The 111841-nt window shown below is 71.8% G+C and carries 104 protein-coding genes, 2 tRNA genes, 1 pseudogene and 1 riboswitch (2 of these 108 cut by a window edge); of the genes and pseudogenes, 55 read left to right on the forward strand and 52 right to left on the reverse strand.

Annotation, left to right across the window (positions count from 1 at the left end; genetic code table 11):
• The 4 genes from AB0F13_RS02370 to AB0F13_RS02385 form a co-directional block, all read right to left on the reverse strand.
• On the reverse strand, positions 1-366 hold the start of the coding sequence (locus AB0F13_RS02370) for an ABC transporter permease (protein ID WP_362073769.1). Its footprint begins 1683 nt before the window's first position; the window shows 366 of its 2049 coding nt (coding positions 1-366); its start codon is at positions 364-366; its stop codon lies off the left edge, out of view.
• A complete protein-coding gene (gene modA, locus AB0F13_RS02375; protein ID WP_362073772.1) occupies positions 306-1079 on the reverse strand; it encodes a molybdate ABC transporter substrate-binding protein in 774 nt (257 codons plus the stop codon). Before modA ends, AB0F13_RS02370 begins: the two co-directional genes overlap by 61 nt.
• Positions 1080-1093: 14 nt before the next feature.
• Positions 1094-1495 carry a helix-turn-helix transcriptional regulator gene (locus AB0F13_RS02380; RefSeq protein WP_362073775.1) on the reverse strand — a complete coding sequence of 134 codons (402 nt, stop codon included), beginning with the start codon at positions 1493-1495 and terminating at the stop codon, positions 1094-1096.
• A gap of 165 nt (positions 1496-1660) precedes the next feature.
• Positions 1661-4417: a flippase-like domain-containing protein gene (locus AB0F13_RS02385; RefSeq protein ID WP_362073778.1), complete on the reverse strand. Its 2757-nt coding sequence runs from the start codon at positions 4415-4417 to the stop codon at positions 1661-1663.
• A gap of 198 nt (positions 4418-4615) precedes the next feature.
• Here AB0F13_RS02385 and AB0F13_RS02390 point away from each other — a divergent pair, with 198 nt between their 5' ends.
• From AB0F13_RS02390 to nudC, 5 genes are all read left to right on the forward strand, one after another.
• On the forward strand, positions 4616-4972 hold the full coding sequence (locus tag AB0F13_RS02390) for an MGMT family protein (protein WP_362073781.1): 357 nt from the start codon (positions 4616-4618) through the stop codon (positions 4970-4972).
• A 219-nt stretch (positions 4973-5191) separates the two neighbouring features.
• Positions 5192-8524 (forward strand): ATP-dependent DNA helicase, encoded by a 3333-nt coding sequence (locus AB0F13_RS02395; RefSeq protein ID WP_362073784.1) that lies wholly within the window; start codon positions 5192-5194, stop codon positions 8522-8524.
• Between the two features lie 30 nt (positions 8525-8554).
• Positions 8555-11962, forward strand: coding sequence for an ATP-dependent DNA helicase (locus tag AB0F13_RS02400; protein WP_362073787.1), 3408 nt, complete (start codon positions 8555-8557; stop codon positions 11960-11962).
• Between the two features lie 47 nt (positions 11963-12009).
• Entirely contained in the window at positions 12010-13461 is a 1452-nt protein-coding gene (locus AB0F13_RS02405; protein WP_362073790.1) for a M20/M25/M40 family metallo-hydrolase, read from the forward strand.
• A gap of 66 nt (positions 13462-13527) precedes the next feature.
• On the forward strand, positions 13528-14457 hold the full coding sequence (gene nudC, locus AB0F13_RS02410) for an NAD(+) diphosphatase (RefSeq protein ID WP_362073793.1): 930 nt from the start codon (positions 13528-13530) through the stop codon (positions 14455-14457).
• Positions 14458-14489: 32 nt separating this feature from the next.
• On the opposite strand, the gene AB0F13_RS02415 is transcribed toward nudC, so the two are convergent.
• Positions 14490-14732, reverse strand: coding sequence for a mycoredoxin (locus AB0F13_RS02415; protein ID WP_362073796.1), 243 nt, complete (start codon positions 14730-14732; stop codon positions 14490-14492).
• Between the two features lie 158 nt (positions 14733-14890).
• Here AB0F13_RS02415 and AB0F13_RS02420 point away from each other — a divergent pair, with 158 nt between their 5' ends.
• The 5 genes from AB0F13_RS02420 to AB0F13_RS02440 all read left to right on the forward strand — a co-directional run bounded on the left by AB0F13_RS02420 (position 14891) and on the right by AB0F13_RS02440 (position 18673).
• Positions 14891-17095 (forward strand): ATP-dependent DNA helicase UvrD2, encoded by a 2205-nt coding sequence (locus tag AB0F13_RS02420; protein ID WP_362073799.1) that lies wholly within the window; start codon positions 14891-14893, stop codon positions 17093-17095.
• Positions 17096-17248: 153 nt separating this feature from the next.
• A complete protein-coding gene (locus AB0F13_RS02425) occupies positions 17249-17545 on the forward strand; it encodes a hypothetical protein (protein WP_362073802.1) in 297 nt (98 codons plus the stop codon).
• 132 nt (positions 17546-17677) lie between these two features.
• A complete protein-coding gene (locus AB0F13_RS02430; protein WP_362073805.1) occupies positions 17678-18040 on the forward strand; it encodes a WhiB family transcriptional regulator in 363 nt (120 codons plus the stop codon).
• Positions 18037-18363 carry a hypothetical protein gene (locus AB0F13_RS02435; RefSeq protein ID WP_362073808.1) on the forward strand — a complete coding sequence of 109 codons (327 nt, stop codon included), beginning with the start codon at positions 18037-18039 and terminating at the stop codon, positions 18361-18363. Before AB0F13_RS02430 ends, AB0F13_RS02435 begins: the two co-directional genes overlap by 4 nt.
• Before the next feature lie 115 nt (positions 18364-18478).
• Positions 18479-18673, forward strand: coding sequence for a hypothetical protein (locus tag AB0F13_RS02440; RefSeq protein WP_362073811.1), 195 nt, complete (start codon positions 18479-18481; stop codon positions 18671-18673).
• 34 nt (positions 18674-18707) lie between these two features.
• Here AB0F13_RS02440 and AB0F13_RS02445 read toward each other — a convergent pair whose 3' ends face one another.
• Together AB0F13_RS02445 and AB0F13_RS02450 are read right to left on the reverse strand one after the other, a co-directional pair.
• Positions 18708-20072, reverse strand: a complete 1365-nt coding sequence (locus AB0F13_RS02445) for an AarF/ABC1/UbiB kinase family protein (protein ID WP_362073813.1) — start codon at positions 20070-20072, stop codon at positions 18708-18710.
• A gap of 92 nt (positions 20073-20164) precedes the next feature.
• Positions 20165-21265: a ThiF family adenylyltransferase gene (locus AB0F13_RS02450; protein ID WP_362074476.1), complete on the reverse strand. Its 1101-nt coding sequence runs from the start codon at positions 21263-21265 to the stop codon at positions 20165-20167.
• Positions 21266-21541: 276 nt separating this feature from the next.
• Here AB0F13_RS02450 and AB0F13_RS02455 point away from each other — a divergent pair, with 276 nt between their 5' ends.
• The 4 genes from AB0F13_RS02455 (at position 21542) to AB0F13_RS02470 (ending at position 25416) form a co-directional block, all read left to right on the forward strand.
• Positions 21542-22138 carry a M48 family metallopeptidase gene (locus AB0F13_RS02455; RefSeq protein ID WP_362073816.1) on the forward strand — a complete coding sequence of 199 codons (597 nt, stop codon included), beginning with the start codon at positions 21542-21544 and terminating at the stop codon, positions 22136-22138.
• A gap of 92 nt (positions 22139-22230) precedes the next feature.
• Positions 22231-23946 carry a TerD family protein gene (locus AB0F13_RS02460; RefSeq protein WP_362073819.1) on the forward strand — a complete coding sequence of 572 codons (1716 nt, stop codon included), beginning with the start codon at positions 22231-22233 and terminating at the stop codon, positions 23944-23946.
• 11 nt (positions 23947-23957) lie between these two features.
• Positions 23958-24641, forward strand: coding sequence for an AIM24 family protein (locus AB0F13_RS02465; RefSeq protein WP_362073822.1), 684 nt, complete (start codon positions 23958-23960; stop codon positions 24639-24641).
• 16 nt (positions 24642-24657) lie between these two features.
• Positions 24658-25416 (forward strand): AIM24 family protein, encoded by a 759-nt coding sequence (locus tag AB0F13_RS02470; RefSeq protein ID WP_362073825.1) that lies wholly within the window; start codon positions 24658-24660, stop codon positions 25414-25416.
• 84 nt (positions 25417-25500) lie between these two features.
• Here AB0F13_RS02470 and AB0F13_RS02475 read toward each other — a convergent pair whose 3' ends face one another.
• Positions 25501-26022, reverse strand: coding sequence for an NUDIX hydrolase (locus AB0F13_RS02475; protein WP_362073828.1), 522 nt, complete (start codon positions 26020-26022; stop codon positions 25501-25503).
• Positions 26019-27434, reverse strand: a complete 1416-nt coding sequence (locus AB0F13_RS02480) for a zinc-dependent metalloprotease (protein ID WP_362073831.1) — start codon at positions 27432-27434, stop codon at positions 26019-26021. Before AB0F13_RS02480 ends, AB0F13_RS02475 begins: the two co-directional genes overlap by 4 nt.
• A 205-nt stretch (positions 27435-27639) precedes the next feature.
• On the opposite strand from AB0F13_RS02480, the gene AB0F13_RS02485 reads away from it, so the two are divergent.
• The 4 genes from AB0F13_RS02485 to AB0F13_RS02500 all read left to right on the forward strand — a co-directional run bounded on the left by AB0F13_RS02485 (position 27640) and on the right by AB0F13_RS02500 (position 30960).
• Positions 27640-28764 carry an NAD-dependent epimerase/dehydratase family protein gene (locus AB0F13_RS02485; protein WP_362073834.1) on the forward strand — a complete coding sequence of 375 codons (1125 nt, stop codon included), beginning with the start codon at positions 27640-27642 and terminating at the stop codon, positions 28762-28764.
• Between the two features lie 89 nt (positions 28765-28853).
• Positions 28854-29321, forward strand: a complete 468-nt coding sequence (locus tag AB0F13_RS02490; protein ID WP_362074480.1) for a molybdenum cofactor biosynthesis protein MoaE — start codon at positions 28854-28856, stop codon at positions 29319-29321.
• Between the two features lie 302 nt (positions 29322-29623).
• Positions 29624-29785 carry a hypothetical protein gene (locus AB0F13_RS02495; RefSeq protein WP_190111469.1) on the forward strand — a complete coding sequence of 54 codons (162 nt, stop codon included), beginning with the start codon at positions 29624-29626 and terminating at the stop codon, positions 29783-29785.
• 86 nt (positions 29786-29871) lie between these two features.
• A complete protein-coding gene (locus AB0F13_RS02500) occupies positions 29872-30960 on the forward strand; it encodes a PDZ domain-containing protein (RefSeq protein WP_362073837.1) in 1089 nt (362 codons plus the stop codon).
• 24 nt (positions 30961-30984) lie between these two features.
• Here AB0F13_RS02500 and AB0F13_RS02505 read toward each other — a convergent pair whose 3' ends face one another.
• Entirely contained in the window at positions 30985-31569 is a 585-nt protein-coding gene (locus AB0F13_RS02505) for a PPA1309 family protein (protein WP_362073840.1), read from the reverse strand.
• 143 nt (positions 31570-31712) lie between these two features.
• Here AB0F13_RS02505 and AB0F13_RS02510 point away from each other — a divergent pair, with 143 nt between their 5' ends.
• The 4 genes from AB0F13_RS02510 to AB0F13_RS02525 all read left to right on the forward strand — a co-directional run bounded on the left by AB0F13_RS02510 (position 31713) and on the right by AB0F13_RS02525 (position 37052).
• Positions 31713-34595, forward strand: a complete 2883-nt coding sequence (locus tag AB0F13_RS02510; RefSeq protein WP_362074483.1) for a UPF0182 family protein — start codon at positions 31713-31715, stop codon at positions 34593-34595.
• Between the two features lie 42 nt (positions 34596-34637).
• Positions 34638-34711: transfer RNA gene (locus AB0F13_RS02515), tRNA-Met, on the forward strand.
• Positions 34712-34959: 248 nt separating this feature from the next.
• On the forward strand, positions 34960-36909 hold the full coding sequence (locus AB0F13_RS02520) for a tetratricopeptide repeat protein (RefSeq protein WP_362073843.1): 1950 nt from the start codon (positions 34960-34962) through the stop codon (positions 36907-36909).
• A gap of 69 nt (positions 36910-36978) precedes the next feature.
• Positions 36979-37052 (forward strand) — tRNA-Met (locus AB0F13_RS02525).
• Positions 37053-37095: 43 nt separating this feature from the next.
• Here the strand turns inward: AB0F13_RS02525 and AB0F13_RS02530 are convergent.
• On the reverse strand, positions 37096-37512 hold the full coding sequence (locus AB0F13_RS02530; RefSeq protein ID WP_362073845.1) for a Fur family transcriptional regulator: 417 nt from the start codon (positions 37510-37512) through the stop codon (positions 37096-37098).
• Positions 37513-37654: 142 nt separating this feature from the next.
• Here AB0F13_RS02530 and AB0F13_RS02535 point away from each other — a divergent pair, with 142 nt between their 5' ends.
• Positions 37655-39145 carry a catalase gene (locus AB0F13_RS02535; RefSeq protein ID WP_362073848.1) on the forward strand — a complete coding sequence of 497 codons (1491 nt, stop codon included), beginning with the start codon at positions 37655-37657 and terminating at the stop codon, positions 39143-39145.
• A 70-nt stretch (positions 39146-39215) separates the two neighbouring features.
• Here the strand turns inward: AB0F13_RS02535 and AB0F13_RS02540 are convergent, their stop codons facing one another.
• Together AB0F13_RS02540 and hisN are read right to left on the reverse strand one after the other, a co-directional pair.
• Entirely contained in the window at positions 39216-39617 is a 402-nt protein-coding gene (locus tag AB0F13_RS02540) for a CBS domain-containing protein (protein ID WP_362073851.1), read from the reverse strand.
• 196 nt (positions 39618-39813) lie between these two features.
• The gene (hisN, locus tag AB0F13_RS02545; RefSeq protein ID WP_362073859.1) at positions 39814-40608 is read right to left on the reverse strand and encodes a histidinol-phosphatase; all 795 of its coding nucleotides are present in this window, start codon (positions 40606-40608) and stop codon (positions 39814-39816) included.
• Between the two features lie 133 nt (positions 40609-40741).
• Between hisN and AB0F13_RS02550 the strand changes: the two genes are divergently transcribed.
• Positions 40742-41425 (forward strand): TetR family transcriptional regulator, encoded by a 684-nt coding sequence (locus tag AB0F13_RS02550; RefSeq protein WP_362073862.1) that lies wholly within the window; start codon positions 40742-40744, stop codon positions 41423-41425.
• Here the strand turns inward: AB0F13_RS02550 and AB0F13_RS02555 are convergent.
• The 4 genes from AB0F13_RS02555 to AB0F13_RS02570 form a co-directional block, all read right to left on the reverse strand.
• Positions 41391-41714, reverse strand: a complete 324-nt coding sequence (locus AB0F13_RS02555) for a multidrug efflux SMR transporter (protein ID WP_362074486.1) — start codon at positions 41712-41714, stop codon at positions 41391-41393. The two genes, AB0F13_RS02550 and AB0F13_RS02555, sit on opposite strands and share 35 nt — an antisense overlap.
• An 88-nt stretch (positions 41715-41802) precedes the next feature.
• Positions 41803-42807: a ribosome small subunit-dependent GTPase A gene (rsgA, locus tag AB0F13_RS02560; protein WP_362073865.1), complete on the reverse strand. Its 1005-nt coding sequence runs from the start codon at positions 42805-42807 to the stop codon at positions 41803-41805.
• 17 nt (positions 42808-42824) lie between these two features.
• A complete protein-coding gene (aroA, locus tag AB0F13_RS02565) occupies positions 42825-44195 on the reverse strand; it encodes a 3-phosphoshikimate 1-carboxyvinyltransferase (protein WP_362073868.1) in 1371 nt (456 codons plus the stop codon).
• A gap of 92 nt (positions 44196-44287) precedes the next feature.
• The gene (locus AB0F13_RS02570) at positions 44288-45004 is read right to left on the reverse strand and encodes a M50 family metallopeptidase (protein WP_362073871.1); all 717 of its coding nucleotides are present in this window, start codon (positions 45002-45004) and stop codon (positions 44288-44290) included.
• 41 nt (positions 45005-45045) lie between these two features.
• Here AB0F13_RS02570 and AB0F13_RS02575 point away from each other — a divergent pair, with 41 nt between their 5' ends.
• The 8 genes from AB0F13_RS02575 (at position 45046) to def (ending at position 52584) form a co-directional block, all read left to right on the forward strand.
• Positions 45046-45867, forward strand: a complete 822-nt coding sequence (locus AB0F13_RS02575; protein WP_362073874.1) for an SOS response-associated peptidase — start codon at positions 45046-45048, stop codon at positions 45865-45867.
• 35 nt (positions 45868-45902) lie between these two features.
• Positions 45903-46544: an alpha/beta family hydrolase gene (locus AB0F13_RS02580; protein WP_362073877.1), complete on the forward strand. Its 642-nt coding sequence runs from the start codon at positions 45903-45905 to the stop codon at positions 46542-46544.
• A gap of 108 nt (positions 46545-46652) precedes the next feature.
• Entirely contained in the window at positions 46653-47531 is an 879-nt protein-coding gene (locus AB0F13_RS02585; RefSeq protein WP_362073880.1) for a sigma-70 family RNA polymerase sigma factor, read from the forward strand.
• Entirely contained in the window at positions 47528-47851 is a 324-nt protein-coding gene (gene rsrA, locus AB0F13_RS02590) for a mycothiol system anti-sigma-R factor (RefSeq protein ID WP_362073882.1), read from the forward strand. The genes AB0F13_RS02585 and rsrA overlap by 4 nt, the downstream gene beginning before the upstream one ends.
• Positions 47852-47987: 136 nt before the next feature.
• Positions 47988-49367, forward strand: a complete 1380-nt coding sequence (locus AB0F13_RS02595; RefSeq protein ID WP_362073885.1) for an HD-GYP domain-containing protein — start codon at positions 47988-47990, stop codon at positions 49365-49367.
• The gene (locus AB0F13_RS02600; protein WP_362073887.1) at positions 49360-50592 is read left to right on the forward strand and encodes an HD domain-containing protein; all 1233 of its coding nucleotides are present in this window, start codon (positions 49360-49362) and stop codon (positions 50590-50592) included. The genes AB0F13_RS02595 and AB0F13_RS02600 overlap by 8 nt, the downstream gene beginning before the upstream one ends.
• Before the next feature lie 263 nt (positions 50593-50855).
• On the forward strand, positions 50856-51848 hold the full coding sequence (locus AB0F13_RS02605) for a hypothetical protein (RefSeq protein WP_362073890.1): 993 nt from the start codon (positions 50856-50858) through the stop codon (positions 51846-51848).
• Between the two features lie 79 nt (positions 51849-51927).
• Entirely contained in the window at positions 51928-52584 is a 657-nt protein-coding gene (def, locus tag AB0F13_RS02610; protein ID WP_362073893.1) for a peptide deformylase, read from the forward strand.
• Positions 52585-52704: 120 nt separating this feature from the next.
• On the opposite strand, the gene AB0F13_RS02615 is transcribed toward def, so the two are convergent.
• The 6 genes from AB0F13_RS02615 to AB0F13_RS02640 all read right to left on the reverse strand — a co-directional run bounded on the left by AB0F13_RS02615 (position 52705) and on the right by AB0F13_RS02640 (position 60620).
• Positions 52705-53133: a YciI family protein gene (locus AB0F13_RS02615; RefSeq protein ID WP_362073896.1), complete on the reverse strand. Its 429-nt coding sequence runs from the start codon at positions 53131-53133 to the stop codon at positions 52705-52707.
• Positions 53134-53244: 111 nt separating this feature from the next.
• On the reverse strand, positions 53245-54261 hold the full coding sequence (locus AB0F13_RS02620) for a ribonucleotide-diphosphate reductase subunit beta (protein WP_362073899.1): 1017 nt from the start codon (positions 54259-54261) through the stop codon (positions 53245-53247).
• Positions 54261-56651 carry a ribonucleoside-diphosphate reductase subunit alpha gene (locus tag AB0F13_RS02625; RefSeq protein ID WP_362073902.1) on the reverse strand — a complete coding sequence of 797 codons (2391 nt, stop codon included), beginning with the start codon at positions 56649-56651 and terminating at the stop codon, positions 54261-54263. The genes AB0F13_RS02620 and AB0F13_RS02625 overlap by 1 nt, the downstream gene beginning before the upstream one ends.
• A gap of 161 nt (positions 56652-56812) precedes the next feature.
• Positions 56813-56957, reverse strand: a riboswitch (cobalamin riboswitch).
• Between the two features lie 142 nt (positions 56958-57099).
• A complete protein-coding gene (gene mctP / locus AB0F13_RS02630; RefSeq protein ID WP_362073905.1) occupies positions 57100-58731 on the reverse strand; it encodes a monocarboxylate uptake permease MctP in 1632 nt (543 codons plus the stop codon).
• Complete coding sequence (locus AB0F13_RS02635) at positions 58728-59006, reverse strand: DUF3311 domain-containing protein (RefSeq protein ID WP_362073908.1); 279 nt, start codon at positions 59004-59006, stop codon at positions 58728-58730. Before AB0F13_RS02635 ends, mctP begins: the two co-directional genes overlap by 4 nt.
• Before the next feature lie 102 nt (positions 59007-59108).
• The gene (locus AB0F13_RS02640) at positions 59109-60620 is read right to left on the reverse strand and encodes a glycoside hydrolase family 3 protein (protein ID WP_362073911.1); all 1512 of its coding nucleotides are present in this window, start codon (positions 60618-60620) and stop codon (positions 59109-59111) included.
• Between the two features lie 436 nt (positions 60621-61056).
• On the opposite strand from AB0F13_RS02640, the gene AB0F13_RS02645 reads away from it, so the two are divergent.
• Entirely contained in the window at positions 61057-61671 is a 615-nt protein-coding gene (locus tag AB0F13_RS02645) for a carbonic anhydrase (RefSeq protein ID WP_362073914.1), read from the forward strand.
• Between the two features lie 80 nt (positions 61672-61751).
• The gene (locus AB0F13_RS02650) at positions 61752-63236 is read left to right on the forward strand and encodes a SulP family inorganic anion transporter (protein ID WP_362073917.1); all 1485 of its coding nucleotides are present in this window, start codon (positions 61752-61754) and stop codon (positions 63234-63236) included.
• Between the two features lie 7 nt (positions 63237-63243).
• Here AB0F13_RS02650 and AB0F13_RS02655 read toward each other — a convergent pair whose 3' ends face one another.
• The 3 genes from AB0F13_RS02655 to AB0F13_RS02665 form a co-directional block, all read right to left on the reverse strand.
• Positions 63244-63747, reverse strand: coding sequence for a hypothetical protein (locus AB0F13_RS02655; protein ID WP_362073920.1), 504 nt, complete (start codon positions 63745-63747; stop codon positions 63244-63246).
• A 108-nt stretch (positions 63748-63855) separates the two neighbouring features.
• The gene (locus AB0F13_RS02660; RefSeq protein ID WP_362073923.1) at positions 63856-64896 is read right to left on the reverse strand and encodes a radical SAM protein; all 1041 of its coding nucleotides are present in this window, start codon (positions 64894-64896) and stop codon (positions 63856-63858) included.
• A gap of 400 nt (positions 64897-65296) precedes the next feature.
• Positions 65297-66064 carry a GntR family transcriptional regulator gene (locus AB0F13_RS02665; RefSeq protein ID WP_362074489.1) on the reverse strand — a complete coding sequence of 256 codons (768 nt, stop codon included), beginning with the start codon at positions 66062-66064 and terminating at the stop codon, positions 65297-65299.
• A 240-nt stretch (positions 66065-66304) separates the two neighbouring features.
• Between AB0F13_RS02665 and AB0F13_RS02670 the strand changes: the two genes are divergently transcribed.
• From AB0F13_RS02670 to AB0F13_RS02685, 4 genes are all read left to right on the forward strand, one after another.
• On the forward strand, positions 66305-67576 hold the full coding sequence (locus AB0F13_RS02670; RefSeq protein WP_362073926.1) for an extracellular solute-binding protein: 1272 nt from the start codon (positions 66305-66307) through the stop codon (positions 67574-67576).
• Positions 67577-67700: 124 nt separating this feature from the next.
• Complete coding sequence (locus tag AB0F13_RS02675; RefSeq protein ID WP_362073929.1) at positions 67701-68678, forward strand: sugar ABC transporter permease; 978 nt, start codon at positions 67701-67703, stop codon at positions 68676-68678.
• The gene (locus tag AB0F13_RS02680; RefSeq protein ID WP_362073932.1) at positions 68675-69535 is read left to right on the forward strand and encodes a carbohydrate ABC transporter permease; all 861 of its coding nucleotides are present in this window, start codon (positions 68675-68677) and stop codon (positions 69533-69535) included. The genes AB0F13_RS02675 and AB0F13_RS02680 overlap by 4 nt, the downstream gene beginning before the upstream one ends.
• Before the next feature lie 11 nt (positions 69536-69546).
• On the forward strand, positions 69547-71052 hold the full coding sequence (locus tag AB0F13_RS02685) for a glycoside hydrolase family 3 protein (RefSeq protein WP_362073935.1): 1506 nt from the start codon (positions 69547-69549) through the stop codon (positions 71050-71052).
• Positions 71053-71217: 165 nt separating this feature from the next.
• On the opposite strand, the gene nagB is transcribed toward AB0F13_RS02685, so the two are convergent.
• Positions 71218-72003 carry a glucosamine-6-phosphate deaminase gene (nagB, locus tag AB0F13_RS02690; RefSeq protein ID WP_362073938.1) on the reverse strand — a complete coding sequence of 262 codons (786 nt, stop codon included), beginning with the start codon at positions 72001-72003 and terminating at the stop codon, positions 71218-71220.
• Between the two features lie 166 nt (positions 72004-72169).
• On the opposite strand from nagB, the gene AB0F13_RS02695 reads away from it, so the two are divergent.
• The gene (locus tag AB0F13_RS02695; RefSeq protein WP_362073940.1) at positions 72170-73219 is read left to right on the forward strand and encodes an SIS domain-containing protein; all 1050 of its coding nucleotides are present in this window, start codon (positions 72170-72172) and stop codon (positions 73217-73219) included.
• Here the strand turns inward: AB0F13_RS02695 and AB0F13_RS02700 are convergent.
• The gene (locus AB0F13_RS02700; protein WP_362073942.1) at positions 73216-74751 is read right to left on the reverse strand and encodes a DHA2 family efflux MFS transporter permease subunit; all 1536 of its coding nucleotides are present in this window, start codon (positions 74749-74751) and stop codon (positions 73216-73218) included. The two genes, AB0F13_RS02695 and AB0F13_RS02700, sit on opposite strands and share 4 nt — an antisense overlap.
• Between AB0F13_RS02700 and AB0F13_RS02705 the strand changes: the two genes are divergently transcribed.
• Together AB0F13_RS02705 and AB0F13_RS02710 are read left to right on the forward strand one after the other, a co-directional pair.
• A complete protein-coding gene (locus AB0F13_RS02705; protein WP_362073945.1) occupies positions 74750-75541 on the forward strand; it encodes a winged helix-turn-helix domain-containing protein in 792 nt (263 codons plus the stop codon). The genes AB0F13_RS02700 and AB0F13_RS02705 overlap by 2 nt on opposite strands.
• Before the next feature lie 426 nt (positions 75542-75967).
• Positions 75968-77437, forward strand: a complete 1470-nt coding sequence (locus tag AB0F13_RS02710; protein WP_362074492.1) for a histidine kinase N-terminal domain-containing protein — start codon at positions 75968-75970, stop codon at positions 77435-77437.
• Between the two features lie 163 nt (positions 77438-77600).
• On the opposite strand, the gene AB0F13_RS02715 is transcribed toward AB0F13_RS02710, so the two are convergent.
• A complete protein-coding gene (locus AB0F13_RS02715; protein WP_004937597.1) occupies positions 77601-77858 on the reverse strand; it encodes a WhiB family transcriptional regulator in 258 nt (85 codons plus the stop codon).
• Between the two features lie 321 nt (positions 77859-78179).
• Entirely contained in the window at positions 78180-79148 is a 969-nt protein-coding gene (locus AB0F13_RS02720) for a diacylglycerol kinase family protein (RefSeq protein WP_362073948.1), read from the reverse strand.
• A 116-nt stretch (positions 79149-79264) separates the two neighbouring features.
• On the opposite strand from AB0F13_RS02720, the gene AB0F13_RS02725 reads away from it, so the two are divergent.
• Entirely contained in the window at positions 79265-79735 is a 471-nt protein-coding gene (locus AB0F13_RS02725) for a hypothetical protein (RefSeq protein WP_362073951.1), read from the forward strand.
• 16 nt (positions 79736-79751) lie between these two features.
• Here the strand turns inward: AB0F13_RS02725 and AB0F13_RS02730 are convergent, their stop codons facing one another.
• From AB0F13_RS02730 to AB0F13_RS02745, 4 genes are all read right to left on the reverse strand, one after another.
• Positions 79752-80678 carry an RNA polymerase sigma factor SigF gene (locus tag AB0F13_RS02730; protein ID WP_362074495.1) on the reverse strand — a complete coding sequence of 309 codons (927 nt, stop codon included), beginning with the start codon at positions 80676-80678 and terminating at the stop codon, positions 79752-79754.
• A 40-nt stretch (positions 80679-80718) separates the two neighbouring features.
• On the reverse strand, positions 80719-81135 hold the full coding sequence (locus tag AB0F13_RS02735; protein WP_071962378.1) for an anti-sigma regulatory factor: 417 nt from the start codon (positions 81133-81135) through the stop codon (positions 80719-80721).
• A gap of 199 nt (positions 81136-81334) precedes the next feature.
• A complete protein-coding gene (locus AB0F13_RS02740) occupies positions 81335-81880 on the reverse strand; it encodes a GNAT family N-acetyltransferase (protein WP_362073954.1) in 546 nt (181 codons plus the stop codon).
• Between the two features lie 54 nt (positions 81881-81934).
• Positions 81935-82195 (reverse strand): UBP-type zinc finger domain-containing protein, encoded by a 261-nt coding sequence (locus AB0F13_RS02745; RefSeq protein ID WP_362073957.1) that lies wholly within the window; start codon positions 82193-82195, stop codon positions 81935-81937.
• Between the two features lie 53 nt (positions 82196-82248).
• Here AB0F13_RS02745 and AB0F13_RS02750 point away from each other — a divergent pair, with 53 nt between their 5' ends.
• A complete protein-coding gene (locus tag AB0F13_RS02750; RefSeq protein ID WP_362073960.1) occupies positions 82249-83853 on the forward strand; it encodes a Na+/H+ antiporter in 1605 nt (534 codons plus the stop codon).
• A 59-nt stretch (positions 83854-83912) separates the two neighbouring features.
• Here AB0F13_RS02750 and AB0F13_RS02755 read toward each other — a convergent pair whose 3' ends face one another.
• On the reverse strand, positions 83913-84830 hold the full coding sequence (locus tag AB0F13_RS02755) for a pyridoxal-phosphate dependent enzyme (RefSeq protein ID WP_362073963.1): 918 nt from the start codon (positions 84828-84830) through the stop codon (positions 83913-83915).
• A gap of 49 nt (positions 84831-84879) precedes the next feature.
• Here AB0F13_RS02755 and AB0F13_RS02760 point away from each other — a divergent pair, with 49 nt between their 5' ends.
• Positions 84880-85791 (forward strand): glutaminase, encoded by a 912-nt coding sequence (locus AB0F13_RS02760; protein WP_362073966.1) that lies wholly within the window; start codon positions 84880-84882, stop codon positions 85789-85791.
• Positions 85792-85845: 54 nt separating this feature from the next.
• Here AB0F13_RS02760 and AB0F13_RS02765 read toward each other — a convergent pair whose 3' ends face one another.
• Positions 85846-86784, reverse strand: coding sequence for a beta-ketoacyl-ACP synthase III (locus tag AB0F13_RS02765; RefSeq protein WP_362073969.1), 939 nt, complete (start codon positions 86782-86784; stop codon positions 85846-85848).
• Between the two features lie 164 nt (positions 86785-86948).
• Positions 86949-88304, reverse strand: a complete 1356-nt coding sequence (locus AB0F13_RS02770) for an alkaline phosphatase (RefSeq protein WP_362073971.1) — start codon at positions 88302-88304, stop codon at positions 86949-86951.
• Between the two features lie 345 nt (positions 88305-88649).
• Here AB0F13_RS02770 and AB0F13_RS02775 point away from each other — a divergent pair, with 345 nt between their 5' ends.
• Together AB0F13_RS02775 and AB0F13_RS02780 are read left to right on the forward strand one after the other, a co-directional pair.
• Positions 88650-90164: an LCP family protein gene (locus AB0F13_RS02775; protein ID WP_362073974.1), complete on the forward strand. Its 1515-nt coding sequence runs from the start codon at positions 88650-88652 to the stop codon at positions 90162-90164.
• A gap of 150 nt (positions 90165-90314) precedes the next feature.
• Positions 90315-91697: a hypothetical protein gene (locus tag AB0F13_RS02780; protein ID WP_362073977.1), complete on the forward strand. Its 1383-nt coding sequence runs from the start codon at positions 90315-90317 to the stop codon at positions 91695-91697.
• Positions 91698-91779: 82 nt separating this feature from the next.
• Here the strand turns inward: AB0F13_RS02780 and AB0F13_RS02785 are convergent, their stop codons facing one another.
• The 3 genes from AB0F13_RS02785 to AB0F13_RS02795 are packed head-to-tail and all read right to left on the reverse strand — an operon-like array spanning position 91780 to position 92505.
• Positions 91780-92010: a hypothetical protein gene (locus AB0F13_RS02785; RefSeq protein ID WP_362073980.1), complete on the reverse strand. Its 231-nt coding sequence runs from the start codon at positions 92008-92010 to the stop codon at positions 91780-91782.
• Complete coding sequence (locus AB0F13_RS02790; RefSeq protein WP_362073982.1) at positions 92007-92138, reverse strand: hypothetical protein; 132 nt, start codon at positions 92136-92138, stop codon at positions 92007-92009. Before AB0F13_RS02790 ends, AB0F13_RS02785 begins: the two co-directional genes overlap by 4 nt.
• Entirely contained in the window at positions 92107-92505 is a 399-nt protein-coding gene (locus AB0F13_RS02795; protein WP_362073985.1) for a metalloregulator ArsR/SmtB family transcription factor, read from the reverse strand. Before AB0F13_RS02795 ends, AB0F13_RS02790 begins: the two co-directional genes overlap by 32 nt.
• 142 nt (positions 92506-92647) lie before the next feature.
• On the opposite strand from AB0F13_RS02795, the gene AB0F13_RS02800 reads away from it, so the two are divergent.
• The gene (locus AB0F13_RS02800) at positions 92648-92917 is read left to right on the forward strand and encodes a GlsB/YeaQ/YmgE family stress response membrane protein (protein WP_362073988.1); all 270 of its coding nucleotides are present in this window, start codon (positions 92648-92650) and stop codon (positions 92915-92917) included.
• 18 nt (positions 92918-92935) lie between these two features.
• On the opposite strand, the gene AB0F13_RS02805 is transcribed toward AB0F13_RS02800, so the two are convergent.
• Positions 92936-93574, reverse strand: coding sequence for an HAD family acid phosphatase (locus AB0F13_RS02805; protein ID WP_362073990.1), 639 nt, complete (start codon positions 93572-93574; stop codon positions 92936-92938).
• 275 nt (positions 93575-93849) lie between these two features.
• Here AB0F13_RS02805 and AB0F13_RS02810 point away from each other — a divergent pair, with 275 nt between their 5' ends.
• Positions 93850-95004, forward strand: coding sequence for an amidase domain-containing protein (locus tag AB0F13_RS02810; protein WP_362073993.1), 1155 nt, complete (start codon positions 93850-93852; stop codon positions 95002-95004).
• 32 nt (positions 95005-95036) lie between these two features.
• A complete protein-coding gene (locus AB0F13_RS02815; RefSeq protein WP_362073996.1) occupies positions 95037-95465 on the forward strand; it encodes a hypothetical protein in 429 nt (142 codons plus the stop codon).
• Here the strand turns inward: AB0F13_RS02815 and AB0F13_RS02820 are convergent.
• Both AB0F13_RS02820 and AB0F13_RS02825 read right to left on the reverse strand, forming a co-directional pair.
• The gene (locus tag AB0F13_RS02820) at positions 95454-96887 is read right to left on the reverse strand and encodes a HAMP domain-containing sensor histidine kinase (RefSeq protein WP_362073999.1); all 1434 of its coding nucleotides are present in this window, start codon (positions 96885-96887) and stop codon (positions 95454-95456) included. The genes AB0F13_RS02815 and AB0F13_RS02820 overlap by 12 nt on opposite strands.
• Positions 96884-97567, reverse strand: coding sequence for a response regulator transcription factor (locus AB0F13_RS02825; RefSeq protein ID WP_362074002.1), 684 nt, complete (start codon positions 97565-97567; stop codon positions 96884-96886). The genes AB0F13_RS02820 and AB0F13_RS02825 overlap by 4 nt, the downstream gene beginning before the upstream one ends.
• Positions 97568-97746: 179 nt before the next feature.
• On the opposite strand from AB0F13_RS02825, the gene AB0F13_RS02830 reads away from it, so the two are divergent.
• Positions 97747-98172: a hypothetical protein gene (locus AB0F13_RS02830; RefSeq protein ID WP_362074005.1), complete on the forward strand. Its 426-nt coding sequence runs from the start codon at positions 97747-97749 to the stop codon at positions 98170-98172.
• A 76-nt stretch (positions 98173-98248) separates the two neighbouring features.
• On the opposite strand, the gene AB0F13_RS02835 is transcribed toward AB0F13_RS02830, so the two are convergent.
• Together AB0F13_RS02835 and sodN are read right to left on the reverse strand one after the other, a co-directional pair.
• Positions 98249-98977 (reverse strand): VC0807 family protein, encoded by a 729-nt coding sequence (locus AB0F13_RS02835; protein ID WP_362074008.1) that lies wholly within the window; start codon positions 98975-98977, stop codon positions 98249-98251.
• Positions 98978-99191: 214 nt separating this feature from the next.
• Positions 99192-99587 (reverse strand): superoxide dismutase, Ni, encoded by a 396-nt coding sequence (sodN, locus tag AB0F13_RS02840; protein ID WP_362074010.1) that lies wholly within the window; start codon positions 99585-99587, stop codon positions 99192-99194.
• 142 nt (positions 99588-99729) lie between these two features.
• Here sodN and sodX point away from each other — a divergent pair, with 142 nt between their 5' ends.
• Complete coding sequence (gene sodX, locus AB0F13_RS02845) at positions 99730-100206, forward strand: nickel-type superoxide dismutase maturation protease (RefSeq protein WP_362074498.1); 477 nt, start codon at positions 99730-99732, stop codon at positions 100204-100206.
• 44 nt (positions 100207-100250) lie between these two features.
• Here sodX and AB0F13_RS02850 read toward each other — a convergent pair.
• From AB0F13_RS02850 to AB0F13_RS02865, 4 genes and pseudogenes are all read right to left on the reverse strand, one after another.
• Positions 100251-100739, reverse strand: a pseudogene (locus tag AB0F13_RS02850) (ABATE domain-containing protein); the annotation flags it as partial.
• Between the two features lie 248 nt (positions 100740-100987).
• Complete coding sequence (locus AB0F13_RS02855) at positions 100988-101740, reverse strand: amino acid ABC transporter ATP-binding protein (protein ID WP_362074501.1); 753 nt, start codon at positions 101738-101740, stop codon at positions 100988-100990.
• Between the two features lie 5 nt (positions 101741-101745).
• On the reverse strand, positions 101746-102630 hold the full coding sequence (locus AB0F13_RS02860) for an amino acid ABC transporter permease (protein ID WP_362074504.1): 885 nt from the start codon (positions 102628-102630) through the stop codon (positions 101746-101748).
• A gap of 484 nt (positions 102631-103114) precedes the next feature.
• Complete coding sequence (locus AB0F13_RS02865) at positions 103115-104080, reverse strand: ABC transporter substrate-binding protein (RefSeq protein WP_362074013.1); 966 nt, start codon at positions 104078-104080, stop codon at positions 103115-103117.
• Between the two features lie 571 nt (positions 104081-104651).
• Here AB0F13_RS02865 and AB0F13_RS02870 point away from each other — a divergent pair.
• The 3 genes from AB0F13_RS02870 (at position 104652) to AB0F13_RS02880 (ending at position 108641) form a co-directional block, all read left to right on the forward strand.
• Positions 104652-105866, forward strand: coding sequence for an NADP-dependent malic enzyme (locus tag AB0F13_RS02870; protein WP_362074016.1), 1215 nt, complete (start codon positions 104652-104654; stop codon positions 105864-105866).
• A 398-nt stretch (positions 105867-106264) separates the two neighbouring features.
• A complete protein-coding gene (locus AB0F13_RS02875) occupies positions 106265-107227 on the forward strand; it encodes a zinc-binding dehydrogenase (RefSeq protein WP_362074019.1) in 963 nt (320 codons plus the stop codon).
• Positions 107228-107234: 7 nt separating this feature from the next.
• Positions 107235-108641, forward strand: coding sequence for a cellulase family glycosylhydrolase (locus AB0F13_RS02880; RefSeq protein ID WP_362074022.1), 1407 nt, complete (start codon positions 107235-107237; stop codon positions 108639-108641).
• Between the two features lie 186 nt (positions 108642-108827).
• Here AB0F13_RS02880 and AB0F13_RS02885 read toward each other — a convergent pair whose 3' ends face one another.
• The gene (locus AB0F13_RS02885) at positions 108828-109742 is read right to left on the reverse strand and encodes a helix-turn-helix transcriptional regulator (RefSeq protein ID WP_362074025.1); all 915 of its coding nucleotides are present in this window, start codon (positions 109740-109742) and stop codon (positions 108828-108830) included.
• Entirely contained in the window at positions 109742-110602 is an 861-nt protein-coding gene (locus AB0F13_RS02890; protein ID WP_362074028.1) for a DUF4097 family beta strand repeat-containing protein, read from the reverse strand. The genes AB0F13_RS02885 and AB0F13_RS02890 overlap by 1 nt, the downstream gene beginning before the upstream one ends.
• A gap of 113 nt (positions 110603-110715) precedes the next feature.
• On the opposite strand from AB0F13_RS02890, the gene AB0F13_RS02895 reads away from it, so the two are divergent.
• Complete coding sequence (locus tag AB0F13_RS02895) at positions 110716-111549, forward strand: hypothetical protein (protein WP_362074031.1); 834 nt, start codon at positions 110716-110718, stop codon at positions 111547-111549.
• 121 nt (positions 111550-111670) lie between these two features.
• Here AB0F13_RS02895 and AB0F13_RS02900 read toward each other — a convergent pair whose 3' ends face one another.
• Positions 111671-111841 carry the 3' portion of a DUF6104 family protein gene (locus AB0F13_RS02900; RefSeq protein WP_004937694.1) on the reverse strand. It continues 9 nt past the right edge of the window, so 171 of the gene's 180 nt are visible here — the last part of the coding sequence; its start codon lies beyond the right edge, outside the window — the gene reads right to left on this strand; the stop codon is at positions 111671-111673.

The following is a 111841-nucleotide window of genomic DNA, read 5'->3' on the forward strand; positions in this document are numbered from 1 at the left end:
TGCCACGCCTGCCACCGTGGGCGGCAGCACCATCGGCAGCATCACCAGGCAGCGTACGAACGCCTTGCCCCGGAAGTTCGCGCGGGCCAGCAGCCATGCGAGCGGCACGCCCAGGGCGAGGGAGAGCAGCAGGGCCCAGGCCGAGACCGTGAGGCTGAGGGTGAGGGCCTGGGTGACCTCGTGGGAGGTGAGGCGGGAGGGGAGGGTGCCCCAGGGCGTACGGGCGAGGATGCCGGCCAGGGGCAGGAGGAGGAACGCCACCGCCAGCGCGGCCGGCAGCGCGAGAGCCAGGGGCGGGCGGATCCTCACGGCTGCTGGAAGCCGGCGGAGCGGAGGAGCTCTTGGGCCTCGGCGGAGGCCAGCCATGTGACGAAGCCGGCGGCCTCGGCGGCGTGCTTGGAGGCCTTGAGCGTCGCGGCCGGGTAGGAGGCCACCGCGTTCTGAGCGTCCGGGACGGTCACCGTGGCGACCTTGTCCTTGGCGGCCGCGGCATCGGTGACGTAGACGATGCCGGCGTCGGCCTCGCCCAGTGAGACCTTGCTGAGCACGGCGCGGACGTTGGGCTCCTGGGAGACCGGCTCGACGGTGATGTGCTGGTCGTCGAGGACCTTCTTGCTGTAGCGGCCCACGGGCACCTGGGGCGCGGCCAGGACGACCTTGAGGTCCGCTTGTGAGAGGTCGGAGAGCCCCTTGATCTTTTTTGGGTTGCCGGGCGCCGTGGCGATCGTCAGACGGTTCCTGGCGATGACGGTGGGTGTGCCGGTCTCCTGCTGGAGGCCGTCCATCGTCTTGGTGTCGGCCGTGACGAGCGCGTCGGCGGGCGCGCCCTGCCGTACCTGCGCGGCCAGCTCCTGCGAGCCGGCGAAGGAGAACTTCACCGTGGTGCCGGGGTGTTCTTTTTCGTATGCCGCGCCCGCGTTCTTGAAGACGTCGGTGAGGGAGGCCGCGGCCAGGACCGTCAGGGTGGTCTTCTCCTTGGCGTCGGACTCACTGCCGGAGTCGTCGCAGCCCGTCAGGAGGGGCATCAGCAGGACTGCTGCCGCGAGTACGGGTGCTGCGGCGCGGCGGGTGCGGTGCATGGTCTCTCCCGGCGTCAGGCGCGGTCGATGTGGACGTTGGTGGCCTTCACGCGGGCCACGGCCTCCATCCCGACCACGAGGCCCAGCTCCTCGACGGCCTCGCGGGTGAGGAGGGACACGAGCCGGTGGGGGCCCGCCTGGACCTCGACCTGGGCGGCGACGTCACCGAGCTTCACGGCGGTGATGATCCCGGGAAAGGCGTTACGAGCCGTGGTGTACGCCGCCTCCTCGCCCTCGCCGCTGTTCCCCTCGGCGGCGAGCGCCACGGAGAACGCCGCCAGATCGGCCCCCTTGATCAGCCGCTTGCCGCCCTCGTCCCGCTCAGTGGGAATCCGCCCCCCGTCCGCCCACCGCCGGACGGTATCGGAACTGACGCTCAGCAGACGGGCCGCCTGCCCGATGGTGTACGACCGCATACGCGGCACGGTATGGCCATGCGGCCCGCACATGCAAGGTGGAGGGGTGGGGTTGCCGCGCAGGTGCGGGGTGCGAAATCAGCCCGTACGGCGGAGGGCCTGGCAAAACCAGCCCGTCCGGCGTTTGAGGACCCGCCGCCGGCGGCCCGGCACCGGCAGGTTCCGCTAGATCGCCCCCTTGCGCGTCAACTGGTTGAAGCACAGCCACCCCGGAAGCACCGGCAACCAGAACGTCATCAGCCGATACAGCAGCACCGCCGGCGCCGCCGTCTCCGCCGGCAGCCCGGCAAGGGTCAGGGCGCCGATCAGGACGCCCTCCACCGCGCCCACACCACCCGGCGTCGGGGCCGCCGAGCCCAGCGCGTTGCCGGCGAGGAAGACCACGGCGACGCTCGCGTAGCTCAGGTCGCCGCCGAAGGCCCGGACCGAGGTGTCGAGGCACATGACGAAGGCGGCGGACAGCAGGAGCCAGCCGCCGATGCCGTTGACGACCTTCCGGGGGCGCTGCAGCAGGTCCAGCATGCGCGGCACGACGCCGGCGAAGAGCGACCGTACGCGCGTGGAGACGAACTTCCGCAGGAACGGGACGGCGGTGACCACGAGCACCAGGACGGCCGCCGTCAGCAGGCCGCCGATGACCGTGCGGGACGGCGGGAGCGCCGAGGAGGTGCGTTCGGTGCCGGTGATGTAGCCGAAGGTCAGCAGCAGGATGATGTGGCTGGCCAGGCCGAAGAGCTGGGAGGCTCCGACGCTGGCGACCGCGAGGCCCGGCCGCAGGCCCGCGCGCTGCAGGAAGCGGGTGTTCAGGGCGACGCCGCCGACCGCCGCCGGGGCGACCAGCTTCACGAACGAGCCCGCGACCTGCGCGAGCAGCGTGCGGCCGAAGGGGACCTTCTCCGGCACGAAGCCCAGCAGGCTCATGGCTGCCGCGACGTAGCTCAGCGCGGAGAAGCCGGCGGCGGCCGCGACCCAGTACCAGTTGGCCTGGTCGACGAGCTCGCCCAGGCGGACGTGGGCGAGCTGCGACAGCAGGACGTAGGCGGCGATGGCGCCGGCGATGGAGCTGATCAGGGTGCGGGGCTTGATGCGCTCCAGGCGTACGGGCTCTATGGGGGCCTGTGGCCGGATGAGGAGCACCTGGCGGCGGATCTGGGCGAGCAGGTCCTCCTCGCGGGCCTCCTCGGCGGCCTCGTCGAGGGCCTGCTTCTCGGCCTTCCGGTCGGCCTTGAGGGTCTTCTTGCGGTCGCCCTTGCCCTCCTCCGCGCCCGCCTCGGCGCGCTCGCGCGCCTTTTCCTCGCGGGCGATCCGCGAGGACTCCAGTGCCGCCTCGCGTTCGCGGTGCGCGCGTTCGCGGGCCATCTGGCGCAGGGTCGCGCGGCTGGAGCGGGTCAGGGCGATGGGCTGGAGCAGGGGCAGGCTGTCGGCGACGGCCTCGGGGCCGATGACGGCGACGGCGGAGGCCACCGCGCGCTCGGCGCCGACGCGCAGGCCGAGCGTGGTGAGGAGCTGGGCGACGTCCATGCGCAGCACCAGGTCGCCGGCGGCGATCTCGCCGCCGCGCAGGTCGGTCAGGACGACGTTGCCGGAACGATCCACCAGGAGGGCGTCGCCGTCCAGTCTGCGGTGGGCGATGCGGCGCGACTGCAGGGCCTGGACCTGCTGCCAGGCGCCGGCCATCAGCTCGTCGGTGATCTCCTCGGCGGGGAGGGCGTCGAGGGTGCGGCCGCCGATGTGCTCGTAGACGAGCATGACGGCGTCCGGGCCGAGCTCGGAGGTGGCGATGAGCTTGGGCGCGTTGGCGCCGGCGGCGATGGCCGCGTAGGCGAGCAGCGCCTCCTGTTCGAGGGCCTGGCGCAGCGACTGCAGGCTGCGGCGCTGGGTGATGCCGCGCAGGGCCAGGCGCTGCCAGACGCGGTAGAAGAAGCCCTGGGCCTGCTGTTCGCGGTCGACGACGGTGACGTCGAGGGGCGGGCCGTCCTCGAGGGTGACGATGTAGCGGCGGCCCCGGTCGGGGTGCGCGGACTCGGCTTCGGCGGTGTCCTCCTCGGCGCGCAGCGCGGTGACGGGCTTGAAGCCGACGCGCCGCAGCCCGGCGAGGAGGTGCTGGCCGGTGGGGCGCACGTTCGGGGAGCCGACGGCGTAGAGCGTGCCGTAGGCGACCGTCCAGCCGATCAGCACGGTGGCGACGATCGAGAAGGGCGTGGTGTAGCCGTTGACCAGTACGGCGAAGGCGTCCAGGAGCAGCACTGCCCACATCGCGACCCGCCAGCGCGGGCGGCGGGACATGCCGACGGCCGTCATGTAGGCGATGACGGGGGCCAGGTAGCCGTGGACCGGGTCGGTGACGCCGCCGGTGGGCGCGGGCTGGGTCAGCGCGTCGCGGATCGATCCGGGCGCCGACTCGGCGACCCAGAGGTCGGTGGCGAGGGACACGCCGTGCGCCAGGACGGCGGCCAGGACGCCGTCGGCGATGCGCAGGCCGTCCCGCTTGATCAGCCGCTCCATGGCGAAGGCCACCGGGACGATGAAGACCGCGATGTTGGCCGTGAGCCCGGCGAAGTTCGCCAGCAGCCGGGGCGCCTGCCCGGTGCTGTCGCTGATGTCCTTCTCCAGGCCCGTGGTGGTGCCGTGGGCGAAGGCCGCGAGGGCGAGCACGAGGGCGATGCCGACGATGCCCAGGAAGAGCCGCACGAGGTCGGCGGGGCGGTGGACGCGGGCGGGGAGCAGGGGCTCGTCGCCGGAGACCTTGTCGATGTGGACCTCGCCGCCTTCGCACTCGTACGCGCCGGGCTCCTCGCGGTCACCGGGCGTGCCACGGCCCTCGGGGTCGCCGTGGCAGGGCAGCACTTCGGGGGCGCGGGCCTCCTCCTCCGGAGGCTGCGCGCCCTGCTGCTTGTCGGTCTCTTCTTGGTCTCGTATCACCGGTCACCGCCCGGAAGATGGTGGCATGGCCCGGCCGGGCAAGGGGGTATCAGGGTGCATTTCGGGGGCGCGGACTCCGGATCGTACGCCGTGTAGCGCGGTGACGCACTCTGAGTGATCTTGCGGAATGTCCGGCTCCGATGGGGGTGGCGGCCGCCGGCTTCCTTTCGCCGGCGGGGGATGCGGCAGTATGGACCGGTGAGTGAGCTTCCCGAGTACGCAGAGCGGGTGCTGGCTGTCGCGGAGCTGATTCCGCCGGGGCGGGTGATGACCTACGGGGACGTGGCCGAGTGGCTCGGCGAGGGCGGCCCCCGGCAGGTCGGCCGCGTCATGGCGCTCTACGGCGGTGCGGTGCCGTGGTGGCGTGTGGTCCGCGCCGACGGAATTCCGCTGCCCGGGCACGAGCTGCGGGCCCTGGCCCATTACCGCCAGGAGGGCACCCCGCTGCGGCAGGCCGGCTCCTCGGCGGCCGGGAGCGCGCCGCGGCTCGCGATGGCCCGGGCGCGCTGGGACGGTGCCGGGGACGGCGCTCCCGGTGTGACTCCGCACACCTGACAGCATCCGCCGCTCGGCGGTCTCCGAGCCGCACCCGGCCCCGTAGCCCCAAGGGGTAACCCGAACGGATGAGGCCCCTGAAGAGGGACGGCGACTGACGGGACGCCCTGCGCCCCACGGCCTTCCTGGCGTAGCGTCGGGGGCCGCCCTTCGCACCGGCCCGCCTCAGCACCGACGGCCGCACGCCACCCAGCAACCCCACCAGGACCGGCAACCCACGTGAGCTCCTCCCCCTCTTCCCGCTCGGCGCACCAGGCCGCCCCGGGCGCGTACCGCCTGGTGCGCACCCGGCCGGGTCCGGTGACCCCTCCCGAGCTGGACGCACGGCAGCGGGCCGTGGTCGACCACCGGCAGGGGCCGCTGCTGGTGCTCGCCGGGCCGGGTACGGGCAAGACGACGACGCTCGTGGAGGCGGTGGCCGAGCGGGTGCGACGGGGCACCGACCCCGAGCGGATCCTCGTCCTCACCTTCAGCCGCAAGGCGGCGGTGGAGCTGCGCGACCGGATCGCGGCGAGGCTGCCGGGCCTGCCGGCGGGCGGCGGGCGGCGGGCGGGCGCGTCGTACGGGCCGCGGGCGACCACGTTCCACTCGTACTGCTACGCCCTGGTGCGCGCCCATCAGGACGTCGACCTGTTCGTCGACCCCCTGCGGCTGCTGTCCGGGCCGGAGCAGGACGTCATGGTGCGCGAGCTGCTCGCCGGCGAGGCCGAACTGGAGCGGGAGGGCCGCGGCCATGTGCGCTGGCCCGACGAACTGCGCGCCTGCCTGACCACGCGCGGTTTCGCCGACGAGGTGCGGGCCGTGCTCGCGCGCAGCCGTGAGCTGGGCCTGGGGGCCCGCGAGCTGGGCGACTTCGCCCGGCGCGGCGGCCGGCCGGACTGGCTCGCCGCCTCGTCCTTCCTCGCCGAGTACCTGGACGTCCTCGACATGCGCGGCGTGCTCGACTACGCCGAGCTCGTGCACCGGGCCGTGCTGCTCGCCGAGCGCGGGGAGGTCGCGGCGGAGCTCGGGCAGCGCTACGACGCGGTCTTCGTCGACGAGTACCAGGACACGGACGCCGCCCAGGTGCGGCTGCTGCGCGCACTGGCGGGCGGCGGGCGGACGCTCGTCGCCTTCGGCGACCCCGACCAGTCCATCTACGCCTTCCGGGGCGCCGACATCAACGGCATCCTCGACTTCCCGGCCGCCTTCCCCCGACGGGACGGCTCCCCGGCACCCGTGGAGGTCCTGACCGTCTCGCGCCGCTCGGGCGCCGGCCTGCTGGCCGCGACCCGGCTGCTCACCCGGCGGATGCCGCTCACCCGCCTGCCGGCCGCGGCCGTACGCGCCCACCGCGAGCTCGGCGCCGTACGGGACGGCGGCCGGGTGGAGGCCTTCACCTACCCGACCGCCGGCGCCGAGGTCGACAACATCGCCGACATCCTGCGCCGCGCCCACCTCGAGGACGGTGTTCCCTGGCCCGAGATGTCCGTGCTGGTCCGCGCCGGCTCCCGCTCCATCCCGGGCCTGCGCCGCGCCCTCACCTCGGCGGGCGTCCCGGTCGAGGTCGACGGCGACGACCTCCCCCTGCGCCACGAACCAGCGGTGGCCCCCCTGCTGACGGCCCTGCGCGCGGTGGCCGAGGCAGCGGTTCCCCAAGCCCGGGACTCCGGCGGCGAAGAAGAACCCGCGCTCCCGTGGCTCACCCCGGAGACCGCACTCACCCTGCTCACGTCCCCCCTGGGCGGCATGGACGCCGCGGACCTCCGCAGACTCGGCCGCGCCCTCAGGGACGAGGAGAGGGCCGCCGGCGAAGCCGTCCCGCGCCCCTCGGACACCCTCATCGCCGAAGCCCTCGCAGAGCCCGCGCGCCTGGTCGCGCACGACCCGGCGTACGCGCGAGGCGCCCAGCGCCTGGGCGCCCTCCTGCGCACCACCCGCGAGCTCCTCGCGAACGGCGGCACCGCCGAAGAGGCCCTCTGGGCCCTGTGGGACGGCACCCCCTGGCCCGCCCGCCTCCAGCGCGCGGCGCACCGCGGCGGCGCGGCGGGCCGCAACGCCGACCGCGACCTCGATGCCGTGTGCGCCCTCTTCGAGACCGCCGCCCGCGCCGAGGAACGCACCGGCGGCCGCGGCGCCCTGAACTTCCTGGACGAGCTGGACGCCCAGGACATCGCCGCCGACACCCTCACCCACCGGGCCGTGCGCCCCGACGCCGTACGCCTGATGACCGCGCACCGCTCCAAGGGCCTGCAGTGGCGGCTCGTCGTCGTCGCCGGCGTCCAGGAAGGCCTCTGGCCCGACCTGCGCCGCCGCGGCTCCCTCCTGGAAGCCGACCGCATCGGCCGCGACGGCCTCGCCGAACCCCTGACCCCCGGGGCGCTGCTGGCCGAGGAGCGCCGCCTGTTCTACGTGGCCGCCACGCGCGCGCGCGAGCGCCTGGTCGTCACCGCCGTCAAGGCGGCGGCCGAGGACGGCGACCAGCCGTCCCGCTTCCTCACCGAACTCGGCACCGAACCCGTCGACATAACCCAGCGCCCCCGCCGCCCCCTGGCCGTCTCCGCGCTCGTCGCCGAGCTGCGTGCCAACACGGTCGACCCGGACGCCTCGGACGCCCTGCGGGCCGCCGCCGCCGAGCGGCTCGCCCGGCTCGCCGCACTGCGCGACGGCGAGGGCCAGCCGCTCGTACCGTCCGCCCACCCCTACCGCTGGTGGGGCCTGGACGAGCCGACGCGCAGCGACGTGCCGCTGCGCGACCCCGACGGCCCCGTCGCACTGTCCGGCTCGGCCCTCGGCCAGCTGACCTCCACCTGCTCCCTGCAGTGGTTCCTCGGCCGCGAGGTGAAGGCGGACGCGCCCTCCACCGCGGCCCAGGGCTTCGGCAACGTCGTGCACGTACTCGCCGACGAGGTCGCCTCCGGCCGCACCCCGGCCGATCTCGCCGTCCTCATGGAGCGTCTGGAGTCCGTCTGGGACTCGCTCGCCTTCGACGCCCCCTGGAAGTCGCAGCAGGAGAAGGAGAACGCCCGCGCGGCCCTGGAGCGCTTCCTGCGCTGGCACGTGATGGAACGCGGCGGCCGCAGCACCGTGGCGACCGAGCACGGCTTCGACCTCACCCTGAAGGCGGCGGACCACCAGGTCCGCATCCGCGGCTCCATGGACCGCGTCGAGCGCGACGCCCAGGGCCGCGCCTACGTCGTCGACTTCAAGACCGGCAAGGGCACGGTCTCCGCCAACGAGGTCGAACGCCACCCCCAGCTGGCCGTCTACCAGCTCGCGGTCGAGGAGGGCGCGGTCGACGACCTCTTCGCCGGAGACCGCCCGTCCGCCGGCGGCGCCGAACTCGTCCAGCTGCGACAGGGCGCCGCCAAGAAGGACGGCGGGGACACCCTCCCCAAGGTGCAGGCACAGGGACCGCTGGGGGAGGGGGAGTGGATCGGCGACCTCCTCGCCCAGGCCGCGGGCCGCGTCCTCGAGGAGCGCTTCTCCCCGCGCCCCGGCCGGCACTGCACGCATTGCTCGTTCCGGGCCTCGTGCACGGCCCGGCCCGAGGGCCGGCAGATCCTGGAGTGATTGTCAGTGCCCCCCGTTAGCGTTTCCGGCGTGACCCCGCGCCTGACCGACCCCGAGCAGCTCAAGGAGCTCCTCGGCATTCCGTTCACCCCGGAGCAGCTGGCCTGCATCACCGCGCCGCTCGCCCCGCAGGTCATCGTGGCCGGGGCCGGCTCGGGCAAGACGACCGTCATGGCCGCCCGCGTCGTCTGGCTCGTGGGCACCGGCCAGGTCGCCCCCGAGCGGGTCCTCGGCCTCACCTTCACCAACAAGGCGGCCGGCGAGCTGTCCGAGCGCGTACGCAAGGCCCTCGCCGAGGCCGGCATCGCGCAGGAGCCGCACGACGAGAGCGGGACGGGCGGCGACCCCCAGATCTCCACCTACCACGCCTTCGCGGGCCGCCTCCTGAAGGAGCACGGCCTGCGCATAGGCCTGGAACCCACCACCAGGCTGCTCGCCGACGCCACCCGCTTCCAGCTCGCCGCCCGCGTCCTGCGCTCCTCCCCGGGCCCGCACCCCGCGCTCACCCGCTCCTTCGCCGACCTCGTCTCCGACCTCCTCGCCCTCGACGGCGAGCTCGCCGAACACCTCGTGCCGCCCGCGCGCCTGCGCGCGTACGACCAGGAACTGCTGACGACACTGGAGGGCGCCAGGCTCACCAACGCGGACCTGCGCAAGGTGCCCGACACCGCCCGCGCCCGCCGGGAGCTGCTCGGCCTGGTCGAGGCGTACCGCCGGGAGAAGCGCAGCCGCGACCTCCTCGACTTCGGCGACCAGATCGCCCTCTCCGCCGAACTGGCCCGCACCCGGCCCGAAGTGGGCCGCATCCTCCGCGAGGAGTTCGCGGTCGTCCTCCTCGACGAATACCAGGACACCTCGGTGGCCCAGCGCCTCCTCCTGGCCGGCCTGTTCGGCAACGGCACGGGCCATGCGGTGACCGCCGTCGGCGACCCCTGCCAGGCCATCTACGGCTGGCGCGGCGCGTCGGTGGCCAACCTGGACGACTTCCCGGCCCACTTCCCCCACCGGGACGGCACGCCGGCCCACCGCTACGCCCTCAGCGAGAACCGCCGCAGCGGCGGCCGCCTCCTGCAGCTCGCCAACGAGCTCGCCACCGACCTCCGCGCGCGCCACGAAGGCGTCGAGGCACTGCGCCCCGCCCCCGGCGCCGAGCGCGACGGACTGGTGCGCTGCGCCCTGCTGCCCACCCACGCCGAAGAGCTCGACTGGCTCGCCGGCTCCCTGGCCCACTTGGTCCGCACGGGCACCCGGCCCGGCGACATCGCGGTCCTGTGCCGCACCGCCACCGACTTCGCCCAGATCCAGGGCGCACTGGTCGAGCGCGACATCCCCGTCGAAGTGGTCGGCCTGTCCGGCCTCCTGCACCTGCCGGAGATCGCCGACCTCACCGCGGTCTGCGAGGTCCTCCAGGACCCCACGGCCAACGCCGCGCTCGTCCGCCTGCTGATCGGCCCCCGCTGGCGCATCGGCCACCGCGACCTGGCCCTGCTGGGCCGCCGCGCCCGTACGCTCGTGCCCTACGGCAGCACCGGCGCCGACCCCGAACGACGCCTGGCCGAAGCCGTCGAAGGAGCCGACCCGGCCGAGGTGATCTCCCTCGCCGACGCCCTCGACACCTTCCTCGCCCCGGACTCCCCGGACGACGGCCTGCCCTTCTCCCCGGCAGCCCGCGTCCGCTTCGCCCGCCTGGCGGCCGAACTGCGCGACCTGCGCCGCAGCGTGGCCGACCCCCTGATGGACATCCTCCACCGCGTGCTCGCCACGACGGGCCTGGAGGTGGAGCTCTCCGCCTCCCCCCACGCCCTTGCCGCCCGCCGCCGCGAGACCCTCACCCAGTTCCTCGACATCGCCGCGGGCTTCGCCGCCCTGGACGGCGAGGCGACACTGCAGGCCTTCCTGGGCTTCCTGCGCACGGCCGCCCAGTACGAGAAGGGCCTGGACAGCTCGCTCCCGGGCGGCGAGAACACCGTCAAGATCCTCACCGCGCACAAGTCCAAGGGCCTGGAATGGGACGTCGTGGCGGTCCCCGGCCTCGTGGCGAAGACCTTCCCGAGCGAACAGTCCCGCGACTTCTGGACGTCCCAGCCCAAGGTCCTCCCGCACGCCCTGCGGGGCGACGCCGACACGCTCCCCGGCATCGAGAGCTGGGACAGCAAGGGCCTGGCTGCCTTCAAGGCCGCGATGAAGTCCCACCAGCACACCGAGGAACTCCGCCTCGGCTACGTCACCTTCACCCGCCCCCGCTCCCTCCTCCTGGGCTCCGCCCACTGGTGGGGCCCGAACCAGGTCAAGCCCCGCGGCCCGTCCGCGTTCCTGGAGGCCCTGCGCGAACACTGCGAGGCGGGCCACGGCGAGATCGAGGCATGGGCGGACGCTCCGGAGGAGGACGCCAAGAACCCCGCCCTCCAGGAGTCGGCCATGGACCACTCGTGGCCGCTGCCCCTGGACCCCACGTCCCTGACCCGCCGCCGGGAAGCGGCGGAGACGGTGCTGAGGCACTTGGAGCGACTGGAGGCGGAGCCGCAGCCCGGCGGAGCGACCCCGGCGTACGACCCGGACTGGCCGCCACCGCCGGAGGACGAGGAGGAGTACGCGGCCGCCCTGGAAGAGGCGGACTGGGACACCCTGCAGAGGTCACGCCCCGACAGAGGACTGCCCGCAGCCGTGATCGGCCCCGCCCCCACGACGGACCCCCTGCTCCCCGAGGAGACCCGCACCCTGGCCTCCTGGGACCGCGACCTGACTGCCCTCGCCGGCGAGCTCAAGCGCGCCCGCGCCACGGTCCGTGACGTGGTCGTGCCCACCGCCCTGAGCGCCACGCAGCTCCTCAGCCTCGCCAGGGACCCGGACGCATTCGCCCGCGACCTGGCCCGCCCCATGCCGCGCAGGCCTCAGCCGGCCGCCCGCAGAGGCACCCGGTTCCACGCCTGGGTCGAGTCCCGCTTCGAGGCCCTCCCGCTGCCCTTCCTCGGCCTGGACGAGCTTCCGGGCGCCGATCCCGAGGACGCCCCGGAGATCACCGGCGAACGCGACCTGGCCGCGCTCAAGGAGGCCTTCGAGCGCACCCCGTACGCCCACCGCACCCCGCACCGTGTGGAGGCGCCCTTCCAACTGACCCTCGCGGGCCGCATGATCCGCGGCCGGATCGACGCGGTCTACCGCACCGAGGCGGCGGCGCCCACCCCGCACGGCGCGCAAACCCCGCACGGCGCCGGAACGGAGACGTACGAGATCGTCGACTGGAAGACCGGCCGCACCCACGACGCAGACCCCCTCCAGCTGGCGATCTACCGCTTGGCCTGGGCCGAGCAGCAGGGCGTACCGCTCGATGCCGTCACGGCCGCGTTCGTCTACGTACGCGATGGAGAGACGGTCCGCCCGGCCGGCCTGCCGGACCGCGCGGGGCTCGAGAAGATCCTCCTCGGGGAGGAAGGATGACCGAACCCGGTCATGGTCACGCCGTGTTGCCGGATAGGCTCGATGTCATGAGCAACACCCCGGACACCGCCGTCCGCGCGTACATCGACGCCCACAGCGCCGCGTTCCTCGACGACCTCGCCGAGTGGCTGCGCATTCCTTCGGTGTCGGCGGACCCGGCCCGCGCGGCGGACGTACGGCGCAGCGCGGAGTGGCTGGCGGCGAAGCTCACGGAGACGGGCTTCCCGACGGTGGAGATCTGGGAAACCGGAACCGGGAGCCGGTCCGAGGAGACAGCCGCAGCCGCAGGCACCGGTACCGGCGCCCCCGCCGTCTTCGCCGAGTGGCCCTCCGGCACCCCGGGCGCCCCCACGGTCCTGGTGTACGGCCACCACGACGTCCAGCCCGCCGCCCTTGAGGACGGCTGGCGCACGGACCCCTTCGAGCCGACGACCGTCGACGGCAAGCTGTACGCGCGCGGTGCCGCCGACGACAAGGGCCAGGTGTTCTTCCACACCCTGGGCGTCCGCGCCCACCTGGCCGCCACGGGCCGCACCGCACCCGCCGTCAACCTCAAGCTGCTGATCGAGGGCGAGGAGGAGTCCGGCTCGCCGCACTTCCCCGCACTCATCCACGACCGGGCCGGCCGCCTGGCCTGCGACGCGGTGATCGTCTCCGACACGGGCATGTGGTCGGAGGACACCCCGACCGTCTGCACCGGCATGCGCGGCCTCACCGACTGCCAGATCGACCTGTACGGCCCGGACCAGGACATCCACTCCGGCTCGTTCGGCGGCGCGGTGCCGAACCCGGCCACCGAGGCCGCCCGCCTTGCCGCCGCCCTGCACGACGGGGACCGCCGGGTGGCGGTCCCGGGCTTCTACGACGGCGTGGTCGAGCTGACCGAGGCCGAGCGCGAGCTGCTCGCGGAGCTGCCGTTCGACGAGAAGCAGTGGCTGCGCACGGCGCACTCGCACGGTGCCCTCGGCGAATCCGGTTACAGCACGCTGGAGCGCGTCTGGGCCCGCCCCACCGCCGAGGTGAACGGCATCGGCGGCGGCTACCAGGGCCCCGGCGGCAAGACGATCGTGCCGTCGACGGCGCAGCTGAAGCTGTCGTTCCGCCTGGTGGCCGGCCAGGACGCCGACGCCGTCCAGGACTCCGTGCGCGCCTGGGTGGCGGCCGCCCTGCCCGAGGGCATCCGCCACGAGATCACCTTCTGGGGCACGACCCGCCCCTGCCTGACCCCGCTGGACCACCCGGCACTGCAGTCCGTCGTGCGGGCCATGGGCCGCGCCTTCGGGCAGAAGATCCGTTTCACGCGCGAGGGCGGCTCGGGTCCCGCGGCCGACCTGCAGGACGTGCTCGGCGCGCCGGTGCTGTTCCTGGGTATCTCCGTGCCCTCGGACGGCTGGCACGCGCCGAACGAGAAGGTCGAGCTGGACCTCCTCATGAAGGGCGTCGAGACCGCCGCCTACCTCTGGGGCGACCTCGCCGAGAACGGGCGCGCCGGCCAGTAGCCGCACCATGACGCACCACGCACCACGCACATGCACCACCATCCGTAGGGGGAGTTGGAAGCAGCCGTGACCACCTGGACCGATTTCGCAGCCGCCCGGCCCATCACGCTCAGCGGTGCCAGTGGCATCGACCGCGCCGCGCATCACCGCCTGGACGAGGCGTGGATCTCCGCGGCGTGGAGCCACCCCTCCACGCGGGTCTTCGTGGTCTCCGGCGGTCAGGCGCTGGTCGACGACACCCCCGACGGCCGTACGGAGCTGGTGATGACGCCGGCCTTCGAGGCGCCCGTCACCGAGACCCACCGCTACTTCCTCGGCCAGGACGAGGACGGTGTGGCCTACTTCGCCCTGCAGAAGGACGCGCTACCGGGCCGCATGGACCAGTCGGCGCGCCCCGCGGGGCTGCGCGAGGCCGGCCTGCTGCTCTCCCCGCGCGACGCGGGCCTGCTCGTCCACGCCGTCGCCCTGGAGAACTGGCAGCGGCTGCACCGCTTCTGCTCCCGCTGCGGCGAGCGCACGGTCATCGCGGCGGCGGGCCACATCCGCCGCTGCCCGGCCTGCGGTGCCGAGCACTACCCGCGCACCGACCCGGCCGTGATCATGCTGGTGAAGGACGACCAGGACCGGGCCCTCCTGGGCCGCCAGATGCACTGGCCGGAGGGTCGCTTCTCGACGCTCGCGGGCTTCGTCGAGCCGGGCGAGTCCATCGAGCAGGCGGTGCGCAGAGAGGTAGCCGAGGAGGCGGGCGTGGCCGTCGGCGATGTGGAGTACATCGCGAGCCAGCCCTGGCCCTTCCCCTCCAGCCTGATGCTGGGCTTCATGGCGCAGGCCACGTCCTCGGACATCCAGGTGGACGGCGAGGAGATCCACGAGGCGCGCTGGTTCTCGCGGGAAGAGCTGCGGGCCGCGTTCGAGTCCGGGGAGGTCCTGCCTCCGACCGGCATCTCGATCGCGGCCCGGCTGATCGAGCTCTGGTACGGCGAGCCGCTCCCCTAACGGGCTCGGGCGTGGTGCGCCCGCCCGGCCGCTCAGACGCCGATCTTGGCCTTCACCTGGGCGAGCGAGGGGTTCGTGAGCGTGGAGCCGTCCGGGAAGAGAACGGTGGGAACCGTCTGGTTTCCGCCGTTCGCCTTCTCCACGAAGGCCGCCGAGTCGGCGTCGAGCTCGATGTTGATCTCGTTGTACGCGATGCCCTCACGCTCCATCTGGCTCTTCAGCCGGCGGCAGTAGCCGCACCAGGTGGTGCTGTACATCGTCACGCTGCTCGACATGCGGCTCGCGCTCCTCTTCGTCGGAATTACCGGTGTGTTTCCGGAGGGCTAACGCGCACCTGTACGCAGCCATTCCCGCCGTCGTATTAGTACGACCATTCCGGCTCACCTGTGGACAACATTCCCGGTCGCCTCCGTGGACCTGGCAGCATGGCGGGGTGACAGCAGCAACGCACTCCCCACTCTTCCCGCAGGCGCCGGACTCCGCCGACGCGGTGCTCGACGGGCTCGACCCCGAGCAGCGTGAGGTGGCCACGGCCCTCAGCGGGCCGGTGTGCGTGCTGGCCGGAGCCGGTACGGGCAAGACGCGCGCGATCACCCACCGCATCGCGTACGGCGTCCGCTCCGGCGTGCTGCAGCCCGCGAGTGTGCTCGCCGTCACCTTCACCAATCGCGCCGCGGGGGAGATGCGCGGCCGGCTGCGCCAGCTCGGCGCGGGCGGCGTCCAGGCGCGTACGTTCCACTCGGCCGCCCTGCGCCAGCTCCAGTACTTCTGGCCGAAGGCCGTGGGCGGGGAGCTGCCCCGGCTGGTGGAGCGCAAGGTTCAGCTCGTCGCGGAGGGCGCCGCCCGCTGCGGGGTGCGGCTCGATCGCAACGAGCTGCGCGATGTGACGGCCGAGATCGAGTGGGCGAAGGTCACCCAGACCGTGCCCGAGGACTATCCGGCCGCCGCCGCCAAGTCCGGCCGCGAGGTCCCCCGCGACCCGGCCGAGACCGCCCGGATCTACGGCCTGTACGAGCAGCTCAAGCGCGACCGCGGCGTCATCGACTTCGAGGACGTCCTGCTGCTGACGGTGGGCGTGCTGCAGGACCGGCACGACATCGCGGAGACGGTCCGCCGCCAGTACCAGCACTTCGTCGTCGACGAGTACCAGGACGTCAGCCCCCTGCAGCAGCGGCTGCTGGAGCTGTGGCTGGGGGACCGGGACAATCTGTGCGTGGTCGGCGACGCCAGCCAGACCATCTACTCCTTCACCGGCGCCACCCCCGACCACCTGCTCAATTTCCGTACCCGTCATCCGCACGCCACGGTCGTCAAGCTCATCCGGGACTACCGCTCCACGCCCCAGGTCGTGCACCTCGCGAACGGCTTGCTCTCGCAGGCCTGCGGTCGTGCCGCCGAGCACCGGCTGGAGCTGGTCTCCCAGCGCGCGCCGGGCCCCGAGCCGGTTTACGGCGAGTACGCCGACGAGCCCGCCGAGGCCGAGGGCACGGCCCGGCGCGTGCGGGACCTCATCGACTCCGGGGTGCCCGCGAGCGAGATCGCGATCCTCTACCGCATCAACGCCCAGTCCGAGGTGTACGAGCAGGCCCTGGCCGACGTCGGGGTGCCCTACCAGCTGCGGGGCGCCGAGCGGTTCTTCGAGCGCCCGGAGGTGCGCGAGGCCGGGCTGCTGCTGCGGGGGGCCGCCCGGGCGGGGGGTCACTCCGACCCGCAGCTGGCCGCCGCCGAGGACGTGCCTTCCCAGGTCCGGGCGGTGCTGAGCACCCGGGGCTGGACGTCCGAGCCCCCGTCGGGTTCGGGCGCGGTGCGCGACCGTTGGGAGTCCCTGGCGGCCCTCGTCCGGCTCGCCGAGGACTTCGTACGGGCCAGACCGGCCGCCACCCTCGCCGATCTCGTCGCCGAGCTGGACGAGCGGGCGAGCGCCCAGCACGCGCCGACCGTGGAGGGTGTGACTCTCGCCTCACTTCACGCGGCCAAGGGCCTGGAGTGGGACGCCGTCTTCCTCGTCGGTCTCACCGAGGGCATGCTGCCGATCACCTACGCCAAGACCGACGAGCAGGTGGAGGAGGAGCGCCGGCTGCTGTACGTCGGCGTCACCCGCGCCCGCTTCCACCTCTCCCTGTCCTGGGCGCTGTCCCGCACCCCCGGCGGCCGCCCCTCCCGACGCCCGACCCGCTTCCTGAACGGTCTGCGGCCCGGCTCCGCCGCCCCCCGGCCCGGCTCTCCCGGCCCGGCCGGCCAGGGCGGCGTCGAGCGCGGCGCCGCCCGCAAGCGGCGGGGGCCCGCGCGCTGCAGGGTCTGCGGGCGGACCCTGACCGACGCGGGCGAGATCAAGCTGATGCGTTGCGAGGACTGCCCCTCCGACCTCGACGAGGCCCTCTACGAACGGCTGCGCGAGTGGCGCGCCGAGCAGGCGGCGCAGCTCGGCCAGCCCGCCTACTGCGTCTTCACCGACAAGACGCTTCTCGCGATTGCCGAGGCCGTTCCGGGAACCGAATCGGAGCTGTCGGGCATCTCAGGAGTCGGGGCACGGAAGCTCGGCAGGTTCGGAGCCGACGTCCTGGCCCTGTGCGCGGGCGAGGAGCCGACCTCGGAAGACGTGTCCCAGGACACCTCCGAAGAATCTCCGGAAAAATAGTTTGCGCACGCGGACGGCATACCCATAGCCTTCCCGAGCAGGGAAGCGACGGGTCTGCGGTACTACCGGGATTCGTTGGATCCGTGCTGTACTTGACCGAAGACCTGGACCGGTTTCGACCGGTCCCCGAAACGCCGAAGGGAGGCGGAGACAATGATCAGCTTCATCGCCAGCAACAAAATGACCGATCGCCAGGTCGGCTCCGCCGCCATGCTCGGCTTCACCTTCGGTTCCTTCCAGGCCACCGGTCTGTCCGGCGCGATTTCGGTCCGTCCGGAACAGCGACCGACCAAGGCGTCCGAGGTCAAGGCAGCAGCAATGGCACAGGCCGAGGCCTATGCCCCCGCGGCGGCGACGATCAATGGCGCCGGATCCCTGAATGTACTGCACCACCTTCCCAAGACGACGTGGGCCTTCCGTGGGCTCGAACCCTGGAGAGATCCAGCCTGATCGGCGCGATCAGGTCGGCACCTTCCAGGGCCGCGGAACCCACACCGGGATCCGCGGCCCTTTTGTTTGCCCCCAAGCCTGGGGAAACCAGCCCGGCCACCAGCCGGCACAACAGACGAGGAATGACACACCGTGCAACTCAAGGCACACACCCCGTCAGTAGCGACCGACTTGATCCCCCCGCCTGTGCCCACGGAGGACACCTTGACCCCCCTCACCGCTCTGACCGACCTCGACGACGCCATTGAGAACCTCGGCGTCCCGGTCCCCTGCCGCAGCTACGACCCGGAGGTCTTCTTCGCCGAGTCCCCCGCGGACGTGGAGTACGCCAAGTCCCTCTGCCAGACCTGCCCGCTGCGTGCGGCCTGCCTCGCCGGCGCCATCGACCGCCGCGAGCCGTGGGGTGTCTGGGGCGGCGAGCTCTTCGTGCAGGGCGTGGTCGTGGCCCGCAAGCGGCCCCGTGGCCGCCCGCGCAAGAACCCGGTCAACGCATGATCACCGCCGGCACCATCGACCGTCCCACCACGCACTACCCCAAGAAGCAGGACCCGACGATGCAGCGCCCGTCCCCCGAGCCGTTCGGCTCCAGCGCCCCCACCCGTGACACCTCCGGTGCGACCGCCTCGCGCCAGAACAGGAACCTCGAAATGCAACTCATTCCAGAAGCCCTGGCTCGTGCGCATATGCATGACCGCCTGCGGGAAGCGGAATCCCAACGCAGCGCCGTACGGCTGGTCGCCGCGCGGCGCATGCAGCGCCGCGCCGAGCGCGCCTCGCTGCGCGCCCGTCGCGCTCTGGCCATGGCCGTCATGCAGTGAACCCCGTGGGGCCGGTCCTTTCGGACCGGCCCCACGTCGCGTTGGGTGCGCCACCCGCCCCCGGCCCGCTCGCGGGGATATCGTCTGGGGAGTGGACCGGAAGACGCATGAACCAGTGCAGTTGAACCCTGAGGCCACCGAGACCGCCGAGCCCGTCACCTGCGCTCGCTGTGGCACCGCAGCCCCCGACGGCGCGCCGCCGACCTGGACCTGCTCCGTCGAGAACGGCAGCCGTCGCTACTTCTGCGACGACTGCGCCCGCGCCAACATCAGAGCGATCGAGGGGCGGCTCGACTCGTCCTGGTGGTGAGCGTTCCCCCGGTCGGCGGGGGAGACCGCCGCCGTCAGGCAGGCGTGTCCTGAGTCCGGCTGTCCGCTGCGAAGCCGGGCATCCATGCCTCCATCTCCTCGCGCAGCCGCACCGTGGCACCCAGCTGGCACAGCACTCCGATGGTGCTCATCGTCACCCGGTGGATCAGCAGATACGCCGGGGGCAGATTGAGCTGCCGGGCCAGTTGGTATGCGGGGGAGCGCGGATCGGCGATCCGGGCCGCCTGGCCACGCATCCAGTCCCGGGTGAAGGTGAACTCCGCTACCTGCGCGGGCTCGATGATCGGCATCAGATAGTCGAGCACCGCCCCGGGGTCCAGCTCGATCCCCGGCTTGACGAAGCCCTCGGCGCACAGCAGCTCGTGGACCGCGTCCGCCTGCCCTTCCAGCGTCAGCCGCAGTGCGGTGCCGATCTCGACGGGGAGCCCCTGCGGCAGCCGGTCGACCGTGCCGAAGTCCAGCACCCCCAGTCGCCATTTCTCCGGCGGACCGTCCGGGGCGTCCGCGGTCAGCAGCCGGAAGTTGCCCGGGTGCGGGTCGCCGTGGAGCAGCCCCGTGCGGGCCGCGCCGCAGAAGAGGAAGCGGGCCAGCAGCTGACCGGCCCGGTCCCGCTGCTCCTGGGTGCCGTGCGCTATCACCTCGGACAGCGGCACCCCCTCCATCCACTCCGTCACCAGCACCTGATCGCTCTGGTGGACCACGCCCGGCACCGTCACATCGGCATCGCCGGCGAACTCCTGGGCGTGTGCTCTCTGGGCCCGGGCCTCCAGCTCGTAGTCCAGCTCCTCGGACACCCGGTCGCGCAGCTCGGCGATCAGCGGCTTGATGTCCATGCCGGGCACCAGGGGTCCCAGCAGCTTGGCGAACCGGCTCAGTTGCGTCAGATCGGAGAGCAGCGCCTCGCCCGCCCCCGGGTACTGCAGCTTGACCGCGACCGCGCGCCCGTCGTGCCAGACCGCCCGGTGCACCTGACCGATCGAAGCCGCCGCCGACGGCCGGTCGTCGAACTCCTGGAACAGATCCCGCCAGTCCTTTCCGAGCCGCTGCACCAATGCCGCGTGCACCGACTTCGTCGGCATCGGCGGCGCGGCCTCCTGAAGCTTCGTCAGCGCGGTGCGGTAGGGGCCGGCGATCTGTTCAGGAAGCGCCGATTCGAAGACGGACAGCGCCTGACCGAGCTTCATGGCACCCCCCTTGAGCTGCCCGAGCGTGGCGAAGAGCTGCTCGGCGGTGCGCTGCTGCAGCTCCGCGGCGATCATCTCCGCCGGCCGCCCCCCGATGCGTTTTCCCAGCCCGAGCGCGGTGCGCCCGGCGAACCCCAACGGCAGCGCGGCCAACTTGGCGGTACGGATGACCGCCTTGCGGGGTAGATCAGACATGCGCCCCTCCAACTAGCTGAACAGCCACGCCGCGGACGGCGGTTACCGGGTCATTGTCCCGTGCGACGCCCCTGTGGCAGCGGCGTGTCCGGTCACCCGGGACCCGCCGCGCCGCACGGGCACCGAGGATGCGGCTCGACGGGCCGGGGGGACCAGGCCGGACCCGGCAGTGCCAGCTCCAACCGGACCCCCGCTCCCGACGTGGACCCACCGTCGAGAAAGGCAAGCGCCCGCGCCACGGTCAGCCCCGCCACGACCGTGGCCAGTGCCATGTCGCATGACGGTACCCCTGACGAGCGGCCGGACTTCCACTGGGCGAGCATCCGGGGCCACGCCGCATCCCGCTCGGCCCGCCCCAGCTCGACACAGCCCGCGCACGCCGATCCGCCCGGCAGCACCAGCGGCCCCACCACGCCCGTGGCCTCCAGTACCCCCGCGTACATATGGGGTGTCCCGCAGGCGAGCAGTTCTTCCGCCGCCGACGGATCCGGCGCGTAGGCGCAGAGGCCGTCGCGGGGCGCGAAGACCACCAGGGCCAGTGGCGGCTCGGCCTGCCCGGCCGCACGGTCCTGGCCGGGAGCCCCGCCCTGCCGGGTCCGCGACCGGGGCACGGGCGCGGCCTGCCGGACCACCTGGCGGGCGGCGGCGTCCCGCCGCTCCCCGGTCCGCTCCGGCCCCACTCCCGCGGGCGCCACGTCCCAGGGCTCGACGCGCCCGCCGTCGAGCACATCGACATGGCCGATCCCCGAGGCCGACAGCAGGGCCGCCACGGCCGCACCCACCCGCCCCGCGCCCCGCACCTGGACCCGCATCAGCCGGCGCGCCGCCATCAGCCGCATCGCCGCCCCGGGCCCGGAGTGCAGCACCGACAGCGAGGCCAGATCCGGCCGCAACCGCTCCAGGGCCCCGCCCCTGCTCCGTAACGCGGCGGCCTCCTCACCGCCGCCCCGCGGATCGTCGAGCAGCCCGGCCCCGCCCAGCCGCTCCACCAGTGCGTCGGCGCGGCCCTCCGGCAGGCCCATCCCGCGCGCTTCCTCACGGAGGAGCTGCATGCCGCGCGTCCCGTCGAGCAGGGCGAGAAAGCAGCCCGTCGCCGTGTCCACCGGCCCCACGACCACCGCGTGCGCGGGGGCGGCCCCGAACTGCACCATGTCGCGGTTCCGCCAGGCACGCCGCAGCGCGGGCTTGAGCATCGGATGCGCGGAATCCGGTGATGCGGAGCCCTGGGCGGCCGCCGGTACGGAATGCGCGGAGTCTGCTGAGTGCGCGGGATGCACGGAGCTCACGGATGTCGTCTGCATGGTTCCCCCTCGGTCTGGGCTCAGCATGCCCGCCCCGGCCGGTCACGGTGCGAAGTTATCCACAGGCAGGCAGTGATTGTCATACAAGCCCTCCGAACTGCGGGTGTTTCCCCCGACAACCGACGGAGGGGCGGGACTTCCCGCACCGCCAGCGGGTAACGTCGGGGCGTGCCCGTCGACCCTCTGCACAGCGCCACAAGACCACCGCGCAGCGCCCCGAGCCCCCTCCAGGGAGCCTCGGAGGCCGGAGCGGTCGAGGTCCGCCGGAGCGCGCGCCGCCGCAGAACGGTCTCCGCCTATCGCGAGGGCGATCGCACGATCGTGCTCATCCCCGCCCGCATGTCGGACGCCGAGGAGCAGCGCTGGATCGGCGTGATGCTCGACAAGCTCGCGGCGCAGGAGAGCAAGCGGATGCTGGGCGACGCCGAGCTCGCCGGCCGGGCCCGCCGCCTCTCCGAGCAGTATCTGGACGGCCGGGCGCGGCCCGACTCGGTCCGCTGGGTCACCAACCAGAACACCCGCTGGGGCTCGTGCACCCCCGCCGAGGGCAGCATTCGCCTCTCGCACCGCCTCCAGGGCATGCCCGAGTACGTCGTCGACTATGTGCTCCTGCACGAACTGGCACATCTGCTGGTGCCCGGGCACGGGCCGGAGTTCTGGCGGCTGCTGGAGTCCTACCCACGCACCGAGCGCGCCCGCGGATACCTTGAGGGCGTGGTCGCAGCCGACCGGCTGCCCCATCTCCCCACCGCCCGGAGCCAGTGAGCGCCCTCCCCGGAATCACCCTCTGTCCGTAGGAGCCGTTAGCCTGGCGCAACGCATTCACCACAGGTTCGGATGGGGGACGGTCGTCACGCATGTCCAGGGAATTCCAGCGCGGCCACAAGGCCAAGATCAGTGACCTGACGGCGGGGACCGATCTGTACGTGGGAGTGCAGATCGGCGGCCCCGGCCTGACTTTCGACATCAGCTGCTTCGGGCTCGACGTCTCGGAGCGGCTGTCCGACGACCGGTACTTCATCTTCTTCAACCAGCCCAAGTCGCCCGAGGAAGCCATCCAGCAGCTCGGGCCGCAGGCCGGGGACACCGAGTCGTTCAGGGTGACCCTCGACCGCCTCCCGGCACAGATCCACAAGCTCTCCTTCACCGCGACGGTGGACGGCGCGGGCCAGATGTCACAGGCCGGCCCCGGCTACCTCCGCGTCGTGGCGGGCGGGGTGGAGGTAGCGCGCTACTCCTTCACCGGCGCAGAGTTCAGCACCGAGCGGGCGGTGATGCTCGGCGACTTCTACCTCAAGGACGTCTGGCGGTTCGCCGCCGTCGGGCAGGGCTTCGACGGCGGCCTGGATGCGCTGCTGAGGAACTTCGGCGGTGAGGTGCTGGCAGAGGAGGAGCCCGCGCCCGCCCCGACGGACTCCGCTCCCGCCCCCGCCTTCGCGCCCCCGGCACAGGCGGGCGCGCCCGTGGCGTTCGCACCGCCCGCCGCCGCGCAGCCGGCTCCGGCAGCCCCTGTGCCATCACCCGTCGCCCAGGCCCCGGCACCCGCCCAGGCGCCTGTCCAGGCCCCGGCACCCGCCCAGGGCTTCCCGCCCCCGCCCGGCAGCACCCCGCCCCCGGTGGCACCCGCGGCTCCGCAGGTGCACGCGGCTCCCACCCTCGCCGCCCCCCTGGCCCCGCCCGGCTACTTCTCGGGCGGTCAGACACCGCCCGGCGGCGTGGTCCCGCCGCCGGGCCCGCCCGGAGCGCCGGGCCGGCCCGGCGCGTACGCCCAGCCGGCCGCGTCCACCCAGGCGTTCCCCACCCAGCAGTCCTACGGCCGGTCCGCGGTGCCCGCCCAGCCATACCCGGGCCAGCCGGCGCCCTACGGCACTCCCGCCCCGGGCGCGGCACCGCACACCGGCGCACCGGTGGCCCCCGGCGTCCAGGTGGCCTTCGAGAAGTACCGCGAGGCACCCAACGGACAGCGCTGGACGCTGCAGAACCACAGCCTCATCCGCGTCGACCTGGGCGCCGATCCGCAGCCCGTGCTCGCCCGGCAGGGCAGCATGGTCCTCTACCAGGGCAAGGTCGACTTCAGCTACAAGGGCGCCGGCTTCATGGGCCGCATCGTCGGCAACGCCACCGGCCAGGAGATGCAGCTGATGCGCTGCACCGGCCGGGGACAGGTCTTCCTCGCCGAGAACTCCGCGCACGTCCACCCCATCCAGCTGGAGAACGACGCGATCTGCGTCTCCGCCGACGCCGTGCTCGCCTTCGACGAGTCGCTGCACCACGAGGTCCGCCGGATCGAGGGCCACGGCATCCCCGGCGGGGCGCTGTTCACCATGCAGTTCCAGGGCACCGGCACTGTCGTCGTCAAGACGCACGGCACCCCGGTGGTGCTGCCGGTCACTCCGACCACCTATGCCGACAGCAACGCCATCGTCGCCTGGTCGGCCGCCGCCCAGGTGATCGTCTCCAGCCAGGTGCGGCTGCGCCGCAACCCCTACCCGGGCCAGAGCGGAGAGACCGTGAATCTCCAATTCCGCGGTGCGCCCGGAAACTTCATCGTCGTCCAGCCCTACGAGGTCTGAGGGAGCCCGTCATGGACCAGTCGCTGATCTCGGGCCACGCCCCGACCCCGCCCGCCGCCCGCATGGAGAACCACGGCAGCAGCATGCTCAAGGTCGCCATGCAGAGCGGCCACGACCTGTTCGCCCGTACCGGCTCGATGGTCGCCTACGAAGGCTTCATCCAGTACGAGGCGAACGCCCCCGCGGTCCGCCAGATGGCCTCGCAGTGGCTCACCGGCGAGGGTGCCCCCCTCATGAAGTGCACCGGTGACGGCATCCTCTACCTCGCCGACTACGGCGCGGACGTCGTCTGCATCAACCTCAACGGGGAGTCGGTCTCCGTCAACGGCACCAACCTGCTGGCCTTCGACGCGCATCTGCAGTGGGGCGTCGAACGCGTCAAGGGCATGGCGAAGTTCGCCGGGCAGGGCCTGTTCAACGTCGTCGTCAGCGGCACCGGATGGGTCGCGCTGACCTCGCGCGGCACGCCCGTCGTCGTCGACTGCGGGCGCGGTGAGGACGAGACGTACGTGGACCCCGACGCCCTCGTCGCCTGGTCCACCAACCTGCGGATGAAGGGGAAGCGCAGCTTCAAGGCTTCCTCGATGATCGGCCGCGGCAGCGGCGAGGCGTACCAACTGGGTTTCTCCGGCCAGGGATTCGTGGTCGTACAGCCCAGCGAGGACAGCACCGACCGGCTCCGGGCCCGGGGTTGAGGGGACGACGACAGACATGCAGAGCCCGCTTTTCGCCCACACCGAGGCCCAGACGCAGGATCGCTACGCCCTGCAGAACCCGCAGATGCTGCGCGTCGCGCTCACCGGCCACGACGACGTCCTCGCCCGCAAGGGCTCGATGGTCGCCTACCAGGGCCTCATCGAGTTCGACGGCGAGTACCGCACACCGGGCCAGCAGTACGCCCAGGCGCACACCGGCGAGGGCCTGGACCTGATGCGCTGCTCCGGCCAGGGCACGGTCTTCCTCGCCAACCTCGCCCAGCACGTCCACGTCGTCGACGTGGACCACCAGGGGCTGACCGTCGACGGTTCGTACGTCCTCGCGCTGGACTCCACCCTGCACTGGGACACGATCGCGGTGGACAGCCAGCAGGGCATCTCCGGCACAGGGGCGTACAACCTCAGTATCACCGGCCAGGGCAAGGTCGCGCTGATGACCTCCGGCCGGCCGCTGATGCTCCACTCCACCGGGCACAACTACGTCTACGCCGACGCGGACGCCGTCGTCGCCTGGTCGTCGTCCCTGCGCGTCAACATGCAGGCCCAGACGTCCTCGTCGAGCGTGTGGCGTCGGCGCGGCAGCACGGGCGAGGGCTGGGAGCTCAGCTTCCAGGGCCAGGGGTACGTGCTCGTGCAGCCCAGCGAACTGCTGCCGCCGCAGGGCGCCCAGATCGGCCAGGGCCTCGCGGCGCAGTACGGCCTCGGCCAGCACGGCGCGCACGGCCAGAACCAGGGCAACATCTGGTCCAACTGAGCCCGCGCGCTGAGCGCGGCGCATGGGTAAGGGGCGGCCACCATGGTGGCCGCCCTTACCGCTCAGATCCTCATGCTCAGGTCATCACAGGCGCCCGAGCGTCCGCCGCATCAGCTGGACGACCGAGTCGTCCGCGACGCCGGCCACCTCCGCATACGGGAACCAGCGCAGCTCCAGCGACTCGTCGCTGATGGCCTCCACCGCCCCCTGCGGCACCAGTGCCGCGTACTGCACATCCAGGTGCCAGTTGCAGGGCGCGGGAATCGGATGCCGGTCGAGCCGCACGGGGCCGCCCGGCAGCAGCGTCAGCCCTGCGATGCCGGACTCCTCGGTGGCCTCGCGCAGCGCGGCCTGCTCGAGCGTCGCGTCACCGGGCTCGCAGTGGCCGCCCATCTGCAGCCACATCCGCAGTTTGCGGTGCAGAGTGAGCAGCACCTGCCCGCGCGCCGGGTCGATCACCAACGCGCTGGCCGTCACGTGACCGGTCCCGCAGGGTTTCCACATGCCGTCCGGGTGGGCCGCCAGATGATCCAGATAGAGCCCGCGCAGCTCCGGCTGGTCCTCGTACTCCTTCAGGACGAGGACCGCGTTCTCGTGCAGGCTCACTTCTTGTCGTCGCCTTCGTCGCCCTTGCCGGGTTCTTCCGTCTTCTTGCCCTCGGAGCCCCTGGCCGCCTCGCCCAGCATCTTGTCGAGCTCGGAGAAGTCCAGGTGCTCACGGTGGACGAAGCCGTCGGGGTCGTCCAGGTCCGCGGCCGTCGGCAGCATGTCCGGGTGCTCCCAGAGGCCGTCGCGGCCCTCCATGCCGCGGGCGTCCGTGAGCGAGGCCCACAGCCGCGAAGCGTCCCGCAGCCGGCGGGGGCGCAGCTCCAGGCCGATCAGTGTGGCGAAGGTCTGCTCCGCCGGGCCGCCGGAGGCACGCCGCCTGCGCAGCGTCTCGCGCAGCGCGCCGGCGGACGGCAGATGCGGTGCGGCCGCCGCGTGCACGACCGCGTCCACCCAGCCCTCGACCAGCGCGAGCGCCGTCTCCAGGCGGGCCAGGGCGGCCTTCTGCTCCGGGGTGTCCTCCGGCTGGAACATGCCCTGCTGGAGAGCCTCCTGCAGCTGCTCCGGGTGCGAGGGGTCGAGCTGGCCGACGACGTCCTCCAGCTTGGAGGTGTCGACCTTGATGCCGCGGGCGTAGCCCTCGACGGCACCGAACAGATGCGAGCGCAGCCACGGCACGTGGGCGAAGAGCCGCTGATGGGCGGCCTCGCGCAGGGCCAGGTAGAGCCGCACCTCGTCCTGCGGGACGCCGAGGCCGGAACCGAACGCCGCGATGTTCACCGGCAGCAGCGCGGCCTTGCCGGCCGGGCCCAGCGGCAGGCCGATATCGGTCGAACCGACCACCTCGCCCGCCAGCACGCCCACGGCCTGGCCGATCTGCGTGCCGAACATGGCACCGCCCATGCTGCGCATCATCCCGAGCAGCGGGCCCGCCATGGCCTGCATCTCCTCGGGCAGCACGCCGCCCATGGCCGCCCCGACGCGCTCAGCGACCGGGTCCACCAGGTCCTTCCACACGGGCAGGGTCGCCTCGACCCACTCCGCGCGGCTCCAGGCGACGGCCGTGCCCGAGCCCGAGGGCAGCGAGGTCACGCCGTCCAGCCACAGGTCGGCCAGGCGCACGGCGTCCTCGACCGCCGCCCGCTCGCCCGCCGAGACGCTGGCGTCCTTGCTGCCGTCGGCCGTGCCCTGGGCCACGGTCTGGCGTGCGATGTCCTTGGCCATGTCCCAGTTCACCGGGCCGCCCTCGTAGGAGAGCATCTGGCCGAGCTGCTGGAAGGCGGCACCGAGATCGCCCGGGTTCATGGACCCGAACATCGCGGCGAAGGGGTTGTCCCCACCGCCCGCGGGGCCGCCGAACCCGAACGGATTCGCGGGTTCCTGGCCGCCCTGGCCACCGCCCTTCTTCTTGCCGTCGTCGCCGTTCTCCGGCTCCTCCGGCGGAAGACCGAATCCGAATGGGGTGTCACTCACGGGTTTCCTCGGCTCGTAGGGCCGCCGGCTGTGGACCGACGGCGAAATGCCCGACAACACCACCAAGCGTAGACACCCCGCCGCTATCCGGGCTTGGTGCTCCGCTCGCCCCGGGCCTGCGGCAGGATGGACGTCACCTGGTACGTACGCGTCATGACAAAGGTGATGGCACATACGTACTGAAGACAACCGCTGGAGACGCCCGGTGAGTTCCCCCGACCGAGAAGTTCGCGCAGCGCGAAACGGTTCCGCGCTGGACAGTACGACCCCGCACGGCCGACGGCCCGTCGTCGCGGTCACCGGTGCCGCCCGCGGTGTCGGCGCGCTGCTCACGCGGCGGCTCGCCGCGTCCGATGAGATCAAGCACGTCGTGGCGATCGACGAGCGCCGCGGTGACGTGAGCGAGGCGCAGTGGCATGTGCTGGACGTCCGGGATCCCGTGATCGCCGAGAAGCTGCGCGGTGTCGACGTCCTCGTCCACCTCGCACTCGACCTCGACCTGGAGACCGACGCCGCCGCCCGCACCGCCTACAACGTGCGCGGTACACAGACCGCGCTGACGGCCGCGGCGGCCGCCGGAGTGCACCGCGTGGTGCTCTGCACCTCCGCCATGGTCTACGGGGCACGCCCCGACAACGACGTCCCCCTCGCCGAGGACGCCGAGCTGCGGGCGACCGCGGAGGCGACGGGCGTGGGCGACCTGCTGGAGATAGAGCGGCTGGCCAGGCGTGCGCCCCGGGCGCACCCCGGCCTGAATGTCACGGTGCTGCGGCCCGCCGTCCTGGTCGGCGGCACCGACACCGCCCTGACCCGTTACTTCGAGTCTCCCCGGCTCCTGGTGGTCGCCGGATCCCGCCCCACCTGGCAGTTCTGCCATGTGGAGGACCTGGTGAGCGCGCTGGAGTTCGCGGCCCTGGAGAAGGCGGAGGGCGAGCTCGCCGTCGGCTGCGACGGCTGGCTCGAGCAGGAGGAGGTCGAGGAGCTCACGGGGATCCGGCGCATGGAGCTGCCCTCGGCCGTCGCCCTCGGCGCGGCCTCCCGCCTGCACCGCCTGGGGCTGACCCCGTCGCCGGCCGGCGACCTGGAATACACGATGCACCCCTGGGTGGTCAGCGGTCACCGGCTGCACGACGCGGGCTGGCGGCCCCGCTGGACCAACGAGGAGGTCCTCGCGGAGCTCCTGGAGGAGGTCGCGGGCCGGCACACGGTCGCGGGCCGCCGCCTGGGCCGCAAGGACGCCACCGCCGCCGGCGCCGCCGGCGCGACCGTGGCGCTGCTGGGCACCGCCGCGCTGGTGCGCCGGGCCCGCAAGGCCCGGCGCAGGCTGTAGGAGCCCTGACGGGCCTGCAGGGGCCCCGTACGGCGGTACGCCCGTCGATGGTCGAACCACCGTTCCCCGTGGGCCGCCGGTACGGCACCATGGTCCGTATGGCGCGCAACCACGATCACCCCGGCGAACTCGCGGCCGCGGACCCCATCCGGCTTCTCGCGATCAGGGACATCCCGCTGTCCCTGGACGAGGTCTTCACGGCGGTCGGCGACGACGCCGCCGGCGGCACCGCGCTCTTCGTGGGCACGGTGCGTGACCACGACGGCGGCACGGACGTCTCGGAGCTCGGGTACTCCGCGCATCCGACGGCGGAGGCCGAGCTGCGCCGGGTCGCGGAGAAGATCGCGGCGGACTTCCCCGTACGGGCCATGGCCGCGGTGCACCGCGTGGGTCAGCTGGCCGTCGGGGACGTGGCCGTGGTGGTGGCCGTCTCCTGCCCGCACCGGGCGGAGGCGTTCGAGGCCTGCCGGAGACTCATCGACGACCTCAAGCGCGAGGTGCCCATATGGAAGCACCAGCGGTTCGCCGATGGGGCAGAGGAATGGGTCGGCGCGTAGCGCCGTCGAGCGGGAAAAACTGGGGGTGCCTCCCAGCGGTAGCTGGGGGAGGGTCGGCGCGTAGCGCCGTCGGGCAGGAATATCTGGGGGTACCTCCCGGCGGTAGCTGGGGAAGGGGCGGCGCACCGGGGGCACCGACCGGCGGCGTCCCGGCGGTCCGGCATCGTCGCGGAGCGTCAAAGTCGTCCACTTACGGACCGTCCCTGGTTGCGTAACCGGCCCCCTGGCGTAAGCGTTGAGACCGAAGACGACTAATCTGCTCATCAGTTCAGTTGTGATCGCGTATGGGGTCGGAGGCCGGCATGGCGGCGCTTGCTTGGTTGCTGATTCCCGTGGGCGCGGCTGTCGCCGCAGCCCTGTGGGGGAGCTGGGCGGCACGGAACCGCAAGAGTGGTGACGTTGCGGAGCTGGCCGGTTATGAGAAGTTCCGCCGGGCGATGGAGCGGACCGAGTCCGGTTCCTGACCGGTGACTGAGCGGGGCGCCCGGCATCTGCCCCGTACGGACCGCCCCGGAAGTGGACTGTCGGACCCGTCCCGTACTGTCGTTCCATGCCCCGCCGCACAGCGACGATGCTCGCCTCCCTCCTGATGCTGATCGCGCTCCTGTGCGCAGGCGTGCTGATCCCCGTGCCGTATGCGGAGATGTCCCCGGGCCCCACGGTCAACACCCTGGGTGAGCACGGCGGCGAGCCGGTGCTGCAGATCTCCGGGCACAAGACGTATCCCACCACCGGACACCTCAATATGACGACGGTCCGGGTGACCGGATCGCAGTACCGGATGAATCTGGTCGAGGCGGTCTACGGCTGGTTCGCGCACGACAACCTGGTCGTTCCGCACAGCACGCTCTACCCGGACGACAAGTCCCCGGACGAGCTCAACCAGGAGACGGCGGAGGAGTTCAGCCAGTCCCAGGAGAGCGCCAAGGTGGCCGCCCTGAAGCAGCTGGGCATCCAGGTCGGCACCCGTGTCGTCGTCTCCTCCGTCGTCAAGGGCAGCCCCGCCGAGGGGGCGCTGCACGCCGGCGATGTGATCAAGGCCGTGGACGGTACGGAGATCAAGCAGCCCGGCGAGGTGGCCAAGCAGGTCACCCGGCACAAGCCGGGCGAGAAGGTGACGTTCCTGGTCGTTCCCGCCAAGGAGGCGGCCGCCGCGGAGAAGGAGAAGCGGCAGCCGAAGGTGGAGAACACGGTCACCCTCGTCACGAACAAGGCCCCCGACGACAGCAGGGCGATCGTCGGCATCCAGGCGGGGACGGATCACACCTTCCCGTTCGCCATCAACATCAAGCTGGCCGACGTCGGCGGCCCGAGCGCCGGGCTGATGTTCGCCCTGGGCATAGTCGACAAACTCACCCCCGAGGACCTGACCGGCGGCAAGTTCATCGCCGGCACGGGGACGATCGACGACTCCGGCAAGGTCGGGCCCATCGGTGGCATCGAGATGAAGACGGTCGGGGCACGCTCCAAGGGCGCCCGCTACTTCCTGACGCCCAAGGAGAACTGCGCGGCCGCCGCGAAGGACAGCCCCTCGGGCCTCACCCTGATCAAGGTCGAGACCATCAAGGACGCGATGCAGTCCCTGGAGAAGCTCCGCAAGGGGGACACGGCCGGCCTGCCGCAGTGCGCGGCAGGCTAGCCGTCCCGCCCTTCTTCGGCGCCGTCAGTCCGCGAACGTCGCCGCCAGGGCCTCCGCGAGGCCCGGCACCAGGTCGGCGCCGGTGAGGACCTCGGTCGGCGAGTCCTTCTCGCGCAGCCGTACGGCCGACTCGCGCGCGCCGTCGCGCAGCACCGCGACCGTCATCCGGACCTCCTGGCGGTCCGGATGCCTGGCGACCCACGCGGCCAGCTGCTTGTCTTTCATGCCGTGGGGCACGGTGGCCTCGGCGGACGGCGGGAGCATCAGCCGCTCCACGGTCAGGGCGCACCCCACCACGGCGTCCGGCCAGGCGATGGTGCCGAGGAACTTGTCGAGGGCGGTGCCCTTCGGCAGTTCCTCCTGCTCGATGGGTGTGTAGGAGGCGGTGGCGGAAGAGGCGTCGTCGAGGCCGAGCTGAGCGGCCAGGCCGGGCTCCTGGGTACGGAGCTTGGCCGTGTCGACGAGGGCGAACAGCCGTGCGGGCTGGTCCCAGCCGAGCCCGGACGCGTACTCGTCGATCTCGAGGACGGCGCGCGTCAGCGGACTGGCGGCCATAGGGGTGCTGGGCTCGTGCGAGCCGGGAAGGTTCGAACCGGTATTGCTGGACATGGTCAATATCGTGCCCTGAGAGAGCCCGAAATCGGGAACCGAGTAAAGCCTCGGTAAGTTGCCACAGTGGGTCCTCCTATCCCTGGGCCTGATCGACAGCTCCATCGACAGCGAACTTCGAGGTGCGCACCTTGGCTTTCCAGATGCCGGACCGCGGCGGAGGCCCGACAGGGCCACGGATCAGAGTCGGCCGCCCGTCCCGGCGTGTCCGGACCCTGCTGATGACCCTGGGCGTGCTGGCGGTGCTGGCCATGCTCTTCGTGATGTTCGCGGGGTTCTGGACCGACTGGCTCTGGTACCGCTCGGTGCATTACTCCTCGGTCTTCACCACCACCCTCGGCACCAAGATCGGGCTTTTCGCCGTCTTCGGCCTGCTGATGGCCCTGGCGGTGGGGACCAACATCTGGCTGGCGCACCGCCTGCGGCCACCGCTGAGCGCGATGTCGGTCGAGCAGCAGAGCCTCGACCGCTACCGCATGAGCATCGCCCCGTACAAGAAGTGGGTGCTGCTGGCGGTCACCGCGCTGGTCGGCCTGGTCGCGGGCGCCTCCGCCGCCGGGCAGTGGCGTACGTGGCTGCAGTGGGTCAACGGCGTGCCGTTCGGGCAGACGGACCCGCAGTTCCACAAGGACATCTCCTTCTACACCTTCGACCTGCCCTGGTACCGCTTCCTGCTGAGCTTCGGCTTCGCGGCGGCGGTCCTGTCGCTGATCGCGGCCGCGCTGGTGCACTACCTCTACGGCGGTCTGCGGCTCACCAGCCCGGGCGGGCGGGCCACGGCCGCGGCCACGGGCCATCTGTCGGTGCTTCTCGGCCTGTTCGTGACGCTCAAGGCCGTGGCGTACTGGCTGGATCGTTACGGGCTGGCGGTGAAGTCCAGCGGGCTGAAGTCGACCGAGGGCTGGACGGGTCTGCGTTATGCGGACGCCAATGCCTATCTGCCGGCCAAGACGATCCTCTTCATCATCGCCCTGATCTGTGCCGTGCTGTTCTTCGCGACGCTGTGGCGGCGCACCTGGCAGCTTCCGGTGATCGGCTTCGGGCTGATGGTGCTGTCGGCGGTGCTGATCGGCGGGCTCTACCCGGCGATCGTGCAGAAGTTCCAGGTCCAGCCGAACGAGCAGGCCAAGGAAGCGCCGTACATCAAGAAGAACATCACCGCCACGCGTGAGGCGTACGGCATCGAAGGCGCCCAGGTGAAGGACTACCAGGGCACCAGCGAGCTCAAGGGCAAGGACAAGGACAAGCTGCGGGCCGAAGCGAATTCCACGGCCAGCCTGCGCCTCCTCGACCCGAACATCGTCTCGCCCACCTTCCAGCAGCTCCAGCAGGTGCGTGGGTACTACCAGTTCCCCTCCACCCTGGACGTCGACCGCTACAAGGTCGACGGCAAGGAGCAGGACACGGTCATCGGTCTGCGCGAGCTCAACATCAACGGCATTCCCGAGCGCAACTGGATCAACGACCACTTCAAGTACACCCACGGCTACGGCGCCATCACCGCGAAGGGCACCACGACCGGCGACGGCGGGTCCCCGGACTTCACCGAGAAGAATCTGCCGACCGACGGCAAGCTCGGCGGGTACGAGCAGCGCGTGTACTACGGCGAGAAGACCACGCAGTACTCCATCGTGGGCGGCCCGCAGAAGGAGCTGGACTACTCCGGCGACCAGGGCGAGAAGAGCTACAGCTACAAGGGCAAGAGCGGCGTCGACCTCTCCAACCCCGTCAACCGCGCCGCCTACGCGGTGGCCCTGGGGGAGCCCCAGATCCTCTATTCGGGCGCCATCGGCGAGGGCTCGCGGATCCTGTACACGCGCACGCCGAAGGAGCGCGTCGAGGCGGTCGCCCCCTGGCTGACCATCGACGGCGACGCCTACCCGGCCGTGGTCGACGGCCGCATCCAGTGGATCGTGGACGCCTACACCACGACCAACGGCTATCCCTACGCCTCGCGCACCACGCTCGGCGACACCACCGCCGACTCGCTGACGACCGGCCAGCGTGCCGTGGTGGCGCAGCAGAACCAGGTCAACTACATCCGCAATTCGGTCAAGGCGACCGTCGACGCGTATGACGGCACGGTCAAGCTGTATCAGTGGGACACCAAGGACCCGGTGCTCAAGACGTGGATGAAGGCCTTCCCCGGGACGGTGAAGCCGAAGAGCGCGATCGGCGCCGGTCTGATGGATCATCTCCGGTACCCGCAGGACCTCTTCAAGGTCCAGCGTGAACTCCTCACCCGGTACCACGTCACCAATCCGGGTACGTTCTACACCGGCAGCGAGCGCTGGCAGGTGCCGGACGACCCGACCAACAAGTCGGGGAACGCGGTCCCGCCGTATTACCTGAGCATGCGAATGCCGGACCAGAAGGCGCAGTCCTTCTCGCTGACGACGACGTTCACGCCGAAGAGCCGGGAGAATCTCGGTGCCTTCATGGCCGTGGACGCCGATGCGAAGAGCCCCGACTACGGGAAGATCAGAGTTCTGAAACTGCCTGCCGAGAGCCCGACTTCGGGACCCCAGCAGGTGCAGAGCAAGTTCAACGGCGATCCGGAAATCGCCAATAAGATCAATATCCTGAAGCGCGGCGACTCCGAGATCGAATACGGCAATCTGCTGACTGTGCCGCTCGACAACGGGCTGCTCTACGTCGAACCCGTCTATGTCCGTGGGGCGGGCACCAACTACCCGCTGCTGAAGAAGGTTCTGGTCACCTACGGGGACAAGACAGCCTTCGAGGACAACCTCACCCAGGCGCTCGACGTGGTCTTCGGAGTGAAGAGCCCGGAGCCGGGTACCAAGCCGCCGGCCGAGGGGACCACGAAGCCGCCCGTGCAGGACGCGACGGTCAAGCAGGCCCTCAAGGACGCCCAGGACGCGTTCGACGCGGGCCAGAAGGCGCTCGACAACAAGGACTGGACGGCCTACGGCAAGGCGCAGCAGGACCTGAAGGACGCGCTCGACCGGGCGGCCAAGGCCGAGGCCAAGGCCGCGGGCAACAGCCCCAAGCCGGGCAGCTAGTCAGTGCCCACCCCGCGCCGTGGTACGGTTGTTCCACAACGGCGCGGGGTGGAGCAGCTCGGTAGCTCGCTGGGCTCATAACCCAGAGGTCGCAGGTTCAAATCCTGTCCCCGCTACTCAAAGACAAGGCCCGGAGTCCCAGGACTCCGGGCCTTGTCGTGTGCCCGGACGCCCCGGCGGCCGCCCGACGGGAACCGGACTGCCGTTCGCCACCCGGCACGCGTGGTCTGTGCGGGTTATGTGCGGGGGTTTTGATTAGAGTTTGGAGCACCGCCGTGTCGGGAAGTCGGGAAGTCGACAAAACGCTGAAGTGACCTCACTGGCTGCGGTATTCCAGGTGTACGCAGGTTGCGGGAGTGCGACGATGGGACTTATGGGGGACAAGGCGAGGCTGTTGGAAACACGTCGGCTTGTAGGAGCTCCCGGGAACGGGAGCGATCAGGACGACCAGGACCCGTCGTCGTACGGCTCGGGGGAGGGCTCTTCCCCCGAGACCGGCTGTGCCACCGAAGCTGCCGACCTGGAGCTGGAGACAGCACGCCGCCGCGCCGCCGAGTCCGGTGACCCCGCGTCCCTGAGCATGCTCGGCGCCCTGCTGCTGCGCCGCGGCGACCTGGACGGCGCCGAGCGCCATCTGCGTGCCGCCACCGCCGAGGGCGACCGTTCCGCGGCCAACAACCTCGGCGTCCTGCTGCACCAGCGCGGCTACGCCGACGAGGCCGCCACCTGGTGGCGGGTGGCCGCCGTCGCCGGCTCCGCCCCCGCCGCCCATGCGCTGGGCCGCTACCACCGCGAGCGCGGCGACGAGCCCGCGGCCGAGTACTGGCTGCGCCAGTCCGCCGAGTCCGGGCACGCCCTGGGCGCGTATGCGCTCGCCGATCTGCTGGAGCACCGCAGCGACGTGGGCGCCGAGCGCTGGTTCCGCTCCGCCGCCGAGCGGGGCCACCGGGAGGCCGCGTACCGCCTGGCGCGGATACTCGACGGCCGGGCGCCGGGCGCGCCGCCGCTGTCCGGCGGGCTCGCCGCGGGCCTCGGTCCGGCCACCGGCGCACGGCACGTCTCCGCAGGCGGCGGCGACACCTCCGTCCGTGACCTGCGCGCGGCGGCCGCGGGCGGCCGCCGCCAGGACGGGCCGGCCGGCGAGGCCGAGCAGTGGTACCGGCAGGCCGCCGCCCGCGGCCACCGGCGCGCCGCCCTGCACCTGGGCACCCTGCTGGAGGGGCGCGGCGAGACGCAGGAGGCCGCGCGCTGGTACCTGACCTCCGCCAAGGACGGCGAGCCGCGGGCCGCCTGCGCGCTGGGCTTCCTGCTGCGCGACGCGGGCGACTGCGACAGCGCCGCCATCTGGTGGCGCCGCGCGGCACAGGAGGGCGACGGCAACGCCGCCAACGCCCTGGGGGCCCTGCACGCGGACCGTGGCGAGCCGCAGCAGGCCGAGCGCTGGTACCGCGCCGCCCTGGACGCCGGCGACGTCAACGGCGCATACAACCTCGCCCTGCTCTGCGCCGAGCAGGGCCGCACGGCCCAGGCCGAGCAGTGGTACCGCCGCGCCGCCTACGCCGGGCACCGGGAGGCCGCCAACGCCCTGGCCGTGCTGCTGCTCCAGGGCGGCGACTCCGCGGGCGCCGAGCCCTGGTTCTCCAAGGCGGCCGAGGCGGGCAGCGTCGACGCCGCGTTCAACCTCGGCATCCTCTACGCCGGGCGCGACGAGGACCGCATGGCCTTCCAGTGGTACGAGCGGGCCGCCGCGGCCGGGCACGCGGACGCGGCTCTGCAGGTCGCCATGGCCCTGCTGCGGGACGGCGGGGCCGAGAACGCGGAGGAGGCCGAGCGCCATCTGCGCGTCGCGGTGCGCGGCGGCAGCGCCGAGGCGGCGTTCCGGCTGGGCGCGCTGCTCGACCGGGACGACGACACCCGTTTCGAGTGCGAGGAGTGGTACGAGCGGGCCGCCCGGCAGGGGCACCGGCGCGCCCAGGTGCGCCTGGGCATGCTGGTCGCCGAGCGGGGGGACGTGGTGCAGGCCGCCCACTGGTACCGCGAGGCCGCCGAGGCCGGCAGCCGCAACGGCGCCTTCAACCTCGGCCTGCTGCTCGCACGCGAGGGCAGCGAGCCGGAGGCGGCGATGTGGTGGGCCCGGGCCGCGGAGGCCGGGCACGGCCGGGCGGCGCTGCGGCTCGCCCTGCTGGCCGCGCGCCGCGGTGGCCTGGCCGAGGGCCAGATGTGGTGCGCGCGGGCGGTCGAGCTGGGCCCGCCCGAGGTCGCCGAGCGCGCGGCGCGGCTGCGGGACGCGCTGCAACAGGAGCTCACCGCGTAGGCGGACGTAAGCGGGTTCTTCACGGCATTTGCACGGGCGGTCACGGACGGGTTAAAGTGGGGTCAACGACGCGGGGTGGAGCAGCTCGGTAGCTCGCTGGGCTCATAACCCAGAGGTCGCAGGTTCAAATCCTGTCCCCGCTACTGTGTGCGAAAGGCCCGGATCCTTGAGGATCCGGGCCTTTCGTCATGCCGTGAAGCAGTTCGGGCAGATGCCGCGGTAGGTGACCTCGACCGCCGAGACCTGGAAGCCGAAGCGCTCGTCGGCGGGCAGGCCGGCCAGCAGGTCCCCGGCGGGGTGGACGTCGCGGATCGTGCCGCACCGCGAGCACACCAGGTGCTGGTGGGCGTGGTGGGCGTTGGGGTCGTAGCGCTTGGCGCGGCCGTCCGTGCTCACCTCGAGGACCTCGCCCAGGGAGACGAGCTCGCCCAGGGTGTTGTACACCGTCGCGCGCGAGATCTCCGGCAGCAGGTCGGCCGCCTTGGCGTGCACCTCGTCGGCCGTGTAGTGCACGTGGTCCCCGTCGAGCACTTCGGCGACGACGCGTCGCTGCGCGGTCAGCCGCCAGCCGCGGCCCCGGAGCCGTTCCAGCAGGTCACTCATGCCATTCACCTATCAGTCAGATAGGACCAGCGTAGCAGCGGCCCCTGTCCATCCATGGAATCAGTATTTGTCTTAGGCCCATCTTGACTTAGACAATGTCCAATGTAGGATCGGACTCGGCTCAGGCCACAGCAGACGACTGATGACGGAGGCGTACGTGACGGTGAACGGCGAGGCGGCAACGGCGGCGGGCCCGCTGACCACGGAGTCCGGTGCTCCTGTGGCCGACAACCAGAACAGTGAGACCGCGGGCCTCGGCGGCCCCGTCCTCGTGCAGGACCAGCTCCTGATGGAGAAGCTCGCGCACTTCAACCGTGAGCGGATCCCGGAGCGCGTCGTGCATGCCCGCGGCGCCGGTGCCTACGGCACCTTCACCGTGACGGCGGACGTCAGCCGCTGGACCCGGGCGAAATTCCTCTCCGAGGCCGGCAAGCAGACGGAGACGTTCCTGCGCTTCTCCACCGTCGCCGGCAACCTCGGCTCGGCCGACGCGGTGCGCGACCCGCGTGGCTTCGCGCTGAAGTTCTACACCGAAGAGGGCAACTACGACCTCGTCGGCAACAACACCCCGGTGTTCTTCATCAAGGACGCCATCAAGTTCCCCGACTTCATCCACACCCAGAAGCGCGACCCGTACACCGGCTCGCAGGAGGCGGACAACGTCTGGGACTTCTGGGGTCTGTCGCCCGAGTCCACCCACCAGGTGACCTGGCTCTTCGGTGACCGCGGCATCCCGGCCACACTGCGCCACATGAACGGCTACGGCTCGCACACGTACCAGTGGAACAACGAGGCCGGCGAGGTCTTCTGGGTCAAGTACCACTTCAAGACCGACCAGGGAATCAAGAACCTCACCACCGAAGAGGCCGTCCAGCTCTCCGGCATGGACCCCGACAGCCACCAGCGCGACCTTCGCGAGTCCATCGAGCGCGGTGACTTCCCGTCCTGGACCGTGCAGGTGCAGATCATGCCGGCGGACGAGGCGGCGGCCTACCGCTTCAACCCGTTCGACCTCACCAAGGTGTGGCCGCACGAGGACTACCCGCCGATCGAGATCGGCAAGCTGGAGCTGAACCGCAACCCCGACAACGTCTTCGCCGAGGTCGAGCAGTCGATCTTCTCGCCGGCGCACTTCGTGCCGGGCATCGGCCCGTCCCCCGACAAGATGCTGCAGGGCCGGCTCTTCGCCTACGGCGACGCCCACCGCTACCGCGTCGGCATCAACGCCGACCACCTGCCGGTCAACCGCCCGCACGCCACGGTGGCCCGTACGAACAGCCGTGACGGCTACGCCTACGACGGCCGCCACGGCCGCGCCAAGAACTACGAGCCCAACAGCTTCGGCGGCCCCGCCGAGACCGGTCGGCCGCTGTGGCAGCCGACACCGGTCACCGGCTATACGGGCAACGACGCCGCTCCCTCGCACGCCGAGGACAACGACTTCGTCCAGGCGGGCAACCTCTACCGGCTGATGTCGGAGGAGGAGAAGGAGCGCCTGATCGCCAACCTCGCCGGCTTCATAGCCAAGGTGTCGCGCGACGACATCGCCGAGCGGGCGATCAACAACTTCCGCCAGGCGGACCCCGACTACGGCAAGCGGCTGGAAGCCGCGGTCCAGGCCCTGCGCGGCTGAAAGCCACTGGACGCTTGCCGTACATACCGGAGAGGCCGGACGCCAATGGGCTCCGGCCTCTCCGGCCGTCCTACGCCGGGACCGCGCGGGCGCGGTCCCGGGCCGGCAGCCAGCAGCGGATGATGTCGCGCACCGACACCACGCCCACCGCCTCGCGCTCGTCCAGGACGATCAGGTGCCGGAACTCGCCGCGGGACATGGCGGCGGCGGCCTCCTCCAGGGTCCACTCGGGCGCCGCGAAGACGACGTCCGTGGTGGTGTGGCCGTGGGCGGTCTCGCGGTCGGGGTCATGGCCCGCCCCGACCGCGTTGAGTATGTCGCGTTCGGTGAGGATGCCGAGGCCTCCGGCGTCGGGGTCGAGGACGACCGCCGCGCCGATCCTGCGCGCGGACATCAGCCGTGCTGCCTGGCGGAGGGTGTGTGCGGGGCCGATGGTCAGGACCACCGTGCTCATGGCGTCGCGGACGAGCATGGCAGTGAGCCACCTCCTTGGAGGACTGCGGGTCAGTCCCGGAACCGTGAACTCCGCCCGCTCGGCGGCGTGCGGGAGTTCACAAGTTCACAAGCGTCGGGGCTGTCAGCGTCGCACGCCACGGAGGGGGTGAACAAGGGTTGCGCAGCGCTGGATTTTGCCGAATTTTTACGACTGCCTGGTGGGTTTAAGGCCGTTACTGCCGCAGATAGCTGAGCAGCTCGTCGTGCAGCAGTCCGTTCGACGCGGCGGCGTTCCCGCTGTGCGGCCCCGGCCGCCCGTCCAGGCCGGTGAAGCGGCCGCCGGCCTCCTCGACGATGACGACGTTCGCCGCCATGTCCCACAGCGACAGCTCCGGCTCCGCACAGATGTCCACCGATCCCTCGGCCACCATCATGTACGGCCAGAAGTCGCCGTAGCCCCGCGTCCGCCAGCAGTCGCGCGTCAGGTCCAGGAAGCCCGGCAGCATCCCGCGCTCCTCCCAGCCCGTCAGGGAGGAGTAGGCGAACGACGCGTCGTCGATCCGGCCCACCCGCGAGACCTGCAGCCGCGACGCCGAGGTCAGGCTGCGCCCGGTGTAGGCGCCCGAGTCCTTCGCCGCCCACCACCTGCGGCCCAGCGCCGGCGCGGACACCACGCCGACGACGGGCCGGAAGCCGCCCTCTCCCTGCACCATCAGCGAGATCAGCGTGGCCCACACCGGCACGCCGCGCACATAGTTCTTCGTGCCGTCGATCGGGTCGATCACCCAGCGGCGCGGGCCCATGCCCTCGCTGCCGAACTCCTCGCCCAGCACGGCGTCGCGCGGCCGGGCGCGCTGCAGATGACCACGGATCAGTTCCTCGGCGGTCTTGTCCGCCTCGCTCACCGGGGTCATGTCCGGTTTGGTCTCGACCTTCAGGTCGAGGGCCTTGAACCGGTCCATGGTGGCCGCGTCGGCGGCATCCGCCAGGACGTGGGCCAGCCGCAGATCATCGTGGTAGTCGGACATGCCACGCACACTACCCGCGGTGACCAGGTCACGCGCGCCGCGACCTGCCGGGGCTCTTGACAGCGTCTGGCGCTGCGTCAATCCTGTGGCCTGGCCACCACCGTCGTGCGGCCGTACGGCCGGGGAGGCGACGATGCCCGCGGCACGAGAACTCCTACTGGACGCGGCCTTCAGCGCGCTCGGCTCCCGGCCCTGGCACGGGGTCCGAATGGTCGACGTCGCCGCGGCGGCCGGCGTCTCCCGGCAGACCCTCTACAACGAATTCGGCAGCAAGGACGGCCTCGCGCGCGCCCTGGTGCGCCGCGAGGCGGACGCCTTCCTCGTCGGCGTGCAACGCTCCCTCGCCGAGACCCTCGCCGGCGGTGGAGCCGACGCCGCGGACTGCTGCGCCGCCGCTGCCCTGTGGACGCTGCGCACGGCACGCACCAATCCCTTCGTCCGGGCCGCGCTCACCGGCTGCCGGGGCGACCGGCTCCCGCCCGCGGCGGCGCCTCCCTTACCGCCCCCGCGCACACCGCGCGACGCGCGCCCCCTGCGGGGCGGCCCCACGCCGGGGGCACTGGTCGAGCGGATACGTGACAGCGCCCTCGGCGCCCTCGGTGCGGTCGGTGCGCTCGGCGGGGCGGCGCCGCAGCAGACCCCGGCGGGCACCGACGGCACGCGCCGGGCCTGCGAAGCCGCCGTCCGGCTGACGCTGTCCTATGTCGTCGCCCCGGCCGCTACGGACGAGGAGGCGGCGCGCGACGTCGCCCGCCTCGTACGCGCCCTGACGGGGCAGCAGGTCAGTGGGCCGAGCCCGACAGCTGGAGCCCGATGACCCCGACGATCACGAACCCGATCGAGACGAGCTTGAGGGTCGAGACGAGATCCCCCAGGAAGGCCATGCCGTAGATCGCCGTCCCGGCCGCGCCGATGCCCGTCCACACGGCGTAGGCCGGCCCCACGTCGAGCTTTTTCAGAGACAGCGTCAGCAGCCCGAAGCTGCCGAGCGCGAAGGACGCGAAGGCGATCGTGGGCCAGAGGCGGGTGAAGCCGTGCGAGAGCTTGAGACAGACGGCGAAGCCGGTCTCCAGAAGTCCGGCGACCACGACCAGCAGCCACGCCATCAGATTGCCTCCCGTTCCGCGGACCGCCGTCTGCCCCGGTGTGCTCTTCATGCCCTTGCCGCCGGCGGTCACTCGCAAACGTAGGCGATCAGTCGCCCTCGCGCCGCTCCCTGGTCGCCAGCAGTCGGCGCAGGGAGTAGAGCCGCTGCGGGTCGGCGTGGCCGTCCGCGACCCACTGGTCCAGCGCGCAGTCCTTCTCGTCGTGGCTGCACGCGCGCGGGCAGCCTTCCGTGCCGGGCTCCAGGTCCGGGAAGGCGTGGATGACCCGCGAGGGGTCGACGTGGTGCAGCCCGAAGGACCGCACGCCCGGGGTGTCGATGACCCAGCCGCTGCCGTCCGGCAGCGGCAGCGCCAGCGCGGAAGTGGTGGTGTGACGGCCGCGGCCGGTGACCGCGTTGACATGGCCGGTGGCCCGCTGCCGCTCCACGAGCGCGTTGACCAGAGTGGTCTTGCCGACGCCGGAGTGCCCGACGAACGCCGTGATCCGGCCCGCGAGCTTCTCGCGGACCCGTTCGGCGGCGGTGCCCTCGGCCAGCTCCTCCCGGCTGGTCACCACATAGCGGATGCCGAAGGAGCCGTAGGACTCCATCAGCTTCTCCGCCGGAGCGAGGTCCGACTTCGTCAGCACGAGCAGCGGCTCCAGCCCCGCGTCGAACGCCGCGACCAGGCAGCGGTCGATCAGGCGCGGGCGCGGCTCGGGGTCGGCGAGAGCCGTCACGATCGCCAGCTGGTCGGCGTTGGCGACGACCACCCGCTCGTACGGATCGTCGTCGTCGGCCGTTCGGCGCAGCACGGACCTGCGCTCCTCGACCCGGACGATGCGGGCGAGGGTGTCCTTGGCGCCGCTGAGGTCGCCGACGACCGCGACGCGGTCGCCGACCACGGCCGACTTGCGGCCCAGCTCGCGCGCCTTCATCGCGACGATGGCGCGGTCCTCGATGAGGACGTGCAGCCTGCCGCGGTCCACGGTCAGCACAAGGCCCTCGGCGGCGTCCTCGTGCTTGGGCCTGATGGTCGTACGGGGGCGGTTGCCCTTGCGGTTGGGGCGGACGCGGACGTCGTCCTCGTCGGGGTTCTTGCCGTAGCGGCGCATGGTGCTTCCAGGGTCTCTCAGCTTCTCGGCGCCGTCGTCGCCCCCGCGACGGAGCCGAGCATCCCGGTCCACAGCTCCGGGAAGTCGGGAAGGGTCTTGGCCGTGGTGGCCACGTTCTCCACCTCGACACCGTCGACGGCCAGGCCGATGACGGCGGCAGCGGTGGCCAGCCGGTGGTCCTCGTAGGTGTGGAAGACACCGCCGTGCAGGGCGCGCGGGCGGATGCGCAGGCCGTCCTCGGTCTCGCTGACGTCGCCGCCGAGCTCGTTGATCTCCTTGGCCAGGGCAGCCAGCCGGTCGGTCTCGTGCAGCCGCAGGTGGGCGATGCCGCGCAGGACGGACTCGGAGTCGGCCAGGGCCGCGACCGCCGCGATCACCGGGGTCAGCTCGCCGACCTCGTGCAGGTCGGCGTCGATGCCGGTGATGCGCCCGGTGCCGGTGAAGGTCAGGCCGGCTTCGGTGAGCTCGCAGCTGCCGCCCATGGCGGTGAAGATCTCGCGGAGCGCGTCGCCCGGCTGGGTGGTGCGCTCGGGCCAGTCCGGGACGGTGACCTTGCCGCCGGTGACCAGGGCCGCCGCCAGGAAGGGGGCGGCGTTGGACAGGTCGGGCTCGACGACCAGGTCTCGGCCCAGGAGCGCGCTGGGGGAGACCCGCCAGACGTTCGGCTCGCCGCCGGACTCGGGGGTGTCGACCTGCGCACCGGCCGCCCGCAGCATGTCCACGGTCATCCGGATGTGCGGCAGCGACGGCAGGGCGGCGCCGACGTGGCGGACCTCGACGCCCTGGTTGAAGCGCGGGGCGGACAGCAGCAGCGCACTGACGAACTGGGAGGACGAGGACGCATCGATCTCCACCGTGCCGCCGTCCAGCGCCCCGGCGCCGTGCACGGTCAGGGGCAGCGCGCCGCGGTCGTTGTCGTCGATGCGGGCGCCCAGTACGCGCAGCGCGTCGATCACGCCGTGCAGGGGCCGCTCGTAGCTGCGCGGGTCGCCGTCGAAGCGGACCGGGCCGTCGGCCAGCGCGGCGACGGGAGGCAGGAAGCGCATGACGGTGCCGGCGTTGCCGACGTCGACGGTGGCCGGGCCGTGCAGCCGGGCGGGGATCACCCGCCAGGCCTCACCCGTGCCGTCGGGGCCGTCCGCGACGGAGGAGCTGGACGACACGGTCTCCTCGATGCCGACGCCCATGGCGCGCAGTGCCTCGGCCATCAGGACGGTGTCGCGCGAGCGCAGCGGGCGGCGCAGCCAGCCCGGCTCGGCGGCCAGGGCGGCCAGGACCAGGCCCCGGTTGGTGACCGACTTGGATCCGGGCACGGTCACCGTCGCGTCGACGGCACCGGTCGCGAGGGGGGCGGGCCAGAGGTCGGTGTGCGCGGGGCTCTCGGTCATGCCCTTACCTTACTGAGGTTCTCCTCGTGGTTCGGTCCGGGAAGACCGTGGAAGGACCGCGGAAGGGCCCCGGCAGGCCCCGGCGCGTACGGTCACAGCCCCAGCAGCCAGCGGCCGCCGCCGGTCAGGGAGCACAGCGACACCACATGGAACAGCCCCAGCCACACCACGGGGGGCACGTTCGTCAGCCGTGCCAGCTGGTCGGCGTCGGAGTCCGGGGCGCCCCCGTGCCGCCGCTTGCGCTGCAGCTCGAACGCGGGCCGTACGCCGCCCAGGAGCAGGAACCACACCACCCCGTAGGCGAACGCCGCCTGCACTCCGGGCCCCGCCAGCCAGGACACCAGCACGAACGCGGCCCCGGCGAGCACCACGGTCAGTGCCCCGTAGGCGTTGCGGATCATCACCAGCATCGCCGCGAGCAGGGCCGCCGCGCCCCACAGCAGCGCGGTGATGTGCCCGGCGGCCAGCAGCCAGGCTCCGGCCAGGCCCAGCAGGGAGGGGGCGGTGTAGCCGGCGGCCGCGGTGAGGATCATGCCGGGACCGGTGGGCCTGCCGCGCGAGACGGTCAGCCCGGAGGTGTCGGAGTGCAGCCGGATGCCGTCCAGGGTCCGGCCGCTGAGCAGGGCGACGAGCGCGTGGCCGCCCTCGTGGGCGATGGTGATGGCGTTACGGGTCAGGCGCCAGATGCCGTGCGGGGTGATTGCGGCGAGGGCGACGACGGCGGTGACGGCGACGAGCCATGCCGAGGGGTGGGGCTGGGTACCGAAGACGCGATTCCAGAGGTCGTTGGCGGTGGTGCTGTTGTCCATCTGTGAGCCGCTCCTTGCGTCTTCGTGGCAGTGTGGCACTCATGTGCGGGCGATATGCGGCGAGCCGGCGGCCGGAGGATCTGGCCGGGCTCTTCGGGGTGGAGAAGTGGGAACCGGAGGAGACGCTTGCTCCGGATTGGAACGTGGCGCCGACGAAGAGCGTCTACGCGGTGCTCGAGCGTCCTGTGAAAGACGCCGCGGACCGGCGTCCGGTTCGTCAGCTGCGGCCCCTGCGGTGGGGACTGGTGCCCTCGTGGGCGAAGTCACCGGAGGGCGCGGCGAAGATGATCAACGCCCGGTCGGAGACGGTCCACGAGAAGCCGTCCTTCCGCCGGGCCTTCGAGGCCCGCCGCTGCCTGCTCCCCGCGGACGGCTACTACGAGTGGGTCACCGGTGCGCAGGAGCGGGAGCTGGAGGAGAAGGGACGCCGTAAGCGGACCCGTAAGCAGCCGTACTTCGTCACCCCCGCCGACGGATCGGTGATGGCCCTGGCCGGGGTGTACGAGTTCTGGCGCGACCCGACGCTGCCGCCCGACCACCCGCAGGCCTGGTGGGCGACATGCTCGGTCCTCACCACCGAAGCGGAGCCCGAGCCGTTCGCCGGGGCGGACGCCGCCGGGACCGGCCCCCGGTCGCTGGCGGAGATCCACCCCAGGATGCCGCTGGTGCTGCCGCCGGACCGGTGGGCGGTGTGGCTGGACCCGGCACACACGGACCCGGCGGAGCTGCGGTCGCTGCTGGCGCCCCCGCCCCCCGGGCTCGTCCGGGCGTACCCGGTCACGACCGCGGTCAGCGACGTCCGCAACAACGGCCCCGAGCTGCTGACCGAGCTGCCGGCGCCGGAGGAGTCGACGCTGTTCTGAGCGGCGGGCGCCGCCGGGCGCGGCAGGATGGAGGCGTGACGACAAAGATCGCAGAGACGGTGCAGGACGTGCTGACCCCCGCCGGGGACGCCCGCGTCCACTGGTACCTCGCGCCCGACGCCCGCCTCGTGCTCGCTCTGGGGCACGGCGCGGGCGGGGGAGTCGAGGCCCGCGACCTCCGGGCGCTGGCGGCCGTACTGCCCGCTCAAGGGGTGAGCGTCGCCCTCGTCGAGCAGCCGTGGCGCGTCGCCGGCAAGCGGGTGGCGCCCGCGCCCAAGGCGCTGGACGAGGCATGGCGCGCCCTGTGGCCCGCGCTCGCCGCCCCCGGGCTGCCCGTCGTGGCCGGCGGCCGCAGTGCGGGGGCCCGCGTCGCCTGCCGCACCGCCGGCGCCCTGGGAGCCGCCGCGGTGCTGGCGCTGAGCTTCCCGCTGCACCCGCCGGGCAAGCCGGAGAAGTCCCGCGCCGAGGAGCTGACCGGAGCCGGCCTGCCCACCCTGGTGGTGCAGGGCGCCCGGGACCCGTTCGGGCGGCCCGAGGAGTTCCCGGCCGGGACCGGAGCCGTCGTGGTGCCGTACGCGGACCACGGCTTCGCGGTGCCGAAGAAGGCGGACGTCACCCAGGAGGAGGCGCTGCGCGTGATCACGCACGCGGTCGAGAACTGGCTCAAGGGGCTCTGAAACGCACGCGAACCACAGGCGGAGCGGCGGGGAATGATCCAAGCGGCGCCGCTGTTGTCCGGTCTGTAGTCACGTACCGGCACAGACGAAGGAATGGGAGCTTCCCGCATGGGTTCGATCGCTTGCCCGTCCCGCCCGCAGACGGCCGACCTCGGATGGGCGGCCATGGGCGTGGCCCAGCCGGCCGTGGCTGGAGCGGCGGTCGCACCGGATCGTCGTCTATTCTCCGATTCGAGCGGGTCCGGTTCGGGTGCCGCCATGGTGTTGGAGGAGGTGGGTCCGGTCACTGGGACCGACACGGGGGCCGATGACAGCCAGAAGCGAGGACCCGTCGCAGGCGCAGCGAGCGCGGAGGGCGCCGAGACCACGCCGGAGCGCAATGCCCGCTTCGAGCGCGACGCGCTGACCTTCCTCGACCAGATGTACTCGGCCGCGCTGCGCATGACGCGCAACGCAGCCGACGCCGAGGACCTGGTACAGGAGACGTACGCCAAGGCGTACGCGTCCTTCCACCAGTTCCGTGACGGTACGAACCTCAAGGCCTGGCTGTACCGCATCCTGACCAACACGTTTATCAACTCGTACCGCAAGAAGCAGCGCGAGCCGCTGCGCAGCGCCTCCGAGGAGATCGAGGACTGGCAGCTCGCGCGTGCCGAGTCGCACATGTCGACCGGGCTGCGCTCCGCCGAGTCCCAGGCGCTCGACCATCTCCCCGACTCCGATGTCAAGGAGGCCCTCCAGGCCATTCCCGAGGAGTTCCGCATCGCGGTCTACCTCGCGGACGTCGAGGGCTTTGCGTACAAGGAGATCGCGGACATCATGGGTACCCCCATCGGCACGGTGATGTCCCGGCTGCACCGGGGCCGTCGTCAGCTGCGCGGACTGCTGGAGGACTACGCCCGCGAGCGCGGTCTGGTCCCGGCCGGGGCCGCCCCCGCGCCGAACGGTTCCGACGAGTCGCACAATCGGAAAGGCTCGGACTCATGAGCTGCGGAGACCCGCACGAGACGGACTGCTCTGAAGTCCTCGGTCATCTTTACGAATTCCTCGATCACGAGATGCCGGACGGCGAGTGCGCCAAATTCGAGGTGCACATCGACGAGTGCTCGCCGTGCCTGGAGAAGTACGGCCTGGAGCAGGCGGTGAAGAAGCTCGTCAAGCGCTGCTGCGGCCATGACGACGTGCCGGCCGACCTCCGCTCGAAGGTCATGGGCCGCATCGAGCTGATCCGTTCCGGGCAGGCGGTGCCGGAGCAGGACGTGGTGGCCGAGGCGAAGGCGGCGGAGGCCGCCGCGCAGCAGGACTGATCCACTGATCCAAACCACCGTACCGGGGAACGTCACCCGAACGGACGGTGCAATACCCGCAAGGCCGTTTTCCGGCCGCCTCTGAGCCTATTCTCCCCATCCAGACGCCATGTCCAAGGGTCGGGGAGGACGCGACATGTGGGCACTTCCGGCGGTGGCGCGCGTGTATATCGCGTGCGCCGTGCTCGCCGCCGCGGTGTGCGCCGTGCCCGCTGTGAGGGACGCGCCGGCCGTCCCCTGGGGTGCGGTCGCGGTGCTCGCGGGCGTCTGCGTGGCCTGCGAACGGATGCCGCGCTGCCCGCTCACGCTGCCGGTGCTGCTCGCCGGGGCGTTCCTGTTGCCGCCGGGCGCCGCCGGGCTCGTCGCGGTGCCGGGCGCCCTCCTGGGGCGGGTCGGCCGGCGGCCCGTGTGGGTACGGCGGCTGTGGCACGCGGCCCAGTTCTCGCTCGCCACGACCGCGGCCTCCTGCGTGTACAACCTGGGCGCCCCCCGCCTCGTCCCGGCCCCGGCTTTCCCGTACGCCCTGCTCCCGGCGCTCGCCGCGGCCCTGGTCCTCACCCTCGTCGTCACCGCCCTCGACGGCGGGGTGCTCGTCACCGCCGAGGGGCGTTCCCCGCGCACCGCCTGGCGCGGCCCGCTGCCGGACGCCCTCGTGCCCCCGCTGGTGCACGGCCCGACGGGCCTGATGACGGCCGTGCTGTGGCACAGCTCGTACGGCCCCCCGGTGGCGCTGCTGGTGCTGCTGCCCATGGCCGTCTCCTCCCGGGTCCTCGAGCGCTGCCGCCGCGAGCGCGCCGCGCACCAGGCCACGGTCCGCGCGCTCGTCCAGGCCGTCGACCTCAAGGACCACTACACCCGCGGCCACAGCGAGCGCGTCGGCCGGGCCTCCGTGCTGATCGCCCGGGAGCTGGGCATCAGCGGCGACCGCCTCGAAGCGCTCCGCTTCGCCGGCACTCTGCACGACGTCGGCAAACTCGGCGTCCCCACCCGCCTGTTGCGCAAGGACGGCCCCCTCACGCCCGAGGAGCGCCGCATCATCGAGCTGCACCCCGAGTACGGCCACGAGATGGTCCGCGGCATCGGCTTCCTGGAGGAGGCGCGCGCGGCGATCCTCCACCACCACGAGCGCCTGGACGGCAGCGGCTATCCCTATGGGCTGATGGGCGGACAAATCCCCGAGTTCGCCCGGGTGGTGGCCGTGGCGGACGCCTTCGACGCCATGACCTCCACCCGCAGCTACAGCCGTGCCCGCCCGGTCTCCGTCGCCCTGGCCGAACTCCACCGCTGCTCCGGGACCCAGTTCGACCCCCGCATGGTGGCCGCGCTCGCGCGGGCGCTCGACCGCCACGGCTGGCGCCCCGCGGCGGGCGCCCCACCCGAGCTCGCCGCCGCCCCGCCCCTTCCCGTGACCGGAGGCTCCGCCGCGGGCCCACCGGGACCGCGGAGCGCGCCGTCCCCTGCCGCGCTCAGCCGAAACGTCCCTGTTGATCACTGCCGGGCGGCCGCGGATGAATAGAAGGCCGCTCGTCCGCGGCGTGCACGCCACCGCCGCCGCGGCCGCCGTCGCCGCCCTGGTGTGGACCGCCTGGCGCGGCGTCGAGCAGCCCCACGTGGCGCTGGCCTACGGGGTGCTCATCGCCCTGGGGGAGGCCGCCCGGCGCCGGCCCCGGGCCTCCGCCGGAATCCGGGAGACGGCCCCCGTCGGCTCCGCCGGGACGCTCGCCTACGCCCTGCTCGGCGAGGTGGGCGGCGAACCCACCTCGCACGGCGCCCCGCAGGTCGTCGCCGTCGTCCTCGGCGCCACCCTGGCCGGGGCGGTGGGACGGCCCCCCGCTCTGGACCGGCTCGCCCGCCGGGTCCTGAACGCCGGGTTCGCCGCCGTCTGCTTCCAGCCGTTGCACACCTCCGGCACGCTCGGCCGGTGGCCGGCCCACAGCCCCTGCTACGCGCTGTTCCTGCTCCTCCTCCTCGCCCTGACCGCCCTGTGCGACGCCGTCCTCGCCGCCGCGCTCGCCCGCGCCCGCACCGGTGGCCGCTACGGGCCCGCCCTGCGCGAGGAACTGCGCGCGCTGCCCGGCATCGGCTCGGCGATCGGGGCCACCGGCGTGGTGATGGCCCTGGCCGTGGCCGCGGCCGGCCTCTGGGCGCTGCCCGTGTTCTGCCTGCCGCTGCTGGTCACGCAGCTGTCCATCCACCGCTACGAGGCCGTACGGGCCACCCGCCGCCAGACCGTCGCCTCCCTGGCCCGTACCACCGAGATCGCCGGGTACACCCCCGCCGGGCACGCCCGCCGCGTGGCCACCCTCAGCCGGGCGGTCGGCCGGGAGCTGGGTCTGTCCGGCGCGGACCTCACCGTGGTGGAGTACGCGGCCCTGATGCACGACATCGGCCAGCTCTCCCTCCTCGACCCCGTGCCCGCCGGTGCGACCGAACCGCTGCCCGCCGAGCAGCGCCGCCGCATCGCCCTGCTGGGCGGCGCCGTGGTGCGCCAGACCGGCGTGGACCCCGAGGTCGCACTGGTGGTCGAGCGGCAGGCGGACCCGTACCGGGAGCAGCCGGTCACCGCCCGGATCGTCCGCACCGTCAACGCCTACGACGACCTGGCCGGCGACCCGGCGTGCGGCCCGCTGCGCGCGCTGGAGCGGCTGCGTCTGGCGACCGCGTACGACCACGAGCCCCGGGTGGTGGAGGCGCTCGCGACGGTGCTCGCGCGCGGCGGCTCCGCCCCGCCGGACCTGTAGAAGTCGGGCGAATCGGGACTGGCCCGCCGAACCCACGGGTAATGAGCGGGCGTCCGAAGGGGCATGGTTGGATGCGAAGAGACGAAGAGAATGGCGAGAATGCGGAAATCGGGGGGTGTCGTGCGCGCTCGCGTCGGCAAGGAGGTGTGGTGGGCGCCGCTCCCCGAAGCAGTCGAGGAGTGGCAGGGCGCCGTCCGTGCGGACGGTGGCCGTCACCCGGTCCATCCGGCGTGGTCGCACGCAGAAACCGGCAGGCGGGAATCGTGAGGATCTTCGGCAAGGTACGGCACCGGCCTTCCGCCTCGTGGCGGCAGGCCACCGACCGTGCCTTCACTCTCATCGGCGACGGCCGGTACGAGGACGCGGGCGCGCTGCTGACGCGCGCGGCCGACATGGAGCCGTGGCTGTCCGAGTCGTGGTTCAACCTGGCGCTGCTGCACAAGTTCCGGCACGACTGGGAGCAGGCCCGCGCCGCCGGCCTGCGGGCCGTGGCACTGCTGGACCGTGAGACGGGCGCCCCCGACTGGTGGAACGTCGGCATCGCCGCCACGGCCTTGCAGGACTGGCCGCTGGCCCGCCGCGCCTGGCAGGCGTATGGGCTGCGGGTACCCGGCGAGGGCGGCCCGGCCGCCGAGCCCGTGGGCATGGAGCTCGGCAGCGCGGCCGTACGGCTCTCCCCGGAGGGGGAGGCCGAGGTCGTCTGGGGCCGCAGGCTCGATCCGGCGCGCATGGAGGTCCTCTCCATCCCGCTGCCGTCCTCCGGCCGCCGCTGGGGCGAGGTGGTGCTGCACGACGGCGTCCCGCACGGCGAGCGCGTGACCGCCGCCGGGCCGTCCTACCCCGTCTTCGACGAGATCGAGCTGTGGGCCCCCTCGCCCGTCCCGACCTGGGTCGTCCTGCTGGAGGCCGCCACGGAGGCCGACCGGGACGCCCTGGAGCGGCTCGCGGCCGACGCGGGTTTCGCCGCCGAGGACTGGTCCTCGTCCGTGCGCCTGCTGTGCCGTACGTGCTCGGAGAGCCGGATGCCCAGCGACGAGGGCGACGGCGAGCACCTCGACCCGCACGACCACAGCGAGCCCGGCCACCCCGGCCCACTGGGCCACCGCACCGCCGGCACCGGCTCGGGCTCCCTGTGGGTGCCCGAGCGCGAATGCGGCATCGCGGCGCCCGCCGGGCTGGTGCGCGGCCTGCTCGACGGCTGGGTCGCCGACAGCCCCGACACCCGTGAGTGGCGGGATCTCGAAGAGGTCTGCTGAGGGGCAAGCCGTCGTCCCCTTACCCTGTATGAACCCTGTAGATAACGTTTTCGGGTTTGTGAGAGAGGCATACGGCGGCATGGCGCAGCAAGACACGGATCAGCCGGTGAACGACGAGACGAACGAGTCGGCCGCAACCAGCGAGTTCATCGTGGACACCGAGGACTGCGAGGCTCGTGAGCTCGCACACCGTGAGCGTGGCACCTCCCGCCCGATCACCGTCGTCGGCAACCCCGTCCTGCACAAGGAGTGCAAGGACGTGACCGAGTTCGACGGAGGGCTCGCGCAGCTCATCGACGACATGTTCGCCAGCCAGCGCACCGCCGAGGGCGTCGGCCTGGCCGCGAACCAGATCGGCGTCGACCTCAAGGTCTTCGTCTACGACTGCCCCGACGACGAGGGCGTCCGCCACGTCGGCCACGTCGTGAACCCCGTCCTCGACGAGGTGCCGGCCGGTCTGCGCGTCCTGGACGACTCCAACGAGGGCTGCCTGTCGGTTCCGACCGCCTACGCGTCGCTGGCGCGCCCCGACTACGCGGTGGTGCGGGGCCAGGACATGCACGGCAACCCGATCGCGGTCGAGGGCACCGGGTACTTCGCGCGCTGCCTGCAGCACGAGACGGATCACCTGTACGGGTATCTGTACATCGACCGGCTGTCTAAGCGGGACCGCAAGGACGCGCTGCGGCAGATGGCGGAGGGGACGCCGCGGTACCCGGTCGTCGCGAACGACTGAGTTCTCCCGGGGCTCCGCCCCTTGTCCTCAAGCGCCGGACGGGCTGGAAATCCAGCCCGTCCGGCGCTTGAGGACAAGGGGGATGGGCAACGCGCGCGCGGCACGCGCCCATCGTAGGGACTACGGCCGGTTCTTCCGCTGCAGCTCGTCGCGCAGGGCCTCCTCGCGGGCCGCGTCCTCCGGCGGGAGGATGTCGGCGGGGAAGTCGGACGGCTCGAAGATCTGCCGCACCTCGACCTCCCCGTCCTGGAAGGGAACGCGCCGGGCCCACTCCAGGGCCTCGTCCCGGTCCTTGACCTGGATGATCCAGAAGCCCGCGATGAGCTCCTTCGTCCCGGCGAAGGGCCCGTCGGTCACAGTGCGCCTGCCGCCCGAGTACGAGATCCGGGCGCCCTTGGACGAGGGCTGCAGGCCGTCGCCCGCGAGCATCGCACCGGCCTTGACCAGCTGTTCGTTGTACTGCCCCATCTCGGCGATCATCTCTTTGGTCGGCAGTGCGCCGGCCTCGGAGTCCTCCGTCGCCTTGACGATCATCATGAAGCGCGGCATAACGACATCTCCCGTTCGATCGGTAGGTGGGCTGTTTCCCAGCCTTCACCTGTACGTCGAACGGGAGCCGTCGGAACCGACGTGTCGCGCGATGTTTTTCAGCGTGTTTTTTTAGAACTCGTCGTCGAAGGAGACCGAGCCCTCGACCGCCGTCTGGTACGCGGACGCGCGGCGCTCGAAGAAGTTGGTCAGCTCCTGGACGTTCTGCAGCTCCATGAAGGAGAAAGGGTTCTCCGAGCCGTAGACCGGGGCGAAGCCCAGGCGCTGCAGACGCTGGTCGGCCACGCACTGCAGGTACTCGCGCATGGACTCGGTGTTCATGCCCGGCAGGCCCTCGCCGCACAGGTCACGGCCGAACTGCAGCTCCGCCTCGACGGCCTCCTTCAGCATGTCGGTGACCTGCTGCTGGAGCTCGTCGTCGAAGAGCTCGGGCTCCTCCTGGCGGACGGTGTCCACGACCTCGAACGCGAAGTTCATGTGCATGGTCTCGTCGCGGAAGACCCAGTTGGTGCCGGTCGCCAGGCCGTGCAGCAGGCCGCGGCTGCGGAACCAGTACACGTAGGCGAAGGCCCCGTAGAAGAACAGGCCCTCGATGCAGGCGGCGAAGCAGATCAGGTTGAGCAGGAAGCGACGGCGGTCGGCCTTCGTCTCCAGCCGGTCCAGCTTCTCGACCTCGTTGATCCACTTGAAGCAGAACTGGGCCTTCTCGCGGATGGAGGGGATGTTCTCCACCGCGTCGAACGCCGCGGCGCGGTCGTCCGGGTCGGGCAGGTAGGTGTCCAGCAGCGTCAGATAGAACTGGACGTGCACGGCCTCCTCGAAGAGCTGCCGCGACAGGTACAGCCGCGCCTCGGGGGAGTTGATGTGCTTGTACAGCGTCAGGACCAGGTTGTTGGCCACGATCGAGTCGCCGGTCGCGAAGAACGCGACCAGGCGGCCGATCATGTGCTGCTCGCCCGGGGAGAGCTTGGCGAGGTCGGCGACGTCCGAGTGGAGGTCGACCTCCTCCACGGTCCAGGTGTTCTTGATCGCGTCGCGGTAGCGGTCGTAGAAGTCCGGGTACCGCATCGGACGCAGCGTCAGCTCGAAGCCCGGGTCCAGCAGGTTCTTCTGCGGGTTGGTGGTCATTACTGGCAGGCCTCGCAGGACTCGGGGTTCTCAAGGGAGCAGGCGATGGCGTCCGCGTCGGACGCGGCCTGCTGGACGGGGATGGCGGCCGCGGGGACGGTGGCGGCGGCACCTGCCGACCGGGCGATCCGGGTCGCCGGGCGGGAGCGCAGGTAGTACGTCGTCTTGATGCCCTGCTTCCAGGCGTACGCGTACATCGAGCTGAGCTTGCCGATGGTGGGCGAGGCCATGAAGAGGTTCAGCGACTGGCTCTGGTCCAGGTACGGCGTACGGGCCGCGGCCATGTCGATCAGGAAGCGCTGCGGGATCTCCCAGGCGGTGCGGTACAGGTCGCGCACCTCCTGCGGGATCCACTTCAGGTCCTGGATCGAGCCGTTGGCGTCGGTCATCGCGTCACGGGTGGTGCGGTCCCACACGCCGAGCTTCTTGAGGTCCTCCACCAGGTAGGTGTTGACCTGCAGGAACTCACCGCTGAGCGTCTCGCGCTTGAAGAGGTTGGAGACCTGCGGCTCGATGCACTCGTACACGCCCGCGATCGAGGCGATGGTCGCCGTCGGCGCGATCGCCAGCAGCAGCGAGTTGCGCATGCCGACCGAGGCGATGCGGGCGCGCAGCGCGTCCCAGCGGTCCGCCCAGCCCGGCACGGCGTTGGGGTAGTGGTCCGGGTGCAGTACGCCGCGGGCGGTGCGGGTCGCGGACCAGGCCGGGTGCGGGCCGTGCCGCTCGGCGAGGTCGGCCGAGGCCTCGTACGCCGCGAGCATGATCCGCTCGGAGATGCGGGTGGAGAGCTCCTTCGCCTCGGGGGAGTCGAAGGGCAGGCGCAGGCGGAAGAAGACGTCCTGCAGACCCATCAGGCCCAGACCCACCGGGCGCCAGCGGTTGTTGGAGTTGCCGGCCTGCTCGGTCGGGTAGAAGTTGATGTCCACGACACGGTCGAGGAACGTGACGGCCGTACGGACCGTACGGTCGAGCTTCTCCCAGTCCATCCGGCCGTCGGCGCCCAGGTGCTGCGCCAGGTTGACGGAGCCCAGGTTGCAGACCGCGGTCTCGCCGTCGTCGGTGACCTCGAGGATCTCGGTGCAGAGGTTCGAGGAGTGGACGACCTTGCCCTTTTCGGCCGTCTGGTTGGCGGTGCGGTTGGCGGCGTCCTTGAACGTCATCCAGCCGTTGCCGGTCTGCGCGAGGGTACGCATCATGCGGGAGTACAGGACCCGCGCCGGGATCTGCTTGACGGCCTTGCCGTCGGCCTCGGCCTTGCGGTAGGCGGCGTCGAACTCGTCACCGTAGAGGTCGACCAGCTCGGGCGTGTCGGCCGGGGAGAACAGCGACCAGTCGGCGTCGGCCTCGACGCGGCGCATGAACTCGTCCGGGATCCAGTGCGCGGTGTTCAGGTTGTGGGTGCGGCGGGCCTCCTCACCGGTGTTGTCGCGGAGCTCCAGGAACTCCTCGATGTCCGCGTGCCAGGTCTCCAGGTAGACGCAGGCCGCGCCCTTGCGCCGGCCGCCCTGGTTGACGGCCGCGACGGAGGCGTCGAGGGTGCGCAGGAACGGCACGATGCCGTTGGAGTGACCGTTGGTGCCGCGGATGAGCGAGCCGCGCGAGCGGATGCGGGAGTACGACAGGCCGATGCCGCCCGCGTGCTTCGACAGGCGCGCCACCTGGTGGTAGCGGTCGTAGATCGAGTCCAGCTCGTCCAGCGGCGAGTCCAGCAGGTAGCAGGACGACATCTGCGGGTGGCGGGTGCCGGAGTTGAAGAGCGTGGGGGAGGACGGCAGGTAGGAGAGCGTGCTGGTGAGCCCGTAGAGCTCGGCGACGTCCTCCAGGGCCCGCACGGAGTGGTCCTCGGCCAGGCCGCAGGCCACGCGCAGCAGGAAGTGCTGCGGGGTCTCGATCACACTGCGGGTGATCGGGTGGCGCAGCAGGTAGCGGCTGTGCAGGGTGCGCAGGCCGAAGTAGCCGAAGCGGTCGTCGGCGCCGTCGGCGAGGGCGGCCGCCACGAGGGCGTCCAGGCGCTCGGAGTGGGTGGCCACGAAGGCGGCGGTCCCGTCCGCGATCAGGCCCTCGCGGTGGCCCACGGCGACCGAGGCGGAGAAGGAGGTCGCGCCCTGGCCGGCCGCCTCGTCGGCGATGGCCCGGGTGAGCAGCCGGGCCGCGAGCCTGGAGTACTCGGGCTCCTCGGCGATGAGGCCGGCGGCGGCCTCGGTGGCGAGGGAGCGCAGCTCGGCCTCGTCCGAACCGGGGTGCCGGCCGCGCAGCGCGGCGGCGGCGACCTTGCCCGGGTCGGTGGCGGGCAGATCGGCGGTGAGATCGGTCAGGGTGCGCAGCAGCGCGGTCCCGGGGCCGGTCGCTTCCGCGTTCGCTGAAACCGGATCTGCGGGCGCGATGGTCACGTGTGGCTCTCCCTCGCTCGGCTGGGGTGGGCCGGGCGGGTGCGCGCGACGGTCGCGTACGGGCATGCCACTTGCACCAGGGCACAGCTCGTAGGCGTCCGTCGGCCCAACCGCGGGGCCCGGACGAATTCAACGCCCATAGCCGAGCCCAGGGCAGGCTCGGTGGTGGACGCGCTGTCGGCAGGTCCTCGGACTTCGGGTGCGCTGTGTATATGCGCACACATACACCGTTGCGGGACAGTTCCGGATTTCCACCGGATTCCCCTGCGACGACAGCGAGCACGAGCATACATCTAGTGCCGGGCCTCGTACGCGCCCCCACATGTTGTGTCGTCCCGTCATGAAGCGGTTGCGGAATGTGCTAACGGGCGGGCCCTGCAGGGTAAGAGAGGAGGGCCGCCACGCCCCCTGGGCGGGGATGTGACGGCCCTCCGGGAGGGGGGACGGGTCAGTGCCCGCCGGGGGCTCCCACGGTGGCCGGGGGGAGGTCCGTACGGACGCCGGGGTCGCCGGCGTCGGCGGTGTAGTCCGACGGCCGGGTCCGGTCGACGCCGTCCGGCACCTTCAGTGCCCTGAGGACGAACGTCGCCACGATGACGACGATCACATTGAGGAGGAAGGCGGTGAGGCCGATGTACCCCTTCTCGCCGATGAGGGGAATGAGGTTGGTATTCCCGAAATGATCCTGGGTGGCGCTCGGCGTCTCGTATGCCCGCCACGTCCCGTACGTCATGCCGGCCGCCCACCCCGCGAGCAGCGCCCAGCGGTGGCACCAGCGGGTGAAGAGGCCGCCGACGAGCGCCGGGACGGTCTGCAGGATCCAGATGCCGCCCAGCAGCTGGAAGTTGATGGCGACCGTTTTGTCCATGGTCAGGACGAAGACGAGGGCGCCGACCTTGACGAGCAGGGAGGCGAGCTTGGAGACCTTCGCCTCGTGTTCGGGCGAGGCGTCCGGCTTGATGAAGTCCTTGTAGATGTTGCGGGTGAACAGATTCGCGGCGGCGATCGACATGATCGCGGCCGGAACGAGCGCGCCGATGCCGATCGCCGCGAAGGCCACCCCCGTGAACCAGTCGGGGAACATGTCCTCGAAGAGCTGCGGAATCGCCAGCTGACCGTTCTTGACCTTCACCCCGGCGGCGACGGCCATGAAGCCGAGCATGGCCAGCAGGCCCAGCATCAGGGAGTAGAGGGGAAGAATGGTGGTGTTGCGGCGGATGACATTACGGCTCCTGCTGGAGAGGACCGCGGTCACCGAGTGCGGATACAGGAACAGCGCCATCGCCGATCCGAGTGCGAGTGTGGCGTAGGACCACTGCGCCTGTGCGCCGGGAACGAGTGAGCCGCGTGGTTTGCCGGTGGCCGGATTCTCGGCCGCGAACGCGTCACCCGCCTTCGCGAAGATGTGGTCGAAGCCGCCGAGCTTGATCGGGATGTAGACGATCGCCACGATGATCACGATGTAGATCAAGGTGTCCTTGACGAACGCGATCAACGCGGGCGCGCGCAGCCCCGAGGAATAGGTGTAGGCCGCGAGCACGCCGAAGGCGATGAGCAGGGGCAGGTCCTTCACGAACCAGTTGGTGTTCTCGCCGCCGCCGACGCCCATCACATCCAGAACGGCCTGGATGCCGACCAGTTGCAGCGCGATGTACGGCATGGTGGCGAGAATTCCCGTCAGCGCCAGGGCGAGCGAGAGGCCCTTGGAGCCGAACCGGCCCCGGACGAAGTCCGAGGAGGTCACATAGCCGTGCTTGTGCGAGACCGACCACAGCCGCGGCAGGAAGGTGAACACCAGCGGGTAGCACAGGATGGTGTACGGCACCGCGAAGAAGCCCGCCGCGCCGCCCGCGTAAATGGCGGCCGGAACGGCCACGAACGTATAGGCGGTATAGAGGTCGCCGCCCAGCAGGAACCAGGTGACCCAGGTACCGAAGGAGCGGCCGCCCAGGCCCCACTCGTCGAGATTGTTCGCGTTCTCCGCACGCCGCCACTTCGAGGCCAGAAAGCCCATGACGGTCACGGCGAGGAAGAAGATGATGAAGACGGTGAGTGCCACACCGTTCACGCCGTCCTTCACCGGGACTCACCCCCCGCCGCTTCCCGCGTCCGCCGCTCGTGGCGGCGGACTATGACGTAGGCGGCGACGGTGAGCAGCGTCGAAAGGACGACCCACAGCATCTGGTACCAGTAGAAGAAGGGAATGCCGATGAAGGCCGGGGTGAGACGGGAGTAGGAGTCGACCCAGAGCATCGCCGCGAAGGGCACCGCCAGGCACACGCCGGCGATGATCAGCGGCACGGTGACGACCGGTCTGCGGCCGTTTCCGGGTGGTTGCGCGGGTGGTTCAGACATGCGTGACTCCGTCCCCTGTGCGATCACGTGCGTAATGCGCAGGAAATCTAGGGGAGGGCGCCTCGGGACGTCACCCCCTATCCGCATATCGGAATGACAACGTCAGACGGTGCCGGTTCCGCTTGTCCCCGCGAGGAACTCGGCCGCGGCCTGCCCCGATACGCGGGTGGCGCCGTACGTCGCCACGTGCACGGCGCCGGGCGTGGCGGCGGTGGGGACGCCCATCTCGACGACGACCGCGTCGGGCCGCTCGCCCAGGAGACGGCCGAGGGCGTCGGCCATCCAGGCGTGCCGGGCGGCGTCGCGGACCACGACGACCAGGGGGCGCCCGGTGGCCGGGGCGAGCGCGGTGCGGCCCAGCAGGCCGGCGTCACGGGCGAGTTCGCGCTGGGTCAGCCGTACCGACGTGGCGGCGGGCCGCAGTTCGCGCAGGGGCGCGGCCACACCCCAGGGGGTCTGCCGGTCGATGGCGAGGGTGGAGGCGGGGGCGAACTCGACGACGTGCGGGTCGGCGCCCAGGGGGAGGGCACCGGCCGGCGGCCCGACGACGCGCAGGGCGCGCCGGGCGGCACTGAGCCCGATGCCGGAGCGTACGCCGTCCCCGGCCGTACGGGCCCTGAACCGCTCCCCGGACCAGGTGGCGAACTCCGCGACCCGGCCGGCCGCCTCGGCCAGGCGCTCCTCCGGCAGCGTGCCGTCGTGAACGGCCCCGGCCAGCGCGGCCGTCAGCTGTTCGGTCACCGCTTCCGCCGCGCTCTCGCCGCCGACGCACACGGCGTCCGCGCCGCCCGCGACGGCCCCCACGGTCGCGCCGTCGATGCCGTAGCGCGAGGTCACGGCGCTCATCTCGATGCCGTCGGTGACGATGAGCCCGTCGAAGCCCAGCTCGGTGCGCAGCAGGCCGGTCAGGATGCGCCGGCTGAGGGTCGCGGGGAAGCCGGGGTCGAGGGCGGGGACGAGCAGGTGGCCGGTCATCACGACGCGTACGCCCGCTTCGATCGCGGCGACGAAGGGCGGCAGGGCGGTCACCGCGATCTCGGCGGCGGAGGCGGCGACGGTGGGCAGGTCGTGGTGGGAGTCGACGGCCGTGTCGCCGTGGCCGGGGAAGTGCTTGGCGCAGGCGGCGACCCCCGCCGACTGCAGTCCGCGCACCCAGGCCGCGGTGTGCCGGGCCACCAGCGCGGTGTCGGAGCCGAAGGACCGCACGCCGATGACGGGATTGCGGGGGTTGGAGTTGACGTCGGCGCTGGGCGCGTAGTCGAGGGTGACGCCGGCCGCGTGCAGCTCCCGGCCGGTGTCCTGGGCGACCGACTCGGTCAGCGCGGTGTCGTCGACCGCGCCCAGGGCGAGGTTGCCGGGGCGCGAGGCGCCGGTCCAGGCCTCCAGCCGGGTGACGTCGCCCGCCTCCTCGTCGATGGCGATGATCAGGTCGGGGTTCTCGGCGCGGAGGGCGGAGGTGAGCCGGGCGACCTGTTCGGGCGTGGAGATGTTGCGTCCGAAGAGGACGACGGAGGCGAGGCCCTCGTCGGCGATCCGGCGGCGGACCCAGTCGGGGGCCGTCGTGCCCTCGAACCCCGGCTGCAGCACCGCGTGGGTCAGCTGCGTGAGTTTCATGTGCGCCCCCTCCGGCCGGCACCGCACGGTGCCGCGCGCATGTCCGGTGCCCCGGTTGCCCGGACAGTCGGGATATTGGACTGTACCAATCAGGGTGTCAAGGACGCCGTGAATGCCTCTGAGCAGTCCAAATGGTCAGGCATGTAGCGGTGTTGATCGCGGCGTGGAGTGCGGTGTGGAGTGCGGGTGTTATCCGTAACACGTCAAGTGCGCCCCTGCGCCCGCTGTTTGAGAAAGATAAAGACTGTCATCGGCAGGTAATGTGTGGGTAAAGTGCTCGTAGCGGCAGCCGTGGAGAATCGGACACATCACGGCTGCCGTTGGCGCCCCGCCGTCGTGGCGCCCGCTGTCCGGCAATGCCGATCCGACCTGACATGACCCGACCCGACCACACCGCGCCCCCCTCTGATTGAAGGGGTGCAGGAGGCAGGCCAACATGAAGTCGCTCATTGACAACGCCCGTTCGTTCGCGAGCCACGTGGCCGAGAACGCCGAGACCTTCCGGCCCCTGGAGGCCGGACAGTCCCCCGAGGCCCTGTTCATCACCTGTTCCGACTCGCGCGTCGTACCGTCGTTGATCACCGGCGCGCGCCCCGGCGAACTCTTCGAGCTCCGCACCGCGGGCAACATAGTTCCCGAGTACCACAACGACCACCCCGCCGGTGAGACCGCGACCATCGAGTACGCGGTCCGCGTCCTCAATGTCCGCGACATCATCGTCTGCGGGCACTCCCACTGCGGAGCGGTGAGCGCCATCGTGCGGGACGACGACCTCTCGTCCGCCCCAGCCGTGCGGGGCTGGCTGGAACGTGCCGTACCGCGGGCCGTGCGGGCCCCGCGGGTGAAGGACCCCTCCGCAGTCCCCGCCGACATGGCGGAGGCGGTGCAGCAGCACGCGGTCGCCCAGCTCGACAGGCTGCGCGCCTACCCGTGCGTACGTGAACGCATGGACGACGGACTGCTGTCCCTCCACGCCTGGTACTACGAGGTGCACACCGGTGCGGTCAGGGCGCACCGGCCCGGCGGCAGCCGTGCCTTCGGCCCGCTGTAGCGCGCAGCCGCTCCTCACGCAGCCGCTCCTCACGCAGCACTCCGCCGTGCACCACCTTGAACCACAAGGAACCCTCACCCATGCTCTCCAGCCTCAAAGACCCTCCCGTCCTGCGCCGTGACGCGCTCGCCTCCCTCGTCGTCTTCCTGGTGGCCCTGCCGCTGTGCGTCGGCGTGGCCGTCGCCTCCGGGGTGCCGGCCGAGCTCGGCCTGATCACCGGCATCGTCGGCGGCCTCGTCGTCGGCGCCATGCCCGGCAGCACCTTCCAGGTCAGCGGCCCGGCGGCAGGGCTGACCGTGCTCGTCTTCGAAGCCGTGCGGGAGTTCGGCCTCGGCACACTCGGCGCCATCGTCCTCGTCACCGGCCTGCTGCAACTCGCCCTGGGCGCCCTGCGCTTCGGCCGCTGGTTCCGCGCGATATCGGTCGCCGTCGTCCAGGGCATGCTCGCGGGCATCGGACTCGTCCTCCTCTTCGGCCAGCTGTACACCATGGCCGGGGCCAAGCAGCCCCGCTCGGGCCTGGAGAAGATCACCGGCGTGCCGGGACTGGTCGCCGACGTCGCCACCGGCCGGACCGCGCCGGTCTCCCTCGCGGTCGGCGCCGGCACCATAGCCGTCCTCGTCCTGTGGAAGAAGCTCCCGGCGAAGGCACAGCTCGTCCCCGCACCCCTGGTCGCCGTCGCCCTGGCCACGGCCGTGACCGCACTGGGCGGCCTGAACGTGGCCAACGTCGAAGTACGGGGCCTCATCGACGCCGTCCAGCCCCCGGGCCTGAACGACCTGACGACCCTGGGCAGCGTCGCCGCCCTCGGTACGGTCCTCGCCTTCACGCTCATCGCCTCGGCGGAGTCACTGTTCAGCGCCGCCGCGGTCGACCGCATGCACGACGGCGACCCCACGGACTACAACAAGGAACTCCTGGCGCAGGGCGTCGGCAACACCGTCTGCGGCGTCCTCGGTGCCCTGCCCATGACCGCCGTCATCGTCCGCAGCGCCGCCAACGTCCAGGCCGGCGCCAGGACCTCCCTCTCCCGGCTGCTGCACGGCGTCTGGCTCCTGCTGTTCGCCGTCCTGCTCCCGGCCGCCATCGGCATCATCCCCCTGGCGGCCCTCGCGGGCGTCCTGGTCCACGCGGGCTGCAAGCTCGTCCCCGTCAAGGAGCTCGCCCCCCTGTGGCGCGACCACCGCGGCGAGGCCGTCATCCTCGCGGTCACGGCCCTCGCGATCGTGACGACCAGCATGTTCGAGGGCGTGGTGCTCGGCCTGCTGCTCGCCGTGGTGAAGTCGGCCTGGGAGACCTCCCACGTCCAGGCCGAGGTCCGCGAACTGACGGGCGGACGCCTGGTCGTGACGGTCACGGGCCACGCCACGTTCCTCCGCCTCCCCCGCCTCCTGGACACTCTGGAGTCCCTCCCGCAGGACCGCCCCATCGAACTCGACCTGTCCGGCGTCCGCCACCTGGACCACGCGTGCCGCACCGCCCTGGAGAGCTGGGCGGCACGTCACAACGGAGCGGGAGTGGAGGCGGTACGGGTGCGGCACCCGGAGGTGGTGGGCGTGGCGTAGGGGAGCGTCAGCCCGCCGCTCCGCCGCGGTTGACGGCCATGACCATCACCGAGCCCACCACGACCAGGCGGTCCGTCAGCGCGTCGAGCTGCTGCCGCTGCTCCGGCGGCAGGTGCCAGTCCTCCCACCATGAGGTCTCCTGCGGGCTTATGGGGCCCGACCACTCGGCCTCCCACGCCTGGGCCAGCTGCGCGGACAGCGGCTGGACCGAGCGGGCCAGTCCGCCGTAGGCGCCGAGCAGGGCCATCATGTGGCTCGCCGGCAGCCAGGGCTGCCAGGCGTTGAGCATCTCGTCGGCGAGGTGGGCGACGTCCTCCAGCCACAGCACGTGCTGCGTGCCCCAGCCCTGCGGGGTGGGGCACGCGGGCATGCCCGGCAGCAGTCGGGGCGGCAGCCCGTCGCGGCGGGAGAGGAACTCCCGGGCCAGGGCCAGCTCGTAGTCCGAAGGGGTCCAGGAACGCTCGTTCAGGGCGGTCGCGGCTGCATCGACCGCATCGACGGCTTGGCTCATTCCGATACCGTACGTGGTGATCTCCGTGCTGTTCACCCCCGGGTCGCGAAGGCCTCGGGGCCGCCGTAGCCCCGCCCGGCCGGCCGGCCCAGCGGCTCGACGCGTACGTCAGACGAAGTCGGCGTGCAGCGTGCTGGGCACTTCGAGTGCGTACGCCCCGAGAGCCTCGTCGAGCTCCGTCCGGCGGTGCCGGAGCAGCTCCAGGAGTTCGTTTCTGGGGCGGTAGAAACAGGATTTGCACCGGTCGGTGCAGAGCGGATCGGACTGCTCCCACTCCGCCCGCGGGCCGCCTCCGAGGACCTCGGCGTAGCCGTCGTCGATCACATTGCCGAGCCGGTAACGGCTGTCGAGGTGCACCTGCGGACACGGGTAGAGGTTGCCGTCGGCACCGACGGCGGTCACGAAGCGGCTGTAATGGCAGCGGCCGAAGTCGCCCTCCACTGCCCCGACCCGGTCCGTCGGACCCTGGTCGAGCTCGGGCACGGAGACCTCGAACGCGCCGGTGGCCAGCCCGGCCGCCTCGCCCAGCGCGGCCGTGACCTCGTCCATGACGGGCTCGGCGGTCGCGTGTCCGAGCGCGCCGGAGAGCTCCGGCTCGAAGCGGATGTAGTGCGCCCCCGCCTCCCGCGCGACGTGCGCTGCTGCCATGATCTCGCGGTGGTTCCGCGCGGTGATCACATAGTGGAAGCCGATGCGGAAGTCCGGGTCGATCGCCGACTGCCGCAGCCGCCCGACGTTCTCCAGCAAGGAGACGAAGGTGTCCTCACGGTCGCGGGTGATGGCGTCGAACGTGGCCTCGGTGCCGGCGTTCAGCCCGATCCGCACCCATGTGTGGGTGGAGGCGACGCACTCCGCGGTCACGCGGCGGCCGAGCCGGGAGCCATTCGTGATCAGCCCGATCCGCAGGCCCGCCTCGTGGCCCGCGTCGCAGATCGCGGGGTAGCCGGGGTGGGTCGTGCACTCGCCGCTGCCGCAGAAGGTCACGGCGCGCCCGTCGTTGGCGGCGAACTGCCGCAGCAGGGAAATGGCGTTGTCCGTGGAAACGGAGTCGTTGAAAGAGAAAATGTCGTAGAACTGTTCCTCGTCCGGCGAGTGGGCATTGCGGAAATCGCGCCGCGTGGTGGAGGTGCCCACGATGCTGATGTGCATATGGACCGGCCGGATCTCTTTTCCCCCGACGAAACGGCGCAGCAACTCACCATGGGCCAGCACCCTTTGCGGCGAGTGCGTGCTGTCGGGACTGACCAAGGGGAGACCGGGACGGCCATCGGGGGCAGCCGCTTCATAACTCCGCACGGGAGCGGCGTCGTTCATGGTGTTCCTCTCGCAACTCTCGCAAGGGTCTCGCAAGGGTCTCGCAAGGCCAGAGGTTCGGCTCCGGGCGACACTAGAAGTCGCCGTCACGAGCGTCAATAGGTCTAGACCCGGAGGAATTCCCTTGGGAGCGCGCCGTTGTGGGGTAAGGGCGCGTGGGTATGCGAGATGCGGAGAACAGCCCGGCCCCCGGCTCCCCGGCTCAGGCCGGGGAGCCGGGGGCCGCCGTCATTCGTCACTCCGTAGGCCGCCGCAGCCTCGCCACGAACTTGTACCGGTCCCCGCGGTATACGGACCTGACCCACTCCACCGGCTTGCCCTCCGCGTCCACCGAGTGCCGCGAGAGCATGAGCATCGGCAGGCCCACGTCCGTACCGAGCAGGCTCGCCTCGCGGGGGGTGGCCAGGGACGTCTCGATCGTCTCCTCCGCCTCCGCCAGGTGGACGTCGTAGACCTCGGCCAGGGCGGTGTAGAGCGAGGTGTACTTCGCCAGGTTCCGGCGCAGCGCCGGGAACCTCTTCGCCGACAGGTGGGTCGTCTCGATCGCCATGGGCTCGCCGCTGGCGAGCCGTAGCCGCTCGATGCGCAGGACGCGGCCGCCCGTCACGATGTCGAGGAGCTGGGCGAGCCGGTCGTCGGCGGTGACGTAGCCGATGTCCAGGAGCTGGGAGGTGGGCTCGAGCCCCTGTGCCCGCATGTCCTCCGTGTAGGAGGTCAGTTGCAGGGCCTGCGAGACCTTGGGCTTCGCGACGAACGTCCCCTTGCCCTGGATGCGTTCCAGCCGTCCCTCGACGACCAGTTCCTGCAGGGCCTGGCGCACCGTCGTGCGCGATGTGTCGAACTCGGCGGCCAGCGTGCGCTCCGGCGGCACAGGGGTGCCGGGGGGCATGGTTTCGGTCATGTCCAGCAAGTGCCGTTTGAGCCGGTAATACTTGGGAACGCGCGCGGTCCGCGCGCCACCCGTGGTGCCGCCGCCTTCCGTCGTGCCGCCCTCGGTCGCCATGGCGCGCCTTCCCGACTCCGTTCCTGCTGCCGTCACCGGCTCCTCCGTCTATCGCGGTCACATGGTGGCACGGGCAGAGCCCGAGGGGGCCGAGAAGCCCAGGTAGACCTCGAGGTGTCGGTCCGGTAACGGAGCCGACAGCGACTCTTATACACCCTTGACACCCCAAAAGGTCTAGGCCAAGCTGCGGGCACTGGTCTAAACCATTAAAGACCACATTCGGTCCTTGAGGAGAGTGCTGTGAAGCGTGGGCTCATAGCGGCGACGGGTGTCGCGGCCATGTTGGTGAGTGTTGCTGCCTGTGGGTCCAGCGACAGTGACAAGGAGACCGGTGGCGACGGTTCCAAGGCCAAGTCCCTGACCGTCTGGTTCATGGATGGCTCGAATCCGCCGGCCTGGACGAAGGCCGTTCAGGCCGAGTTCGAACAGAAGACCGGGGCGAAGCTGGACATCCAGGTCCAGAAGTGGGACGGCATCCAGCAGAAGCTCACCACCGCCCTCTCCGAGTCCAGCCCGCCGGACGTCGTCGAGATCGGCAACACCCAGACGCCCTCCTACGCCCAGACCGGTGGTCTCGCCGAGCTCGAGGACCTGAAGAAGGAGATCGGCGGGGACTGGACCGGCTCCCTCAACAAGCCGTCCGTCTTCGAGGGCAAGCAGTACGCCGCGCCCTGGTACGCCGCCAACCGCGTCGTCATCTACAACAAGAAGATCTGGGCCGACGCGGGCATCAAGGACACCCCGAAGACCCGCGACGAATTCTTCAAGGACCTCGACGCCATCCAGAAGAAGGGCGACGCCGAGCCGCTCTACCTGCCCGGCCAGAACTGGTACTTCTTCGACGGCCTGACCATCGGCACCGGCGCGGACCTGGTGAAGAAGGACGGCAAGAAGTACGTGTCCAACCTCGGTGACCCCAAGGTCGCCAAGGCCATGGACGTCTACAAGCAGTACCAGGCCTTCAGCAAGGCACCCAAGGACAAGGACGAGGCCACTCCGCAGCAGGCCGACATCTTCGCCAAGGGCAGGACCGGCGCCTTCATCGGTATGGGCTGGGAGGCCGCCACCGCCGTCAAGGCGAACCCGGAGATCGAGAAGGAGATCGGCTACTTCACCATTCCCGGTGAGAGCGCCGACAAGCCCGAGGGCGTATTTCTCGGCGGCTCCAACCTCGCCGTCTCCGAGGGCAGCAAGAAGAAGGAGCTCGCCAAGGAGTTCCTGAAGATCGCGCTGTCCGACAAGAACGAGGGCGCGCTGGCCAAGGAGGTCGGCTCGATTCCGAACAAGGAGTCGCTGCTCACCAACGTGAAGGGCAACGCGGCCGCCGAGGCCGCCGCCCCCGCCGCCAAGAGCGGCGGCACCACGCCGCTGATCCCCGAGTGGGCCGCGGTGGAGAACGCGCCGAACCCGATCAAGGCCTATATGACGGCCGTCCTGAGCGGCAAGTCGCCCGAGGAAGCCGCCAAGCAGGTCGAGGCCGACATGAACAAGCGCCTCAGCCAGAAGCAGTGACCTGACCGGTCCCGTACGGGCCGGGCGGCCACGGCCTCCCGGCCCGGCCCCCGGCCACGGCCTCCCGGCCCGTACGGAACCGCGTGCACGTAACACCGTTCGACAGGGGAGAAGGCGGACGACGATGTCAGCGCAGACCGAAGAGGTGGCGGCGGAACCCGCCCCCCGGATCGGCAAAGGCGGCGGCCCGCCGCCCCGCCCCCGCACGGAACGGGCCGCGAAGAGCGTCCCCTACCTGCTGATCCTCCCCACCGTCGTCCTCACCGTGCTGCTGCTGGGCTGGACGATGGTCAAGAACGGCCTGCTGTCGTTCCAGAACCTCAACAAGCGCCAGCTGATCCGGCACGTCACCGAGTGGACCGGCCTCGACAACTACAGCGAGGCCCTGGGCAACTCCGAGTTCTGGGCCGTCACCGGCCGCTCGATCGTCTTCACCGCCGCCAACGTCGTCCTGATCATGGCGGCCGGCTGTCTGACCGGGCTGCTGCTCGCCCGCCTGGGCACCAGGCTGCGGCTGCTGCTCTCGCTCGGCCTCGTCCTCGCCTGGGCCATGCCCGTCGTCGCCGCGACCACCGTCTTCCAGTGGCTGTTCGACCAGCGCTTCGGCGTCGTCAACCACCTGCTGGACCTGCTCGGCTGGCACGCGATGGCCGGCTACAACTGGACCAGCGGCCAGTTCTCCACCTTCTTCGTGATCACCGTGCTGATCGTCTGGCAGTCGGTCCCCTTCGTGGCGATCAACCTCTACGCGGCCACCACCACGATCCCGAAGGAGCTGTACGAGGCGGCCTCGCTGGACGGCGCCGGCACCTGGAAGCAGTTCACCTCGGTGACCTTCCCCTTCCTCAAGCCGTTCTTCCTCGCCACGACCTTCCTCGAGGTCATCTGGGTCTTCAAGGCCTTCACCCAGGTCTTCGCGATCAACGAGGGCGGTCCCGACCGGCTCACCGAGACCCTGCCCGTCTACGCCTTCCAGGAGGGCATGGGCGGCCAGCACTTCGGCATGGGCGCCGCGATCTCGATTCTCACCATCGTGATTCTGCTCGCCCTGACGGCCTACTACCTGCGCCTGGTTCTCAAGCAAGAGGAGGACGAGCTGTGAAGCGTGTGGTCCTCAATCGCCGGACGGGCTCCGGCTCGCTGCCCGGCCGCGTCTGGCCGGGGGCGACGGCGGTCGTCCTCTTCGCCGTCTTCGCGTTCCCCGTCTACTGGATGTTCGCCACGGCCTTCAAGGCCAACAAGGACATCGTCAGCGACACCCCCGTCTGGTTCCCCACCAGCCCCACCTTCGAGCACTTCACCAAGGCGGTCGGTGCGGACGGCTTCTGGACCTTCGTGGGCAACTCCTTCGCCGTCACCCTCGTCGCGGTCGCGCTGTCGCTGGTCATCGCGCTGCTCGCGTCCTTCGCCGTGGCCCGCATGCGCTTCAAGGGCCGCAAGAGCTTCATCCTCGTCATGATGATGGCCCAGATGGCCCCCTGGGAGGTCATGGTCATCGCGTACTACATGATCGTGCGCGACGCCGACATGCTGAACAGCCTTCCGCCGCTCATCGCCATCTACACCGTCATGGTGCTGCCCTTCACCGTGCTGACGTTGCGCGGCTACGTCGCCGCCGTGCCCAAGGAGCTGGAGGAGTCCGCGATGGTCGACGGGTGCACCCGCACCCAGGCCTTCATCAAGGTGATCTTCCCGCTGCTCGCCCCCGGCCTCATGGCCACCTCGCTCTTCGGCTTCATCACCGTCTGGAACGAGTTCCCGATGGTCCTGATCCTCAACAAGGACCCCGGCGCGCAGACCCTCCCGCTGTGGCTCACCGGCTTCCGCACCACCTTCGGCGACGACTGGGGCGCCACCATGGCCGCCTCCTCGCTCTTCGCCGTGCCGATCCTCATCCTCTTCGTCATCCTCCAGCGCAAGGCGGTCGGCGGTCTGACGTCCGGCGCAGTGAAGGGCTAGCACTACTTCCCATGGACACGCTCACCCGGGACGCCCTCACCGTCCTCCAGCCCGGCTTCACCGGCACCACCGCCCCCGCATGGCTGCTGCGCCGGCTCGGCGAGGGCCTCGCCTCCGTCGGCCTCTTCGGCCGCAACATCGCCTCGCCCGAGCAGCTGGCCGCCCTGACGGCGCAGCTGCGTGCCGAGCGCGGCGACGTGCTCGTCGCCATCGACGAGGAGGGTGGTGACGTCACCCGCCTGGAGGTCCGTACGGGCTCCTCCTTCCCCGGCAACCTCGCCCTCGGCACCGTCGACGACACCGGCCTGACCCGCGCCGTCGCCCGCGAGCTCGGCCGCCGCCTCGCGGCGTGCGGCGTCAACCTCAACTGGGCGCCGTCCGCCGACGTCAACTCGGACCCGGACAACCCGGTCATCGGCGTACGGTCCTTCGGCGCCGACCCGCACCTGGTGGCCCGGCACACCGCCGCCTACGTCGAGGGCCTGCAGGCCGCCGGCGTCGCCGCCTGCACCAAGCACTTCCCCGGCCACGGCGACACCGCCGTCGACTCCCACCACGACCTGCCGCGCATCGACGCGGACATGGAGACGCTGCTGGCGCGGGAACTGGTGCCGTTCCGCGCCGCCGTGGCCGCCGGCACCAAGGCCGTGATGAGCGCCCACATCCTGCTGCCCGCGCTCGACGCCGCCCTGCCCGCCACCCTCAGCCCCGCCGCCCTGCACGGCCTGCTCCGGGCGCCCGTCGCCGGCGGCGGCCTGGGCTTCGACGGCCTCATCGTCACCGACGGCATGGAGATGCAGGCCATTTCGGGCACGTACGGCATCGAACGCGGCAGCGTCATGGCCATCGCCGCGGGCGCCGACGCCATCTGCGTCGGCGGCGGCCTGGCCGACGAGGACACCGTGCTGCGGCTGCGCGACGCGCTCGCCGCGGCCGTACGGTCCGGGGACCTGCCGGAGGAACGGCTCGCGGACGCGGCCGCGCGCGTACGCGCCCTGGCGGGCTGGACCTCGGGGGCGGGTGCGGCACGGGAGGGAGTCGCACCGGCCCCCGAAGTGGGGCTCCAGGCGGCGCGGCGCGCACTGCGGGTGACCGCTTCGGCGGGGTACGAGCAGGTGTCCGGGCCCGTCCACGTGGCCGCGTTCACGCCCCTGGCCAACATCGCCGTCGGCGACGAGACGCCGTGGGGCGTGGGGGCGGAACTGGCCCGGCTCCGGCCGGGCACGGAGACCGGGACGTACGGGAGCGATGCGGCCGGGGCCGGGGCCGAGGCGGTGCTGCGGGCGGCGGGGGAGCGGCGGATCGTGGCGGTCGTGCGTGACGTGCACCGGCATGAGTGGATGGCCGAGGCGCTCGGCGCGCTGCTCGCCGCCCGCCCGGACACGGTCGTCGTCGAGATGGGCCTGAACCAGGCCCCGCCGGTGGGGTCGCTGTACATCGCCACGCACGGCGCGGCCCGTGTCTGCGGCCGGGCGGCGGCGGAGGTCATCTCTCCCCGGTCCCGCCCCTTCCCGTAACCGGGGCTCCGCCCCGCACCCCGGTCCTCAAAGTCCCCCAGCTACCGCTGGGAGGTGCCCCCAGACGGGCTGGAAATCCAGCCCGTCCGGCGATTGAGGACACAAGCACAGCCAGCCCGTCCGGCGATTGAGGACAAGAAGCGGGTAGGGGCGGGGAGGGGAAAGCTACAGCCCCTGCCAGGCCGGCTTCGCCGCGTACGTCGCGCGGAAGTAGTCCGCCAGCTTCAGCTTCGAAGCCGCCGCCTCGTCGACGACCACGGTCGCATGCGGATGCAACTGCAGCGCCGACGCGGGCACGAACGCCGAGACGGGCCCCTCCACGCTCGCCGCCACCGCATCCGCCTTGCCCTCACCCGTGGCCAGCAGCACCAGGTGCCGCGCCTCCAGGATCGTCCCGATGCCCTGGGTGATGACGTGATGCGGCACCTGGTCGATGTCGCCGTCGAAGAACCGGGCGTTGTCCACGCGGGTCTGCTGCGTCAGCGTCTTGATGCGGGTGCGGGAGGCCAGCGAGGAGCACGGCTCGTTGAAGCCGATGTGTCCGTCGGTACCGATGCCGAGCAGCTGGAGGTCCACCCCGCCGGCCGCGGGCAGCGCGCGGTCGTAGGCCTCGCAGGCGGCCTGGACGTCCTCGGCGGTGCCGTCGGGGCCCATGAAGGACGCCTCGGTCAGGCCCAGCGGCTCGACGACCTCGCGCAGGACCACCGAGCGGTAGGACTCGGGGTGCTCGGCGGGCAGACCGACGTACTCGTCGAGCTGGCAGATGCGGGCGCGCGAGGCGTCCACGGCGCCGGCGCGGACCTTGGCCGTCAGCGCCTGGTAGACGGGCAGCGGGGTCGAGCCGGTGGCCACCCCGAGCAGGGCGTCGGGCTTGCGGTTCAGCAGGGCGGCAATGGCGTCCGCAATCAGTTCGCCGCCTGCCTTGGCGTCCGGAACGATGACAATTTCCACGACTGGGCCTGCCGATCTGAACGATGAAACTCGGTGGTATAGACCAATCTAGCAGAGCGGTCCCGGCCGCCCGCCGGGCTTCCGGCCGGTTCTCCCGCTGGCGCGGGTGCGGACCGCCGTGGTCGACTGGCAACCAGCCGGCAGGCGGCATCGGGAGGTACCGAGCATGTCGAGCGAGCGGCCGGGACTGATCATGTCCGGCGAGATGTCCGAACAGCCCGTCGTACTGCGCCGCATCCTCGACGAGGGCGCGCCCCGCATCCGCGAGACCGCCAGGCGGATCGCCGCCCGCAAGCCGCGCTTCGTGCTGCTCACCGCGCGCGGCACGTCCGACAACGCGGCCCTGTACGCCAAGTACCTGCTGGAGGTGCGGCTGGGCATCCCCTGCGGCCTGACCTCCATGTCGACGACGACGGCGTACGGCGCGCGGCCCGACCTGAGCGACGTCCTGGTCGTCACCGTCAGCCAGTCCGGCGGCTCCCCGGACCTGGTGGCCTCCACCCGGGCCGCCCGCGAAACCGGCGCCGTCACGCTGGCGGTCACCAACAACGCGGACTCCCCGCTGGCCGCCGTCTCCGAGTACCACCTCGACATCCTGGCGGGTCCGGAGAAGGCGCTGCCGGCCACCAAGACGTACACCGCCTCGCTCCTGACCCTCTACCTCTTCGTCGAGAGCCTGCGGGGCGGCGACGGCTCGGCCGCCATGGCGCTGCCGGAGCTGGCGCTGCGGGTCCTGGCCCGCGGTGACGAGGTCAAGCAGCTCGCGAGCCGCTACCGCTTCGCGGAGCGCATGGTCCTCACCTCGCGCGGCTACGGCTACCCGACCGCAAAGGAGGCGGCGCTGAAGCTGATGGAGACGAGCTACATCCCCGCTCTCTCCTACTCCGGCGCCGACCTGCTGCACGGCCCGCTCGCCATGGTCGACAACATCTCGCCCGTCATCGCCATCGTCACCGAGGGCAAGGGCGGCGAGGCCCTGCAGCCGGTACTGGAGCGGCTGCGCGGCCGGGGCGCCGACCTCTTCGTCGTCGGCAGCGAGGCGGAGGTCGCCAAGGCGTCGGCCGGTTTCGCGCTGCCGACCGGCGGGGTGGCGGAGGAGGTGCAGCCGGTCCTGGAGATCCTGCCCCTGCAGATGCTGGCCTACGAGATCACGATCGCCCGGGGGCAGGACCCGGACGCGCCCCGTGCTCTGGCCAAGGTCACGGAGACCCACTAGGGGCGCGGCGCCGCGGGCCGCACGGCGTCGCCCCGGCGCCGGGCCCCGAGGGCGAGCAGGCCCCCGGCAAGGAATGCGGCCGCCGCGAGTGCCGCGGAGAGGTGCAGGCCGTCGGTGAGCCGGCCGGAGGTGGCGGCGAAGGTGCCGAAGAGGGCGACCCCGACGGCGCTGCCCACCTGACGGGCGACGTTGAAGACCGCCGAGGCCACCCCCGCCCCGTCCGCCGGGGCCGACTCGATGATCGCCGCCATGGCGGCCAGGGCCGTCACGGTCTGGCCCAGACCGGTGGCGATCAGGGCGAACAGCAGCACCCAGTACGGGGTGCCGGGCCCGGCGAGCAGCCAGCCGAGGAAACCGGCGGCGCCCAGGAGCAGCCCGGCCGCCATCGGAACGTACGGGCCGGTGCGGGTGGCGGCCCGGCCGAAGAGGGGGGCCGCGACCAGGCCCATGCAGACCGACGGCACAAGCGCCAGGCCGGTGGCCAGGGCGTCGTACCCGCGCTCCTGCTGGAAGTAGAGGGTGGAGAGGAACAGCATGCCGTAGTAGCCGAAGCTGATCAGCAGGCCGATCAGGGTGGTGGCGCCGAAGGCGCGCGTGCGGAACAGGGACAGCCGCAGCAGCGGAGCCCGGCCGTCCGGCCGCGTTCTCACCGACGCCTCCAGATGCCGTTCGACCGCGACGAACGCGGCCAGCGCCATGGCGCCCACGGCCAGGGTGCCGAGAACGAGGGGAGAGCCCCAGCCCGCCGGGCCGGCCTCGTTGATCCCGCCCGCCAGGGCGAGAAGCCCCACCACGGCCAGGACCTGGCCCACCGGGTCCATGCGGCGGGCCGCGGGCTCACGGGTCCCCGCCGGTAGGTGACGTACCGTCAACAGCATGGCGAGCGCACCCACCGGCAGGTTGAGCCAGAACACGGCCCGCCAGTCCAGGCCGGCGACCAGCAGGCCGCCCACCACGGGACCGGCGCCGAACGCGAGGGAGGCGACGGCACCCCACAGGGCGATCGCCCGGGCGCGGACGGCCCGTTCGGGGTAGGTGACCTGCAGCAGCGCCAGCGAGGCCGGGACGAGGAACGCCGCGCCGGCCCCCTGCGCCAGCCGGCCCGCCACCAGCGCGGCCGTCGTACCGGCGAGCCCGCAGCCGACCGATGCCACGGTGAACACGGCCAGCCCGGCGAGGAACGTCCGGCGGTGGCCGAGCCGGTCGCCCAGGCCACCGCCGAGCAGCAGCAGCCCGGCGAAGAGGGTGCTGTAGCCGTCGACGATCCACTGCAGCCCGGACGGCCCGGCGCCCAGCGAGGCGCGGATGTCCGGCACCGCCACGGTGACGACGGTGACGTCCAGCATCACCAGGAAATAGCCGAGGCTCAGCGCGATCAGAGGGGCGAGGGCGAGGGGCGGGCGCGCGGGCGCCGCGCCGGCGACGCCGACGGGCCGCCGTGCGGCCGTGGGCTCGGTGACGGTCATGAACGCAGTCTCGGCCGCGGACACTTCGACGGCGGGCGAAGTGTCGTCGGCGTACGGTGCGGACATGAGCGACAGGACCACCCCGCCCGGCGGGCGGACCGCCGGCCGGCTGAACCACCAGACCGACATCGCCCGCGCCGCCGCCCTCATCGCGGACCCCTCCCGCGCACGCGTCCTCAAGGCCCTCTGCGACGGGCGCGCCCTGCCCGCCGGGGCCCTGGCCGCCGAGGCCGGCGTCAGCGCCCCCACCGTCAGCGCCCATCTGGCCAAGCTCGTGGCGGGTGGTCTGATCACCGCGGTCCGGGAGGGCCGGCACCGCTACTACCGGCTGGCGGGCCCCGACGTCACCGCCGCGCTGGAGGCGCTCGCCCTCATCGCCCCGCCGCTCCCGGTGACCTCGCTGCGCGAGAGCAGCGTCGCCAACGCCCTCCACCGCTCCCGGACCTGCTACGACCACCTCGCCGGGCAACTGGGCGTCGCGCTGATGCAGGCCCTGCTCGACAACGGCGTGCTCACCGGGGGCGACGGCATGCACCGCCCCACGGAAGCCGTGCGGGACCGGCCCTCGGCGTACGGACACGATGCGGACTACCGGCTGACGGACACCGGCCGTGGCCACCTCGCAGCCTTCGGCGTCGACCCGGACCGGCTGCCCGCGCGGCGCCCGGCCGTCCGCTACTGCGTCGACTGGAGCGAGCGCCGGCACCACCTGGCGGGCGGACTGGGTGCTGCGATCACCACCAGGCTGTTCGACCTGGGCTGGCTGCGCCACGGCGTGAGCCCGCGCGTGGTGCACCTGACCGAGGCGGGGGCAAAGGGGCTGCGGCAGGCGTTCGGGCCGGCCGTGGAAGCGTGACGTGCCACGCCCGGGGCGCGCACCGGAAGGCCCGGGCGGCCCGGCCGCGAAGGGCCCGCGGGCCGGGGCGGCCCGGTGCCGGAGGACCCGCGGGCCGCGGCGCCGGGACAGGACCCTCGACCTGTCCGGCACCGCAGCCCGGAGTTGCCATCGGCCGGGTGCGCCGTGGAGTGTGCGGTTCTCCGTGACGGTTCCGGCCGATCCGAGGCCGTGGCGCCGTCAGGGCTGAGAGCGTCACGGTCCTCGTTCCGCTCTCCTGTGCGGGGAGAGCGGACATCCATGCGGGGCTCGGGAGGAGATCCCGGGCCGGTGGTACTGAGCAGCATTGTGGACTAGACCATTCGCCGGTGTCCATGGCCCGGCAGCACCGCCCGGGGAAAATCCACCGGCAGCCCGGCCGCGGGTAGGCTCGCAGCCGTGCCCTCCATGAACGATCTCGTACGCCAGCACACCGCACTCGACGACTCCGACCTGGAGTGGCTGCATCTGCTGGTCTCGGAGTGGCAGCTGCTCTCCGACCTGTCCTTCGCCGACCTGGTCCTGTGGGTGCCCACGCTCGACGGCACCCGCTATGTGTCCGTCGCCCAGATGCGGCCCAACACCGGCCCCACCTCCTACCAGGACGACATGGTCGGCCACCTCGTGCCGCGCGGCCGGCGCCCCATGCTCGACGCCGCCCTCGACGAGGGGCGGATCGTGCGCGAGGGCGACCCGGAGTGGCGCGAGGAGGTGCCGGTGCGGGTCGAGTCCATCCCGGTCCGCCGGGAAGGGCGGGTTCTGGGGGTCATCGCGCGCAATACGAATCTGCTGACGGTACGGACACCCAGCCGGCTGGAGCTCACCTATCTGCAGAGTGCCTCCGACCTCGCACAGATGATCGCCGCCGGGGCGTTTCCCTTCCCCGGTCAACAAGTCGACATGGACGCCTCGCCGCGCGCCGGCGACGGCCTGATCAGGCTCGATGCCGACGGGACCGTGCAGTACGCCAGCCCCAACGCGCTCTCCGCCTATCACCGGCTCGGCCTCGCCGCCGACCTCGTCGGGCATCATCTGGGCGAGACCACCGCCCAGTTGGCGCCCTCGCGCACGCCGGTCGACGAGGGCCTGGCCAAGCTCGCGAGCGGCTGGGCGCCGCGCGAGTTCGAGGTCGAGGCGAACGACGGGGTCATTCATCTGAGGGCGATCCCGCTCAAACCCAAGGGCAGTCACATCGGTTCACTCGTACTGTTGCGCGACGTAACCGAACTGCGACGGCGTGAGCGCGAGTTGATCACCAAGGACGCCACCATCCGGGAGATCCACCACCGGGTGAAGAACAACCTCCAGACCGTGGCCGCCCTGCTCCGCCTCCAGGCCCGCCGCATCGGCTCGCCCGAGGGCCGGGAGGCGCTGGAGGAGGCGGTCCGCCGGGTCGGCTCCATTGCGATCGTCCACGAGACGCTGTCGCAGAATCTCGACGAACGGGTCGAATTCGACGAGATCGCCGACCGGGTCCTCGCCATGGTCGCCGAGATCTCCCCGGGCCGGGTCACCGCCCGGCGGACGGGCCGCTTCGGCATACTCGACGCCGAGGTCGCCACGCCGCTGGCGATGGTGCTGACCGAGCTGCTGCAGAACGCCCTCGAACACGGCTTCGGGCCGGGGGAGCAGGGCGCGGTCGAGATCACCGCGGTGCGCGGCGGCACCCGCAAGGACGCCCGGCTGCTGATCTCCGTGCAGGACGACGGCCGCGGACTGCCCGAGGGCTTCGACCCGCAGCGCACGGGCAACCTCGGACTGCAGATCGTACGGACCCTGGTCGAGGGGGAGTTGGGCGGAAAGTTCGACATGGTGCCCGCTTCCGGGCAGGGAACGCGCGTTGTGCTCGACCTTCCCGTACGGGCGGGGAAGCCCTGACGCCGGCAGGCGCCCCGCACGGCACTGAGCCCCGGCCACAGCACTGAGCCCCGGCCCTCATCGAGGAGGTCCGGGGCTCAAGGCTTCACGGCGCGATGCTCAGCGGCATCGCTTGCGCATCGGGGGGTACTGCGCGCTGCGGCTCGGGAGCCGAGGGGCGTCGTCAGGCGGTCGCGTTGCGCGCCCGGTTGCGAGCGGCACGGCGCTTCATCGCGCGGCGCTCGTCCTCACTGAGGCCACCCCAGACGCCGGAGTCCTGGCCGGACTCGAGCGCCCACTGCAGGCACTGCTCCATCACGGGGCAGCGGCGGCAGACGGCCTTGGCTTCCTCGATCTGCAGCAGCGCAGGACCGGTGTTGCCGATGGGGAAGAACAGCTCGGGGTCTTCCTCGCGGCAAACGGCGTTGTGACGCCAGTCCATGGCTGCTCCATCTCCTCGTATTGCGGCTACGTGGCTTGTGAATGTGAACGCTTTCACGAATCCCCCCGCAAGGGAAGGGCCGACGCCCAGGCAGGGCTGGATGCGGTCCAGTGAATGAAGGAGGGGGTTCGGGCTATCCGGGAAGGCCGAGGTGAGTGGCTGTCCCGTTCGCCATGAAGAGACTCGCAAACCTCGGCGACGGATACAACCCCTTCCGGAAAGTTTTTTTTGATTCCTCGGTGTCGGCTAGCTCACAGCCGTCATTCCAGGGGGTGCAACCCAGTCTAAACGTTCGAGTGGAAGGACTTTGGGCCCTTGCACTCACACAATCACACGCAGTGCACGGCGTACGCCTGTGAACGTCACGCTCGTGCGCACTCCGAGGTGGTCGCCGTCCATCTGGAACGGCAGGGGAGCCTGCGAATGCAAGGTGAAGGAGGTCTGGTCATGCAGTGACACAGCGTGTCTGCCCTGCGGTCCGCGCTCCGGAGTGGACGTGAGCAGCTGCGTTGCGTAACGGGCCGCCGTCAGCGTCGACAGCTTGGAGAATCCCAGCACGTCAAGGGCGGTGTCGAAGGACGCCTCGGGCGCCGCGTAAACCGGGCGGTTGCCCAGATAGGTCCACGGGGCGGTGTTGCAAATTATCGACATGACGAGATTCGCGAGTGGCTCCTCGCCCGGTCGTTCGAGGGTGATCGAGCCGTGCCGGCGGTTGGTCTCGCCGAAGAACTGACGCATCACCTGTCGCACGTACAGGGCGTGTGTCGAACGCTTGCCGCGCTCGCGCTGTTGCTCCACCCGGCCTACGACGCCCGCGTCGAAGCCGAATCCCGCACAGAAGGTGAACCAGCGCGACGGCACGCCCTCGTCCTCCGTGCCCGGCGTGCCGGCCGCCAGGCCCAGGCCGACCGTGCGCTCCGAGCCGTCGCGCACCGCGTCCAGCAGCGCGCCGGTCGCCTCCACGACGTCGTTGGGCAGGCCCAGCGCGCGGGCGAACACATTGGTGGAGCCGCCCGGCACCACGGCCAGGCGCGGCAGCCCCTGCGGATCGGGGCCGGAGTGCAGCAGGCCGTTGACGACCTCGTTGACCGTGCCGTCCCCGCCCAGCGCCACGACCAGCTCGATGTTGCCGCTCTCGGCGGCCCGCCGCGCCAGGTCCCGGGCGTGCCCCCGGTACTCCGTGGTGGCGACGTCCAGCTTGAGGTCGCTCGCCAGCGCGTGTGCCAGGACATCGCGAGTACGGGCACTGGTGGTGGTGGCCGAAGGATTGACCACGAGAAGCGCACGCATGCGCGCCAGCCTACCTACCTGTCGGTACACGACCCATCCCAGGCCTGATCTCCCCACGGCCGGAACGGCGTGGGTGGCAGCCCCACCCGACGTTTGCGGACAGATACCCTGCAGGGGTGAGCAGCAAGCAGCCCGCGTCGAAAAACGCCCGGAAGGGCGCTCCGAAGAGCGCCGCCCCCGCCCCCGTGCCCGCAGGCCCCCGGCCCGCCCGGCTGACGGCGGCCGCCGCGCTCACCGCCCTGGAGGGCCTGGCGCTCGCAGCCTCGGGTCTCTACCTGCTGATCATGGGCCTGCTGGGCCGGCCGGACAGCCCGCAGCAGGCGGAGACCGGGGGCCTGACCGTGCTGGCGCTGGCCGTGCTGCCGCTGGCCGCGGCGCGTGGGCTGTGGCTGCGCCGCCGCTGGAGCCGCGGCCCCGGCATGATCACGCAGATCATGGCGCTGCCGGTCGCCTGGACCCTCTTCAACGGCGGCGGCGCGCTCATCGCGGCGGCCGTGGCGCTCGCGCTGGCCGCCGTGGCCACCCTGGTGCTGCTGGTGAACCCCACGGCGACCGAGGCGCTCGGCATCGGCCCGCGCGAGAGCTGACGCCGAAGGCCGCCCGCTACTCCTCGATGAGCAGCCGGTCCCGGAGCTGGGCGAGGGTACGGGCCAGCAGCCGGGAGACGTGCATCTGCGAGATGCCCACCTCCTGGGCGATCTGCGACTGGGTCATGTTGCCGAAGAAGCGCAACAGAAGGATCTTCTTCTCGCGCGGCGGCAGGTCCTCCAGCAGTGGCTTGAGGGACTCGCGGTACTCGACGCCCTCCAGGGCCTCGTCCTCCGCGCCGAGGGTGTCCGCGACCGCCGGGGACTCGTCGTCGGTGTCCGGCACGTCCAGCGAGAGGGTGCTGTACGCGTTGGCGGACTCCAGCCCCTCCAGCACCTCCTCCTCGGAGATGCCCAGGTGCTCGGCCAGTTCGTGGACCGTGGGAGCGCGACCGTGCCGCTGGGACAGCTCGGCAGTGGCGGTCGTCAGGGCCAGCCGCAGTTCCTGCAGCCGGCGCGGCACCCGCACCGCCCAGCCCTTGTCGCGGAAGTGCCGCTTGATCTCGCCGACGACCGTGGGCGTGGCGTAGGTGGAGAACTCCACCCCGCGGTCCGGGTCGAAGCGGTCCACGGACTTGATCAGACCGATCGTGGCGACCTGGGTCAGGTCGTCGAGCGGCTCGCCGCGGTTGCGGAACCGCCGCGCCAGGTGCTCGACCAGAGGCAGATGCATCCGCACCAGGTGATTGCGCAGCTCGGCGCGCTCGGGCGAGCCGTCCTGCAGCCGGCGCAACTCGATGAACAGGGCCCGGGCACCGCTGCGGTCATGCGGGTCGGGATGCTGCTGCCGCCACTGATGCTGGTGCTGATCCATGTGGTCCGCCCGCTCTGATGGGTCGCTCGCCTGCTCCGGCCCCGGACCGGACCGGTCCTGGGCCTGGTCCGGATGCGGTTCTTCCGGATGCGGCCGGGCAGGCTGCTGCGGGATGGCCGGGGTGCGCACTCCCCGCGATGACGCAGTACTCACGGAGCCCCCTCTTCCGTCACGGCTGCCCGGGGCCGGCGCCGCGCTTCTTGTGCAGGCTGATGCTGACCGTACGGTCGTCCGCGACGGTGGAGTCGACCTCACCGGCCAGGGCGGAGAGCACCGTCCAGGCGAAGGTGTCGCGCTCGGGCGCGCGGCCGTCCGTGGTGGGTGCCGAGACGGTCACCCGGAGCGCGTCGCCCACGAGGCGGAAGACGCAGCTGAGCACGGAGCCGGGAACGGCCTGTTGCAGCAGGATCGCGCACGCCTCGTCGACGGCGATGCGCAAGTCCTCGATCTCGTCGAGGGTGAAGTCCAGGCGGGCCGCGAGGCCGGCTGTCGCCGTCCGCAGCACCGACAGGTAGGCACCCGCAGCGGGCAGCCGGACTTCTACGAAGTCCTGGGTCGTCCCAGGCTCGCCTGCGATTGGGGACACCCTCACCTCCAAGGTGGCACAAGCTCATTGAGCTGTCGGGAGCGCCGGTCCCGCGGCCTTCGGATGAAGGCCGGCGCGGGCCGGTGCGGCACATGGTCCGGCTGAGACGCTATCGCGATCTGCGGTTCCGCGCCGCAGGCCCACGACTGTCACTCATGGTAAACCCATGAGCACGGACAGTGGGTAGGGTCGTGCGGTCTCAAATCGAAAGAGAAATCGGCCTGTTGGGATTTTCGTCACTCTGCGCGAGTGCCGCAAGGGCCCGGAGCGGTTCTCCCGACATCCGTCGTACCGTCCAGTCGTCCATCGCCTCGGCGCCCAGGGATCCGTAGAAGGCGATCGAGGGGGCGTTCCAGTCCAGCACTGACCACTCGAAACGCTGGTAGCCCCGGTCCACGCAGATCCGGGCGAGCTCCGCCAGGAGTGCCTTGCCGTGGCCGCCGCCGCGGGCCTGCGGCCGTACGTAGAGGTCTTCGAGGTAGATACCGTGCGTACCCGTCCACGTCGAGAAGTTGCGGAACCACAGCGCGAAGCCGACGGCCTCGCGGACCGCGAGGCCCTCGCCGTCCGTGATGTCGTCACTCTCCGCTATCAGGGCGAAGGCCGCCGGATCCTGCCCGAAGAGCGCGTCGCGCAGCTGTTCCTCGGTGGCCCGCACCTCCTCCAGCGCCCGTTCGTAGTCCGCCAGTTCGCGGATCATCGCGTGGAGGACGGGAACGTCGGCGGGCGTCGCGGATCGGATCATGGAGGAATGCTAGCGGGCACCTGTGACAACGGCCCGGGCCCGCCCGGCCCGCGCTCAGACGATGTGCTTGTCCACGTAGCACCAGCGCCAGCTCTGGCCCGGTTCGAAGCTGCGCATCACCGCGTGGCCCGTCTCCTCGAAGTGCCCCGTCGCGTGGCGGTACGGCGAGGAGTCGCAGCAGCCCACGTGCCCGCACTCCAGGCACAGCCGCAGTTGCACGGGATGGCTGCCCGCGGCCTCGCACTCCGGACAGGTCGCGGCCGTCGGCCGCGGTTCGGGGCGCGGCAGCTGTGGAAGATGAGAACACTCGATCATGATTGCCAGGTTAGAGCGCGTGACTGAGGACGGCGGGAGACAGGCGGGGACCCATGGACGTCATGCCACTGCTGATCCTCGTCGCGGGCGGCGCGGCCATCGCCGGTGCCGCCCGTCGTACACCCGTGCCCGCGCCGCTGCTGCTCGTCGCGGCCGGGCTCCTCGCCGCGTACGTACCGGGCGTACCGGACTACGCCCTCGAACCCGACGTGGTCCTGCCGCTGCTGCTGCCGCCCCTGCTGCACACCGCCGCGCTCGACAGCTCGTACCTCGACCTGCGCGCCAACCTGCGGCCGGTGGCACTGCTGTCCGTCGGCTACGTGCTCTTCGCGACCCTCTCCGTCGGCTACGTCGCCTCCCGCGTGGTGCCCGGACTGCCGGCCGCCGCGGCCCTCGTGCTCGGCGCGGTCGTCGCGCCGCCCGACGCGGTCGCCGCCACGGCCATCGCGCGCCGCCTCGGACTGCCCTCGCGGATCACCACCATCCTTCAGGGCGAGTCCCTGGTGAACGACGCCACCGCCATCACCGCCTACCGGGTCGCCCTCGCCGCCGCCGTCGGCGCGGGCGCGACCTGGGCGGAGGGCATCCGCGAGTTCGCCGTCGCGGCCGTCGGCGGCATCGGCGTCGGGCTGATCCTCATGGTGCCGATCCACTGGCTGCGCAAGCACCTGCGCGAGCCGCTGCTGCAGAACAGCCTCTCCCTCCTCATCCCCTTCGTCGCCTACGCCGCCGCCGAGCAGGTCAAGGCTTCCGGGGTGCTCGCCGTCGTGGTCGTCGCGCTGTACCTGGGGCACCGCTCCTGGCAGGTCGACTTCGCCACCCGCCTCCAGGAGGCGGCCGTATGGAAGATGGTCGCCTTCATCCTGGAAACCGCTGTCTTCTCGCTGATCGGCCTTCAGCTGCCCGTCGTGCTGCGCGACCTCGGCGAGTACGGGCTCGGGGAGGCCGCCTGGTACGCGGTCGCCGTCTTCGTCGCCGTCGTCGCCGTCCGCTACCTCTGGGTCTTCCCGGCCACGTTCCTGCCGCGCACCCTGTCCGCCCGCATCCGTGAGCGCGAGCCGGACACGACGTGGAAGGCCCCCGTCGTGGTCGGCTGGGCCGGGATGCGGGGCGTGGTCTCCCTCGCCATCGCCTTCTCCATCCCGGTCACCACGCACAGCGGCGCGCCCTTCCCCGGCCGCAACCTGATTCTCTTCCTCACCTTCACCACGGTGATCGGGACGCTGGTCGTGCAGGGGCTCACCCTGCCCCTGCTGATCCGCCGTCTCCGGCTGCCCGAGCGCGACGCCGGCGCGGTCACCCTCGCGGAGGCGCAGGCCCAGAGCGAGGCGTCCGCGGCCGCCGAAGCCCGCCTCGAAGAGCTGCTGTCCGACGACCGCAACGCCCTGCCGCAGCCGCTCGCCGACCGCCTCCGCACGGTCCTGGAGCGGCGCCGCAACGCGGTCTGGGAGCGGCTCGGCGCGGTGGACGAGCGGACGGGCGAATCGGTGGACGACACCTACCGCCGTCTGGCGAGGGAGGTCATCAGTGCCGAACGCGAGGTCTTCGTGGCGCTGCGGGACGCCCGGCGCATCGACGACGAGCTGCTGCGGACGCTGCTGCGCAGGCTGGACCTGGAGGAGGCGGCGGCGTACCGGGAGGAGGGAGGTGCGGGCTGAGGCGGGCTGCCGTGGGCGGGGGCGGGGGTTGGCCGGTTGACGGGGGCGGGGGCCCATCGTCACGGCGACCCCGTCACCACCGCCACCACCGTCGTCCCCGGCGTGAAGGCCCCCTCCCCGGCGAGCGTCGTCAGGCCGTACAGCATCTTCGCCACATACAGCCGCTCCAGTGGCAGCCCATGGCGCGCGGTGAAGTCCTCGGCGAAAGCCTCCAGCTCCGGCGGGCGCTTGGCGTAGCCGCCGCCGTGGAAGCGCTCGTCCAGGCTCCAGTCGCCGCACCGGCCGCCGAATGCCTCCTGCTGCAGGCGGAGTACCTCCTCGCCCAGGAAAGCGCCCTTCAGCACCGGGAAGCCGATCGCCTGCTGTCCTGCGGCCAGTCCTGCCGCCAGGCCCGCGAGCGTGCCGCCCGTTCCGCAGGCCACGCCCGCCACGTCCGCCACGCCGCGCAGCTCCTGCCCCAGCGCGGCGCAGCCCCGTGCCGCGGCCGCGTTGCTGCCGCCCTCGGGGATGACGAAGCAGTCCTCGCCGGCCAGGGCGGCCAGGACGTCCGGTTCCGCCTTGCGGCGGTAGGTGGCGCGGTCCACGAAGCGCAGCCGCATGCCGTCCGCCGCGCACTGCCGCAGGGACGGATTGAGGGGGCGGCCGGCCAGTTCGTCGCCCCGCACGACGCCGACCGTGGCGAAGCCCAGCAGCCGGCCCGCCGCCGCGGTGGCCCGCAGGTGGTTGGAGTACGCGCCCCCGAAGGTCAGCAGTGTCCCCTTGCCCGCGGCGGCGGCCTCGGCGAGGTTCGGCGCCAGCTTGCGCCACTTGTTGCCCGGCAGGTCCGGATGTATGAGGTCGTCCCGTTTGAGCAGCAGGCGCAGGCCGCGCCGCGCGAACCGTTCGTCCGCCAGCTCCTGCAGCGGGGACGGCAGCTGCGGCCGCAGGGCGTCGGGGCCGGCCGCGCCGGGGGGATTGTCGCTGGTCACACGGTCCATTTTGTACTCTTGCCCGGCCAGGACCGAGCGAGGAAAGCGCAGAGCAGCAGTGGACTACCAGGCCGTACTCGAAGAGGTCGCCGCCTTCGCCCGTCCACTGATCGGCCGTGGTCAGGTGGCCGACTACATTCCGGCGCTCGCCGAAGTGGAAACCACCCGCTTCGGGATGGCCGTCGCCGACATCGACGGCGGCGTGTACGGCGTGGGGGACTGGGAGCGGCCGTTCTCCGTGCAGTCCATCTCCAAGGCGTTCAGCCTGGCGCTGGTGCTGGCCGAGGGCGGCGACCGGATCTGGGACCGGGTCGGCACGGAGCCGTCCGGAAACCCCTTCAACTCCCTGGTGCAGCTCGAATACGAGCACGGCATTCCGCGCAACCCGTTCATCAACGCCGGTGCGCTGGTCGTGACCGACCGACTGCAGACGCTGACCGGTGACGCCAGTACCACGATGCTGGAGTTCCTGCGTGCGGAGAGCGGCAACCCGGACGTCTCCTTCGATCCGTCCGTCGCCAAGTCCGAGTCCGAGCACGGTGACCGCAACGCGGCGCTCGCCCACTTCATGGCCAGCTACGGCAACCTCGACAATCCGGTGCCGACGGTTCTGGAGCACTACTTCTGGCAGTGCTCCATCGAGATGAGCTGTCGCGACCTGGCCCTGGCCAGCGGCTTCCTGGCGCGGCACGGCCTGCGCGCGGACGGCACGCGGCTGCTGCCGCGCCGCGAGGCGAAGCAGGTCAACGCGGTCATGCTGACGTGCGGGACGTACGACGCGGCGGGGGACTTCGCCTACCGGGTGGGCCTGCCCGGCAAGAGCGGCGTGGGCGGCGGCATCGTCGCGGTGATACCGGGGCGGTGCACGCTGTGCGTATGGAGCCCGGGACTGGACGCGCGCGGCAACTCGGTGGCCGGCGTGGCGGCACTGGACCACTTCACGACCCTTACGGGGTGGTCGGTCTTCTGAGGCGGCGAGGCCCGTCCCACCCCGGCCCCGCCCACCGACAACCGGCCCCGCCCCCTACGGGCAGCGGATGACCTGTCCCGCGTACGACAGGTTGCCGCCGAAGCCGAAGAGCAGGACCGGTGCGCCCGGGGCCACCCGGCCCGATGCCACCAGCTTGGACAGCGCGAGCGGAATGCTCGCCGCCGAGGTGTTGCCGGACTCCGTCACATCGCTGGCGACGATCGCGTTGACCGCGCCCAGCTTCCGGGCCACCGGCTCGATGATCCGCAGGTTCGCCTGGTGCAGGACGACCGCCGCCAGATCCTCCGGCCGGACGCCGGCGCGCTCGCACACCTGCCGGGCGATCGGCGGCAGCTGGGTGGTGGCCCAGCGGTAGACGGACTGGCCCTCCTGGGCGAAGCGGGACGGGGTGCCCTCGATCCGTACGGCGTGCCCCATGCCGGGCACCGAGCCCCACACCACCGGCCCGATCTCCGGCTGAGCCGCCGCCGTGATCACGGCGGCGCCCGCGCCGTCACCGACCAGGACACACGTGGTGCGGTCGGTCCAGTCGGCGACGTCGGTGAACTTCTCGACGCCGATGACCAGCGCGTTCGTCGCGGCCCCGGCGCGAATGGAGTGGTCGGCGGAGGCCAGGGCGTGGGTGAAGCCGGCGCAGACCACGTTGAGGTCCATCACGGCCGGCGAGGGCAGGCCCAGCTCGGCGGCGACGCGCGCGGCCGTGTTCGGGCTGCGGTCGACGGCGGTGCAGGTGGCGACGAGGACGAGGTCGATGTCGGCGGGCTCGAGGCCGCTGCCGGCCAGGGCCTTGGCGGCGGCCTCGGTGGCCATGGAGGCGACGGTCTCGTCGGGCGCCGCGATGCGGCGGGTGCGGATGCCGACGCGGGAGCGGATCCACTCGTCGCTGGTGTCGACCATGGTGGCCAGCTCGTCGTTGGTGAGCACCCTGGCGGGCTGATAGTGGCCGAGGGCCAGTACGCGCGACCCGGACATCGGCGGTTCCTCCTGCGAGGGCGAGTGGTGTGACCTCCCAGTGTTGACTCTGCGCGGCCGGGAGCCGGGTGTGTGATCCACCAATGTTCCGGCGTGATAACTGGCGCAATCGGCAGGGGCCCGGCCGCCGGAGCGGCCGGGCCCCTGTCCGGTCAGCGGTGGGATCAGCGCAGCGAGAGCGCCGTGCGGAGGGTGGTGAAGAGCTCGGTCTGGTCGGTGACGCCGAGGACGCGCTGGGCCTGCGGGCCCTGCGCGGCGATGCGGACCTGGGTGCCGGTGTGCTCCTGCGCCTTGCCCGGGGTGTTGGTGGAGTAGTTCACCTTCAGCTGCCGGCCCTCATCGGTGACCAGCGTCGAGGAGAGGCCGGGCGGGTTGGCCTCCAGCGGCACGATCTGGCTGCTGTGGCCGTGGTCGGCGGTGGTGACGACCAGGGTGTCGGGGTGCTTGGCGGCGTAGTCCCGGGCGATCTTCACGGCGCGGTCGAAGGCGGCCGTCTCGCCGATCTGGCCGCACGGGTCGGCGGCGTGGTCGCGCTTGTCGATCGAGGCGCCCTCCACCTGTAGGAAGAAACCATTCTTCTTGGCCTTGGGGGTGTCCAGGAGCTGGAGCGCCCGGCGCGTCTGCTCCTCCAGGGCGGGCGTGCCTGCCTTGCGCTCGGGGTTGCTCGTCACGCAGCGCTGCGCGTCGGTGCCGCCGACGGCCGCGGCCTTGCCCGTCCACTCCACGGGGACGTTGCCGGGGGCGAACAGGCCCAGCACGGGCTTGCCGGAGCGGGCGGCCCCCAGGCCCTTGGAGTCGGTCACGACCTGGTAGCCCAGCTTCTCGGCCTGCTGGGTGACGGTCAGACCCCGGTAGCGGCCCTCGGTGATCTTCTGGTCGAAGCGGTCCTTGCCGCCGCCCAGCAGCACGTCAACCTTGTGGTTGACGCTCTGTTCGGCGATGGAGCCCGGGCCGCCCTTGGCGACGGTGTCGTCCGGGCAGGCCTTCATGTCGGCCGGGCCCGCGCAGCTGCGGTCGGTGGCGTGCGAGGCCAGCACGGCCGGGGTGGCGTCGGTGAGCTCGGCGGTGGTGACGCTGCCGGTGGCCAGGCCGTTGCGCTGGGCCAGCTCCAGGACGGTGGTCATCGGCTTGTCGGTGCCGGGGGTCTTCGATATCCGGCCGTTGACCGTCTTCCGCCCGGTGGCCCAGCCGGTGCCGCTGGCGGCGGAGTCCGTGACGTAGTCCGGCTTGCCGTCCTTGTCCACGGAGTACGTCGTGTACGCGCCCGTCAGCGGGAACTTGTCCATGTCGAGCCGGCCGGCCGCGCCCACGGTGTAGTCGCGGGCGAGGGTGATCTCCGAGTCGCCCATGCCGTCACCGATGAGCAGGATGACGTTCTTGGCCTTCTTGGGGCCGTGGCCCGTGACGTCCGACAGGCCGCCGTACCCGGACGCGGCGGCCGCGGCGGGAACCGCGACGCTGGCGACGAGCAGTGCGGCGGCGCCCCAGGCGAGACGACGTCGGTACGGACGAGAACCCATGGTCAATTCCTCCTAGCCGGTCCGGGCGGGATGCCCGGCCGCAGGAAGCTCACCAGGGGAGGGTGTACCGCGGGGGACGTACAGGTGACGTGGAGGTCACCGGGCGCTGTCGACGGGGCTGTTGGAAGCCGGCGCCGGTGCGCCGTCGTCCTTCATTGCGGCCGCCCCACCGCCTCTCCACTCTTGCCGGGCTCGGCAGGTTCCTTGAACCCCGTCTCTGTCACGACTGCCCACCATAGTTGCCAGATTGCGCAACTGGACAACCAAAGTGGGTAGCAGCCCGTCTAACCCGGCGACACGGCACGGACCGGGGGAGCGGATGAGGGCGCGGATGAGGGCGCGGACATGACTGGCAGGCGAGGCATACCCAGGCGTCGCCGGACCCGGGCGGCCGCTGCCGTCGTGGTGTCGTTCCTGGTGCTGCTGGCCGCCGGCGCCGGGTGGCTGTACCTGAGGCTCAACGGCAACATCGCCACCTTCGACGCGGACGGCCTGTCCAAGAACCGTCCCGGCGCGGGCGTCGCCGGCCAGAACGTGCTGGTCATCGGCTCGGACTCGCGCGCCGACGGCAACAGCGCCCTCGGCGGCGGGGAAGGTGACGTGGGCCGTTCGGACACCGCCTTCCTGCTGCACGTCTACGGCGACCGCGAGCACGCCGTAGCCGTGTCGATCCCCAGGGACACGCTGGTGGACATCCCGCCGTGCAAGCTGCCCGACGGCAGTTGGACCGCCGAGCAGCGGCACGTGATGTTCAACTCCGCCTTCTCGCTGGGGGAGTCGGCCAAGGGCAACCCGGCCTGCACCCAGAACACCGTCGAGAGGCTCACCGGCCTGCGCGTCGACCACACGGTCGTCGTCGACTTCAAGGGCTTCTCCGCGATGACCTCCGCCGTGGGCGGAGTCGAGGTGTGCGTGCCCAAGGACGTCCACCAGGGCGACCTCGATCCCCACCTGGGCTCGCGCGGCCCGCTCGTCTTCCCCAAGGGGCAGCAGAACATCTCGGGTCAGAAGGCGCTGGACTACGTGCGCGTACGGCACGGAATCGGCGACGGTTCGGACATCGGGCGCATCCAGCGGCAACAGGCGTTCCTCTCCGCCATGATCAAGAAGGTGCGCTCCCAGGGCTTCGACCCGACCACGCTGCTGCCGCTCGCCGACGCGGCCACCAAGTCGATGACGGTGGATCCCGGGCTGGGCTCGGCGAACAAGATGCTGTCGTTCGCGATGTCGCTCAAGGACGTCGACCTGCACAACATGAAGTTCCTGACCCTTCCCTGGCGCTACGACGGCAACCGCGTCGCGATCGTCCAGCCCGACGCCGACACGCTGTGGGCCTCGCTCAGGGCCGACCGCACGGTCGACGGCAAGGACGCGGGCAAGGGCACGGGCAAGGGCAAGGCCGGGTCCGGCGGCGGGCCGGGCGCGCCGTCACCCCCTGCACCGGGGCCCGTCTCCGGCGCCGGGGTGAAGGTCTCCGTGCGCAACGCCACCGACGTCACCGGCCTTGCCGCCCGCGCCGCCGGCATGCTCAAGGACCACGGCTACGAGGTCACCGGCACCGCGACGGACCGTGACCGCGACGCGGCGAGCACCGTGATCGAGTTCGGCCCGGGCGAGGCCGGCCACGCCCGGGCCCTGGCCCGCCTCTTCCCCGGTGCGTACGTCCGGGGTGCCGCCGCGGACGGGATCTCGCTCCTGCTCGGCCGTGACTACGCGGCCGCACCCTCATCCGGTCCGGCGGGAGCGTCGCCCTCGCCGTCGGCATCGCCCTCGCCCTTGCCCGGAACGCTGTCCTCCGACGTCGTGAGCGGCGTCCGGTCGGCGGACGACGACCCCTGCGCGAACCTCTCGTACGGCTGACCGGGCGGTAAGGGCGGCAGGGAAGGGGGCGGGCCGGGAAGGGAACCGTATGCCTGTTTGGTCCGTTTCCGTGGTAGGTGCAGAGTAGGCAGTGAGTGCGCAGTGAGAGCAAAGAGCAGGCCCTTCCCCAGGAGCCCAAGGAGCCACACCATGTCCGCCACCGCCGTTCACCGGGCGCTGCCCAGGCCCGTACTGGCCCTGATCGTCGCGCTCCTCACCTGGGCGGGCGCGGTGCTCTGCGCCCCGGCCGCCGCGCACGCCGACTCCGCCGTCGGCACCGCCGCCGGACTGGACAGCGCGGCCGAAACGCTGCGCAAGAGCCCCGTCTACGTCGACCCCAGGGCCGCCGACCAGCTCCCGGCGGCCGACGCCGACGCCCTGGCGAAGAAGATCAAGGACGCGGGCAAGCCGGTCTTCGTGGCCGTTCTCCCCAACTCTCCCGACTACCCGAAGGCCACGGTCCTGAAGGACCTGCGCACCAAGGTCGGCATCGCCGGCGTCTACGCCGTCCACCTCGGCGGCGCCTTCAACGCGGCCGCCGACCGCTCGGTGATGTCCCGCAACGCCGTCACCAACCTCGTCGGCTCCGTCCAGCGCTCCGGCGGCGACACCAAGGCCCAGGTGAACAGCTTCGTCGACCAGGCCGACCGGCTCGCCAAGGGCCGGGCGCCCGGCTCCTGGGGCGTGGAACCCGAGGGCATCGGGGCCGCCGGGCTGATCACCGGCGGCGTGGTCGTCGTGGCGGGCGGCGCCGGAGCGTACGCCTTGTACAGGCGGAACAAGCGCCGCCGCGAGGAGCGCGAGCGCCGCGAACTGGACGCCCTGCGGGTGGTGGTCGACGAGGACATCACCGCCTTCGGCGAGGAGCTGGACCGGCTGGACTTCTCCCCCTCGGAGGCCGGCGCCACGGACGGGATGCGCACGGACTACGAGTACGCGCTGGACGCCTACGAGGAGGCCAAGGCCAAGATGGCCGCGGCGACCAGGCCGCAGGAGGTGCAGGGCGTCACCGAGTCGCTGGACAACGGCCGGTTCGCCCTCGCCACGCTGGCGGCGCGCCGCTCCGGCGCCCCGCTGCCCGAGCGGCGGCTGCCGTGCTTCTTCGACCCCCGCCACGGCCCCTCGGTCCAGGACGTGCAGTGGGCGCCGCCCGGTGCGGCGGCCCGGACGGTACCGGCCTGCGCGGCGGACGCGGCGCGGCTGGCGGAGGGCGAGGAACCGCTGTCCCGGCAGGTCCAGACCGCGCAGGGCCCGCAGCCGTACTGGAACGCGGGCCCCGCCTACGGGCCCTGGGCGGGCGGCTACTTCGGCGGTGGCCTGCTGCCGGGGATGCTGATGGGCACGATGCTGGGCAGCATGCTCAGCGGGCCGGCGTACGCGGCCGGCCCCGAGGCGGGCGGGCCGGACGGCGGTGACTTCACCGGTGCGGACTACAACTCCGACGACTTCTCCGGGGGCGGCTGGGGCGACGGCGGCGGTGGTGGCTTCGGCGACGGCGGCGGTGGCGGCGACTTCGGGGGCGGCGGCTGGTGAGCCGGTGAGCGGGCGGGTTGACTTTGCCCCTTGCCCCGCCCTTTCACCTCCCCAGCTACCGCTGGGGGGTGCCCTCAGGTCCTCAATCGCCGGACGGGCTGGAATGGCCCCGGGGCCGTCGCGCCAGCCGGAGGCAGCCCGCATACAGCCCCAGCACCACCCCCACCAGCCCGTAATACCGCGGCGGCAGCGCCGACATCGACAACATCGCGCCCACCGGGGACAACGGCAGCAGCAGCCCCACCACCGCCAGGTCCGCCACCGCCACCCCCACGGGCCGCCCCGCGGGCCCCGCCCGCAACAGCAGCATCACCAGGGCAGCAGCGTCGGCCGGGTGCGGGGCCCGCTCGCCAGGGCGCGCAGCACCTCCAGCGTGGTGCCGGCGCCCTCGTCGTGGGCCGCAGGGGCGTCAGGCGCCCAGGCCGCGGAGGCGTCCGGCACCGGCACCCGCGCCGGCACCCGACCTGCGGTCGGCGAGCTGGCCGACCATGAGCCGGACGATGGTCACGACGTCGGGGTCGTCCACGAGGTACACCACCCGGCGCCCCTCGCGCCGGGACCGCACCAGCCCCGCCAGCTTCAGTTTCGCCAGGTGCTGGCTGATCGCCGGCAGCGCGCCGCCCACCCGCTCGGCCAGCCCGCTCACGTCGCTCTCCCCCTGGGCCAGCGCCCAGACCAGGTGCAGCCGGGCGGAGGACGCGAGCAGACCGAAGGCGGCGGCCGCCTCGGCCAGGACCTCGGCCGACGGGTCGCTCGTGCCGTCGAAGGGCCCTTCGAAACTCTCGAAGCTCCCGACGCCTGCCGTCACTGTCGCTCTCCCGTCCACGTCGGGCGTCCCTACGCCCGGGAAGGCCCCAGTCTAGGCACCGCCGACCGGGCCGGCGGCGTGACATGCACCCACCGCACGCTGGGCAGCTCTATCGACAGGAATCGGTCACAAAGGGGAGGGCATGGAAATCTCAGGAGTTATCAGTGCGATCGTGATCGGGGCGATCATCGGTCTGCTGGGCCGGCTGGTCGTTCCCGGGCGCCAGAAGATCGGCGTGCTGGCAACGGTCCTCGTCGGCCTCCTGGCGGCGTTCGTGGGCGCGTGGATCGCCCGTCCGCTGGGCCTGTACGACCACAGGGGCCTCTTCTGGGTCGTGTGGATCACCCAGATCGCGCTCGCGGCCCTGGGCATCGTCGCGCTCGAGCGCTTCCACGCACGACGGCAGCACTGAGAGGAGTCCGGGCCGTGGTCAGGACAGCTTGCCGTCGTAGTCCGGCAGCTTGAAGGTCCTCTCCGCGTGTCCGCCGGCCAGGTCCGTGGTGTTGTTACCGATGTTGGCGATGATCGTGTAGCCGTTCGCCTCGATCTCCGCCCGCTTGGCGGCCTTGTACGTGCTCACGTCCCGGAACAGGTCGGGGAGGTGGCGCACGTACAGGCCGCTGACGGGGTAGCCGACCTGGCGCAGGTTCCATTCCGTGACCGGAACGAGGATTCCGGGGCGGGCGGTCACGAAGAAGACCGCAGCGCCGCGGGCGTGGGCGTAGCGGGCCAGTCCGAGGACGGACCGGATCGCGGGGGTGGGCAGGGCCGCCCAGTGGAAGTCCGTTTCCAGCGAGCTGTTGTCGATGTCCAGGACGATGGCCTGCTTGTGGCCGCGCGGGTCGGCGGTGCGCTCGGTGATGTAAGGGGTCGCCCGGTCGACGACCGCCGCGACGTCGCGCTGCCAGCTGTCGTAGTCGACGCCCTTGAGGCCGGCGGTGCCGCTGGTCGCGGTCGCGGCGCGGGAGGGGGCCGCTTCGGCGGCGGTGGTGGTCGCGCCCAGGGTGGCCAGGGCGGTGGCGGCCACGACGGCCGCGGCGGTGCGGAGCGCTCTGATCGTCTCGGTCATGCGTGGCATGCTCACGATCGGCGGTGACCGGACGGGGAAGTGCTGCTTACGCGCGGGTGAACCGGTGCGGGACCTTTGTGCCGCGGACGGCCCCGCGGTGCGATGCCGATGGGGCCCGCAGTCGCTCACCCCCGCACTAACTGCTGTGTGGCGTACGCCTGTTGGTCAACATGCGTATGTTTTCGGCCAGTAGGCAACCGCTGCCACTCCTGAATGCGACGTACCGGGGGACTGTGGTCCTGATCGTTCGCCAATTCATGGGGGAATACATGCGAATGAGAAGAACAGCGCGCCTTGCCGCCTGTGCGGTGGTCGCCGCCGCCATGGGACTCGGGGCGGCGCCCTCGGCCCTGGCCGCGCAGAGCCGCACCGCCGAGGGGGCCGCGATGCCGGCCGCCGATGCCGCCCCGCTGCACCGGATCGCCGAGAGCTATCTGCAGCAGCGCGCCGACACCGTCACGGCCACCGGCCGCGCCCGCGTCGCGCCCGAGCCGCCGCAGCAGGCGACGGCCGAGCTCGCGAACCGGCTCAAGGGTGAATTCCGGCAGCTCGCCGCGCAGGGACGCGCCTACGAGAAGGCCAGCGGGGGCTACACGCGCGCCGAGGTGAAGGTCACCCCGGGCGAGGCCACCGAGGCGGGCGGCACCGCCACGGTCCGGCTCACCGAGGACACCAGACTGCACTACCCGAACGTCCGGCAGGGCGACCCGGAGGCCGAGGAGTACTCGGTGGGGCACACCCTCACCTTCACCCGCGACGCGGCGGGCCGCTGGCTCCTGGCCTCGGACAAGCCCGACCTGGGCACGGGGGACGTCACCACCTACCTCGCGGCACCGGCGGAAGGGCCCAAGGAGCCCGACGCCGACGCGGAGGGCGGGAGCGCGCAGCGGTCCGCCGTCACGGCCCGCCCGCAGAAGCCTGCGGAGGCCGCGAAGACCGCGGCGGCGTCGTACGACTACGACGCCATGGCCTACTACGCCAACAAGTACTGGAAGAACCCGAACCGGGCCTTCCGTACGTACGACAACGACTGCACCAACTTCGTCTCGCAGGCCATGAACTTCGGAGGCTGGCACGAGACCGGTGGCAACATCTTCAACCGCAAGAGCAACAAGAGGTGGTTCTACGGCGGCCACACCTGGACCACCAGCTACACCTGGGCCGGCGCGGAGAACTGGTACTGGTTCGCCAGCAAGCACTCCGGGCGCACCAGCATCCTCCGTAACGTCTGGGACCTCCGCAAGGCCGACGTCCTGCAGGCGGACTGGGGGCCGCGGCCCAACAACACCATCGACCACACCATGATCGTCACTGCGTGGACGCCCCGTGACACCTACCTCACCTACCACACCGGCAACACGCACAACCGGAAGCTGAGCAATCTCCTGGCCAAGCGTCCCGACGCCTGGTACTACGCGCACCGCACCTGATCCGAAAACCTCATCCGCCCCTGGGGGTTCGCATGAGAACACGTCGTCGCGTCGCCGTGCTCGGCACGGCCGTCCTGTTCGCGCTGGCCGGCTGCGACAGCGACTCCCAGGGGCGGGCCAGGACGGAGCGAGAGACCGCCACCGCCTACGTCGACGCCCTCAACGCCCGGGACGCCGACGCCCTCGCGGCGCTCGGCAGGCCCGGGACCGAGGGCGCGCGTGAGGACGCCCGCGGCATCGTCGCCCAGCGGGGCGGCCGGGGGCTGAAGGTCACCGGCATGGAGGTCACCCACGAGTTCGGCCCCGGCTTCGCGGACGTCGCCATCACCGCCACGGACGGCGGGGGCCGCGACCACCGCGAAAGCCTGTCCCTCGAACGTGAGGGGAAGACGTGGTACGTCCCCCTGGGCCGCAAGGGCGGTGGCACGGCCAAGCCGTCCGCGGGCACCTCACGCTCCTGAGCGGACCGGCGCCGGCGCGGGGGAGCCGGTGGGCAGCGTGATGGTGAAGCGGGCGCCGTGGGCGCTGTCGGCGATCTCCAGGGTGCCGTGGTGGGCCCCGGCGATGCGATGGGCGATCGCGAGGCCGAGCCCGGTTCCGCCGGTGTCGCGGGTCCGGGCGTCGTCGAGGCGGGTGAAGCGCTCGAAGACGCGGCGGCGGTCGGCCGGCGGGATGCCCGGGCCGTCGTCCTGGACGCACACGACCGCCCGGCGGGCGACCGCGTCATGCGTGAGACGGACCTCGATCACCTGGACGGCGTGGCGCTCGGCGTTGTCCAGCAGGTTGCCGAGGAGGCGGGCGAGGAGAGCGTGGTGGCCGTGCAGCGGGACCGGCCCGGGGGCGGCCTCCACACGGAGCGCCAGGTGCTCCGGCACGCGGCGGCGGCCGGTCTCGTCGCGGACGAGGGCGGCGAGGTCGACGGAGCCACCACCGGCCGGGCCCGCGGAGCCGGACGCGTCGAGACGGGCGAGCAGCAGCAGGTCCGTGGTGAGGCGCTGCAGGCGCCGGGTGTCGCCGAGGGCTCCGTCGACGACGTCCCGCCAGTCGGCCCGGTCCGGGTGGGCGAGGGCGATCTCCAGCTCCGCGCGCAGCGCCGCGAGGGGGCTGCGCAGTTCGTGGGAGGCGTCGGCGACGAACCGGCTCTGCCGGTCGACGTTGGCCTCGAGGCGGTGGAGCGTGCTGTTCATCGTCCGCGCCAGCCGGGCGACTTCGTCGTCGGTGCCCGGCACCGGGACCCGGCGGTCCAGGTGGTGCGCGGTGAGGTCGGCGAACCGGCTGCGGATGGCCTCCACCGGGCGCAGTACGCGTCCGGCCGCGAACCAGGTGGCGGCCGCCACCAAAGCGGTCGTCAGGGTCACCGCGCCGGTCAGGGACCACACGACGGTGTTCAGCCGGGCCTGTTCGTACCGCAGCGGGCTGAAGACGAACAACACCGGACCGGAAGGGCCGCTGCCCCGGCGCAGGAAGGACTCCAGAACGGGGGACCGGCCTGCGGGGTCGGTCCAGGGCCACAGGGACAACGACGCCGGACCCACCTGCCGCACCATGGTCACGAGGGCCGGCTCCCGGCCTTGCAGGCCCGGCAGGGACGGCACCTCCTGGGCCGTGCGCACCTGGATCTCCAGCCGGGGATCCCCACGGAGGCGTTCGGGGACGCGGGCCGGGTCCGCGGCGGCCTCCCGGGCCGTGTCGATGTCGGCGATGCCCGTGGTCACCGTGGCGTAGTCGTGGGCCTCCTTGAGCAGATAGCCACGCATCGACACGGCGGCGACCACCGCCCCGGTGCTCAAGGGCACCAGGGCCGCGATCGTGGCGATCAGGGTCAGACGCCCGCGCATCGAGGCGGGCCGCCACCGGGCCGGCCGCCGGCGCGGCCGCTTCACCGGCGGTCGTCCTCGGCGGCCAGCCGGTAACCCACCCCGCGCACGGTGTGGATCGTGCGCCGCCCGAACGGTACGTCGATCTTGCGGCGCAGGGCGCTGACGTACACCTCCACGATGTTCATCTCGCCCTCGAACGCGGCGTCCCAGACGTGTTCGAGCACCTCGCGCTTGGCGACGACCTCGCCGTTGCGCAGGGCGAGGTATTCCAGCACCGCGAACTCCCGGGCGGTGAGGTCGATTTCGGCCTCACCGCGCCGGCATCTTCGGCGGGCGGGGTCGACCTGCAAGTCCCCGATCCGCACCGTCGCGGGCCGTTCCGGGCGGCCACGGCGTATCAGCGCCCGCAGGCGGGCGACGAGAGCGACGTAGGAGAAGGGCTTGGTGACGTAGTCGTCGGCTCCCGTGTCCAGGCCCTCGGCCTCGTCGTACTCGCCGTCCTTGGCCGTCAGCATGAGCACCGGTGTCCAGATCCCGGCCGCGCGCAACCGGGCACACACGTGGTAGCCGTTCAGTCCCGGCAGCATGACGTCCAGCACGATCGCGTCGTAGTGCCCTTCCCGGGCCAGGTGCAATCCCTCGGGCCCGTCGTGCGCGAACTCCACCGCGAATCCCTCTGCGGCCAGGCCCCTGCGCAGCAGTTCGGCCAGCCGCCGGTCGTCGTCCACCACGAGTATGCGCATACGCCCACCTTGGCCCGGCCGGGACCCGACCTGTAGATCATTTCAGGTTGCTTCAGCCTCCCTTCAGCGAGCCGCTGCCAGCATCCCTCTCGGCCGCCCCGTCCACCGTTCCTCGTGGGCAAGGCGGACCCCCAGCAGGCCGTCGCACGCCGCGACCACACCCAGATCCGGGAGTTTCCATGACCTTCGCCCTTCTCCGCCGGCCGGCCCTCGCGGCCACCACCCTCGCCCTGGCCGGTGCCACCCTGGCCGGCGTGGCATCGGCCCCCGCACAGGCCGCGCCGGCCAAGGCCGCGGCGAACTACTGCCACGTGTCGGGCCTCGGCGGCGACTACATCTGCGAATACGGCGAGGCCTGGATCACGTACCCGGCCGGCAATCGGCAGGTGTTCATCATCGGTACGGACTTCGCGGTCTGGACGCGCTGGCAGTACGCGGGCGGCAGCTGGAGCGAGTGGACCTCGTTCGGCGGCAAGCTCCGCAGCGGTGTGCGGGTGGACGGGAACAACACCTGGGCCCCGACCATCTCGGCCGTCGGCGACGACGGCGAGCGCTATTACCGCCACCGCCTGAGCAGCGGCAGCTGGACCGGCTGGCAGAGCTGACCGGCCCCAGCCCCCGCGGGCCCGTACGGCGACGGCCGTACGGGCCCGCTGTGCACCCCCGCCTGCCGGGCGGCCGTCAGGCCTTCACGCCGGCGAGCTCCGCCGCGACCATCCTCTCCATCGGGATGATGGCCAGGGCGCCCCCGACGTAGGTCGCCAGGGTCATGGCGACGGCCAGGATCACATTGCCCAGCCACACCATCGTGTCCACCGGCAGCGTGTAGACGCCCACCACCCGGGCGACGGCCTCGGCCAGCAGGGCGGCCCCCCACACCACCGAGAAGGTCCGCTCGGTCCGCCGGAAGCGCGCGGACGCGCCCACGAGCCGGTCCCAGGCAGCGTGCTTGGCGGTCTCCCCCCGGGTGACCCAGGGCCGCAGGCCGGCCGTCATCAGGGGACGGCCGGCGAACACGGAGGCCAGCACGACAAGACCGACGACGCCGCTGCCCGCGCTCTCCTTGGCGAGCATCAGACGCACATCGCCGGTGACGGTGCTGAGGAGCAGACCCACGGCGTTGACGGTGAGGATGAGGGCGGCCAGCCCGTTGAGCCGGCGGTTCCTGACGAGCCCCCAGAGGGTGCGGCCAGCGGGGAGAACACTGCTCCAGGCCAGTGCGGCCAGCGTGCTCATGCCGAAGCCGCCGCTGAGGACGTAGTAGGCGCCCATGGGGACGAGCGCATCCACGACCAGCGGCGCCAGGCTCTCCGCCAGCGCGCGGCGCCGCGTGGTGCCGCCGGGGGCCGCGGGGGCGGGGGCCGCGGGGTCCGTGGTGGCGGGGGCCTCGGTGACTGTGGCCGTCTGCATGGTGGGGAGCCTCCGGGTCGCTGCCCGGGCGCCGTACCCGGACCCCTACAGACTCGCGGGCCGGGCCACCCGGGCGGCAGAGCGGACCGTCAGGACCTCGGCATGACTTTTGTCAGGAAGCGGGACATCGGCCCCGCCGCCCGCCGCGGTACGCGAAGAGGGCGCCCCCCGAAACGGGTGGGCGCCCTCCGCCGCGAGCCGGCCGGAAAACCGGTCAGGCCTTCTTGGTCTCCCAGAAGATGCGGTCGATCTCGGCGATCAGCTCAAGCGCCTTCTCGCCCGTCTTCGGGTCCGTCGACGCCTTCGCGGTGCTCAGTGCCTTGAGGGTGTCGTTGACCAGCTGGTGCAGCTGGGGGTACTTCTCGAAGTGCGGAGGCTTGAAGTAGTCGCTCCACAGCACCGAGACGTGGTGCTTGGCCAGCTCGGCGCGCTGCTCCTTGATGACGGTGGCGCGGGCGCGGAAGTGGGGGTCCTCGTTGGCCAGGTACTTCTCCTGGACGGCCTTGACCGACTCGGCTTCGATGCGGGCCTGGGCCGGATCGTACACACCGCAGGGCAGGTCGCAGTGGGCGCTGACCTTCACCTTGGCGGCGAACAGGCGGGAAAGCATGTGCTGTCCTTCCTCGTGATCGTCTTCTCAGGTGCGAGATTACTCGGTGCGGGAAGGCTTTTCTCGAGTGCCCCGGGGGGCTCAGGGCAAAAGTCCAGTGTCAGTCTGGGACTGATGGAGGAACGGACGCGGAGGTGCCGTGGTGCAGGAGCAAGTGGACGAACGCGGGCAAGAGGTGGACCGCGAGCGCCGCGGACTGCTGCGGATCGGGCTCGCCGAGGTCTACAACCCCTCGATGGTCCCGACGCTGAACCCGGGCGACCAGCTGGTCGTGCGGTACGGGGCGGCCGTACGCCCGGGTGATGTGGTGGTGATGCGGCATCCGTTCCGGCAGGACCTGCTGATCGTCAAGCGTGCGGTGGAGCGGCGCGAGGGCGGCTGGTGGGTGACGGGGGACAACCCCCTCGTGGAGAACGACAGCCGGGAGTTCGGGGCGGTGCCGGACGAGTTCGTGGTCGCCCGGGCCTGGGCACGGCTGCGCCCGCCCCCGCGGGCGGGTCAGCGGTCGGTGGGGGCGCTGCTGTCGTGGGCGGCCTCGTCCGTGCGGCCGTTGCGGTCGTCCGTGCGGTCCGCCGCATCTCCGGGGCGTTCGCTCTCCAGGCGCTTGCGGGCGCGGTAGGCGGCGACGTTGGCGCGGGTGGCGCAGCGGTCCGAGCAGTAGCGCCGGGAGCGGTTGGTCGAGGTGTCGAGGTAGGCGTTGCGGCAGGGCGTCGCCTGACAGATGCCGAGGCGGTCGACGCCGTACTCGGTGAGGTGGACGGCCAGGCCCATGCTCGCGGTGGCGGTGTAGGTGGAACCGGCGTTGGCGGCGTGATCGGCGATGTGCATGTGCCACTTGGGGCGGCCGTCCTCGTCGCGGTGCTCGTGCCCGGAGATCTGCGGACTGACCGGGAACTCCATCAGCAGCGCGTTGAGCAGGTCCACCGCCCGCACCTCGTCGCCCTCGGCCGCCGCCTGGAAGACCGTACGCAGCCGGCCCCGCACCGACCGCAGCCGGGTCAGGTCGCCGTCGGTCAGCCGGCGGGCGGACTGGGACGCCGGGCCGAAGAGCTCGCGCACGGCCTCCAGCGAGGTGAGCGTGTCGATGCCCCGGGCCGGCTGCTCGGTGTTGACCAGCCGCACGGCGAAGTCCGAGTAAGAGGCCAGTTCCACTTTGGGTCCTTATGCAGAAGGCTGCGGTCGCAGTCAGGGGTCAGTAATGGCCTGCCTTCAATCGAGGGTATTACATGCCGTTGGCAGTTTGCTGCAAATGGGGTGGTGCACCCGGCAGCGGGCGCAGACGATGAGGACGTCCGAAAAGCTGTCGTCGTTGCCCCACGAACAGCTGAAAGCGCGGGGTACGGGCCGAAAGGCCCGTACCCCGCGCTCTCATATGTGCTGTACCTGCCGCCGGAGACCGGTCAGAGCACCTTGGACAGGAAGGACTTCGTCCGCTCGTGCTGGGGGTTGGTCAGCACGTCGCGCGGCGCCCCGGACTCCACGACGACGCCGTCGTCCATGAAGACGACCGAGTCGCCGACCTCCCTCGCGAAGCCCATCTCGTGCGTGACGACGATCATCGTCATGCCGTCCTCGGCGAGGCCGCGCATGACGTCCAGGACGTCGCCCACCAGCTCGGGGTCCAGCGCCGACGTCGGCTCGTCGAAGAGCATCAGCTTCGGCTCCATCGCCAGCGCCCGCGCGATGGCCACGCGCTGCTGCTGGCCGCCGGAGAGCTGCGAGGGGTAGTTGCCGGCCTTGTCGGCCAGCCCCACGCGGTCGAGGAGCCTCAGCGCCCGCTCCCGGGCGACCGCCTTCGTCTCGCCCTTGACCTGCATCGGCGCCTCCATGACGTTGGCCAGCGCCGTCATGTGCGGGAAGAGGTTGAAGCGCTGGAACACCATGCCGATGTCCCGGCGGTTGCGGGCCACCTCGCTGTCCTTGAGCTCGTACAGCTTGTTGCCGTGCTCCCGGTAGCCGACCAGCTGGCCGTCGACGTACAGCTTGCCGGCGTTGATCTGCTCCAGGTGGTTGATGCACCGCAGGAACGTGGACTTGCCGGACCCGGAGGGACCGATGAGGCAGAACACCTCGCGCGGGGCGACCTCGAGGTCGATGCCCTTGAGGACCTGGACCGCGCCGTAGGACTTGTGGACGCCCTCGGCCTTCACCATCGCGTTCATGCGGTGACGCCTCCCTTGGAACGGTTGCTGAAGGAGGACAGGTTCGCCTTGACCTTCTGCCAGGGGGTGAGCGGCAGGCTGCGCAGTGAGCCGCGGGCGTAGTGCCGCTCCAGGTAGAACTGACCGACGCTGAAGACGCTGGTCAGGATCAGGTACCAGGTGGCGGCGAGGAAGAGCATCTCGACCGTGGCGCCCGTGGTCTGCCCGATGTCGGAGGTGGAGCGCAGCAGCTCGAGGTATTGCGCCGCGCTCGCCGCCAGCGACGAGGTCTTGAGCATGTTGATGAACTCGTTGCCCGTCGGCGGCACGATCACGCGCATCGCCTGCGGCAGTACGATCCGGCGCAGCGTCTTGCCCTGGCTCATGCCCAGCGCGTGCGCGGCCTCGGTCTGGCCCTCCTCGACCGACTGGATGCCGGCCCGGACGATCTCCGACATGTAAGCGGCCTCATTGAGTCCCAGGCCGAGGAGCGCGGCCATGAAGGGGGTCATGAAGTCGCTCATCTCGTCCCGGTAGATCGGGCCGAGATTGATGTACGGGAAGATCAGCGCGAGGTTGAACCACAGCAGCAGCTGCACGAAGACCGGGGTGCCGCGGAAGAACCAGATGTATCCCCAGGCGACCGAGGAGGTCACCGGGTTCTTCGACAGCCGCATCACGGCCAGCACGATGCCCAGCACCAGGCCCAGCACCATGGCGAGGACCGAGATCAGGACGGTCTTGCCGAGGCCCGAGAGGACCGAGGAGTCGAAGAGGTAGTCCGGGATGGCGCTGTAGTGGACGTTCGCCGTGGCGAAGGCGTTGACCACCAGGCCCAGCAGGGCCAGGACGACGACGGCGGAGATCCATCGGCCGTAGTGCCGGACCGGGATCGCCTTGATCGCGTCGGGCGCGGTCCCGGCCTTGCCGGGCGCCGGCTTGTCGGCGGGCTCCGACGTCTCTGACGTCTCCGACGCCTTGGCAGCCGCCTTCTTGACGGAGACCTTCTCGGTGGGCTCCGGCTCGGGCTCGGGCTCCGGCTTGCCGGCCTCGGCCTTGCCTGCGGCCGGCTCGTCGGCGGGCACCTTCTCGGCCTTGTCGGCGGGCTCGGGCTTGTCGGCCTTGGCCTCGTCCTTGCCGGCGGGCTCGGCCTCATCGGCCGACTCGTCCTTGCCGGCGGCGGCGGCGGCCTCGGCCTCGGCCTCCGGCTCGGGCTTGTCGGTGCCCTTCTCGCCGGTCTCGGGTGCGGTCTCGGGCGTGGGCTCCGACTCCGGCGTGGTCTCCGGCGTGGGCTCGGGCTCCGGCTTGTCGGGCTTGTCGGGGGAAGCAGTCACGGGTGATGCCTTTCAGCGTTGCCGTACGAGGGGGACGGGGAGGCAAGCGGGGTCAGGAACCGCCGTTGACCTTGACTTCCTTGATGGCGCCGGCGTCGACGCCCCAGGTCGTGATGACCTTCTCGTAGGCACCGTTCTTGATGATCGCTTCGAGCGCTTCCTTGAGGGCGTCCCGCAGCTGGGCGTTGTCCTTCGAGACGGCGATGCCGTAGGGAGCGGCCTCCACCTGGTCACCGACCGACTCGAAGTCGTTGCCGCCGCCGGAGGTCTTCACCGCGTAGGCCGCGACCGGGAAGTCGCTGGAGACGGCGTCGACGCCACCGGCCTTCAGCCGGGTCTGGGCCTCGAGGTCGGTGTCGAACGCCTCGATGCCGATCGAGTCCTTGTCGTCCTGCTCGCACTTCTCGGACTGGGACTTGGCGAGGTCGTGCGAGACCGTTCCGCGCTGGACGGCGATCTTCTTGCCGCAGAGGTCTTCCCAGCCCTTGATGTCCTTCGTCTCGCCCTTCTTGGTGTAGAGCGAGACGCCGGCGTTGAAGTAGTCGACGAAGTCGACTCCCTCGGCGACCTTCTTCTTGGTCTTGGGGTCGATGCCTTCCTGGCGGTCCTTGGTGTCGGTCATCGCGGACATGGCGATGTCGTACCGCTTGGAGCGCAGGCCGGTCAGGAGGGCGTCGAAGGTGCCGTTGTTGAACTCGACCTTCACGCCGAGTTCCTTGCCCATGGCGGCGGCGATGTCGGGGTCGATGCCGACGACCTTGCCGTCCTTCTTGAATTCGACGGGCGGGTAGGCGATGTCGGAACCCACCTTGAGGACCCCGGCGTCCTGGATCCTCTTCGGCAGCTTGCCGAACAGGGGAGCCGAGGAGCCCTTCGAGGTTTCGGTGGCGCCGTTGCTCACCTTGTCACGCTGGTCGCCACAACCGGTCAGCAGCAGGGTGCCGGCGACCGCGATCGCGCCGGCAGCGGCCAAACGACTCCTGGCGGCGGCCGGGCGGGGGGTGGTGCTTGCGGTCATTGCTGGTTCCTCCTGCGGGTGAGGGGATTTCAGTCTGGTAACGCTGCAATCACGCAATACACGGGCGATGCCGCAGCACACTTCCTCGTGAGCCGCGACCTCGTGCAGTCTGCGCATCTTGCCATCCGGACTGCCCCATTCGGGGGGCCAGCCATGTCAAAATCGGATAACGGGTGATCCCCGCGCGGTACAGGCCGGTTCATGCCCTTTCGTATGCGGTGTCTCTTCTGGGCATCTTCTGATGGCGAGATCCATGTCACGCTCGCGCCGTCTCAGTCCGTGGACGCCGCGGTGCATCCGTCACCAGTTGACACGTTCCGGACGGGCCCGGGGGTGGCGGTCGCGCCGCATCGAGCCGGAACTCACTCGTCGGCCCTGGCGCTCATTTGATAGAAATGCCAGCTACACCCCTCATCCGGGGCTCAGGGCGCGTGTGTGCGGCGCGCCCGGTGTCCGTACTCCCCCCGTGGCGGCCATCCGCCCTCCGGGTCACGGACACGGTGCCCGACCCGTTCCCACACCTCAGGGGCGGTTACCCTCGACAGGAATTTTTCGACAAAGGGGTCAAAAAGTGGCAGCGGAGATCGTGAACCCTCGCAGCGACAGTGGTGCGGACGACGGAGCTCAGGGAGAGTTCTTCGATCCGGCCTTCGCGTTGCACCGGGGCGGCAAGATGGAGATCCGGGCGACGGTGCCCGTGCGCGACAGGGACGACCTGTCCCTCGCCTACACGCCGGGTGTCGCCAAGGTGTGCAGCGCCATCGCCGAGCAGCCCGGGCTGGTCCACGACTACACCTGGAAGTCCCAGGTCGTGGCCGTGGTGACGGACGGCAGCGCCGTGCTCGGCCTGGGGGACATCGGTCCGGAGGCATCCCTGCCCGTGATGGAGGGCAAGGCGATCCTCTTCAAGCAGTTCGGCGGCGTGGACGCCGTGCCGATCGCGCTGGACTGCCGCGAGGTCGACGAGATCGTCGAGACGGTCGTGCGCCTCGCGCCGTCCTTCGGCGGCATCAACCTGGAGGACATCTCCGCCCCCCGCTGCTTCGAGGTCGAGCGCAAGCTGCAGGAGCGCCTGGACATCCCCGTCTTCCACGACGACCAGCACGGCACCGCCGTCGTCACGCTCGCCGCGCTGCGCAACGCCGCCCGCCTCACTTCCCGCACGCTCGGCGAACTGCGTGCCGTGATCTCGGGCGCGGGCGCGGCCGGTGTCGCCATCGCCAGGATCCTGGTGGAGGCGGGCATCGGTGACGTGGCGGTCTGCGACCGCAAGGGCATCGTCTCGCCCGACCGCGAGGACCTCACCGACGTCAAGCGCGATCTCGCCGGTTTCACCAATAAGGCTGGTCTGTCCGGTCCCCTGGAGACCGCTCTGGACGGTGCGGACGTGTTCATCGGCGTCTCCGGCGGAACGGTGCCCGAGCCGGCGGTCGCCAAGATGGCGAAGAACGCGCTGATCTTCGCCATGGCCAACCCGACCCCGGAGATCCACCCGGACGTCGCCCACAAGTACGCGGCCGTCGTCGCTACCGGCCGCAGCGACTACCCGAACCAGATCAACAACGTCCTGGCCTTCCCCGGCATCTTCGCCGGCGCCCTGCAGGTGCGCGCCTCGCGCATCACCGAGGGCATGAAGCTCGCGGCCGCCGAGGCGCTGGCCGCGGTGGTGGCGGACGAGCTGAGCGCCGAGTGCGTGATCCCCTCGCCGTTCGACGAGCGGGTCGCCCCGGCGGTGACCGCGGCCGTGGCGGCGGCGGCGCGCGCCGAGGGCGTCGCGCGGCGCTAGCGCGGAGGTAGGTGCGGGGCCGGTCCGGACTTCGGCAGTCCGGGCCGGCCCCTCCGTATGCGGCCGACGCACGGAGGCGTTGTGTCCGTACGGCGGCCGGCGGGCATGAAGGCGTCGTGCCCGTACGGCGCCCGGCGCACGGAGGCGTTGTGTCCGTACGGCGGCCGGCGGGCATGAAGGCGTCGGGCGCACCTTGTCCTGCGCACCTTGCCGGGATCGCCCGGCACGAGGCTGTCCGCCGGGGCGCTGACGATCACGACGCGGCCGGTGGCGTCAAGAGGACGAAACGGCGCTGCGCGCCGGATACGGCAGTTGTGGGAGAGGGCACTGGACGGACGCGGCGCGTGTCACACCCGCATGCGGTTCCCTCGCCCGCCCCCCGGGGCTAGGTTCGGCTCATGTTCGCCGCCTACGCCGCACGCATCGACCGTGACCAGCCGCTGAACGGCCTCCAGTTGGGGGAGCGCCCCGAGCCCGGGGCGCGGCCCGGCTGGACGATCGTCGACGTCAAGGCCGCCTCCCTCAACCACCACGACCTGTGGACGCTGCGCGGCGTGGGGATCAGCGAGAAGGCCCTGCCGATGATCCTCGGCTGCGACGCCGCCGGCGTCGACGAGGACGGCAACGAGGTCGTCATCCACTCCGTCATCGGCCAGACCGGCCACGGCGTGGGCCCCGACGAGCCCCGCTCGATCCTCACCGAGCGCTACCAGGGCACGTTCGCCGAGCGCGTCGCCGTCCCCGCCTGGAACGTGCTGCCCAAGCCGAAGGAGCTCTCCTTCGAGGAGGCGGCCTGCCTGCCCACCGCCTGGCTGACCGCGTACCGCATGCTCTTCACCAACGCGAACGTGCGTCCCGGCCAGAGCGTCCTCGTCCAGGGCGCCGGCGGCGGGGTGGCCACCGCGGCCATCGTCCTGGGCGCGGCGGCGGGCCTGCGGATCTTCGCGACCAGCCGTGACGAGGCCAAGCGCAAACGCGCGGTCGAGCTGGGCGCGGAAGCGGCGTTCGAACCGGGTGCACGTCTCCCGCATCGCGTGGACGCCGTGATCGAGACCGTCGGCGCGGCAACCTGGTCCCATTCGGTGAAGTCCCTCAAGCCGGGCGGCACGCTGGTCATCTCCGGCGCGACCAGTGGCGACAGCCCGCCGGCCGCCGAGCTGACCCGCATCTTCTTCCTGGAGCTCAAGGTCGTCGGCTCGACGATGGGGACCAAGGAGGAGCTGGCCGATCTCCTCAGCCTCTGCGCGACCAAGGGCGTACGCCCGCTGATCGACTCCGTCCTGCCCCTGGACCGCGCCCGCGAAGGCTTCGAAAAAATGTCCACCGGCGATCTGTTCGGGAAAGTGGTCCTGACGGTATGAACGACGGATGCCGAAGAGACGCTTGCGCAAGGCGGCGTTCCTCGCCGTAACCGCTGTCCTGGCACTTCTCGCACCCACGGCCGAGGCCCGTACGGACCCCGGCATCCCCCGCCTGACGGATGGGACCGGCCGCGCCCTCACCCTGCGCGGCTGGAACCTCGCGGACAAGGACCACCGGGGCGACCGCGCCCTGGAGGACATCACCGAGCGCTCCCTGCGCGACATGGCGGCCCACGGCTTCAACTTCGCCCGCCTGGCCGTCTTCTGGGACGACCTGGAGCCGCGGCGCGGCCACTACAGCGAGCGCTATCTGCGCAAGATCGAACGAGTCCTCGACTGGGCCAGGCGCTACCGCGTCCAGGTCGTCATCGACGCCCACCAGGACATCTACGGCCCGGCGTTCGGCGGCCACCGGGGCATTCCCGAGTGGGCCACGCGCACCGACGGGCTGCCCTACACCCCGCACCCCGACGACTGGTTCGCCGAGTACTTCGAGCCCGGAGTGCAGGCGGCGTTCGAGCACCTCTACGAGGACGCCGACCTGCGGGACGCCCAGGCCCGCATGTGGCGCGTCCTGGCCGGCCGCTTCGCGCACCACCCGGCGGTGCTCGGCTACGACCTGATCAACGAACCGATGGGCCGGCTGCGGCCGGGCGAGGACATGTTCGAGGCCGCCCGCCGCATCGAGGCCACGCAGATCACCCCGATGTACAACCGCATCGCCGACGCCATCCGCCAGGTCGACAAGCGCCACTGGCTGTTCATCGAGCCCACCCCGGCCGCCGGCGAGGGCAAGCGCACCGGCCTGGGCCGCGTGCACGACCCGAAGGTCGTCTACGCGCCGCACTTCTACAACGCCGCGATGGAGGCGGGCCGGGACTACGACCCCGCTTCCGGCTGGCTGAAGGCGTACGAGGCGGAGATCGTCCACTACCCCCGCGAGCAGCGGGTGCCGGTCGTGGTCGGCGAGTGGGGCCCGCTCAACAGCTCGCTGCCCAACATGGGGCGCTTCTACGAGGAGGCCATCGCCTCCATTGGCCGGTACGCCTCCGGCTGGGCGAGCTGGGCGTGGTGCTACGGAGGCGGCTACTGCGCGCTCGACCAGGACGGCCGCCGCTTCCAGCCGAACAAGGAGCGGACGGTGCGGCCGTACGCGGCGGCGGTTTCGGGGGCGGTGCGGTCGCAGTCGTACGTACCCGGGGAGTACCGCCTGGAGTACGTGCCGGCTGCGCGCCGCGGCGGCGGGGTGACGGAGCTGTCGCTCCCGCCGATGCCGCGCGGATGGCGGATCGCGGTGACCGGGCCCGCGCGCAGCGACGCGGCGAGCGTACCGCCGGGCCGGCGCGGCACCGTCCGTGTGCGGTCCCTGCCCGGCGGGGCCGGGGCGGTGACGGTCACCGCGGCGCCGCGGTAGGAACACGCGCCTCCGGCGCGTGACTTTCCCACCCGCCCACCCGTTACCCGGCACCGTCGGAAGCCATACGGCGGCCGCCCACCGGCCGGAGGGGCCGGGGCGGTGCGGGCCCTGGCAGGGGCGTAAAGCGTGATGTGCGGGCCAAGTGCGGGGCTTCCATGGGAAACGCCGCGTACGGCCCGTACATCATGCAGCCCCAGAAGGGTCCGTACCGCCCCGGCCCCGCCCCTCACGAAGCACCGCTCCCACCCGCTCGGCCGCATCCGTCAACAAACCTCGCACCTCGACCAGCTGATCCACCGTCACCCCATGGTCGCGGGCCGCGTCCCGCACCTCGTCCCGGAACCGGTCCAGCAGCCGGTCGAGCTCACGCACCGGCTCCTTCGCGCCGGAGCCCCCGGCCGCCTGCCCCGCCAGCGCACCGAGCTCCTTCGCCAGGGCGTTGACGCCCTCGACGATGCCCGACGGCCAGTCCCCGTGCCGCGTGTGCTCCTTGACCTGCTCCCGCACGCGCTCCTGGATGCGCAGCATCTCCTCCCGCGCGTACTCCTGTGCCTGCCAGGCCTGCCGCCGGGCGCTCTGCGCCTCCTGCCGGGCGCGGTGGCTCTCCTCCTTCGCCCGCCGCGCCTGCTCCTTCCACTCCTCCTTGGCGCGCCGCAAGTCCTCCTTCGCCCCGGCGAAGTAGTCGCCGGGGCGGTCCCCGGCGGCGTCCGTACGCGCCTGCCGCGCCGCCTCGCGCATCTCGCGCCGCAGGTCGCCGGCCGCCCCGCGGACGTCCTCGCGGATGTCCGCGGCCAGGGCGGCGACGGAGTCGCGGATCTCCAGTTCCAGTTCGGCCAGCTCCCCCTGCCGGTCGGCGAGTTCGGCGCGGCCGGCGTCGGTGATGGAGTACACCTTGCGGCCGCCCTCGGTGGCATGCGTGACCAGCCCCTCGGCCTCCAGCTTGGCCAGCCGGGGGTACACGGTGCCGGCGGAGGGGGCGTACAGCCCCTGGAAGCGCTCCTCCAGCAGGCGGATGACCTCGTAGCCGTGGCGCGGTGCCTCGGCGAGCAGCTTGAGGAGGTACAGGCGCAACCGGCCGTGGGCGAAGACGGGAGGCATCAGAGGACCTTTCGCGGAGCAGGGGCGTCGGCGGGCCCGTCCTGCGCCGGTGGCCGGCGCAGCAGTGCGACACCCCCGGAGACGGTGGTGACCTTGAGGCGCCCGCCGCCCGCGCCGAGCGTGCCGGTGATGCGCTTGGCACCCCACTGCCCGCTGATCCGCAGGTCCTCGAAGGCGCAGGAGAGCTGGCCGCTGGTGGTGTTGGCGTCCACCTCGGCGTCGACGGGGTGCGGCAGCCGGACGGCGACCTCGCCGGAGACGCTGGTGAGGCTGAGCGCGGGGCTCGCCCCGGTGGCGGACAGGTCGACGAGCATGTCGCCGCTGACGGACTCGGCCTTGACCGTGCCGCCGGTACTCTCGATGAGGGTGAGGTCGCCGGAGACGGAGTTGAAGCGCAGGTCGCCACCGAGGGACTGGGCCTCCAGCCCTCCGGAGACGGTTTCCGCGCGGACGGCGCCGGTCACGCCGACCAGCGTGGTGTCACCGCTGACCCCGCGGATGTCCGTGGCGCCGGAGATGCCGGAGACGACGGCACCGGCCCCGACGACACCGACCTCCACGCGGGTGGCCGCCGGAACGGTCAGCGTCACGGTGGCGCTGCGCTTCCACGCCTTGCGGTCGAGCCACTTCAGGAAGCCCTTCCAGGGCAGGTCCTCGTAGGCGACGTTGAGGGTGCCCTCCTTGAGGGTGACGGTGAGCGGTGGCCCCTCGATCCCGGACAGCTCCAGCCGGGCCGGGCCGCTGCCGGCGCCGACGACGTTGACGGTGCCGCCCACGACGCGCACGTTCAAAGCCGTGACCGGCTCCTCGAACGTGAGCTTCTGCGGCTCGGCGAGTGACCACTGGGACCTGCCCGGCATGTCCGGCCCTCCTCGCAAGAACGACAGCAACGCAACATATCGCGTCTCTACAAGACACGATATATCGCGGTCTGGGGAAGTCAAGTGTCAGCTGCGTGGCTTAGCGTTGACGCATGTCCGCTACTGATCGCAGCCGGGCGGCGGGGGTACTGCTGCTCTGCCGGGCCGAGCCCGACCGTGTCCGCCCCTCCGCGCAGCTCCTGCGCGAGCCGCTGCTCCTCGCCCCGGCGGGCGAGGAGTGGAGCGTGCTGGTGCCGGGGGAGGAGGCCTGGCAGGAGGAGGACACGCACCTCGCCGCGATCACGGCCGAGTGGGCGCACGCCCTGACGGTCGCCGAGACGTGGCCGGCGGTCGGGCTGTGGTGGGACGCCGAGGGTGCGGGCTTCGTGGTCGCGTCGGGCTTCCGCCGCACGGCCGGCTACACCTGGCTCGCGGACGGCGCTCCGTTGGGCGAGGACAGTGCGCTGACGGCCCTGCGGGCCCGGCTGGGGCTCGACCCGGTGCTGGACGGGGCCGCGTTCGACCGGCTGACGCACCCCGACTCCGACGCGGACGCCCCCGCCAGGGTGCTGGGCCTCGTCGCGCTCCTGGCCCGCGCCGGCCTGCACCTGCCACCGGGCCTGGCCCCCGGATCGGGTGCGGACGCGCTCCGGACGGCGGCGGCCGCGGCGCCGGGGGCGGAGCCGGTGGAGTGGCCCGGCTGGCGGGAGGCGGTACGGACCGGGCTCGACGCGTCGGAGCACGGGCCCCTGGGGGAGTGGATACGCGGTCCGAGGGCACGGGCGCTGGGTGCGGCGGAGCTGGCGGCGGGCCTGTCGCTCCTGGTCTACGCGCGACGCGGCCGGGGCTCCCGCGGTTGGGCGGCGGCCGGAACGGCGCTGCTCGTGGACGGCGCGCTGATGATCGCCTACGACGCGTGGCACTCACGCGGCAGTTCGAACGGTTAGCAGTTCCCCGGCCCGGCCCGGCCCGGCCCGGCCCGGCCCCGCCCCTCCCCGAACCGGGGCTCCGCCCCGGCCCCCGAGGGCGGGACGCTACGCGCTCCGGGTCCGCCGGTGCGGCGGAAGCCTACTCGTCGTCCTCGTCGTCGAGCCGGGCCAGCCAGGTCGCCAGGCGCTCGACCGGGACCTCGAAGTCGGGGTTGAGGTCCACGAAGGTGCGCAGCTGCTCGGCCACCCAGCCGAGGGTGACCTCCTCCTCGCCCCGCCGGTTCTCCAGCTCCTCGATGCCGCGGTCGGT

The sequence above is a fragment of the Streptomyces sp. NPDC026206 genome (assembly GCF_040638465.1).
Lineage (GTDB): Bacteria > Actinomycetota > Actinomycetes > Streptomycetales > Streptomycetaceae > Streptomyces.

What these genes read in the sequence shown, in the direction of transcription:
- modA (WP_362073772.1), bottom strand. Translation starts at nt 1,079, where the DNA reads ATGCACCGCACCCGCCGCGCCGCAGCACCCGTACTCGCGGCAGCAGTC.
- AB0F13_RS02380 (WP_362073775.1), bottom strand. Translation starts at nt 1,495, where the DNA reads ATGCGGTCGTACACCATCGGGCAGGCGGCCCGTCTGCTGAGCGTCAGT.
- AB0F13_RS02405 (WP_362073790.1), top strand. Translation starts at nt 12,010, where the DNA reads ATGAGCAACACCCCGGACACCGCCGTCCGCGCGTACATCGACGCCCAC.
- AB0F13_RS02415 (WP_362073796.1), bottom strand. Translation starts at nt 14,732, where the DNA reads ATGTCGAGCAGCGTGACGATGTACAGCACCACCTGGTGCGGCTACTGC.
- AB0F13_RS02425 (WP_362073802.1), top strand. Translation starts at nt 17,249, where the DNA reads ATGATCAGCTTCATCGCCAGCAACAAAATGACCGATCGCCAGGTCGGC.
- AB0F13_RS02435 (WP_362073808.1), top strand. Translation starts at nt 18,037, where the DNA reads ATGATCACCGCCGGCACCATCGACCGTCCCACCACGCACTACCCCAAG.
- AB0F13_RS02445 (WP_362073813.1), bottom strand. Translation starts at nt 20,072, where the DNA reads ATGTCTGATCTACCCCGCAAGGCGGTCATCCGTACCGCCAAGTTGGCC.
- AB0F13_RS02450 (WP_362074476.1), bottom strand. Translation starts at nt 21,265, where the DNA reads ATGCTCAAGCCCGCGCTGCGGCGTGCCTGGCGGAACCGCGACATGGTG.
- AB0F13_RS02460 (WP_362073819.1), top strand. Translation starts at nt 22,231, where the DNA reads ATGTCCAGGGAATTCCAGCGCGGCCACAAGGCCAAGATCAGTGACCTG.
- AB0F13_RS02465 (WP_362073822.1), top strand. Translation starts at nt 23,958, where the DNA reads ATGGACCAGTCGCTGATCTCGGGCCACGCCCCGACCCCGCCCGCCGCC.
- AB0F13_RS02470 (WP_362073825.1), top strand. Translation starts at nt 24,658, where the DNA reads ATGCAGAGCCCGCTTTTCGCCCACACCGAGGCCCAGACGCAGGATCGC.
- AB0F13_RS02490 (WP_362074480.1), top strand. Translation starts at nt 28,854, where the DNA reads ATGGTCCGTATGGCGCGCAACCACGATCACCCCGGCGAACTCGCGGCC.
- AB0F13_RS02495 (WP_190111469.1), top strand. Translation starts at nt 29,624, where the DNA reads ATGGCGGCGCTTGCTTGGTTGCTGATTCCCGTGGGCGCGGCTGTCGCC.
- AB0F13_RS02500 (WP_362073837.1), top strand. Translation starts at nt 29,872, where the DNA reads ATGCCCCGCCGCACAGCGACGATGCTCGCCTCCCTCCTGATGCTGATC.
- AB0F13_RS02505 (WP_362073840.1), bottom strand. Translation starts at nt 31,569, where the DNA reads ATGTCCAGCAATACCGGTTCGAACCTTCCCGGCTCGCACGAGCCCAGC.
- AB0F13_RS02510 (WP_362074483.1), top strand. Translation starts at nt 31,713, where the DNA reads ATGCCGGACCGCGGCGGAGGCCCGACAGGGCCACGGATCAGAGTCGGC.
- AB0F13_RS02520 (WP_362073843.1), top strand. Translation starts at nt 34,960, where the DNA reads ATGGGACTTATGGGGGACAAGGCGAGGCTGTTGGAAACACGTCGGCTT.
- AB0F13_RS02530 (WP_362073845.1), bottom strand. Translation starts at nt 37,512, where the DNA reads ATGAGTGACCTGCTGGAACGGCTCCGGGGCCGCGGCTGGCGGCTGACC.
- AB0F13_RS02535 (WP_362073848.1), top strand. Translation starts at nt 37,655, where the DNA reads ATGACGGAGGCGTACGTGACGGTGAACGGCGAGGCGGCAACGGCGGCG.
- AB0F13_RS02540 (WP_362073851.1), bottom strand. Translation starts at nt 39,617, where the DNA reads ATGCTCGTCCGCGACGCCATGAGCACGGTGGTCCTGACCATCGGCCCC.
- hisN (WP_362073859.1), bottom strand. Translation starts at nt 40,608, where the DNA reads ATGTCCGACTACCACGATGATCTGCGGCTGGCCCACGTCCTGGCGGAT.
- AB0F13_RS02550 (WP_362073862.1), top strand. Translation starts at nt 40,742, where the DNA reads ATGCCCGCGGCACGAGAACTCCTACTGGACGCGGCCTTCAGCGCGCTC.
- AB0F13_RS02555 (WP_362074486.1), bottom strand. Translation starts at nt 41,714, where the DNA reads ATGGCGTGGCTGCTGGTCGTGGTCGCCGGACTTCTGGAGACCGGCTTC.
- rsgA (WP_362073865.1), bottom strand. Translation starts at nt 42,807, where the DNA reads ATGCGCCGCTACGGCAAGAACCCCGACGAGGACGACGTCCGCGTCCGC.
- aroA (WP_362073868.1), bottom strand. Translation starts at nt 44,195, where the DNA reads ATGACCGAGAGCCCCGCGCACACCGACCTCTGGCCCGCCCCCCTCGCG.
- AB0F13_RS02570 (WP_362073871.1), bottom strand. Translation starts at nt 45,004, where the DNA reads ATGGACAACAGCACCACCGCCAACGACCTCTGGAATCGCGTCTTCGGT.
- AB0F13_RS02575 (WP_362073874.1), top strand. Translation starts at nt 45,046, where the DNA reads ATGTGCGGGCGATATGCGGCGAGCCGGCGGCCGGAGGATCTGGCCGGG.
- AB0F13_RS02585 (WP_362073880.1), top strand. Translation starts at nt 46,653, where the DNA reads ATGGGTTCGATCGCTTGCCCGTCCCGCCCGCAGACGGCCGACCTCGGA.
- rsrA (WP_362073882.1), top strand. Translation starts at nt 47,528, where the DNA reads ATGAGCTGCGGAGACCCGCACGAGACGGACTGCTCTGAAGTCCTCGGT.
- AB0F13_RS02595 (WP_362073885.1), top strand. Translation starts at nt 47,988, where the DNA reads ATGTGGGCACTTCCGGCGGTGGCGCGCGTGTATATCGCGTGCGCCGTG.
- AB0F13_RS02600 (WP_362073887.1), top strand. Translation starts at nt 49,360, where the DNA reads ATGAATAGAAGGCCGCTCGTCCGCGGCGTGCACGCCACCGCCGCCGCG.
- def (WP_362073893.1), top strand. Translation starts at nt 51,928, where the DNA reads ATGGCGCAGCAAGACACGGATCAGCCGGTGAACGACGAGACGAACGAG.
- AB0F13_RS02615 (WP_362073896.1), bottom strand. Translation starts at nt 53,133, where the DNA reads ATGCCGCGCTTCATGATGATCGTCAAGGCGACGGAGGACTCCGAGGCC.
- AB0F13_RS02620 (WP_362073899.1), bottom strand. Translation starts at nt 54,261, where the DNA reads ATGACCACCAACCCGCAGAAGAACCTGCTGGACCCGGGCTTCGAGCTG.
- AB0F13_RS02635 (WP_362073908.1), bottom strand. Translation starts at nt 59,006, where the DNA reads ATGTCTGAACCACCCGCGCAACCACCCGGAAACGGCCGCAGACCGGTC.
- AB0F13_RS02640 (WP_362073911.1), bottom strand. Translation starts at nt 60,620, where the DNA reads ATGAAACTCACGCAGCTGACCCACGCGGTGCTGCAGCCGGGGTTCGAG.
- AB0F13_RS02645 (WP_362073914.1), top strand. Translation starts at nt 61,057, where the DNA reads ATGAAGTCGCTCATTGACAACGCCCGTTCGTTCGCGAGCCACGTGGCC.
- AB0F13_RS02650 (WP_362073917.1), top strand. Translation starts at nt 61,752, where the DNA reads ATGCTCTCCAGCCTCAAAGACCCTCCCGTCCTGCGCCGTGACGCGCTC.
- AB0F13_RS02655 (WP_362073920.1), bottom strand. Translation starts at nt 63,747, where the DNA reads ATGAGCCAAGCCGTCGATGCGGTCGATGCAGCCGCGACCGCCCTGAAC.
- AB0F13_RS02660 (WP_362073923.1), bottom strand. Translation starts at nt 64,896, where the DNA reads ATGCACATCAGCATCGTGGGCACCTCCACCACGCGGCGCGATTTCCGC.
- AB0F13_RS02665 (WP_362074489.1), bottom strand. Translation starts at nt 66,064, where the DNA reads ATGGCGACCGAGGGCGGCACGACGGAAGGCGGCGGCACCACGGGTGGC.
- AB0F13_RS02675 (WP_362073929.1), top strand. Translation starts at nt 67,701, where the DNA reads ATGTCAGCGCAGACCGAAGAGGTGGCGGCGGAACCCGCCCCCCGGATC.
- AB0F13_RS02685 (WP_362073935.1), top strand. Translation starts at nt 69,547, where the DNA reads ATGGACACGCTCACCCGGGACGCCCTCACCGTCCTCCAGCCCGGCTTC.
- AB0F13_RS02695 (WP_362073940.1), top strand. Translation starts at nt 72,170, where the DNA reads ATGTCGAGCGAGCGGCCGGGACTGATCATGTCCGGCGAGATGTCCGAA.
- AB0F13_RS02705 (WP_362073945.1), top strand. Translation starts at nt 74,750, where the DNA reads ATGAGCGACAGGACCACCCCGCCCGGCGGGCGGACCGCCGGCCGGCTG.
- AB0F13_RS02700 (WP_362073942.1), bottom strand. Translation starts at nt 74,751, where the DNA reads ATGTCCGCACCGTACGCCGACGACACTTCGCCCGCCGTCGAAGTGTCC.
- AB0F13_RS02710 (WP_362074492.1), top strand. Translation starts at nt 75,968, where the DNA reads ATGAACGATCTCGTACGCCAGCACACCGCACTCGACGACTCCGACCTG.
- AB0F13_RS02715 (WP_004937597.1), bottom strand. Translation starts at nt 77,858, where the DNA reads ATGGACTGGCGTCACAACGCCGTTTGCCGCGAGGAAGACCCCGAGCTG.
- AB0F13_RS02720 (WP_362073948.1), bottom strand. Translation starts at nt 79,148, where the DNA reads ATGCGTGCGCTTCTCGTGGTCAATCCTTCGGCCACCACCACCAGTGCC.
- AB0F13_RS02740 (WP_362073954.1), bottom strand. Translation starts at nt 81,880, where the DNA reads ATGATCCGATCCGCGACGCCCGCCGACGTTCCCGTCCTCCACGCGATG.
- AB0F13_RS02745 (WP_362073957.1), bottom strand. Translation starts at nt 82,195, where the DNA reads ATGATCGAGTGTTCTCATCTTCCACAGCTGCCGCGCCCCGAACCGCGG.
- AB0F13_RS02750 (WP_362073960.1), top strand. Translation starts at nt 82,249, where the DNA reads ATGGACGTCATGCCACTGCTGATCCTCGTCGCGGGCGGCGCGGCCATC.
- AB0F13_RS02755 (WP_362073963.1), bottom strand. Translation starts at nt 84,830, where the DNA reads ATGGACCGTGTGACCAGCGACAATCCCCCCGGCGCGGCCGGCCCCGAC.
- AB0F13_RS02765 (WP_362073969.1), bottom strand. Translation starts at nt 86,784, where the DNA reads ATGTCCGGGTCGCGCGTACTGGCCCTCGGCCACTATCAGCCCGCCAGG.
- AB0F13_RS02770 (WP_362073971.1), bottom strand. Translation starts at nt 88,304, where the DNA reads ATGGGTTCTCGTCCGTACCGACGTCGTCTCGCCTGGGGCGCCGCCGCA.
- AB0F13_RS02775 (WP_362073974.1), top strand. Translation starts at nt 88,650, where the DNA reads ATGACTGGCAGGCGAGGCATACCCAGGCGTCGCCGGACCCGGGCGGCC.
- AB0F13_RS02780 (WP_362073977.1), top strand. Translation starts at nt 90,315, where the DNA reads ATGTCCGCCACCGCCGTTCACCGGGCGCTGCCCAGGCCCGTACTGGCC.
- AB0F13_RS02800 (WP_362073988.1), top strand. Translation starts at nt 92,648, where the DNA reads ATGGAAATCTCAGGAGTTATCAGTGCGATCGTGATCGGGGCGATCATC.
- AB0F13_RS02805 (WP_362073990.1), bottom strand. Translation starts at nt 93,574, where the DNA reads ATGACCGAGACGATCAGAGCGCTCCGCACCGCCGCGGCCGTCGTGGCC.
- AB0F13_RS02810 (WP_362073993.1), top strand. Translation starts at nt 93,850, where the DNA reads ATGAGAAGAACAGCGCGCCTTGCCGCCTGTGCGGTGGTCGCCGCCGCC.
- AB0F13_RS02815 (WP_362073996.1), top strand. Translation starts at nt 95,037, where the DNA reads ATGAGAACACGTCGTCGCGTCGCCGTGCTCGGCACGGCCGTCCTGTTC.
- AB0F13_RS02825 (WP_362074002.1), bottom strand. Translation starts at nt 97,567, where the DNA reads ATGCGCATACTCGTGGTGGACGACGACCGGCGGCTGGCCGAACTGCTG.
- AB0F13_RS02830 (WP_362074005.1), top strand. Translation starts at nt 97,747, where the DNA reads ATGACCTTCGCCCTTCTCCGCCGGCCGGCCCTCGCGGCCACCACCCTC.
- AB0F13_RS02835 (WP_362074008.1), bottom strand. Translation starts at nt 98,977, where the DNA reads ATGCAGACGGCCACAGTCACCGAGGCCCCCGCCACCACGGACCCCGCG.
- sodN (WP_362074010.1), bottom strand. Translation starts at nt 99,587, where the DNA reads ATGCTTTCCCGCCTGTTCGCCGCCAAGGTGAAGGTCAGCGCCCACTGC.
- AB0F13_RS02855 (WP_362074501.1), bottom strand. Translation starts at nt 101,740, where the DNA reads ATGGTGAAGGCCGAGGGCGTCCACAAGTCCTACGGCGCGGTCCAGGTC.
- AB0F13_RS02865 (WP_362074013.1), bottom strand. Translation starts at nt 104,080, where the DNA reads ATGACCGCAAGCACCACCCCCCGCCCGGCCGCCGCCAGGAGTCGTTTG.
- AB0F13_RS02875 (WP_362074019.1), top strand. Translation starts at nt 106,265, where the DNA reads ATGTTCGCCGCCTACGCCGCACGCATCGACCGTGACCAGCCGCTGAAC.
- AB0F13_RS02880 (WP_362074022.1), top strand. Translation starts at nt 107,235, where the DNA reads ATGCCGAAGAGACGCTTGCGCAAGGCGGCGTTCCTCGCCGTAACCGCT.
- AB0F13_RS02885 (WP_362074025.1), bottom strand. Translation starts at nt 109,742, where the DNA reads ATGCCTCCCGTCTTCGCCCACGGCCGGTTGCGCCTGTACCTCCTCAAG.
- AB0F13_RS02890 (WP_362074028.1), bottom strand. Translation starts at nt 110,602, where the DNA reads ATGCCGGGCAGGTCCCAGTGGTCACTCGCCGAGCCGCAGAAGCTCACG.
- AB0F13_RS02895 (WP_362074031.1), top strand. Translation starts at nt 110,716, where the DNA reads ATGTCCGCTACTGATCGCAGCCGGGCGGCGGGGGTACTGCTGCTCTGC.